Source organism: Micromonospora sp. USAFONa4, from assembly GCF_057197825.1.
In genome coordinates this window covers 3,975,013-4,087,654 of sequence record NZ_CM170072.1, presented here as the reverse complement: position 1 = coordinate 4,087,654, position 112,642 = coordinate 3,975,013, and the positions used below count along the sequence as shown (strand labels likewise).

Annotated in this window: 112 protein-coding genes, 1 tRNA gene and 2 pseudogenes (2 of these 115 running past the window's edge); 65 read left to right on the top strand and 50 right to left on the bottom strand. The window is 74.1% G+C overall.

All coding sequences use genetic code 11. The features are described from left to right. Positions 1-43, top strand: the final stretch of a protein-coding gene (locus AC0OO9_RS18185; protein WP_484511257.1) for a class I SAM-dependent methyltransferase. 701 nt of this gene lie to the left of the window's left edge; only the last 43 of its 744 coding nucleotides appear in the window; its start codon lies beyond the left edge, outside the window; the stop codon is at positions 41-43. Between the two features lie 66 nt (positions 44-109). On the opposite strand, the gene sepX is transcribed toward AC0OO9_RS18185, so the two are convergent. The 5 genes from sepX to AC0OO9_RS18160 form a co-directional block, all read right to left on the bottom strand. Beyond that, a complete protein-coding gene (gene sepX / locus AC0OO9_RS18180) occupies positions 110-901 on the bottom strand; it encodes a divisome protein SepX/GlpR (RefSeq protein WP_484511256.1) in 792 nt (263 codons plus the stop codon). 178 nt (positions 902-1,079) lie between these two features. Beyond that, positions 1,080-1,730: a GNAT family N-acetyltransferase gene (locus tag AC0OO9_RS18175; protein WP_484511255.1), complete on the bottom strand. Its 651-nt coding sequence runs from the start codon at positions 1,728-1,730 to the stop codon at positions 1,080-1,082. Positions 1,731-1,891: 161 nt separating this feature from the next. Next, entirely contained in the window at positions 1,892-3,205 is a 1,314-nt protein-coding gene (locus tag AC0OO9_RS18170) for a molybdopterin molybdotransferase MoeA (RefSeq protein ID WP_421457153.1), read from the bottom strand. Further along, on the bottom strand, positions 3,202-4,164 hold the full coding sequence (locus tag AC0OO9_RS18165) for a UTP--glucose-1-phosphate uridylyltransferase (RefSeq protein ID WP_327030423.1): 963 nt from the start codon (positions 4,162-4,164) through the stop codon (positions 3,202-3,204). The genes AC0OO9_RS18170 and AC0OO9_RS18165 overlap by 4 nt, the downstream gene beginning before the upstream one ends. 9 nt (positions 4,165-4,173) lie before the next feature. Then, positions 4,174-6,441: a diguanylate cyclase gene (locus AC0OO9_RS18160; protein ID WP_484511254.1), complete on the bottom strand. Its 2,268-nt coding sequence runs from the start codon at positions 6,439-6,441 to the stop codon at positions 4,174-4,176. An 85-nt stretch (positions 6,442-6,526) separates the two neighbouring features. Between AC0OO9_RS18160 and AC0OO9_RS18155 the strand changes: the two genes are divergently transcribed. Both AC0OO9_RS18155 and AC0OO9_RS18150 read left to right on the top strand, forming a co-directional pair. Then, positions 6,527-7,195 carry a 5-formyltetrahydrofolate cyclo-ligase gene (locus tag AC0OO9_RS18155; RefSeq protein ID WP_484511253.1) on the top strand — a complete coding sequence of 223 codons (669 nt, stop codon included), beginning with the start codon at positions 6,527-6,529 and terminating at the stop codon, positions 7,193-7,195. Then, positions 7,192-7,350, top strand: a pseudogene (locus tag AC0OO9_RS18150) (FmdB family zinc ribbon protein); the annotation flags it as partial. The gene AC0OO9_RS18155 and the pseudogene AC0OO9_RS18150, both read left to right, overlap by 4 nt. Positions 7,351-7,412: 62 nt before the next feature. Here AC0OO9_RS18150 and AC0OO9_RS18145 read toward each other — a convergent pair. Beyond that, entirely contained in the window at positions 7,413-7,658 is a 246-nt protein-coding gene (locus AC0OO9_RS18145) for a hypothetical protein (protein ID WP_484518122.1), read from the bottom strand. A 128-nt stretch (positions 7,659-7,786) separates the two neighbouring features. Beyond that, positions 7,787-7,981 (bottom strand): hypothetical protein, encoded by a 195-nt coding sequence (locus tag AC0OO9_RS18140; RefSeq protein ID WP_311410673.1) that lies wholly within the window; start codon positions 7,979-7,981, stop codon positions 7,787-7,789. Positions 7,982-8,077: 96 nt separating this feature from the next. Between AC0OO9_RS18140 and AC0OO9_RS18135 the strand changes: the two genes are divergently transcribed. Next, entirely contained in the window at positions 8,078-8,416 is a 339-nt protein-coding gene (locus AC0OO9_RS18135; protein WP_484511252.1) for a hypothetical protein, read from the top strand. Positions 8,417-8,470: 54 nt separating this feature from the next. On the opposite strand, the gene AC0OO9_RS18130 is transcribed toward AC0OO9_RS18135, so the two are convergent. Next, positions 8,471-8,953, bottom strand: coding sequence for a DUF2231 domain-containing protein (locus AC0OO9_RS18130; RefSeq protein WP_393170261.1), 483 nt, complete (start codon positions 8,951-8,953; stop codon positions 8,471-8,473). Between the two features lie 224 nt (positions 8,954-9,177). On the opposite strand from AC0OO9_RS18130, the gene AC0OO9_RS18125 reads away from it, so the two are divergent. Together AC0OO9_RS18125 and AC0OO9_RS18120 are read left to right on the top strand one after the other, a co-directional pair. Next, entirely contained in the window at positions 9,178-9,606 is a 429-nt protein-coding gene (locus AC0OO9_RS18125; RefSeq protein WP_484511251.1) for a Fur family transcriptional regulator, read from the top strand. Positions 9,607-9,660: 54 nt separating this feature from the next. Beyond that, on the top strand, positions 9,661-10,518 hold the full coding sequence (locus AC0OO9_RS18120) for an oxygenase MpaB family protein (protein WP_311410669.1): 858 nt from the start codon (positions 9,661-9,663) through the stop codon (positions 10,516-10,518). Between the two features lie 121 nt (positions 10,519-10,639). Here the strand turns inward: AC0OO9_RS18120 and AC0OO9_RS18115 are convergent, their stop codons facing one another. From AC0OO9_RS18115 to AC0OO9_RS18065, 11 genes are all read right to left on the bottom strand, one after another. Then, positions 10,640-11,506, bottom strand: coding sequence for a RecB family exonuclease (locus tag AC0OO9_RS18115; RefSeq protein ID WP_484517976.1), 867 nt, complete (start codon positions 11,504-11,506; stop codon positions 10,640-10,642). A 138-nt stretch (positions 11,507-11,644) separates the two neighbouring features. Beyond that, positions 11,645-12,259, bottom strand: coding sequence for a MarC family protein (locus AC0OO9_RS18110; RefSeq protein WP_484511250.1), 615 nt, complete (start codon positions 12,257-12,259; stop codon positions 11,645-11,647). A gap of 40 nt (positions 12,260-12,299) precedes the next feature. Then, entirely contained in the window at positions 12,300-13,166 is an 867-nt protein-coding gene (locus tag AC0OO9_RS18105; RefSeq protein WP_484511249.1) for a PHP domain-containing protein, read from the bottom strand. 48 nt (positions 13,167-13,214) lie between these two features. Further along, a complete protein-coding gene (locus tag AC0OO9_RS18100; RefSeq protein WP_484511248.1) occupies positions 13,215-14,432 on the bottom strand; it encodes a hypothetical protein in 1,218 nt (405 codons plus the stop codon). A gap of 56 nt (positions 14,433-14,488) precedes the next feature. After that, a complete protein-coding gene (locus tag AC0OO9_RS18095) occupies positions 14,489-15,583 on the bottom strand; it encodes a SigE family RNA polymerase sigma factor (protein ID WP_484511247.1) in 1,095 nt (364 codons plus the stop codon). A 105-nt stretch (positions 15,584-15,688) separates the two neighbouring features. After that, entirely contained in the window at positions 15,689-16,564 is an 876-nt protein-coding gene (locus tag AC0OO9_RS18090; protein WP_132231592.1) for a PH domain-containing protein, read from the bottom strand. Positions 16,565-16,570: 6 nt separating this feature from the next. Further along, entirely contained in the window at positions 16,571-16,729 is a 159-nt protein-coding gene (locus tag AC0OO9_RS18085) for a hypothetical protein (protein WP_007455302.1), read from the bottom strand. Between the two features lie 133 nt (positions 16,730-16,862). Beyond that, the gene (locus AC0OO9_RS18080; protein ID WP_484511246.1) at positions 16,863-17,564 is read right to left on the bottom strand and encodes a DUF6758 family protein; all 702 of its coding nucleotides are present in this window, start codon (positions 17,562-17,564) and stop codon (positions 16,863-16,865) included. Between the two features lie 160 nt (positions 17,565-17,724). After that, positions 17,725-18,348, bottom strand: a complete 624-nt coding sequence (locus tag AC0OO9_RS18075; RefSeq protein ID WP_484511245.1) for a TrmH family RNA methyltransferase — start codon at positions 18,346-18,348, stop codon at positions 17,725-17,727. 92 nt (positions 18,349-18,440) lie between these two features. Continuing rightward, positions 18,441-18,968 (bottom strand): hypothetical protein, encoded by a 528-nt coding sequence (locus AC0OO9_RS18070; protein ID WP_484511244.1) that lies wholly within the window; start codon positions 18,966-18,968, stop codon positions 18,441-18,443. A gap of 62 nt (positions 18,969-19,030) precedes the next feature. Beyond that, complete coding sequence (locus AC0OO9_RS18065) at positions 19,031-19,546, bottom strand: MaoC family dehydratase (RefSeq protein WP_132231598.1); 516 nt, start codon at positions 19,544-19,546, stop codon at positions 19,031-19,033. 548 nt (positions 19,547-20,094) lie between these two features. On the opposite strand from AC0OO9_RS18065, the gene trxA reads away from it, so the two are divergent. The 3 genes from trxA (at position 20,095) to AC0OO9_RS18050 (ending at position 22,021) form a co-directional block, all read left to right on the top strand. Further along, the gene (gene trxA, locus AC0OO9_RS18060) at positions 20,095-20,457 is read left to right on the top strand and encodes a thioredoxin (protein ID WP_484511243.1); all 363 of its coding nucleotides are present in this window, start codon (positions 20,095-20,097) and stop codon (positions 20,455-20,457) included. Positions 20,458-20,675: 218 nt separating this feature from the next. Beyond that, positions 20,676-21,116: a hypothetical protein gene (locus AC0OO9_RS18055; RefSeq protein WP_484511242.1), complete on the top strand. Its 441-nt coding sequence runs from the start codon at positions 20,676-20,678 to the stop codon at positions 21,114-21,116. Then, on the top strand, positions 21,113-22,021 hold the full coding sequence (locus AC0OO9_RS18050) for an HTTM domain-containing protein (protein WP_484511241.1): 909 nt from the start codon (positions 21,113-21,115) through the stop codon (positions 22,019-22,021). Before AC0OO9_RS18055 ends, AC0OO9_RS18050 begins: the two co-directional genes overlap by 4 nt. On the opposite strand, the gene AC0OO9_RS18045 is transcribed toward AC0OO9_RS18050, so the two are convergent. Next, the gene (locus tag AC0OO9_RS18045; RefSeq protein WP_484511240.1) at positions 21,985-22,404 is read right to left on the bottom strand and encodes a thiol-disulfide oxidoreductase DCC family protein; all 420 of its coding nucleotides are present in this window, start codon (positions 22,402-22,404) and stop codon (positions 21,985-21,987) included. The two genes, AC0OO9_RS18050 and AC0OO9_RS18045, sit on opposite strands and share 37 nt — an antisense overlap. Positions 22,405-22,505: 101 nt before the next feature. Here AC0OO9_RS18045 and AC0OO9_RS18040 point away from each other — a divergent pair, with 101 nt between their 5' ends. From AC0OO9_RS18040 to AC0OO9_RS18025, 4 genes are all read left to right on the top strand, one after another. Further along, positions 22,506-23,555 carry an Rv2578c family radical SAM protein gene (locus AC0OO9_RS18040; RefSeq protein WP_484511239.1) on the top strand — a complete coding sequence of 350 codons (1,050 nt, stop codon included), beginning with the start codon at positions 22,506-22,508 and terminating at the stop codon, positions 23,553-23,555. 23 nt (positions 23,556-23,578) lie between these two features. Further along, positions 23,579-24,307, top strand: a complete 729-nt coding sequence (locus tag AC0OO9_RS18035) for a hypothetical protein (protein WP_484511238.1) — start codon at positions 23,579-23,581, stop codon at positions 24,305-24,307. 22 nt (positions 24,308-24,329) lie between these two features. Then, complete coding sequence (locus AC0OO9_RS18030; protein ID WP_121396731.1) at positions 24,330-24,737, top strand: CoA-binding protein; 408 nt, start codon at positions 24,330-24,332, stop codon at positions 24,735-24,737. Between the two features lie 114 nt (positions 24,738-24,851). Beyond that, the gene (locus AC0OO9_RS18025) at positions 24,852-25,616 is read left to right on the top strand and encodes a hypothetical protein (protein ID WP_484511237.1); all 765 of its coding nucleotides are present in this window, start codon (positions 24,852-24,854) and stop codon (positions 25,614-25,616) included. Positions 25,617-25,643: 27 nt separating this feature from the next. Here AC0OO9_RS18025 and AC0OO9_RS18020 read toward each other — a convergent pair whose 3' ends face one another. Next, on the bottom strand, positions 25,644-26,840 hold the full coding sequence (locus AC0OO9_RS18020) for an acyl-CoA dehydrogenase family protein (protein WP_484511236.1): 1,197 nt from the start codon (positions 26,838-26,840) through the stop codon (positions 25,644-25,646). A 174-nt stretch (positions 26,841-27,014) separates the two neighbouring features. On the opposite strand from AC0OO9_RS18020, the gene AC0OO9_RS18015 reads away from it, so the two are divergent. Then, complete coding sequence (locus AC0OO9_RS18015; RefSeq protein WP_484511235.1) at positions 27,015-27,548, top strand: DUF4190 domain-containing protein; 534 nt, start codon at positions 27,015-27,017, stop codon at positions 27,546-27,548. A gap of 10 nt (positions 27,549-27,558) precedes the next feature. Here the strand turns inward: AC0OO9_RS18015 and AC0OO9_RS18010 are convergent, their stop codons facing one another. Then, entirely contained in the window at positions 27,559-28,464 is a 906-nt protein-coding gene (locus AC0OO9_RS18010; protein ID WP_484511234.1) for an SDR family NAD(P)-dependent oxidoreductase, read from the bottom strand. 121 nt (positions 28,465-28,585) lie between these two features. Between AC0OO9_RS18010 and AC0OO9_RS18005 the strand changes: the two genes are divergently transcribed. Further along, positions 28,586-29,113, top strand: coding sequence for a DUF4190 domain-containing protein (locus tag AC0OO9_RS18005; protein ID WP_484511233.1), 528 nt, complete (start codon positions 28,586-28,588; stop codon positions 29,111-29,113). A 59-nt stretch (positions 29,114-29,172) separates the two neighbouring features. Here the strand turns inward: AC0OO9_RS18005 and AC0OO9_RS18000 are convergent, their stop codons facing one another. Continuing rightward, complete coding sequence (locus tag AC0OO9_RS18000) at positions 29,173-30,129, bottom strand: HpcH/HpaI aldolase/citrate lyase family protein (protein ID WP_132231620.1); 957 nt, start codon at positions 30,127-30,129, stop codon at positions 29,173-29,175. A gap of 125 nt (positions 30,130-30,254) precedes the next feature. On the opposite strand from AC0OO9_RS18000, the gene AC0OO9_RS17995 reads away from it, so the two are divergent. The 6 genes from AC0OO9_RS17995 (at position 30,255) to AC0OO9_RS17970 (ending at position 36,207) form a co-directional block, all read left to right on the top strand. Then, positions 30,255-31,079, top strand: a complete 825-nt coding sequence (locus AC0OO9_RS17995; protein WP_484511232.1) for an SDR family NAD(P)-dependent oxidoreductase — start codon at positions 30,255-30,257, stop codon at positions 31,077-31,079. A 40-nt stretch (positions 31,080-31,119) separates the two neighbouring features. Beyond that, positions 31,120-31,902, top strand: a complete 783-nt coding sequence (locus AC0OO9_RS17990) for a GNAT family N-acetyltransferase (protein ID WP_484511231.1) — start codon at positions 31,120-31,122, stop codon at positions 31,900-31,902. 223 nt (positions 31,903-32,125) lie between these two features. Continuing rightward, a complete protein-coding gene (locus tag AC0OO9_RS17985) occupies positions 32,126-33,220 on the top strand; it encodes a SagB family peptide dehydrogenase (RefSeq protein WP_484511230.1) in 1,095 nt (364 codons plus the stop codon). Between the two features lie 8 nt (positions 33,221-33,228). Beyond that, a complete protein-coding gene (locus AC0OO9_RS17980) occupies positions 33,229-34,236 on the top strand; it encodes an alanine racemase (RefSeq protein ID WP_484511229.1) in 1,008 nt (335 codons plus the stop codon). Next, on the top strand, positions 34,233-35,480 hold the full coding sequence (locus tag AC0OO9_RS17975) for an MFS transporter (protein WP_484511228.1): 1,248 nt from the start codon (positions 34,233-34,235) through the stop codon (positions 35,478-35,480). The genes AC0OO9_RS17980 and AC0OO9_RS17975 overlap by 4 nt, the downstream gene beginning before the upstream one ends. Continuing rightward, the gene (locus AC0OO9_RS17970; RefSeq protein ID WP_484511227.1) at positions 35,464-36,207 is read left to right on the top strand and encodes a class I SAM-dependent DNA methyltransferase; all 744 of its coding nucleotides are present in this window, start codon (positions 35,464-35,466) and stop codon (positions 36,205-36,207) included. The genes AC0OO9_RS17975 and AC0OO9_RS17970 overlap by 17 nt, the downstream gene beginning before the upstream one ends. A gap of 30 nt (positions 36,208-36,237) precedes the next feature. Here AC0OO9_RS17970 and AC0OO9_RS17965 read toward each other — a convergent pair whose 3' ends face one another. Beyond that, on the bottom strand, positions 36,238-38,433 hold the full coding sequence (locus AC0OO9_RS17965; protein WP_484511226.1) for an APC family permease: 2,196 nt from the start codon (positions 38,431-38,433) through the stop codon (positions 36,238-36,240). A 215-nt stretch (positions 38,434-38,648) separates the two neighbouring features. Further along, positions 38,649-39,611 carry a DMT family transporter gene (locus AC0OO9_RS17960; RefSeq protein WP_484511225.1) on the bottom strand — a complete coding sequence of 321 codons (963 nt, stop codon included), beginning with the start codon at positions 39,609-39,611 and terminating at the stop codon, positions 38,649-38,651. 106 nt (positions 39,612-39,717) lie between these two features. Here AC0OO9_RS17960 and AC0OO9_RS17955 point away from each other — a divergent pair, with 106 nt between their 5' ends. Further along, positions 39,718-40,449, top strand: a complete 732-nt coding sequence (locus tag AC0OO9_RS17955) for an HAD family hydrolase (RefSeq protein ID WP_484511224.1) — start codon at positions 39,718-39,720, stop codon at positions 40,447-40,449. A gap of 24 nt (positions 40,450-40,473) precedes the next feature. Here AC0OO9_RS17955 and AC0OO9_RS17950 read toward each other — a convergent pair whose 3' ends face one another. Together AC0OO9_RS17950 and AC0OO9_RS17945 are read right to left on the bottom strand one after the other, a co-directional pair. Further along, positions 40,474-41,001, bottom strand: coding sequence for a hypothetical protein (locus AC0OO9_RS17950; RefSeq protein WP_484511223.1), 528 nt, complete (start codon positions 40,999-41,001; stop codon positions 40,474-40,476). A 119-nt stretch (positions 41,002-41,120) separates the two neighbouring features. Further along, on the bottom strand, positions 41,121-41,990 hold the full coding sequence (locus AC0OO9_RS17945; protein WP_484511222.1) for a PhzF family phenazine biosynthesis protein: 870 nt from the start codon (positions 41,988-41,990) through the stop codon (positions 41,121-41,123). A gap of 33 nt (positions 41,991-42,023) precedes the next feature. Between AC0OO9_RS17945 and AC0OO9_RS17940 the strand changes: the two genes are divergently transcribed. The 3 genes from AC0OO9_RS17940 to AC0OO9_RS17930 all read left to right on the top strand — a co-directional run bounded on the left by AC0OO9_RS17940 (position 42,024) and on the right by AC0OO9_RS17930 (position 45,228). Next, positions 42,024-43,310, top strand: coding sequence for a magnesium transporter MgtE N-terminal domain-containing protein (locus AC0OO9_RS17940; RefSeq protein WP_421457122.1), 1,287 nt, complete (start codon positions 42,024-42,026; stop codon positions 43,308-43,310). After that, positions 43,303-43,917 (top strand): DUF1003 domain-containing protein, encoded by a 615-nt coding sequence (locus AC0OO9_RS17935; RefSeq protein ID WP_132231644.1) that lies wholly within the window; start codon positions 43,303-43,305, stop codon positions 43,915-43,917. The genes AC0OO9_RS17940 and AC0OO9_RS17935 overlap by 8 nt, the downstream gene beginning before the upstream one ends. Positions 43,918-44,079: 162 nt before the next feature. Next, positions 44,080-45,228, top strand: a complete 1,149-nt coding sequence (locus AC0OO9_RS17930) for an Mrp/NBP35 family ATP-binding protein (protein ID WP_484511221.1) — start codon at positions 44,080-44,082, stop codon at positions 45,226-45,228. Between the two features lie 171 nt (positions 45,229-45,399). Here the strand turns inward: AC0OO9_RS17930 and AC0OO9_RS17925 are convergent, their stop codons facing one another. Both AC0OO9_RS17925 and AC0OO9_RS17920 read right to left on the bottom strand, forming a co-directional pair. After that, a complete protein-coding gene (locus AC0OO9_RS17925) occupies positions 45,400-45,822 on the bottom strand; it encodes a twin-arginine translocase TatA/TatE family subunit (protein ID WP_484511220.1) in 423 nt (140 codons plus the stop codon). Positions 45,823-45,896: 74 nt separating this feature from the next. Beyond that, positions 45,897-47,240, bottom strand: a complete 1,344-nt coding sequence (locus AC0OO9_RS17920; RefSeq protein ID WP_484511219.1) for a S1C family serine protease — start codon at positions 47,238-47,240, stop codon at positions 45,897-45,899. A gap of 279 nt (positions 47,241-47,519) precedes the next feature. Between AC0OO9_RS17920 and AC0OO9_RS17915 the strand changes: the two genes are divergently transcribed. Further along, positions 47,520-48,107 (top strand): O-methyltransferase, encoded by a 588-nt coding sequence (locus tag AC0OO9_RS17915; RefSeq protein WP_089003702.1) that lies wholly within the window; start codon positions 47,520-47,522, stop codon positions 48,105-48,107. Between the two features lie 46 nt (positions 48,108-48,153). On the opposite strand, the gene AC0OO9_RS17910 is transcribed toward AC0OO9_RS17915, so the two are convergent. Together AC0OO9_RS17910 and AC0OO9_RS17905 are read right to left on the bottom strand one after the other, a co-directional pair. Beyond that, on the bottom strand, positions 48,154-49,620 hold the full coding sequence (locus AC0OO9_RS17910; protein ID WP_484511218.1) for a leucyl aminopeptidase family protein: 1,467 nt from the start codon (positions 49,618-49,620) through the stop codon (positions 48,154-48,156). A gap of 130 nt (positions 49,621-49,750) precedes the next feature. Further along, positions 49,751-49,918, bottom strand: coding sequence for a DUF3117 domain-containing protein (locus AC0OO9_RS17905; RefSeq protein ID WP_007455245.1), 168 nt, complete (start codon positions 49,916-49,918; stop codon positions 49,751-49,753). Positions 49,919-50,107: 189 nt separating this feature from the next. Here AC0OO9_RS17905 and AC0OO9_RS17900 point away from each other — a divergent pair, with 189 nt between their 5' ends. Then, complete coding sequence (locus AC0OO9_RS17900; protein WP_484511217.1) at positions 50,108-50,926, top strand: PaaX family transcriptional regulator; 819 nt, start codon at positions 50,108-50,110, stop codon at positions 50,924-50,926. 2 nt (positions 50,927-50,928) lie between these two features. Next, complete coding sequence (locus tag AC0OO9_RS17895) at positions 50,929-51,720, top strand: enoyl-CoA hydratase-related protein (protein ID WP_311410636.1); 792 nt, start codon at positions 50,929-50,931, stop codon at positions 51,718-51,720. A gap of 67 nt (positions 51,721-51,787) precedes the next feature. Here AC0OO9_RS17895 and AC0OO9_RS17890 read toward each other — a convergent pair whose 3' ends face one another. From AC0OO9_RS17890 to AC0OO9_RS17875, 4 genes and pseudogenes are all read right to left on the bottom strand, one after another. Then, positions 51,788-52,411: a hypothetical protein gene (locus AC0OO9_RS17890; protein WP_484511216.1), complete on the bottom strand. Its 624-nt coding sequence runs from the start codon at positions 52,409-52,411 to the stop codon at positions 51,788-51,790. A 13-nt stretch (positions 52,412-52,424) separates the two neighbouring features. Next, on the bottom strand, positions 52,425-53,006 hold the full coding sequence (locus AC0OO9_RS17885) for a DNA-3-methyladenine glycosylase I (RefSeq protein ID WP_151454727.1): 582 nt from the start codon (positions 53,004-53,006) through the stop codon (positions 52,425-52,427). A 190-nt stretch (positions 53,007-53,196) separates the two neighbouring features. Further along, a complete protein-coding gene (locus AC0OO9_RS17880; protein WP_484511215.1) occupies positions 53,197-53,694 on the bottom strand; it encodes an SRPBCC family protein in 498 nt (165 codons plus the stop codon). Between the two features lie 317 nt (positions 53,695-54,011). Then, positions 54,012-54,533 (bottom strand): annotated as a pseudogene (locus AC0OO9_RS17875) (DivIVA domain-containing protein); the annotation flags it as partial. 199 nt (positions 54,534-54,732) lie between these two features. Between AC0OO9_RS17875 and folP the strand changes: the two are divergent. Beyond that, a complete protein-coding gene (gene folP / locus AC0OO9_RS17870) occupies positions 54,733-55,602 on the top strand; it encodes a dihydropteroate synthase (protein WP_484511214.1) in 870 nt (289 codons plus the stop codon). A 12-nt stretch (positions 55,603-55,614) separates the two neighbouring features. Here the strand turns inward: folP and ndhC are convergent, their stop codons facing one another. Next, positions 55,615-55,992 (bottom strand): NADH-quinone oxidoreductase subunit A, encoded by a 378-nt coding sequence (ndhC, locus tag AC0OO9_RS17865; RefSeq protein WP_121396759.1) that lies wholly within the window; start codon positions 55,990-55,992, stop codon positions 55,615-55,617. A 131-nt stretch (positions 55,993-56,123) separates the two neighbouring features. Between ndhC and AC0OO9_RS17860 the strand changes: the two genes are divergently transcribed. The 3 genes from AC0OO9_RS17860 to AC0OO9_RS17850 all read left to right on the top strand — a co-directional run bounded on the left by AC0OO9_RS17860 (position 56,124) and on the right by AC0OO9_RS17850 (position 60,721). Then, entirely contained in the window at positions 56,124-57,533 is a 1,410-nt protein-coding gene (locus AC0OO9_RS17860) for a hypothetical protein (RefSeq protein WP_484511213.1), read from the top strand. Between the two features lie 313 nt (positions 57,534-57,846). Then, positions 57,847-59,694: a 2-oxoacid:acceptor oxidoreductase subunit alpha gene (locus AC0OO9_RS17855; protein ID WP_132231666.1), complete on the top strand. Its 1,848-nt coding sequence runs from the start codon at positions 57,847-57,849 to the stop codon at positions 59,692-59,694. After that, positions 59,687-60,721, top strand: coding sequence for a 2-oxoacid:ferredoxin oxidoreductase subunit beta (locus tag AC0OO9_RS17850; RefSeq protein ID WP_416607142.1), 1,035 nt, complete (start codon positions 59,687-59,689; stop codon positions 60,719-60,721). The genes AC0OO9_RS17855 and AC0OO9_RS17850 overlap by 8 nt, the downstream gene beginning before the upstream one ends. Before the next feature lie 595 nt (positions 60,722-61,316). Here AC0OO9_RS17850 and AC0OO9_RS17845 read toward each other — a convergent pair. After that, positions 61,317-62,330 carry a potassium channel family protein gene (locus AC0OO9_RS17845; RefSeq protein ID WP_121396762.1) on the bottom strand — a complete coding sequence of 338 codons (1,014 nt, stop codon included), beginning with the start codon at positions 62,328-62,330 and terminating at the stop codon, positions 61,317-61,319. Positions 62,331-62,535: 205 nt separating this feature from the next. Here AC0OO9_RS17845 and AC0OO9_RS17840 point away from each other — a divergent pair, with 205 nt between their 5' ends. The 3 genes from AC0OO9_RS17840 to AC0OO9_RS17830 all read left to right on the top strand — a co-directional run bounded on the left by AC0OO9_RS17840 (position 62,536) and on the right by AC0OO9_RS17830 (position 64,682). Further along, positions 62,536-63,033, top strand: coding sequence for a helix-turn-helix domain-containing protein (locus AC0OO9_RS17840; RefSeq protein WP_484511212.1), 498 nt, complete (start codon positions 62,536-62,538; stop codon positions 63,031-63,033). A 139-nt stretch (positions 63,034-63,172) separates the two neighbouring features. Beyond that, a complete protein-coding gene (locus tag AC0OO9_RS17835; RefSeq protein ID WP_132231676.1) occupies positions 63,173-63,772 on the top strand; it encodes a ClpP family protease in 600 nt (199 codons plus the stop codon). Between the two features lie 247 nt (positions 63,773-64,019). Continuing rightward, positions 64,020-64,682 carry a class I SAM-dependent DNA methyltransferase gene (locus tag AC0OO9_RS17830; RefSeq protein ID WP_484511211.1) on the top strand — a complete coding sequence of 221 codons (663 nt, stop codon included), beginning with the start codon at positions 64,020-64,022 and terminating at the stop codon, positions 64,680-64,682. Positions 64,683-64,691: 9 nt separating this feature from the next. Here AC0OO9_RS17830 and AC0OO9_RS17825 read toward each other — a convergent pair whose 3' ends face one another. Further along, the gene (locus AC0OO9_RS17825; protein ID WP_484511210.1) at positions 64,692-65,669 is read right to left on the bottom strand and encodes a zinc-binding dehydrogenase; all 978 of its coding nucleotides are present in this window, start codon (positions 65,667-65,669) and stop codon (positions 64,692-64,694) included. A 236-nt stretch (positions 65,670-65,905) separates the two neighbouring features. Here AC0OO9_RS17825 and AC0OO9_RS17820 point away from each other — a divergent pair, with 236 nt between their 5' ends. Continuing rightward, on the top strand, positions 65,906-66,301 hold the full coding sequence (locus AC0OO9_RS17820; RefSeq protein WP_484511209.1) for a RidA family protein: 396 nt from the start codon (positions 65,906-65,908) through the stop codon (positions 66,299-66,301). Positions 66,302-66,381: 80 nt separating this feature from the next. On the opposite strand, the gene AC0OO9_RS17815 is transcribed toward AC0OO9_RS17820, so the two are convergent. From AC0OO9_RS17815 to AC0OO9_RS17805, 3 genes are read right to left on the bottom strand one after another with little or no spacing between them, the layout of a single operon-like run. Then, on the bottom strand, positions 66,382-68,256 hold the full coding sequence (locus AC0OO9_RS17815) for an AfsR/SARP family transcriptional regulator (RefSeq protein ID WP_484511208.1): 1,875 nt from the start codon (positions 68,254-68,256) through the stop codon (positions 66,382-66,384). Between the two features lie 40 nt (positions 68,257-68,296). Beyond that, positions 68,297-69,847, bottom strand: a complete 1,551-nt coding sequence (locus AC0OO9_RS17810; RefSeq protein WP_484511207.1) for an amino acid adenylation domain-containing protein — start codon at positions 69,845-69,847, stop codon at positions 68,297-68,299. Then, complete coding sequence (locus AC0OO9_RS17805) at positions 69,844-71,202, bottom strand: MFS transporter (RefSeq protein WP_484511206.1); 1,359 nt, start codon at positions 71,200-71,202, stop codon at positions 69,844-69,846. The genes AC0OO9_RS17810 and AC0OO9_RS17805 overlap by 4 nt, the downstream gene beginning before the upstream one ends. A gap of 768 nt (positions 71,203-71,970) precedes the next feature. Here AC0OO9_RS17805 and AC0OO9_RS17800 point away from each other — a divergent pair. From AC0OO9_RS17800 to AC0OO9_RS17690, 23 genes are all read left to right on the top strand, one after another. Beyond that, positions 71,971-72,219, top strand: coding sequence for a phosphopantetheine-binding protein (locus AC0OO9_RS17800; protein WP_151453764.1), 249 nt, complete (start codon positions 71,971-71,973; stop codon positions 72,217-72,219). Then, the gene (locus AC0OO9_RS17795; RefSeq protein WP_484511205.1) at positions 72,216-75,410 is read left to right on the top strand and encodes a non-ribosomal peptide synthetase; all 3,195 of its coding nucleotides are present in this window, start codon (positions 72,216-72,218) and stop codon (positions 75,408-75,410) included. The genes AC0OO9_RS17800 and AC0OO9_RS17795 overlap by 4 nt, the downstream gene beginning before the upstream one ends. Then, positions 75,407-76,132, top strand: coding sequence for an alpha/beta fold hydrolase (locus AC0OO9_RS17790; protein WP_484511204.1), 726 nt, complete (start codon positions 75,407-75,409; stop codon positions 76,130-76,132). Before AC0OO9_RS17795 ends, AC0OO9_RS17790 begins: the two co-directional genes overlap by 4 nt. Next, complete coding sequence (locus AC0OO9_RS17785; RefSeq protein ID WP_484511203.1) at positions 76,129-76,869, top strand: SDR family NAD(P)-dependent oxidoreductase; 741 nt, start codon at positions 76,129-76,131, stop codon at positions 76,867-76,869. The genes AC0OO9_RS17790 and AC0OO9_RS17785 overlap by 4 nt, the downstream gene beginning before the upstream one ends. After that, the gene (locus AC0OO9_RS17780) at positions 76,866-78,146 is read left to right on the top strand and encodes a glutamate-5-semialdehyde dehydrogenase (RefSeq protein WP_484511202.1); all 1,281 of its coding nucleotides are present in this window, start codon (positions 76,866-76,868) and stop codon (positions 78,144-78,146) included. Before AC0OO9_RS17785 ends, AC0OO9_RS17780 begins: the two co-directional genes overlap by 4 nt. Next, positions 78,143-78,412 (top strand): acyl carrier protein, encoded by a 270-nt coding sequence (locus tag AC0OO9_RS17775; RefSeq protein ID WP_151453759.1) that lies wholly within the window; start codon positions 78,143-78,145, stop codon positions 78,410-78,412. Before AC0OO9_RS17780 ends, AC0OO9_RS17775 begins: the two co-directional genes overlap by 4 nt. Further along, positions 78,409-79,740: a TrpB-like pyridoxal phosphate-dependent enzyme gene (locus tag AC0OO9_RS17770; protein ID WP_484511201.1), complete on the top strand. Its 1,332-nt coding sequence runs from the start codon at positions 78,409-78,411 to the stop codon at positions 79,738-79,740. The genes AC0OO9_RS17775 and AC0OO9_RS17770 overlap by 4 nt, the downstream gene beginning before the upstream one ends. 10 nt (positions 79,741-79,750) lie before the next feature. Next, a complete protein-coding gene (locus AC0OO9_RS17765; protein WP_484511200.1) occupies positions 79,751-80,989 on the top strand; it encodes an acyl carrier protein in 1,239 nt (412 codons plus the stop codon). Beyond that, positions 80,986-82,485: a class I adenylate-forming enzyme family protein gene (locus AC0OO9_RS17760; RefSeq protein ID WP_484511199.1), complete on the top strand. Its 1,500-nt coding sequence runs from the start codon at positions 80,986-80,988 to the stop codon at positions 82,483-82,485. The genes AC0OO9_RS17765 and AC0OO9_RS17760 overlap by 4 nt, the downstream gene beginning before the upstream one ends. Beyond that, the gene (locus AC0OO9_RS17755) at positions 82,478-83,728 is read left to right on the top strand and encodes a type III PLP-dependent enzyme (RefSeq protein WP_484511198.1); all 1,251 of its coding nucleotides are present in this window, start codon (positions 82,478-82,480) and stop codon (positions 83,726-83,728) included. Before AC0OO9_RS17760 ends, AC0OO9_RS17755 begins: the two co-directional genes overlap by 8 nt. Before the next feature lie 7 nt (positions 83,729-83,735). Next, entirely contained in the window at positions 83,736-83,978 is a 243-nt protein-coding gene (locus tag AC0OO9_RS17750; RefSeq protein ID WP_089002193.1) for a phosphopantetheine-binding protein, read from the top strand. Beyond that, complete coding sequence (locus AC0OO9_RS17745; protein ID WP_484511197.1) at positions 83,975-85,132, top strand: acyl-CoA dehydrogenase family protein; 1,158 nt, start codon at positions 83,975-83,977, stop codon at positions 85,130-85,132. Before AC0OO9_RS17750 ends, AC0OO9_RS17745 begins: the two co-directional genes overlap by 4 nt. Then, positions 85,125-86,270, top strand: coding sequence for an acyl-CoA dehydrogenase family protein (locus AC0OO9_RS17740; protein ID WP_484511196.1), 1,146 nt, complete (start codon positions 85,125-85,127; stop codon positions 86,268-86,270). Before AC0OO9_RS17745 ends, AC0OO9_RS17740 begins: the two co-directional genes overlap by 8 nt. After that, positions 86,264-86,959 (top strand): 4'-phosphopantetheinyl transferase family protein, encoded by a 696-nt coding sequence (locus AC0OO9_RS17735; protein WP_484511195.1) that lies wholly within the window; start codon positions 86,264-86,266, stop codon positions 86,957-86,959. Before AC0OO9_RS17740 ends, AC0OO9_RS17735 begins: the two co-directional genes overlap by 7 nt. Next, entirely contained in the window at positions 86,956-87,897 is a 942-nt protein-coding gene (locus AC0OO9_RS17730) for a hypothetical protein (protein WP_484511194.1), read from the top strand. Before AC0OO9_RS17735 ends, AC0OO9_RS17730 begins: the two co-directional genes overlap by 4 nt. 10 nt (positions 87,898-87,907) lie before the next feature. Then, a complete protein-coding gene (locus AC0OO9_RS17725) occupies positions 87,908-89,473 on the top strand; it encodes an amino acid adenylation domain-containing protein (RefSeq protein ID WP_484511193.1) in 1,566 nt (521 codons plus the stop codon). Further along, complete coding sequence (locus AC0OO9_RS17720) at positions 89,466-91,895, top strand: condensation domain-containing protein (RefSeq protein ID WP_484511192.1); 2,430 nt, start codon at positions 89,466-89,468, stop codon at positions 91,893-91,895. Before AC0OO9_RS17725 ends, AC0OO9_RS17720 begins: the two co-directional genes overlap by 8 nt. Positions 91,896-91,908: 13 nt before the next feature. After that, complete coding sequence (locus AC0OO9_RS17715; protein ID WP_132231720.1) at positions 91,909-92,667, top strand: HalD/BesD family halogenase; 759 nt, start codon at positions 91,909-91,911, stop codon at positions 92,665-92,667. A 5-nt stretch (positions 92,668-92,672) separates the two neighbouring features. Beyond that, positions 92,673-93,899, top strand: coding sequence for an argininosuccinate synthase (locus AC0OO9_RS17710; RefSeq protein WP_282313095.1), 1,227 nt, complete (start codon positions 92,673-92,675; stop codon positions 93,897-93,899). Beyond that, positions 93,896-94,816, top strand: a complete 921-nt coding sequence (locus AC0OO9_RS17705) for a methionyl-tRNA formyltransferase (RefSeq protein WP_484511191.1) — start codon at positions 93,896-93,898, stop codon at positions 94,814-94,816. Before AC0OO9_RS17710 ends, AC0OO9_RS17705 begins: the two co-directional genes overlap by 4 nt. 55 nt (positions 94,817-94,871) lie before the next feature. Continuing rightward, positions 94,872-95,243, top strand: a complete 372-nt coding sequence (locus AC0OO9_RS17700) for a VOC family protein (RefSeq protein ID WP_132231726.1) — start codon at positions 94,872-94,874, stop codon at positions 95,241-95,243. 4 nt (positions 95,244-95,247) lie between these two features. After that, a complete protein-coding gene (locus AC0OO9_RS17695) occupies positions 95,248-95,772 on the top strand; it encodes a flavin reductase family protein (RefSeq protein ID WP_484511190.1) in 525 nt (174 codons plus the stop codon). A gap of 971 nt (positions 95,773-96,743) precedes the next feature. Beyond that, a complete protein-coding gene (locus AC0OO9_RS17690; RefSeq protein WP_484511189.1) occupies positions 96,744-97,052 on the top strand; it encodes a hypothetical protein in 309 nt (102 codons plus the stop codon). Between the two features lie 492 nt (positions 97,053-97,544). Here the strand turns inward: AC0OO9_RS17690 and AC0OO9_RS17685 are convergent. Continuing rightward, positions 97,545-97,617 (bottom strand) — tRNA-Arg (locus AC0OO9_RS17685). Between the two features lie 565 nt (positions 97,618-98,182). On the opposite strand from AC0OO9_RS17685, the gene AC0OO9_RS17680 reads away from it, so the two are divergent. Beyond that, entirely contained in the window at positions 98,183-99,013 is an 831-nt protein-coding gene (locus tag AC0OO9_RS17680; protein WP_484511188.1) for a M23 family metallopeptidase, read from the top strand. 140 nt (positions 99,014-99,153) lie between these two features. Continuing rightward, positions 99,154-100,110 carry a DUF817 domain-containing protein gene (locus AC0OO9_RS17675; protein WP_484511187.1) on the top strand — a complete coding sequence of 319 codons (957 nt, stop codon included), beginning with the start codon at positions 99,154-99,156 and terminating at the stop codon, positions 100,108-100,110. A gap of 138 nt (positions 100,111-100,248) precedes the next feature. Here the strand turns inward: AC0OO9_RS17675 and map are convergent, their stop codons facing one another. Beyond that, the gene (map, locus tag AC0OO9_RS17670) at positions 100,249-101,067 is read right to left on the bottom strand and encodes a type I methionyl aminopeptidase (RefSeq protein ID WP_484511186.1); all 819 of its coding nucleotides are present in this window, start codon (positions 101,065-101,067) and stop codon (positions 100,249-100,251) included. 74 nt (positions 101,068-101,141) lie between these two features. On the opposite strand from map, the gene AC0OO9_RS17665 reads away from it, so the two are divergent. Beyond that, the gene (locus AC0OO9_RS17665) at positions 101,142-101,408 is read left to right on the top strand and encodes a helix-turn-helix domain-containing protein (protein WP_484511185.1); all 267 of its coding nucleotides are present in this window, start codon (positions 101,142-101,144) and stop codon (positions 101,406-101,408) included. Between the two features lie 656 nt (positions 101,409-102,064). On the opposite strand, the gene mnhG is transcribed toward AC0OO9_RS17665, so the two are convergent. The 6 genes from mnhG to AC0OO9_RS17635 are packed head-to-tail and all read right to left on the bottom strand — an operon-like array spanning position 102,065 to position 108,206. Continuing rightward, positions 102,065-102,427, bottom strand: a complete 363-nt coding sequence (gene mnhG, locus AC0OO9_RS17660; protein WP_151453966.1) for a monovalent cation/H(+) antiporter subunit G — start codon at positions 102,425-102,427, stop codon at positions 102,065-102,067. Beyond that, positions 102,424-102,687: a monovalent cation/H+ antiporter complex subunit F gene (locus AC0OO9_RS17655; RefSeq protein ID WP_089002241.1), complete on the bottom strand. Its 264-nt coding sequence runs from the start codon at positions 102,685-102,687 to the stop codon at positions 102,424-102,426. The genes mnhG and AC0OO9_RS17655 overlap by 4 nt, the downstream gene beginning before the upstream one ends. After that, positions 102,684-103,301 carry a Na+/H+ antiporter subunit E gene (locus AC0OO9_RS17650; protein ID WP_484517975.1) on the bottom strand — a complete coding sequence of 206 codons (618 nt, stop codon included), beginning with the start codon at positions 103,299-103,301 and terminating at the stop codon, positions 102,684-102,686. Before AC0OO9_RS17650 ends, AC0OO9_RS17655 begins: the two co-directional genes overlap by 4 nt. Positions 103,302-103,312: 11 nt before the next feature. Then, entirely contained in the window at positions 103,313-104,890 is a 1,578-nt protein-coding gene (locus AC0OO9_RS17645; protein ID WP_421457056.1) for a Na+/H+ antiporter subunit D, read from the bottom strand. Further along, positions 104,890-105,372 carry a Na(+)/H(+) antiporter subunit C gene (locus tag AC0OO9_RS17640; protein WP_484511184.1) on the bottom strand — a complete coding sequence of 161 codons (483 nt, stop codon included), beginning with the start codon at positions 105,370-105,372 and terminating at the stop codon, positions 104,890-104,892. Before AC0OO9_RS17640 ends, AC0OO9_RS17645 begins: the two co-directional genes overlap by 1 nt. Beyond that, entirely contained in the window at positions 105,369-108,206 is a 2,838-nt protein-coding gene (locus AC0OO9_RS17635; RefSeq protein WP_484511183.1) for a Na+/H+ antiporter subunit A, read from the bottom strand. Before AC0OO9_RS17635 ends, AC0OO9_RS17640 begins: the two co-directional genes overlap by 4 nt. 314 nt (positions 108,207-108,520) lie before the next feature. Between AC0OO9_RS17635 and AC0OO9_RS17630 the strand changes: the two genes are divergently transcribed. Further along, positions 108,521-109,474, top strand: coding sequence for a hypothetical protein (locus AC0OO9_RS17630; RefSeq protein WP_484511182.1), 954 nt, complete (start codon positions 108,521-108,523; stop codon positions 109,472-109,474). 55 nt (positions 109,475-109,529) lie between these two features. Here the strand turns inward: AC0OO9_RS17630 and AC0OO9_RS17625 are convergent, their stop codons facing one another. After that, positions 109,530-111,128, bottom strand: a complete 1,599-nt coding sequence (locus tag AC0OO9_RS17625) for an amidohydrolase (protein ID WP_484511181.1) — start codon at positions 111,126-111,128, stop codon at positions 109,530-109,532. 202 nt (positions 111,129-111,330) lie between these two features. On the opposite strand from AC0OO9_RS17625, the gene AC0OO9_RS17620 reads away from it, so the two are divergent. Both AC0OO9_RS17620 and AC0OO9_RS17615 read left to right on the top strand, forming a co-directional pair. Then, positions 111,331-111,897, top strand: coding sequence for a sigma-70 family RNA polymerase sigma factor (locus tag AC0OO9_RS17620; protein WP_484511180.1), 567 nt, complete (start codon positions 111,331-111,333; stop codon positions 111,895-111,897). An 87-nt stretch (positions 111,898-111,984) separates the two neighbouring features. Next, positions 111,985-112,642: the 5' portion of a zf-HC2 domain-containing protein gene (locus AC0OO9_RS17615; RefSeq protein ID WP_484511179.1), read on the top strand. Its footprint extends 104 nt past the window's final position; 658 of the gene's 762 nt are visible here — the first part of the coding sequence; its start codon is at positions 111,985-111,987; the stop codon falls past the right edge of the window.

Below are 112,642 nucleotides of genomic sequence, written 5' to 3'. Positions count from 1 at the left end.
GCGGTCGCACGTGTCCGTCTACCGCCTGCCGGCCACGAGCTGACGCGCGGCGGGCCGGACCGACCGCCGGCCACGACCGGCGCATCAGGCGAGAGAGAGACGTGGCCGGTCAGGCCGAGTGGGAGCCCCGGCCGGACTGGTAGGGGCGACCGCGCAGGCCACCCGAGCGGCGGTAGGAGACCGAGCCGCCGTTGGCCGCCGCCGGCAGGTCCGCCGGCCGGTCCAGACCCATCGCGGCACGGCGTACCACCTCGCGCTGGGCCGCCAGGCGGCGCTGCGCCTCGCGGCGGGCCGCCGCCCGGCGGGCCTGCTCCCGCCGCACCTCCGCCTGCCGGGCGGCCAGCCACGCCGCCTCGCGGGCCTGCGCCCGCCGCCGCCGGCGATCCGCCAGCGCCAGCCGCCGCAGGTGTACGACGTACGCGACCAGCAGCGCGGCGGTGACCCCGAAACTGATCCAGAAGCCGGGGCTGACCACGATCACGCCGATGAGCTCGACGAAGTTCAGCAGCAGCAGCGCGGCGAGCACGCGGCGGCGCCGGTAGACGGCGGGGGTGTGCTGTCGGCGGGGCGGCGGCCGGCGGCGGCCCTTGCGGGGGGCCGGCGGCACGGCGCGCAGCCGCTTCGACCGGCGCGTGGCGGGGGGCGCGGAGACCGGCGCGGAGAGCCCGCCCGTGTTCGCATTCTCACTGAGGGTGATGACGAGGCTTCGGGGCAGGTGCACCGGGCGGCGCCCCGGCACAGTGCGGCGCCGCCGGCGGCGCTGGAGCACCCGCGCCGTCGACTGCGCCCGCTCCGCCACCAGCCGCTCGGTGGCGTCGTACCGGCGAACCAGCGCCGGGGCGAGGGCGAGCAGACCGGCGGCGGCGAGGACGGCGAGGAGCACCGAGGTCGGCACCCTCACCCCTCCCGTCACCGAATTCGGAGCAACCGCCGCCCGGCCGCAGGATCTTCCACCGATGGTGGTCGGGTGCGCGGATCGTACGGGTGGAGCAGCGCTTGCCACAGCTTGCAGTTACTTGAGGTTACGGGCCGTGGACGCGGATGCTGACACGCCGCGCCGATCCCGTGCGTGGGACGCCTCACCCCGTGGTGGCGCGCAGCCGGTGCCAGCGGGCCAGCAGCCCACCCTCGGCGGCGACCTCCTCGCTGGTCATCGCGTATCCGATATGGTCCCGCCACGCACCGTCGATGTGCATGTAGCGCACGTGGTACGACTCCTCGCGGAAGCCCAGCTTCTCCACCACCCGCCGGGACGGCCGGTTCTCGGGGCGGATGTTCACCTCGACCCGGTGCAGCCCGCCCACGCCGAACGCGTGGTCGACCGCGAGCGCCAGCGCGGTGGGGATGACGCCGCGACCGGCCACCCGGGAGTCCACCCAGTAGCCCACGTACGCCGAGCAGAACGCCCGCCGCACGATGCTGCCCACGTTGAGGTGGCCGACCAGCCGATCCCGGCCGTCCTCGCGCAGGCAGACGGCGAACGGCATCCCCTCGCCGGTACGCGCCGACCGGCGCTGGTCGCGGTACACCCAGCGGAACGCGGCCGGCGAGTTCAGCTCGTGCCAGTTCCCCGGCACGGACGACTCCCACGGCGCGAGCCACTCCCGGTTGGCGCGGCGCACCTCGGACCAGGCGGCGGCGTCCGAACGCCGGTAGGGCCGCAGCAGCACCGGCCCGTCGGCCAGCACCGCCGGCCACCCCGGCGCCCGCCCGACCCCGAACAGACTCACGGAACAGACCTTCCGCTCACGACCGACGAAACCGAAGCCCGGACCGCGCTCACCGAGCTGACCTTCCGTTCGCGACTGCGGGGCTCGCAAGCTCACTCCTCGCGCTCACCGAGCTGACCTTCCGTTCGCGACTGCGGGGCTCGCAAGCTCACTCCTCGCGCTCACCGGCGCCGGTCCAGCAGGAGGACGTCCACGGTGGACCCGGCGGCCGCGCTGGTCACCCGCTCGCCGAGCACCATCAGCCCGTTCGCCTCGGCCAGCCCGGAGAGGGTGTACGGGCCACCGTTGAGCGGCTGCACCGTGTAGCCGCCGCCGCGCCGCTCGGCGACGTGCGCGGGGCGGAACTCGCGCAGCCCCACCGGGGACGAGATCGTCTCCAGCAGGTGGGCGCGGACGCTGGGCCGGAACACCGGTTCCGCCCCGGCCAGCAGGTTGATCGCCGGGCGGGCCAGCACCTCGAACCCGATCAGGGCGGAGCCCGTGTCGCCGGGCAGGCAGACCACCGGCACCTCCTCGGCGCCGACCGTGCCGAAACCGAGCGAGGTGCCGGGGTAGAGCGCGACCTCGGTGAAGGTGACCGGGCCGGCCCGGCTGCCCTCCCGCCGGGAGAGGATCCGTCGCACCATGTCGCCCGGCCCGGTGCCGGTCCCACCCGTGGTGATGATCAGGTCGGCGCGCAGCGTCTGGTCCTCCAGCAGCCCGCGCAGCCCCTCCGGATCGTCGTCGCAGATGCCCACCCGGTACGCCAGGGCGCCCACCTCGGCCGCGGCGGCGGTCAACGCGTGCGAGTTGGCGTCGACCGTCTGGCCGGGCTGGCTGCCCCGGCCCACGTCGACCAGCTCGTCGCCGGTGGCCACGATCACCACGCGGGGGCTGGGCCGGACCACGACGTGCCCGATGCCGGTGGCGGCGAAGACCGCCACCAGCGCCGGCGACACGTAGGTGCCGGCCCGGGCCAGCAGGGTGCCGGCGGGCAGTTCCTCGCCGGCCCGGCGCACCCCGTAGCCCCGTTTGGGCACGCGGAAGATCTCCACGGCGGCCATGCCCTGGTCGGTCCACTCGACCGGGACGACCACGTCCGCGGCGAGCGGCAGCGGCGCCCCGGCGGCGACGGAGAAGCAGGCGCCCGGGGTGAGCCGGACCGGCCGCCAGCTCGCCGCGCCGAGGTCGCCGACGACGTTGAGCCGGACGTTGCGCCCGCCCGGCCCGCCGGACTGGGTCGGGACGTAGCCCACGCCCCGACCGCCTCCGGAGATGTCCTCCCAGCGGGCCGCGTACCCGTCCACGGCCGACTGGTCGAAGGCCGGGAAGGAGTGCGGCGCGACGACGTCCTCGGCGAGGACGTTGCCGTGCGCCTGGGTGAGGTCGAGGTCGAGCGGAGGCAGCGCGCGTAACCTGCGCAGCACGCTGCCCAGGTAGTCGGCGAGCGGCGTCAACTCGTTCGCGGCCGCCTCGGCGTCGGCCGACGCTGTCATGTACCAGTCACGCCCGACGCGTCGGAGTTGACGAACTCGGCCAGCCACTTGCGGAACTCCGCGCCGAGGTCGTCGCGCTCGGCGGCGATCTGCACCACGGTCTGGAGGTAGCCCAGCGGCATGCCGGTGTCGTAGCGGGTGCCCCGGTAGACGATCGCGTGCACCGGGGTGCCCTCGCTGCGCAGCAGCTCCATGGCGTCGGTCAGCTGGATCTCCCCGCCGCTGCCCGGCTCCGTCCGCCGGATCGCGTCGAAGATGCTGCTCGGCAGCACGTAGCGGCCCAGCACCGCGAGGTTGCTGGGCGCGTCCTCCGGCTTGGGCTTCTCCACCATGCCGGTGACCCGGACGACCTCGCCGATGTCTGTCAGCTCCGCCTCCGCCGGCTCCACCGAGGCGATGCCGTAGCGCTTCGTCTCGGCCGGGTCGACCTCGAAGAAGGCCAGCACCACGCCGCCGGTGCGCGCCTGGAGCTCCAGCATTGCCGGCAGCAGCGGCTCGGCCGGCTTGACGAACTCGTCGCCCAGCAGCACCGCGAAGGGCTGGTCGCCGACGTGCGACTCGGCGTAGCCGACGGCGTGGCCCAGGCCGAGCTGCTCGGGCTGCCGGCAGGTGTAGATCTCGGCCAGCTCGCTGGGGCCGCGCACGGCGGCCAGCCGCTCGGCGTCGCCCTTCGCCTCCAGCCGCGCCTCCAGGTCGGGGCGGCGGTCGAAGTGGTCCACCATCGACGTCTTGCCCCGCCCGGTGATCAGCAGGACGTCGCCGATGCCGGCCTGGGTGGCCTCCTCGACGATGTACTGCAGCACCGGCCGGTCGACCACCGGGAGCAGCTCCTTGGGCACCGCCTTCGTGGCCGGCAGGAACCGGGTGGCCAGACCGGCGGCCGGGATGACGGCCTTGACCGCGCGGGAGCGACCGGTTGCGGCGGTCGCCGATGAGGGGTTCGCTGAGTGCTCCGACATGTCGCGAGACTATCGGCCACGGCTCTGTCGTGGAGGGTGAGGACCGGAAGACGCGCCGCCGCAGGGACCCGGCCGCACCGGGTCGGTCGCGGCCGGCACGCTCCCCGGGGTGGCGTCGGTCGGATCGGCCACTTCGGGGTGGGCCCGCACCGGCTGGCGGGGAGCGCCGGCGCGCGGCAGACTGTCCTCGGGGGTGGCCGCCGTGGCCGGGACGGGGATCTCCCGCGTCGGGGGTCCGGCCCGCTCCTCGGCGATGCGCCAGGTGTCCCGGCCGGCCGCCTTGGCGGCGTAGAGGGCGTCGTCGGCGGCGTCCAGCACCTGCTGGCCGGTGCTGCCGTGGTCGGGGTGCACGGCGATGCCGACGGAGACGGTGACGCCGATGGCCACGGCCGCCCCGCCGTGCCCGTCGGCGGTGATCGGGGTGTCCCGGACCGCCGCGCCGAGCCGCTCCGCGACGATCGCCGCGCCCCGGGCGTCGGTCTCCGGCAGCAGCAGCACGAACTCCTCGCCGCCCTGCCGGAAGGCGAGGTCGACCTCGCGGATCTCCCCGCGCACCCGGCGGGCGAACTCGGCCAGCACGGCGTCCCCGGCCGCGTGCCCGTACGTGTCGTTGACGTCCTTGAACCGGTCCAGGTCGAGGGCGAGGACGCTGAGCATCCGGCCGAACCGGCTCGCCCGCTCGACCTCCCGGCGGATCGACTCCTTCAGGTAGCGGTAGTTCCACAGCCCGGTGAGCGGGTCGGTCAGGGAGAGCCGCTGCGCCTCCTCGTGCACCCGGACGTTGTCCACCGCCACCGCGGCGTGGCCGGCGAAGGTGCGCAGGGTGACGAGGTCGTCGTCGTCGAACTCGTCCGCGCCGAGCCGGTCGTAGAGGGCCAGCACACCGAGCGCCCCGGCGGGGGCGGCCGGATCCGCCCCGGGGCGCGGGGCGGGCCCGTCGCGGGCGGTGCCGTCGGGCGGCCCCGTCGTGCCGGGGGCCGCGAACGGCACCGCGATGTACGTCCGGCAGCGTGGCTCCCCCGGCGGCGCGACGGAGGGCTCCACCCGCCCCCGGCGCGGCTCCCCGGTCGCCGCGACGGCGCCCACCACACCGCTGCCCAGCGGCACCCGCAACGGCCCCGAGGATTCGTCCGCCGGGTCGGGCTCGTCCAGCCCCTCGGTGCACTGCGCGACGAGCACCCCGCCGTCGTCGACCAGCAGCACCGCCCCGGCCCGGGCGCCGGTCGCCGCGATCGCGCTGTGCAGGATCACCCGCAGGATGCGTTGCAGGTCGTGGGTGCTGGCCAGGGTGTCCCCCAGCACCGCGAGGTGCCCGCGCAACTGGTCGCGGCTGCTGGTCAGCGCCGCCACGTAGGTGCCCGTCTCGCGGGTCATCCGGTTGAACGCGCCGGCCAGCCGGCCGATCTCGTCCCGGCTGCGTACCGGCACCCGGGCGGTCAGGTCGCCGCGCGCCACCCGGTCCACCGCGCCCGCCAGCTCGACCAGCGGGCGGGTCGTGACCCGGGCCAGCCGCCAGGCGGCCACCACGGCCAGCAGGGTCGCCACCAGCACCGCCGAGCCCAGTGCGACGTACAGGCCGCGTGGTCGTTCGCTGGGGACGGAGAGCACCAGTGGCAGGGGCTGCCCGGAGGACGGGCCGACCAGGCGGACGTACCGGCCGTCGGGGGTCTCGGTGACGCGCTCGCCGTGCAGCGTGTCGGCGGCGGCGAGCACGGCGTCGCGTACGCCGGTCGACTCGGTGCTGTGGGCGAGCCGGACGGGTGCCGGGCCGTCGTCGATCAGGGTGACCGCCACCCCCGTCACGGCCGCGAGGCGCGCCACGAAGGCCGGGTCGACCGGCTGCGCGGCGGTGACCGTGCCGAGCGGCCCGCCGGCCCGGTCGCGCAGGTCGGCCCGGGCCGCGAGCGCCCGCACCGGCCCGGCGGTCGGCGGGTCGGCGCAGTCCTGCCAGGGCCCTGCGGGGCCGCCGGGGCTGGCGTAGGTGACCCGGCCGGTGACGTCGGCGACCCGCACGGCGGCGGCCAGGCCACGGCGGACCACCTGGCTCGCGGCGGCCGGCCGGTCGCCGGCCAGGGCGACCGCGTCGGCGGCGGCCCGCAACTGCTGGCAGAGGGCGTCGACGGAGGTGCGCACGGTCGCGGCGGCCACCGCGAGCCGCTCGGTGGAGCGGCTCGAGTCGACCGCCGCCACGGTCGCCCCGACGAACATCACCCCGAGCACCACCGGGCCGAGCGCCACCGCCAGGAAGGCTGTGGTCAACCGCCCGCGTAGCGTCACTCGGTCCCCCCGGAAGTTACGCCGCCGTTGCTTGCGATGCTGACACAGAGCCACCAGGCGACAAACGTTGCGTCAGGAGTGTTGCGTGCCCGATTTTTCTGATGGAGCGCAAGAGGCGAAGCGGGATGTGCGCGCCGCCGTGCTCGCCCGCCGCCGGGCGCTGAGCGTGCCGCGCCGGGCCGACGCCGCCGGGCGCGTGCAGGCCGAGCTGGTGGCTCTCGTACGCCGGCTGCGCCCGCTGCGGATGACGGCGTACGTGCCGGTCGGCTCCGAGCCGGGCGGACCCGACCTGCCGGCGGTGCTGCACGCGGCGCTGCCGCCGGGCGGGGAGTTGCTGCTGCCGGTGCTCCGCGACGACCTCGACCTGGACTGGGCGGCCTGGAGCGGGCCGGCCGGGCTGGTGGCCGCCGGGCGGGGCATGCGCGAGCCGGCCGGGCCGCGGCTGGGCCGGGCGGCGGTCGCCGGGGCGCAGCTCGTGGTGCTGCCCGCGCTGGCGGTGGACCGCCGGGGGCTGCGGCTGGGCCGGGGCGGCGGCTCGTACGACCGGGCGCTGGCCCGGGTGCCGGCGACCGCCCTGACCGTGGTCCCACTGCACGACGGCGAGCTGGTGGAGGCGCTTCCCGCCGAGCCGCACGACCGCCCGGTACGCGCGGTCGTCACGCCCGCCGACGGCCTGCGTACGCTGGACGTCGCCCCGGGGGGCGTGGCGGGTGTCGCGCCCCACACTTCCGCTGGACGAATCCGGGGGCGATGACGCACCATTGGCACTCGAATACGTCGAGTGCCAACCGGCCGTGGCCAGATCCGGAGGAGAACGTGCCCACGTACCAGTACGCCTGCACCGCGTGCGGCCACCAGCTCGAGGCGGTGCAGTCCTTCTCCGACGCACCGCTGACCGAGTGCCCGGCGTGTGAGGGGCGGCTGCGGAAGGTCTTCAACTCCGTCGGCATCGTGTTCAAGGGATCGGGCTTCTACCGCACGGACTCGCGCTCGTCCGGCTCGGACAGCGCGAAGAGCGGCGCCGCCGCCAAGCCGGCGAAGTCCGACTCGTCCTCCGGCGGTGACTCCGGCTCGTCCGGCGGGTCCTCGTCGTCGGGCTCGTCCGCCGGTTCCTCGTCCTCGTCGTCGGGATCGCCCCCGTCGTCGGGCTCGGGCGGCTCCACCGGCGGCGGGGGCAAGGCCCCGGCCGCCAGCAGCGCCAGCTCCTCCTGACCCACGCCGCCCCGGCCCGGGGGCCGGCCCTCGAACCGTGGGCCCGGTCCCCGGGCCGGCCGCGCTCGTCCACAGCCGGGCGCGGTCCTCGACAGGGCGCCGGCGGTCGTCCACCCGGGCGGCGGTGAGCCGCTCAGTCCCAGTGCGGGGGGCGCTCCGCGAGCAGCCAGTCGTCGTTGCCGCCCGAGCGCTCGCCCCAGCCCCGGTCGGTGTCGTCGGCGGTCTGCTCGGGCAGCACCACGAAGTCGTCGCTGAGGTCGACGGCGCGGTCGTCGTCGCCGCGTACCGCCGGCGTGCCCGGATCCTCGGTGATGCTCACGAGCGGCAAGACTAGCGCAGCCACCACCGGCGGGAGCGCCGACGAACCGCCGGGCCGCCGCGTCCGGCCGACCGCCGGGCCGGGGCGTTGGTAGCGTCGGACGGCGTGACGACCCCCACCTCCGGCGGCGCCCCGGACGACTACTGGCGACGGCCCGACGGCTCGCCCGAGCGGCCCACGGGCGCGCCGCCGGGGCCGGCCACGCCGCCCCCGGCGCGTGGGAGCGGCTACGCGGGCCCGCCCGCGACCACCCCGCCACCGGCCGGGTGGCGCCCACCGGTGCACCTGCGACCGCCACCGCCCCGGCGACTGCCGGCGCAGGACATGGCGGAACTCGACGCCGCGGAGCAGCGGGCGCAACGACTCACGTACGGCCTGGGCACGGTGGCCGCCGTGGTGCTGGTGGTCCTCGTCTGCGTGCTCTGCACCCGGCTCGTGTTCTGACCTCGGCCCGGTCGCGCCCGCGCCGCCCGTGGGCCCGACGCGGCCGGCGGGACGTCAGAGGGTGTTGCCCCAGACGGTCTCGGCCCCGGAGTGCCCGGTCAGGTAGACGTAGACGAGGCTGACGACGCCGAGCGCCACCACCACGACCGAGAGCACCGGGGTCACCCAGGACGGCAGCTTCGGCACCCGCCGGTGCCCGCTCGTCACGAACAGCAGCAGCAGCGACGCCACGGCCAGCGGCAGCACCCAGCGGAACAGGATGTCGCCGTAGCGGGAGTGCGCGAAGATCTGCTCCACGATCGGGCCCTGCATGCCCCGGGCGAGGAACGCGTCCGTCAGTTCCTCCCCCGACTCGACGGCGACGAAGGCCGACACGGGCGCCACCACGGCGAGGATCGCCACCGCCCAGTCCAGCCGCGCCCGGAACCGGGGCAACGCCACGTACGCGGCGGAGAGCAGGGCCAGCAGCGGCACGAGCACGACGACCGCGTGCACCACCAGCACGTGGGCCGGCAGACCCAGGATCTCCTTGAACATCCACACCTCCGGCGTACGCAATCGCGGGGCCAGCGTACGGTGCGCCGGTCGACCCGCCCAGTCAATCTCGACCGGGAACACGCGCCCGGAACCGGTCCGGTTCACCGTTCCCCGGCGAGGATCCCGCCGACGTGGCGGCCGGCTCGTGCGACCGGGTTGTGGCCGGCGCCACCCTGCACCGGAGGCCGCTTGTCGGTCCCCGACCCGCGTGCTGTCATTGGCGCATGCCCGGTGGCGAGGAACTGCTCCGGTCGAGGGGCCTGCGGGTCACCCGGCCGCGTCTCGCCGTGCTCGACGTGCTGGCCGCCGGCGGCCACCTCGAGGTCGACGAGATCACCCGCCAGGTGCGCGAGCGCATCGACTCGGTCTCCACCCAGGCGGTCTACGACGTGCTGGGCGCGCTGTCGCGCGCCGGGCTGTCCCGCCGCATCGAGCCGGCCGGCAGCCCCGCCCGCTACGAGGCCCGTGCCGGCGACAACCACCACCACGTCGTCTGCCGGGGCTGCGGCGAGATCGCCGACATCGACTGCGCGGTCGGCAGCGCGCCCTGCCTCGACCCGGACATCGCCCACGGGTTCGAGGTCGACGAGGCGGAAGTGACGTTCTGGGGCCTCTGCCCCACCTGCCAGGCCCGCCGCTCCGCCGGCGACTGACGGCCGACCGCTCTCCACGCGGCGCACGGCGGCAGCACGTGGCACCCTTGGTCGGTGGACTCCGATGACCTCGGCCTCTTCGGTCCGGGTTCGGTCACGTGGAAGGTGCACGAGGAGCCGATCCTGATCGTCGCCGGCCTGCGTTCGCTCTACCTCCAGTCGTTGCATCCCCGGGCCATGGCCGGGGTCGCACAGAACAGCAACTACCGCTCCGACGCCTGGGGCCGCCTGGTGCGTACCGCCACCTACGTCGGCACCACCATCTACGGCACCACCGCCGAGGCGGAGGCCGCCGGGCTCCGGGTACGCCGCCGGCACGCCCGCCTGCGGGCCACCGACCTGTTCACCGGGGAGGAGTTCCGGGTCGACGATCCCGAGCTGCTGCGCTGGGTGCACGTCACCGAGGTCGAATCGTTCCTCGACACGGCCCGCCGGGCCGGGCTGCCGTTGACCGCCGACGAGATCGACGGCTACTACACCGAGCAGCGGCGCTCCGCCGCCCTGGTCGGCCTGGACCCGGCGACGGTGCCGGGCACCGCCGCCGAGGTGGCCGACTACTACCGGCGGATCCGCCCGGAGCTGCGGATGACCCGCGAGGCGGCCGAGACGGCGCTCTTCCTCACCGCGCCGCCGATCCCGTGGAAGCTCAGCCTGCCCGCCCGGATCGGGCTCAACCTCGGGCCGCCCCGCTGGGCGTACTTCGGCATCGCCGGCACGGCGCTCGCGCTGCTGCCGGCCTGGGCCCGACGGATGTACGGCGGGCTTGGCCTGCCCACGACCGCGCTCTCCGCCGACCTGAGCGTCCGGGCGCTGCGGCTGACCCTCGCCACGTTGCCCCGCCGGTGGCGGGAGGGGCCGTTGCAGCAGGCCGCCAAGGAACGCGCCGCCCGGCTCGCCGGCACGCCGGCCTGATCCCACGGCCGAACCGGCTGCCCGGTGGGCGCCCTGTGCGACCCGGGCCGGCACCGTGCCGCCGGCAGGGCGACCGTGCCTTCGGGGGTGGTCAGCCCTTGCCGGGGGCCTTCGGGGGTGGTCAGTCCGTGCCGGACGCCGGGTCGGTCGCGGGCGCGACCACCGGGTCGGCGGCGCGCTCGACGGCCGCCCACGGCTCCTTACCCGGCGCCTGCGCCCCCACGGGGCAGGTGCGCCGGTAGTCGCACCAGCCGCAGCGGGGGCCCGGCGTGGTCGGGAACGCCTCGTCGGGGTCCTCGCCGTCGGCGACCGCCCGCTCGGCGGCCATGATGTCGCGGGCGGTCTCCTCCGCCCGGGTGAGCTGCCGGGCCAACGACTCCACGGTGTGCTCGTGGGCGGCCACCGTGCCGGTCGGCAGGTGGTGCAGCTCCACCCGGCGGCACGGCCGGCGGAACACCCGCTCGGCGGCGTACGCGTAGAGCGCCAGCGCCTGCGAGCCGCGCGCGTCGTCGGCGTCCAGCCCCGTGCGGCCCGTCTTGTAGTCGACGATCACCAGCTCCGGGCCGTCGGGCCCGGGGCGGGAGTCGATCCGGTCGGCCCGGCCGTTGAAGGCGAGCACCGCCGTCTTGACCGCCACCACCCGCTCCACGCCGAGCGGGTCGGCCCCGGGCTCCAGGGTCTCGACGTAGGACTCCAGCCAGCCCAGGGCCCGCCGGTAGGCGGCGCGCTCCTGCTCGTCGTCACGGTAGCCCTCGCGCACCCAGGTGCCCTTGAGCAACGCGGCGAGCGCCTCCGGCCGGCGCCGCTCGGGGCTCAGCGCGTACCAGTTCTTCAGGGCGGTGTGCACGCTCGCGCCGAGGGAGTTGTGCGCCCACGGCGGGCCCTTCTGCGGGGCCGGACGGTCGACGTAGGAGTAGCGGTAGCGCCGGGGGCAGTCGGCGTAGGCGCCGAGCTTGCTCGGCGTGCAGACGAAGAGCCGTTCCGGCATGCCCTCGAAGCCGAGCTGCTCGGGCTGGTCGCCGCGCGGCCGGGGCGCCCGGCCGCCGCCGGTGGAGGACCGTCCCGCTGAAGAGGCTCGTCGCACACCGCGATCCTGCCATCCACCCCCGACAGACCCGGCCGCCGGTCAGGTCATGTCGGCGTACTGGGTCACGAACGCGGCCACCGCGTCCGCGATGAGCTGCACCGCGATCGCGGCCAGCAGCAGGCCGGCGATCCGGGTCAGCACCTCGATCCCGCCGGGACGCAGGATCTTGACGATCCCGCCGGAGAACCGCAGCACGATCCAGACGGTGGCCATCACGGCCACGATCGCGGCGGCGATGGCCGTGACGTCCGCCCCGCCGTCGGCCTGCTGGACGAAGAGCATGGTGGCCACGATGGCGCCGGGGCCGGCCAGCAGCGGCGTACCCAGCGGCACCAGGGCGATGTTCGAGGTGACCTGCTGGCTCGGGTCGTCGGCCTTGCCGGTCAGCAGCTCCAAGGCCACCAGGATGAGCAGCAGGCCACCGGCGGCCTGCAACGCCGGCAGGTCCACATGCAGGTAGTCGAGCAGCGTCTGCCCCGCCACCGCGAAGATCACGATCACGCCCAGCGCCAGGGCTACGGCCTGCCAGGCGGCCCGGTTACGGTCCCGCGCCGTCAGGGGTCCGGTCAGCGCCAGGAAGATGGGCATCATGCCCGGCGGGTCGACGATCACCAGCAGGGTCACGAAGACCTCGCCGAACAGCTTGGCATCCACGTGATCAACGTAGCCGCGCCGCCGGAGGCGGAAACACGGATCAGCCGGAAGCGACCTCGGTCACTCCGCCCGCCTCGGCGACGATCCGCTCGTACGCCCCGGGATCGGTGGTGAACGCGCCGAGCCGGACGGTCTTGTGGGTGCCGTGGAAGTCCGACGAGCCGGTCACCAGCAGGCCCAGCTCGCCGGCCAGGGCCCGCACGTGCGCCCGCTCCGCCGGGGAGTGGTCCTCGTGGTCGACCTCCAGCCCCGCCAACCCGATCGCGGCCAGGTCGGCGATCAGCTCGTCTGGCGCGATCCGCCCCCGCCGGGTGGCCCGGGGGTGGGCGAAGACCGGCACACCGCCCGCCGCGCGGACGAGCCGGACCGCGCGGAAGACGTCGATGTCCTCCTTGGGCAGCCGGTAGCGCTCGCCCAGCCAGTCCGGCCCGAACGCCTCCGTCGTGGTCGCCACCAGGCCGGCCCGGATCAGCGCCTGCGCGATGTGCGGCCGGCCCACGGTCCCGCCGCCCGCGCCGGTCAGGATCTCCGGCCAGCTCACGTCGATCCCGTCGGCCCGCAGCAGCGCCACGATCCGCTCGCCCCGCTCCTCGCGGGCGGCCCGCACCCGGGCCAGCTCCGCGACGAGTTCCGGGGCGTCCGGATCGAAGAGGTACGCCAGCAGGTGCAGCGGCAGCGCGGGCTCCTCGCCGTACCACCGGCAGGAGAGCTCCGCGCCCCGGACCAGGCTGAGCCCGGCCGGCAGCGCCGCCAGGGCCGGCGCCCAACCGGCCGTGGTGTCATGGTCGGTGATCGCCACGACGTCCAGCCCCGACTCCGCCGCCGCCCGCACCAGCTCGGCCGGGCTGAGCGTGCCGTCGCTGGCGGTGGAGTGGGTGTGCAGGTCGATCCGCGGTACCGCGCTCATCGGCCCGACGCTACCGGCCAGCGGCCCGCCCCCGGCGCGCGGGCGCGGTCAGGGACGGCGGTCGCCGCCCACCGGCACCGCGCGTTCTCCGGCGGGCAGGCCGGTGACGGGCACGGACACGGCCATCTCGCCGTCGAGCACGCGGCTCACCTCGACGCGCACCAGGGCGCCGTCCGCGGCCGGATAGTGGGCCGTCCCCTGCGGCGTCCACGCCACCGGCCCGGCCACGGGCGGACCGGCCGGGCGGGTCGCCGGTGCGGCGGCGGGCTGGTCCAGGTCGACCAGCAGCGCGCGGTCCTGCCGGCCCGCCTTGCCGTTGACCAGGAGCCACCGCCCGTCGGCGGACACCCCGCCGGATCCGTCGCCGGTCAGCGTCGGCCCGCATCCGGTCCGTACCGGTGCGAGGTCCCGGGCCGGGTCGAGCAGGGCGACACAGGGCCGGCGGGGAGTGCCGGCGGACACCAGCGCGACCGCCAGCCCGTCGGGGCGGGTGCCGTAGACGTGCAGGGCGGCGTCGCCCGCGCCGCGCGGCGGACCCGCCGCCGGGCGCCACAGGGCGTGACCGGGCCGGTCGGGGGCGAGGCGGACCAGGACCGTGTCCCCGGCGAAGGCGACCGGCACCGCGTCGGGCGACGCCGGGGTGCGGGCGGCGGCGACGACCTGGGTGCCGACGATGCCCGCGACGACCAGGTCCGTCCCCTCCCGCCAGGCGACCTGCCGCCCGTCGGGGCTGAGGACGATGTCCCGCGCCCCGGCCAGGAGCAGGTGTGCCGTGCCGTTCGACAGCACGATCCACAGCGACCGGCCGGCCGCCGTCGGCGCGCCCACCACCGCCCAGCCGGCCCGGTCGGGGAGCCGCTGGGCACGCTCGGCGGCCGTGCCCACGTCGGGCAGGGCGAGCCGCTGCCCGCCGGCGGTGACCAGCACGTCGTTGAGGATGAGGTCCACCTCGCCCCGCCCCAGGTCGGCCCCCGGGGCGGCCGACGGCTGCGAGGTCGGGTCCGGCAACGGCGAGGCGTACGGGTCACCGAGCACCACGGTGGGATGCGTGGGCCGCCCGGGCTGCTGCCCGAGCTGGGCCATTCCGGCGCTTACCGTCACGGTGGCCACCGCGGCGAGGGCGATCCCGGTCAACGTCCGCCGGCGCCGGGACCGGTCGGCCCGCCGGATCGCCAGTCCTGCCGGATCGGCGACGAGCGGACGCGCGACGGACACCCGACGGGCGAACGTCTCCCGTAGCGCCTGCGCCAGCTCGTCCTCGGTCACGGCGAATGGACGCGTCGGGCCTTCGGTCCGGTTGTCACCACGACCGACTGGACGGCTCACCGGTGCTCTCCGGAGCCGGCCGGGAGGGCGGCCTGCCGGCCGCGCTGCTCGTCACGGGCGGCGGTACGCGACCCCGCCCCGGCCCCGGCCCGCGCCCCCGAGGCGACGGGCACCGGATCGCCCGCCGACTCCTCGGTCAGTTCGGCGGCCGACGTGGCACGCCCGGCGTCCGACGCCGGAGCAACGGCGGCCGGCTGCGCCGGAAGTCCGGTCGCGGCGCCGCCCGGGGCCGTGACGCCTCCCGACCTGCCCGGGGCGGTGGTGCCTGCCGACCTGCCCGGGGCGATGGTGCCTGCCGACCGGCCGGGGGCGGTGGTGGTGCCGTCCGGACTGCCCGCCTTGGCCGGCACGACGAGGGGCGACGGGGCGTTCGTCGCCGCGACCACGGCCGCCGCGTCCTCGCCCACCACCATCGTCGGTGCCCCGTAGGCCGTCGACGGGCGGACCGGCGCGCCGCCGCGAACGGGAGCGGGACGGTCGGCGCCGTCGCGGGCGGGGGTGGGGCGGTCGGTGCCGTCGCGGGCGGGGGTGGGGCGGTCGGTGCCGTCGGCCCGGGGTAGGGCCCGGGTGGGGTCGGCCCCGGCCGGCAGGTCGAGGACGGCCTCGGCGCCCATCCGGCGGCGCAGGGTGCCCAGGGCGCGCGACGTCTGGCTCTTGACCGTGCCCGGCGAGATGCCGAGCAGCGCGGCGGTCTGTGCCTCGGACATGTCCTCGTAGAAGCGCAGCACGAGCACCGCCCGCTGCCGGCTGGGCAGCGCGCTCAGGTGACGCCAGAGCAGGTCCCGGTCGAGCTGCTGCTCGATCTCGTCGATCCCGGCCCGCTCCGGCAGCACGTCGGTGGGGCGTTCACCGTGCCAGCGCCGCCGCCACCAGCTGGTCGAAGTATTGATCATGACGCGGCGGGCGTACGGCTCGATCGCCTCGATCCCGCCGAGCCGCTTCCAGGCCAGGTACGTCTTGGTCAACGCGGTCTGCAACAGGTCCTCGGCGGTGGCCCAGTCCCCGCTCAGCAAATAGGCGGTGCGCAGCAGGGCGCCGGAGCGGGCCGCGACGAAGTCGCGGAACTCCTCCTCCAGGGGATCCCTGTTCACCACCGGCCACCTCCGCGCCCCGTTGTCCTGGCAGGTTGCCATGCCGGGGGTGGTCGGGTCGACGGCGAACGGTGCGCAGTTCCTCCGATGTTCGGACGAAAAGTTTCACGCCCCGTCGTCGGCCTTGGCCTCGTCGGCCTCCTTGCCCAGCCGCGCCTCGACCGCCTGCGGCTCGTACATCTCCTCGACGACACGCAGGTAGAGCTCATTGGGGTTGGGCAGGTTCTTGATCTCACGCAGCGCCTGCTCCTGACCGGCGGACTCCAGCACGAAGGTGCCGTAGTTGAGCGCCCGGCCGGTCGGGCTCTGCTCGTACTTCATGTCGGTGACCCGGACCAGCGGCATCATCGCGACCCGCCGGGTGATGATGCCGTTGACCACCATCACCCGCTTGTTCGTGAGGATGAAGCGGTCGTACCACCAGTCGGCGACCTTCCAGGCCACCCACCCCATCACCGCGAACCAGAGCAGCACCGCGATCGTGGTGAGCGCGCCCACGTCCTGCCCGGCGAGGAAGCCGGAGAGGTAGCCCAGCACGAAGGTCGCGGCGATGCCGACCAGCAGCGGGGTGGAGAGGTGGATCCAGTGCCGCTTCCACTCGCCCCGGTAGCGCTCGGTCGGGAAGAGGTAGCGCGCCACCAGCGAGCTGGGCTCGTCCTCCAACGGCAGCACCCGGCGGGGCGCCATGCCGGCGGCGTCGGCCCGCAGACCGGCCAGCTCGTCCTCGGAGATCTGCGGTGGCTGGTAGCCGGCCTCCGGGTCACGGACCCAGGCCCGACCGGACCGCCCCTCCCCGGCGTACGCCGGGCCGTCGCCGAAGCCGGCGTCGTCCGAGAGGGAGGGACCGTCGGAGAGACCCGGACCGGTGCCGTAGCCCGGCCCGTCGTCGGGGCCGATCCGCGGGATCGGCTCCGTGTCCCGCTCCCGGCGCTCCCGATCGGGATCGTCGGGATCGAAGGGTGGACCGGAGGGGTTTCCCATCGGCGGCTAGGCGACGAGGCTGGTGAAGAAGTCGCCGAACCCCTGGGCGATGTCCATGATCCCGCCGCCCAGTGACTTGAACACGTCCGCCGCAGAATTTGGCCGGTATGCGACGAAGAAGATCAAGAATGCGATTCCGGCCCAGGTGAGGACCTTCTTGACCATGGCGGGCCATCCTCTCGCGCGGCGCCGGGTCCCATTACCGCAGCGGCACCCAGAGTATCAGTGTGGTGTCGTACAGTGAATATCTGCGTCCGTTCTCCGACATTCCGGGATGCCTGTCAAGCCCTGGGGCCCGTCAAGCCTTCCCGTGCAGATACGGAGACGGTGCGCCGTACACGAGCTCGGGCGGTGTCCACTCGGTCAGGTCGTGCAGCACGACTTCTTCCGCGAGGAGGTGACCCGCACTCGCCGGCCAGGCTATCGCATGGAGCCACAATCCCCGAGCCTCGCCGGCGTACGCGCTTCGATCTGTCGGCGAGTTCACGAGCCACAGTGGAGTCGGATGGCCGGCCACCTTGATCCTGGCCTGCCCGACATGCTCCGGATGCCCCGGCCCGGGATCCGTCAACGCCTGCGCGAGTTCCGGGCCCGGATCCGGGCCGGCCAGGCCCGCGAACCGGGTGCCCAGGCCGACGCCCGGCTCCTCGGCGACGAAGACCAGGTCCGCGGGGCCTCCGCCGAGCGGCTCCGGCCCGGCGCAGGCGACCGCCGTGGCGCGCACCCCGGTGCGGTCGTCGCCGGCGTACGCCACGCCGGTCATCGTCCAGCCCGTCGGCAGCGGCCACGGGCACCACAGCGGCGTCCTCGGCCGGGCCGGCGGGTCGGCGGCGGCGACGATCCGTTCCACCACGCTGGCCACGATCTCGGTCCCGATGCGCTCGGGCACGTGCAGCGGGGAAACCGGCCCGCAGTCCAGGCAGCGCGACTCGGTGTGCATCAGGTCCGGCGCCCGCACCGGTCCACCACATTTCGGGCAACTCACCGCGACACTCACCATCCCACCGTCACCCCCGCACGCCGCCCCGTCAAGCGGAGCGCCGGTTTCGGTGCCGCCGGCCTCCCGGGGCGGGTCGGCTCAGGTCCCCCGCCGAGCCCGAGGCCGGCGAGCGGCGGTGAGGAAGCCGGAGGTGACGCCAGGCAGCCCGGAGCGGCGGCGGTCAGCCCGGCGGCGGTCCGGCGTGCCTACGGATCCAGGCGTGCATGGCGATGCCGCTGGCCACGCCAGCGTTGATCGACCGGGTGGAGCCGTACTGGGCGATCGAGAAAAGCTGGTCGCAGGCGGCACGCGCCGGGTCGGACAGGCCCGGGCCCTCCTGCCCGAACAGCAGGACGCAGCGCCGGGGCAGCGTGGTGGTCTCCAGCGGCCGGGAGCCGGGCAGGTTGTCGATGCCGACGACCGGCAACTCCCGTCCGGCCGCCCAGGCGACGAACTCCTCGATCGTCTCGTGGTGCCGGACGTGCTGGTAGCGGTCGGTCACCATGGCACCGCGCCGGTTCCACCGCCGGCGGCCGACGACGTGCACCTCGGCGGCGAGGAAGGCGTTGGCGTTGCGGACGACCGTGCCGATGTTGAAGTCGTGCTGCCAGTTCTCGATCGCGACGTGGAAGTCGTGCCGCCGCCGGTCCAGGTCGGCCACCACGGCCTCGCGCCGCCAGTAGCGGTACCGGTCGACGACGTTGCGCCGGTCGCCCTCGGCGAGCAGCTCGGGGTCGTACCGCGGGTCGTCCGGCGGGTCCCCGGGCCACGGTCCCACGCCGACGTCGAGCTGGTCTCCGGTCACGGTCACGCAGGGTACGGCCCACAGACCCCGCCCCGGGTCGCGACCCCGACCCGGCAACCGGACCGGGGCGGACGCGGGTCGACCGGGGCGGGTCAGCGCAGCCCCAGCGCGTCGCCGAGCCGGTCGAGGAAGCGGCGGTCGGCGGGGGCCGGCGGCAGCCCCTGGGCGCCGGCCGTCGCCGCCCTGCACACCCGGGCTGCCACCGACTGCACCCACTGCCGGTACGCGGCCGAGTCGGCGGGATCGGCCCGCCGCCGCAGCACCCGGGTCGCGGCCCGGCAGGCGGCGAGCAGGTCCACCACGTCGGTGAGGCGCTCGACGGGATCGCCCGCCCCGTCGTGCCGGGCGTAGATGGCGGCGACCACCGCGCGTACGAGATCGCTGTCGAAGGCCCGGCCGGCCGCGACCGCGTCCAGGCCGGCGAGCCCGGCGGCGACCCCCGGGTCGGGCCGTCCGGGGCCGGGCGCGGCGGCGGCCACGATCACGCGGCCGGGCAGGCTGGTCAGCAGGTCCCACTCGGCGGCGGAGTAGACGGCGGTGGTCAGCGGTGCGGCACGGCGGCCGGCAGAGGACGGCTCTCCGGCGACGGAGTGGCTCATGGGGACCTCCGGCGCCAGCATATGCCCCGGATCGGAAAAAGGGCCCCTACCACCCGGAACCCGGATGAGAAGGGGCCCGTCGGTCAGCGCGGCTCGGGGAAGCTCGGCCGTTCCGGGTCGACGCCCTCGGGTACGGCCGCCGTCGCGTACTCCTTCTTCGGGACCATCACCCGGCGGCGGAAGACGCACACCATCGTGCCGTCCTGGTTGTAGCCCCGGGTCTCCACGGAGACCACGCCCCGGTCGGGCTTGGAGGACGACTCGCGCTTGTCCAGCACGGTGGTCTCGCCGTAGATCGTGTCGCCGTGGAAGGTGGGCGCCACGTGCCGCAGGGACTCCACCTCGAGGTTCGCGATGGCCTTGCCGCTGACGTCGGGCACCGACATGCCCAGCAGCAGGGAGTAGATGTAGTTGCCGACCACCACGTTGCGCTTGAACTGGCTCGCCGTCTCGGCGTAGTGCGCATCCATGTGCAGCGGGTGGTGGTTCATGGTGAGCAGGCAGAAGAGGTGGTCGTCGTACTCGGTGACCGTCTTGCCGGGCCAGTGCCGGTAGACCGCGCCGACCTCGAACTCCTCGTAGTAGCGGCCGAACTGCATCCTTGTCCCCTTCGACGGGCGGCGATGGAGTTCGGCACAGCATGCCTTATCGAGTGTTAAGGCGAGGCGCGGGGCGCGTGGCGTGCGGAAATGTCACACCGCCACAACCGGGGGGAGACGCAATGAGCGGCGGGGCCCTCCCCGGCACCCGCCGCCCACGCTCTGATGCGGAAGATTCTGCCGTACGGGAAGGCGAGCCGGATAGAGACGGAGGTCACATTTACCTTTTCGTAACACTACTGTGCGTGTTCGGCCGACCGGACCTCGGCGATCTCCACACACCGGATTGCCGCTTGTCAACCGCCTGATTGCTCATTCGTTCCGGTCAATCGTGTCGATCTCCTTGGAAACGCTCCCATCACGACCGGTCACGCAAATGCGTCGTGCACTTGCGTACCGCAACGGTGAGCAGGAACCATCGTCATCGATGTGAACGTGACCTGCGCAACGCCGTGACGAGCACGTTTCGGCGGAGGCGGGCCGGGAATTCCACGAGGTACGCCCTGGTTCCACCAGACGTAGCTATTCCGCGCCGATCGGAGATTCTCATGGCAACCGTAGAGCTGACCACGGCAAACTTCGACGAGGTGACCGGCAGCGACGGCATCGTGCTGGTCGACTTCTGGGCCGACTGGTGCGGCCCGTGCAAGCGGTTCGCCCCGGTCTACGAGCGCTCCTCCGACAAGCACTCCGAGATCGTGTTCGGCAAGGTCGACACCGAGGCGCAGCAGGAGCTGGCCGCCAAGTTCGACGTCCGCTCGATCCCGACCATCATGGCGATCCGCGACTGCGTCATCGTCTTCGCCCAGCCCGGCGCCCTCCCCGAGTCCGCCCTGGAGAACCTGATCGAGCAGGTCCAGGCCCTCGACATGGACGACGTCCGCGAGAAGCTGGCCGGGCACAGCCACTGAGCCGCAGCGCTCCACGACGGCCGGGCCCCGACGGGCCCGGCCGCCGTCGTCCACCCGGCCGGTGACGGGGTGCGGGCCGGCACACGCATCTCCGCCCTGCGCCCGTGGACACGCCTCCTTCCTGGGCCCGGAACGCGGCCCCCTGGCCCGCCGGCCAGCGGGAAGTGGCCGTCGGAGGGAGCCGAGGCGGGCGGTACATCCCGTATCGTCACGACCCGATGGAAACCTTGACCACCCGCGGTCGCGCCGTCCGGCTCGCCGTCACCGCCCTCGGCCTGGCCGTCCTGGCGGCCGGCACCGCCTGGGGCACCGACGACCACTTCCCGTTCGGCCCGTTCCGGATGTACTCCACGTCCAACCCGCCGAACTCCCCCGCCCCGGACACCCGCGTCGAGGGCGTGGACAGCGGCGGAGCGGTCGTCGACCTGGGCGAGCGGGCCACCGGCATCCGCCGGGCCGAGATCGAGGGCCAGCAGAGCCGCTACGCCGCCGACCCCACGCTGCTCGCCGAGGTCGCCGACGCGTACGCCGAGCGCCACCCGGACGCGGCGGAGCTGGTCGAGGTCCGCATCGTCGTCCGCTGGCACGGCATCCGCGACGGGCGACCCACCGGCCGCTGGACCGACGAGACCGTGGTCGCCTGGCAGGCGGGCCGATGAGCCGCTGGTTGACCGAGGCGGTGCCCCGCGGCCGGGTGGCCGCCTTCCGCACGCTGATCTACCTCTTCGTCGCCGCCGACCTGGTCGTCTTCACGCCCTGGGTACGCACCCGGGTGGCGGTGCCCGGCGAGCTCTACCAGCCGCTGCTGATCGGCCGGGTGCTGCCCCTGCCGACGCCGACCCAGACGCTTGTCACCGTCGTCTTCTGGGCCCTGCTGCTGCTCGCCCTGCTCGCCGCGACCGGCCGGGCACCACGCCTGCTCGGCTGGGCGGTCTTCGCGCTCTACTTCGAGTGGATGATCGTCGCGATGAGCTACGGCAAGGTCGACCACGACCGGTTCGGCCTGCTCGTCGCGCTGGCCGTGCTGCCCACCGCCGGCCGGGCCCGGCACGGCGACACCACCCGCACCGAGGCGGGCGGCTGGGCGCTACGGGTCACCCAGATCGCGGTCATCTGCACGTACTTCCTGGCCGCCTGGGCCAAGCTGCGCTTCGGCGGGCTGGACTGGCTGACCGGCTCGGTGCTGGCCCGGGCGATCCTCCGGCGCGGCACCGAGCTGGCCGACCTGATCGCCTCGGTGCCGTACCTGCTGATCGTCGCCCAGTTCGGCATCGTCGCGTTCGAGCTGCTCAGCCCGGTGGTGTTCCTGCTCAGGGAGCGCTGGCGGCTGGCCACGGTGGGCTTCTTCTACTCGTTCCACCTGGTCACCGTCGCGACCATCACGATCTCGTTCGCCCCACACCTGGCCGCGATGACCAGCTTCCTGCCGCTGGAGCGGGTCCGGCCGGTCGTCTGGGCCCGCCGGCTGCTCACCCGCCGGGGACGGGACACCGCAGCGCCCGCCGGCGCCGCGCCGGCACTCGCGGGTCAGGCGTCGGCGGCCGGGCGACCGGACGGCCCGTAGAGGCGCTCCCGCGCCTCCTGCGGCAGCGAGCAGGCGGCCGTGCCGCCGGGGAGCCGGTGCCGGTTGCGGGCCACCCAGCGGTACGCGGGCCAGGCGGCGGCGCGTACCGGCGGGAAGGCGAGGCCAGCGCCCGCGAGACGCCAGAGCGGACCGCTGTCGCGGAGCAGCCTGGCGATGGCGTCCGGACCGGCCGCGCGGGAGCCGTCGACGCCCACCCACTGCACCGCCTCCTCGCACTCGGCCTCGCTCAGACCCAGCGCGTCGAGGTCGGCGAACTGCCACGGCACCACCCGCACGCCTGTCGGGATGCGCTGGTCGATGAACTCGGCGCACCGGGTGCAGAACGCGCAGTCCCCGTCGTAGACGAACGTCGACCTCTCCATGCCCCCATCCTCCACCCGCCGGGCGCGCACAGTGCCGCGAGGTGGGCGGGAACACGGCGGGTCGCTTGCGTTCCGCTCGTACGCGTGTTCGAATGAGGGCCATGCGCTGGGACAACCTCGCCGCTCCCCCGGACGAGGGAGTCCCCGACCGGGCAGCGCCGGCGACACCACCCCTGCCGCTGGCGCTGCCCGGAGCGGTCGCCCGCACCTTCGACACGCCGGGCTTCGCCGGCATGACGTTCTACGAGGTGCAGGCCAAGTCGATCATCAACAAGGTGCCCGGCACGTCCCGGGTCCCGTTCGAGTGGACGATCAACCCCTACCGGGGCTGCTCGCACGCGTGCGTTTACTGCTTCGCACGGAACACGCACACCTACCTCGACCTCGACGCCGGGGCGGACTTCGACCGGAAGGTGATCGTCAAGGTCAACGCCGGTGAGCTGGTCCGGCGGGAGCTGGCCGCGCCGCGCTGGCGGGGCGCGCACGTCGCGATGGGCACCAACGTCGACTGCTACCAGCGGGCCGAGGGGCGCTACCAGCTCATGCCGCAGATCATCGCGGCGCTGCGCGACTTCGCGAACCCGTTCTCGATCCTCACCAAGGGCACGCTGATCCTGCGTGACCTGCCGCTGCTGCGCCAGGCCGCCGAGGTCACCCGGGTCGGCGTGTCGTACTCGGTGGGCTTCGTCGACGAGCGGCTCTGGCGGGCGGTGGAGCCGGGCACTCCCAGCCCGCGGCGGCGGCTCGACGCCGTACGGGCGCTGGCCGACGCCGGCTTCGACGTCGGCGTGCTGGTGGCGCCGATCCTGCCCGGGCTCAGCGACGACGACGAGTCGATCGACGCGACCGTGGCGGCCATCGCCGCCGCCGGGGCGACCAGCGCGACGCCGCTGGCGCTGCACCTGCGCCCGGGTGCCCGGGAGTGGTACGCGCGCTGGCTGGGCCGCGAGTTCCCGCACCTGGTCCCCCGCTACCGCGAGCTCTACCGCTCCGGCGCGTACGCCCCGCAGTCCTACCAGCGGGAACTGACGGCGCGGGTGCGCATCGCGGCACGCCGGCACGGGCTGCCCCGGGGCGAGCGCGGCGACGACCACCGCCGCACCGGACCGGTGCCCGCGCCGCCGCCCGCCGAGCAGCTCACTCTCCTGTAGACGGCTGCCGATACGCTGCCGGCGTGCGGGAGACGACTGTCCGGGCGCTGCGGCGGCAGCGGGTGGCGGTGGCGGTCGCGCTGGCCGCCGGAGTGTGCTGGGGCGTTGCGGCCAGTTGGGCGCGCCGCACGGACGGTCCGGCCGCCCTGCTCACGCTGTTGCCGCTGGTCGCGCTGCTGGTGAGCCTGATGCGCGTCTTCGGGCGGCCCGGTGCCGCCGAGTTGCGGGTGGACGAGCGGGAGCAGGCCTTCTTCGGCCCGCCCAAGGGCCGGGTGAGCTACCGCTGGATCCTCCTCGCCTTCCTCGCCTACACGACGACCTACCAGCTCAGCTCGGGTCAGGACGGGATGTGGTGGCTCTACCCGAGCATCACCGGCCCGTTCGCCGTCCTGCTGTCGGTCGCCCTGTGGCGCCGGGTGCCGACAGTCGCGCTGACCCCGGCCGGAATCAGCGCCGGTGACCCGCTGCGGCACACCTGGGTACCGTGGGAGGCCCTGGACCCGGCGGCTGCGGGCGGGCCATCCCGGCAGTCCGGCTTCCTGCGGCTGCCGGTGCGCAGCCGTGACCTGGTCCGGCAACGAGGGCTTGCCTCGCGCCGCCACGTCGTCGTCGAGACCGGCGAGTTGGACGTCGCGCCGGAGCTGCTGGCCGGGGCGATCCAGCACTACGCCGCGCATCCCGGGCACCGCGCGGCGATCGGCACGCCCGAGGAGCACGCCCGGCTGCGTCACGTGCTCGCGGGCGGCGGCTGAGCGGCGGGGTTAGAGTCGGCGGGTGCGCTCCGCTCAGCAGATCCTCGCCGACTCCGCCGTGATCGCCGTCGTGGGCGCGTCCCGCGACCCGCGCAAGGCCGCCCACAGCGTGCCCTTGCAGATGCAGCGGTACGGCTGGCGGATCATCCCGGTGAACCCGACGGCCGACGAACTCTTCGGCGAGCGGGTCTACCGGTCGCTTGCCGACATCCCGCACCCGGTGGACCTGGTCGACGTGTTCCGGCCGGCGCAGGACGCGGTCGACGTGGTACGCGAGGCGGTGGCGATCGGTGCTCCGGCGGTCTGGTTGCAGCTCGGCATCGTCTCGGCCGAGGCGCGGCGGATCGCCACGGAGGCGGGCGTCGACTACGTCGAGGATCGTTGCCTCATCGTCGAGCGCGCCGCCGCCGGCCTGACCCGGCTGGGCTGACCGGGTTCGGGAAGTCCCGGCACGGCGGTCAGTCCCGCCCGCCGTGGCGGTTGCACGAGTCGGCCGGGCGGTTGGTCAGGCCCGCACGTTGTCGACGGCTCGTACCCTGCGGCCATGTCTGTCCGCCTGTCCGCCCGGCTGCCGAAGCGCGACGACGGGCTCTGGTCCCGCCGGCTGCTGGCCGCGACGGTGGCCGCAATGGTGACGGTGCCGGTGGCCGCCGCGCTGTTCCGGGTTCCCCGGTTCGAGCCCGATGTCTGTGTCTTCTGGCTCTTCGTCGGTGTGACCGTGCTGCTGCGGCGGTGGTGTCCGCGGCAGGACGCCCGGCTGGTCTGGCGGGAACGGGTGGCCGGCCTGGACGGGACGGAGCCCGGTCTGGTCGCGCGGCGGTCCCTGGCCGGCTGGGTCGACCTCGTCACCGCCCTGGCCTGGGCGACGGCGGTGATGCTGGTGGTGACGATGTCGCTGCCCGCCGACCCGCAGTGGGCCCGGGTCGTACGGCTGGTGCTCCTGGTCGCGGTGGCGGCGGCGGGCGGCGTCGTCGCCTACTCCGGCGTGCGGTTCACCGGGCGGTTGGCGCTGACGGCGAGCGGGATCAGGCACGGCCGCCGGCGGTACGACTGGTCCAACATCGACCGGGTGAGCCTGCACCGGGAGGACGGCCGGCTCGCCGGGGTGCGGCTGCGGCCGAGGGTGTGGCGGTCGCTGGAGCCGGCCCCGGTGGTCGGCGGCCGGGACGTGGCGGTGCCGGAGCAGCGCCTGGCGGACGCGATCGAGGCGTACCGGGAACGACCGCAGGTGCTGGCGGCGGGGCCGGTCACCGCACCGGAGCCCGCCGCCAACCCCGACGTGTCAGGAAGGGCACCTTCCTCCACCTGAGGCGTCAGGAAGGTGTCCTTCCTTACCTCAGAGCTTGTACTGCTTGAGGAGGCCGCGGGAGATGATCGTCTTCTGGATCTCCGAGGTGCCCTCGCCGATGAGCAGGAACGGGGCCTCCCGCATCAGGCGCTCGATCTCGTACTCCTTGGAGTAGCCGTAGCCGCCGTGGATGCGGAACGCCTCCTGGACGACCTCGGCGCAGTACTCCGAGGCGAGCAGCTTGGCCATGCCGGCCTCGACGTCGTTGCGCTGGCCGGCGTCCTTGAGGCGGGCGGCGTTGACCATGAGCGCGTGGGCCGCCTCGATCTTGGTGCCCATCTCGGCGAGCTTGAAGGCGACGGCCTGGTGCTTCGCGAGCGGCTGGCCGAAGGTGTGGCGCTGCTGGGCGTACGCGACGGCGAGCTCGAAGGCGCGGATGGAGATGCCGCAGGCGCGGGCGGCCACGTTGACCCGGCCGACCTCGATGCCGTCCATCATCTGGTAGAAGCCGCGGCCGACCTTCTCCGCGCCGCCGAGGACGGCGGAGTCGGGGACGGTCACGCCGTCGAGGACCATCTCGGTGGTCTCGACGCCCTTGTAGCCCATCTTGTCGATCTTGCCGGGGATGGTCAGGCCGGGCGCGGTCTCGCCGAAGCCGGGCTCCTTCTCCAGCAGGAAGGTGCTCATGTTGCCGTAGACGGAGTCGGCGCCCGTGTCGGTCTTGACGAGGGTCGCCACCACCGACGAGTACGCCCCGTTGGTCAGCCACATCTTCTGGCCGTTGATGACGTACCGGTCGCCCTCCCGGACGGCCCTGGACCCGATGGCCGCGACGTCCGACCCGCAACCGGGTTCCGACATCGAGAAGGCGCCGCGCACCTCGCCGGTCGCCATCCTCGGCAGCAGCCGGGCCTTCTGCTCGGCGGAGCCGTGCTGGGAGATCAGGTACGCCACGATGAAGTGGGTGTTGACGATGCCGGAGATCGACATCCAGCCCCGCGACAGCTCCTCGACCACCAGCGCGTAGGTGAGCAGGGACTCGCCGAGCCCGCCGTGCTCCTCGTCGATGGTGAGACCGAAGAGGCCCATCTCGCGCATCCCGTCGAGGATGTCGCTCGGGTACTCGTCGGCGTGCTCCAGCCGCTGCGCGTGCGGGATGATCTCCTTGTCGGCGAACTCCCGGACGGTCTCCAGGATCGACCGCTGCACATCGGTCAGGCCGGGCGTCTGGGCGAGTCGGGCCATCTCAGCCTCCGGGGGTCGGCGCCTTACTCATGGGTAACTGAACGCTCCGTCAGTATTGGCCGCACGGCGGTCGAGGCCAAGGTGACCAGTCCACACAACCGCTGTGAAAAGGTTCACCGCTGCGGGTAGCGTCCGGCAAGAGGGGACGCGATCCGCCACCGGCAGGAGGAGACCGTGAGCCAGCCACCGTCGTCGGGGCCGCCCGATCCGGACCGGTCGCCGTCACCCTGGGAGCCCCCGCCGGGGCACGACCCGTCGAGCTACGAGCCCCCACCGGAGCCGCCGTCGTACGGGCAGCCGTCCTACGAACCGCCGCCCTACGAGCCGCCGGCCCACCAGCAGCCCGCGTACGGGCAGCCCAGCTACGAGCAGCCCGGCGAACCGCCGCACGGGCAGCAGTGGGGGCACCAGCCCCCGTACACCCCGCAGACGCCCTACGGGCAGTACGGTCCGCCGTCCGGTCCCCGGGCCGGCGGGACGAACGTGCTCGCCATCCTCTCGCTGGTCTTCGCGTTCGTCTTCTCCCCGATCGGCATCGTCCTCGGGCACCTGGCCAAGCGGCAGATCCGCACGACGGGCGAGGAGGGCGACCAGCTCGCCACGTGGGGCCTCATCCTCAGCTACGTCATCACCGGGCTCGGCGTGCTGGCCTGCTGCGGCTGGATCGCGCTGATCGCCCTCGCCGGCAACAACGGCCCCAACTACTGAGCCCCGCGGATCAGCGGAACTCGGCCTCACGGACGCTGTTGCCGCCGTCCACCACCAGCATCTGCCCGGTGATGTACGAGGCGGCCGGCGAGCAGAGGAAGACGATCGCCGCGGCCACCTCGTCCGGCGTGCCGGGGCGGCCGACCGGGGTACCGAGGCCCTGCCGGATCTCCGCCACGGTGGAGGCCGCGGTGTGGATGGTGCCCGGTGCGACGGCGTTGACGGTCACCCCGTCGGCGATCATCTCCATCGCCAGCGCCCGGGTCAGCCCGACCACGCCCGCCTTGGCCGCCGCGTACGCCGCCTCGGTGGGCAGGGCGTTGACCGGCCCGGCGGTGGCCGACAGGTTGACGATCCGGCCCCAGCCCCGCTCGGCCATGCCGCCGATGAACGCCCGGCTGCACAGGAAGGCGGTGGTCAGGTTGCGGTCGATCTCACCGCGCCACTCGTCGTAGCTGAGCTGGGCGACCGGCCGCAGCACCTCGGGGCTGGCCCGGCTGGCCAGGCCCGCGTTGTTGACCAGCACCTCCACGTCCCCGAGCTGCTCGGCGACCGCGTCGGCGAGCGCGCCCACCTCCGACTCGTCGGTGAGGTCGGCTACGAAGCCGGTCACGCCCAGCTCGCCGGCCCGTTCGTGGATGCGTCGGGTGGTGGAGACGATTGCCACCCGGGCGCCGAGGTCGGCCAGCCGGCGGGCCGTCGCGTACCCGATGCCGTCCGGGCTGCCCGCCCCGGTGACCAGGGCGACCTTCCCGTCGAGGCGCAGGGTCACCGGGTCCGGCAGCGGCGCGGGCTCGTCGATGCCGGCGGTGCCCGGCTGGGCGGCGGCGCGGGTACGCCGGGCCACGCCGGGGCGGCTCGCGTCCCGTCTCGGTCGGCTGCCGGAGCGGTCCGCGGCTCGCGCGTCAATCACCATGCCAGGATCCTGCCCGCTTCCTCCGGCCCGGGCAACGCGGCACACCCGGTGGTGACACCTCGGGGTCTGGGCAGGCCTGACTACCCTGACGGGCGCACCCCGCACCCTACGGAGCAGACGAATGACATATCCCCCGCCCTCCGGCGGCTGGAACGACCCGGCGTGGTCGGGCCAGCAGTCGGGCCCACCCGCCGACCCCGCCCTCCCGGTGAGCGGTCAACCAGTCCCCGCCCAGCCCACCGGCCCCGACCCGTACGCGCCGGCCGACCCGTACGCCCCGGACCCGTACGCGGGCGGCGACCCGTACGCCGGGATGAAGCACGCAGCCGGGCAGCCCGGGCCCGCCGCCTACCCGCCGCCCTACCCGAACTACGGCTACGCGCCTTCGTTGCGGACCAACGGCCTCGCCATCGCCGCACTGGTGCTCGCCCTGGTCGGCATCGGCTCCTGCGTCACCGCGCCGATCGGCGCGATCCTCGGCCACGTCGCGCAGAAGCAGATCCGGGAGACCGGCGAGGGTGGCGAGGGCATGGCGAAGGCCGGCATCATCGTCGGCTGGATCGTCACCGGCCTCTACCTGCTGGTGGTCCTCTTCTACGTGGCGGTCATCGTCTTCGCGATCTCCCAGTCCGGCAGCAGCACCTACTGACGCGACGGTGCCGCCCCGGCGCGGACCGGGGCGGCACGGATGCCGGGGAGGGGCGGGGACTACTCCGCAGGCGGGGTGAAGGACGAGGTACGGGTCATGCCCGCGGCCCGGCCCTTCGCCGCCACCACGAGGGCCATCTTGCGGGACGCCTCGTCGATCATCTCGTCGCCGAGCATCACCGCACCCAGCCGGCCGCCCGCCTCCGACGTGTAGTGCTCGTACGCGTCGAGGATCAGCTCGGCGTGGTCGTAGTCGGCCTGGGCCGGCGAGTAGACCTCGTTCGCGGCGTCGATCTGGCCCGGGTGCAGCACCCACTTGCCGTCGAAGCCGAGCGCCGCCGAGCGCTTGGCCACCTCGCGGAACGCGTCCACGTCGCGAATCTGCAGGAACGGGCCGTCGATGGCCTGCTTGTCGTGCATCCGGGCCGCCATCAGGATGCGCATGAGGATGTAGTGGTAGGGGTCGCCCGGGTAGTCCGGGATGAGCGCGCCGACCACCAGCGACTTCATGTTGATCGAGGCCATGAAGTCGGCCGGACCGAAGATGATGGTCTCGACCCGGGGCGAGGCGGCCGCGATGGCGTCGATGTTGACCAGGCCGGCGGCGTTCTCGATCTGCGCCTCGATGCCGATCCGGCCGACCTCCAGGCCGAGCGTCTTCTCCAGCTGGGTCAGGGTCATGTCGAGCCACTGCACCTGGGCCGCGTTCTGCACCTTGGGCAGCATGACGCAGTCGAGGTTGGCGCCGGCGCCCTCCACCACGTCGATGACGTCCCGGTAGGTCCACGGCGTGGTCAGGTCGTTGACCCGGACGACGCGGGTCTTGCCCGACCAGTCGCCCTCGTTGAGCGCCGCGACGATGTTCTTCCGGGCGTCGGGCTTGGCCAGCGGGGCGACCGCGTCCTCCAGGTCGAGGAAGACCTGGTCGGCCGGGAGCCCCTGGGCCTTGCCGAGCATCTTGACGCTGGAGCCGGGTACCGCGAGGCAGGACCGGCGGGGGCGACCGACTGCGGCCATGGATGCGCTCCTTCCAGCGTGCGCGGGCACGCCGACGTCACCTGACGAAATGCGAGGGCTTAACGATCCCAAAGGTCTTTGTGACGCCACGGTAACCTCGTGCCGTGACCGGGGTGAATGGACCTGTGGAAGATCTCACTGGGCGTCGGATCGTGGTGGTGACCGGGGCCAGTTCGGGCATCGGGCTGGCGGCCGCCGTCGACCTGGCGCGCCGCGGTGACCAGGTGGTACTGGTCGGCCGCGACCCGGCCCGGCTCCAGGCCGCGGCGGAACAGGTGCGGGAGGCGTCCGGCGAGCGACCGGAGCTGTTCCGGGCCGACTTCGCGGTGCTGGACGACGTCCGCCGGCTGGCCGGCAAGCTGCGCGAGGCGTACGACCGGATCGACGTGCTCGCCAACAACGCCGGGGCGATCGCGCTCCAGCCGCTCACCACGGTCGACGGCTTCGAGCTGTCGATCCAGGCCAACCACCTGGCCCCGTTCCTGCTCAGCAACCTGCTGCGCGACCGGATCGGCCGGATGGTGGTGACCGCCTCCGGCGCGCACCGCAGCGGCGTGCTCGACCCGGCCGACCTGAACGCCGCGCTGCGCCGCTACCGGCCCATGCAGGCGTACGGCACCAGCAAGCAGGCGAACATCCTCTTCACGGCCGAGGCGGCCCGGCGCTGGCCGGAGATCCCCGCGTACTCCTTCCATCCGGGGGTGGTGCGCAGCCGGTTCGGCAACGACAACCGGCTGGTCGCCCTGGGCATGCGGATCCTGCCGCTGCGCAGCCCGGAGAAGGGCGCGGAGACGCTGGTCTGGCTGGCCAACCAGGACCCGGAGCGGCTGGTGACGGGCGGCTACCACGTCGACCGGCGGCTGCGCCGGCCGCTGCCCAAGGCGACCGACCCGCAGCTCGCCGCCCGGCTCTGGACGGCCAGCGCCGAGGCGGTAGGCGTCGCCGGATAGCGCTGTCGCCTGCACCCGGGGCGCTGCCATACTCCGCCCCATGACGACGGGGAACGGCACCGACGGGCACGGGAACGCGGGCGGGCACGGAGTCACGGGCGGGCTCGGGGAGGCGGGCGGCGGCGTCCTGCGGGTGCTCCGCGAGGACAAGGAACTCCAGGCCCGGCTCGACGCAGAGCTGACCGCCTTCAACAACCGGGCGACCGGCGCGGACGACGAGGCCGGCCTCTGCGTCCGGGTCGACGACGCCGACGGCGAGCTGGTGGCCGGCCTGACCGGGTGGACCTGGGGCGGCTGCGCCGGGATCAACATGGTGTGGGTACGCGAGGACCGCCGCGCCGAGGGCTGGGGCGGCCGGCTGCTACGGGCCGCCGAGGACGAGGCCCGCCGGCGCGGCTGCACGGAGATCTCGGTCTCCTCGTTCTCGTTCCAGGCGCCGGAGTTCTACCGCCGGCACGGCTACCTCGACACGGGCCGCCGGGAGGGCATCCCCGGCGGCCACGTCGACCACCACTTCGTCAAGTCGCTGGTCACCGACCCGGCCACCGCCGTGCGCCTGGTGGCGCTGGTGGAGCTGGCCCCCGACGCGGTCGAGGCCGGCCAGCGGTACGAGGACGCGGTGCTCGGCCTGCTCGGGCGGCACGGCGGGCGGCTGGAGCGTCGGCAGCGCACCGGCGACGGGCGTACGGAGGTGCACCTGATCCGGTTCGACACCCGTGCCGGCTACGACGGTTTCCTGGCCGACCCGGAGCGGGTGGCGCTGCGCGGTGAGCTGGGCGGGGCCGCCCCGACCACCCGGGTGCTGGAGGTCCACGAGGTCTGAGCCGGCGCGGGAGCGGGCCGGCCCGCTCCGCGACAGCGGGTGTGTTCACTGTGGACGGTCTGCTACGGTGCAACGCAGTGATCAACGCCGATTAGTGAGGGGAGCTCCCGCATGACCGAGCAGACCGAGGCCTTCGAGCCGGTGGCGTCCGACGACTACGACCAGGAACTGACCTGCCTGGAGCCTCCGGTCGAGGTCTGACCGGTCGCGAGCCTGAGTAGTCATGCGCGTCCGCGTGTCGCGGCTGGTCGTCTTCCTGTGGCGGGACGGCCAACTGGTCTGCGACGACCCGCTGAGGCACCGGCAGTTCGCGTTGACTGTGGAGGCGGAGAGGCTGCTGCGCGACTACGCCGACTGGGCCGAGCCCGAAGGCCGACTCGCGCAGCAGCTCCTCGACGCCCACGTACTCGTCGCCGAGGGTTCGCCGGAGCACGACCGGGAGGAACGCCTCGGCGCGTGGCGCGACCTGGGACCGGCAGCCACCTACTACCACCTGGCCAGCCGCACGCTCGGCAGCGACGTCTTCCGCTCGGCGGCGCAGGACGCGGCGGTGCTGCGCGCCAAGACCGGCCAGCCGGATCCGGTCCGGGAGCACGACGGGCCACGCATCGCCCTGCCTCCGGCCGACCCGCCCGCCGTCGACTTCACCACGGTCCTCGCGGCCCGGCGCTCGACCCGATGGTTCGACCCGGACCGTCCGGTGCCGCTGCCCGCGTTCGCCGCCCTGCTGCGCTGGACGGCCGGGGTACGCCGCGAGGTGGACGTCTCCGGGGTCGGGACGGCGCTGCTCAAGACCGTTCCCTCCGGCGGGGCCCGCCACCCGGTCGAGGTCTACCCCGTGGTCCGCGACGTGGCGGGGCTGGAACCCGGGATCTACCACTACGCGGTGCGCCGCCACGAGCTGGTGCGCCTCGCGCCCGCCCCCGGCGAGGAGCGGCTGCGCGAGTGGTGCGGCGGGCAGCCGCACGCCGCCCAGGCCGGCTTCCTGCTGATGTACGCGGCGGTGCTCGACCGGACCGTGTGGAAATATCCGGCCGCCCGCGCGTACCGTGCGCTCCTGCTCGACGTCGGTCACCTGAGCCAGACCGTGTACCTCACCGCGACGGCGCTCGGGCTCGGGACGTTCTTCACCGCCGCCACCCGCGACGCGCCCGTCGAGGACGCCCTCGGGCTGTCCTGGCCGGACGAGGCCTTCCTCGGCGTCTCCGGCGTCGGCGTGCCGCACCCCGCCGAGCGGGACCGTCAGGCGGCGATGCTCGCCGGTGGCGACGCGGCGTTCTCCTTCCCGCCGGACGCCTGGCACGGGCGCGGCGAATGACGCCGCGGGTGACCGTCGACCTGGCCCGGCTGGACGCGAACGTCGCGCGGTACGGCCGGCGGGTGGCCGAGGCCGGCGTCGCCCTGCGCGCGCACGTCAAGGGGCACCGGAGCCCCGAGATCGCCGCCCGGCAGGTGGCCGCGGGCGCGGTGGGCGTCGCGGTGCACTCGGCGGCCGAGGCCGAGGCCTACGTGGCGGTGGGCGTGACGGACGTGACGGTGGCGTGGCCCTGGCGTGACGCGTGGCGGTGGACCAGGTTCGCCCGGCTCGCGCGGCACTGCGCGGTGACGGTGCACGTGGACCACCCCGACGCGGTGGCCGGGCTCGGCGCGGCGGCCGAGGCCCACGGCGTCGAACTCGGCGTACGCGTCGAGGTCGACACCGGTCTGCACCGCGTCGGTGTCGACCCCGACGCCGCCGTGGGGCTGGCCGCCACGATCGCGCGGACCGGCGGGCTGCGGATGGCGGGCGTCACCGGCTACGTGGGGATCACCGACCCCGCCGCCGCGCGCGACCGGGTCGAGCTGGGCCGCCGCCAGGCGCGCCTGCTGGTGTCGGTCGCCGAGCGGATCCGCGCGGCCGGGTCGCCCTGCCCGGCCGTCAGCGTCGGGGGCACCCCGACCCTCGCCGGCGTCCTGGACGTCGCCGGCGTGACCGAGGTCTGTGCCGGGGCGTACGCGCTGCTCGACGGCGGGTTCGCCCGGCTGGGCGAGTGCGACCCCGGGGCGGTCGCGATATCCGTCACCACGACCGTCACCGGCACCGACGGGCAGGTGCTGCGCACCGACGCCGACGAGCTGCTGGCGGGCGCCGACCAGACCTGGATGAGCGGTGTCGTGCTGACCGCACCCGACGGGGGACCGGTCGACGCGGGCTCGGTGTCGGTGGGCGACGAGCTGCGGGTGCTGCCCGGGCACGTGTGCCCCGTGGTGGCCCGCCGGCCGCTGCTGCACGTGCTCGACGCCGGCGAGCCGGTGGCGCGGTGGCAGGCGATCGTCCGCCCGGACCGGCCATGACCGACACCGTCGCGTCCGTGGACCGCCCGGCGGACCCGCTGCGCGAGCGCCGGTTCGTCCTGTTCGCCACGGCCAGGACGGTCTCCGTCTTCGGCAACGCGATGGGCCCGCTCGCGCTGACCTTCGCCGTGCTCGACCTTCCCGGCGGATCGCCCACGGCGCTGTCGCTCGTGCTCGCCGCGATCTCGGTGCCCCGGATCGCGCTGATGCTGCTCGGCGGCGTCATCGGCGACCGGCTGCCGCGCCACCGCGTACTCGTGGCGGCGGAGCTGATGTGCGGTACGGCGTACGGCGCGATGACCGTCCTCGTGCTGACCGGGCGGGCCGGCGTCGCCGCCCTCGCCGGCTGCGCGGCCGTCGCCGGCACCGCCTCCGCGCTGCTGCTGCCCTCGCTCAACGGGCTGACCGCCGAACTCGTCGCGCCGCAGGCGCGCCAGCGCGGCAACGCCCTGCTGCGGCTCGGCACGAACACCGCCACGGTGGCGGGCTTCACGGCGGGCGGCGCCCTGATCACCTGGCTCGGGCCGGGCTGGGCGCTGGCCCTCGACGCCGCGACGTTCGCCGTCGCCGCCGGACTCCTCGCGCGGCTGCGCCTGGCCGCGACGACCCGGCCGGCCGGGCGGAACCTGCCGGCCGAACTGCGCGACGGCTGGCGCGAGTTCGTCCGGCGGCGATGGCTGTGGCAGATCGTGCTCGCCGCAGCGGTGGTCAACGCCGCCGTCGGGGTCACCTTCGGGCTCGCGGGGCCGCTGCTCGCCAGGGCGCACCTGGGCGGCGCGGGCGCCTGGTCCGGCGTCCTGGCCGGGTACGCGGTCGGCATGTTCGCCGGCGTGCTGGTGGCGATGCGGATCAGGACGACCCGCCCCCTGCGTACGGCCGTCCTCGCCGTGTCGCTGCTGGGGCTGCCGGCGCTGCTGCTCGGAGCCGGTGCCGCCCTGCCGTTCGTGATCCTCGCCGCCGTGCTGGCCGGGGTCGCCTTCGACGTCTTCGGGGTGCTGTGGGAGACGACCGTCCAGTCCGAGGTGCCGACGGAGGCGATGTCCCGCGTGAGCGCGTACGAGTGGCTGGGGGCGGTGGGACTGGGCCCGCCCGTCATGATCGCCGCCGGTCTCGTCGTGCCCGCGATCGGCGTGCGGACGGCCCTGCTCGCCCTGGCCGCCGTGATCTTCGTGGCCGCGCTCGTCCCGTTGGCCAATTCCACCGTCCGGCACTACGAAAGGCAACCCGATGGCCGAGTACGTTGACGCCTTCGTCACGGCGTATGACCGCTTCTGGGCGCCGTACCCCGAGCGGATGGGTGAGGCGTGGCTGCGGCTGCACGCGCACGTCGCACCCGGGTCGGAGCTGAGCCTGCTGGATGTCGGCTGCGGCACCGGCATCGTGGCCGCCCGGTTCGCCGCCGCCGGCTACCGGGTCGTCGGGGTCGACGTCTCCGCGGCGATGATCGCCCGCGCCCGGGAACGGCTGGCCGGCACCGACGCGGTGCTCATCGCCGCGGACGCCGCCGACTTCGAGGTGCCGCGCCCCTGCGCGTTCGCGGTCTCCACGTACGACGTCCTCAACCACGTCGGTGACATCGACCGGGTCCGGGCCTACCTGCGCTGCGTGCACCGGGCGGTCGCGCCGGGCGGCTGGTTCGGCTTCGACATGTCCACGACGAAGGGACTCCTCGCCGACGTCCCCCCGGTCGCCAGGCAGGACGGCACCGTCTCGGTCGAGGTGGCCCGGGGCCCGCTCGACGGCGACCGCCGCCCGCTGCACGTCACCGGGGAGCTACGCACCGACGACGGCCGCACGGCCCCCTTCACCACGACGATCACCAACACCGCCCACCCCGTGGCCGACGTCCTCTCCGCCCTGGCCGACGCCGGCTGGACGACGAGCCACGTCGCCGCCATCGACGACCTGCTCACCCCGGTACCCGCCCCGGAGGCGCTGCCCCGGGTCGCCGTGCTCGCCCGACGCGACTGACGACCCGCGCCGCAGCCGTCCCCCGGGCCGCTACCCGCCCGGGTGCACCGGGAGGCTGGTGACCACCACCCCCGGCAGCCGGCGCAGCGCCGTGCGCAGCCGTTGCTCGGTGCGGCTGTGCAGCAGCCGGTGCCAGCGGCTGCGCACCACCACCTCCGGCACGACGACGGTCAGCACCAGGTCGGCCCGGGAGGCGTGCAGGGCCTCCAGGTAGTGCGCGAGCGGCCCGACCACCGCCCGGTACGGGGACACGATCGTCTCCAGCCGCAGGTGGTCGCCCCACACCCGCCACTGCTCCCGGAACCGGTCCGCCTCCGGCTCCTCGGGGGCGATGTGCACGGCCAGCGTCGGCTGCCCGAGCGAGGCCGCGTACGCCAGGGCCCGCAGCGAGGCCCGGTTCAGCCGGGCGACCGGCACCACCACGAGGTGGCGTACCTGCTCGGGCAGTTCCTCGTCCTCCGGCGCGGCGGGCCCGGCGGCGGGCGGCGGGGCCGGCACCACCGGCGGCCCGGGCGCCGGACCACTCGGCGGCGGGTGCAGCGCCAGGGACCGGTGCAGCCGCCGGTAGTGCCGGTGGATGGCCCGGAACAGCAGGACCAGCAGCGGCACGGCGACGACCACCACCCAGGCGCCCTCGGTGAACTTGGTGACCGCGGCGGTGACCAGCACCAGGCCGGAGAAGGTGCCGCCCACCGCGTTGACCGTCGCCCGGCGGCGCCAGCCGGGGCCGCGCCGGCGTCGCCAGTGCCGCACCATCCCGGCCTGGGACAGGGTGAAGGCGAGGAACACCCCGACCGCGTAGAGCGGGATCAGCGCCTCGGTGTGCCCGCGGAAGGCCACCAGGATCACCGCCGCCGCGACGGTGAGCGCCACCAGCCCGTTGCTGAAGGCGAGCCGGTCGCCCATGTGCAGGAACCGGCGCGGCGCGTGCCCGTCCCGGGCCATGAAGAAGAGCAGGCGGGGGAAGCCGTTGAAGGCGGTGTTCGCGGCCAGCAGCAGGATCAACGCGGTGGCAGCCTGGATCAGGGCGTACCAGGGACCGCTGGGGAAGGTGACCCGGGCCAGTTGGGAGAGGAGCGACTGCTCGGCGGTGGGCACCAGCCCGGACAGGTGGATCAGGCCGACGAGGCCGCCGAAGAACAGCACCAGCATCGCGACCATCCAGGTGAGCGTGGTGCGCGAGTTGCGCCACTCGGGAGGCCGGAACGCCGGAACCGCGTTGGAGACCGCCTCGATGCCGGTCATCGAGACCGCGCCGGAGGAGAACGCGCGGAGCACCAGCAGCAGCCCCAGCCCCTCCACGGCCGGCACCGGCGGCGGGGCGACCGGGACGAAACCCCGCCCGGCCGCGCGGAACCAGCCGACCGCGAGCAGAGCCAGCAGCGCGACCACGAAGGCGTACGTGGGCAGCACGAAGAGGTTGCCGGCGGCCCGTACGCCGCGCAGGTTGCCCGCCAGCAGCAGACCGATCACGGCCAGCCCGAGGGGCACCGTCCAGGCGGCCAGTCCCGGCATCGCCGAGGTGATCGCCCGGACGCCGGCGGAGACGGACACCGCCACGGTGAGCACGTAGTCCGTCATCAGTCCCGCCGCCGCGGCCAGCCCCGCCCCCGCGCCCAGGTTGTCGCCCGCCACGATGTACGACCCGGCCCCGTGCGGGTAGGCGGCGACGGTCTGCCGGTAGGAGACGCCGACCGCGATCATGAGCAGTGCCAGCCCGGCGGCCAGCGGCAGGGACAGCCCGAGCGCCCCGCTGCCGGCGAGCAGCAGCACGGCGAGCATCGCCTCCGGCCCGTACGCCACCGAGCTGAGCAGGTCGGAGGAGAGCACCGGCAGGGCCACCAGCTTGCGCATCCGCTCGTAGACCACTGCGGCGCTGCTCAGCGGCGGCCCGAACAGCGCCCGCCGCAGCCGGGTGCTCGCCCGGCCGAGCCGGCTGCCGGGCAGGTTGGCCGGCGCGGCGGCGACCAGTTCGTCCGGCTCCGCGATCCGGAACATCGCGATCGGGGCGAGGCGGCCGAACCGCGTCGGGGCCGGCCGGTCGGGGTGCCGGCGCAGCGTCGGGTCCACCGGCAGCGTGTCCGCGCCGGGCGGTCGTCCCCGCCGGGCGTTCCGCCACCGGTCACCGATCCGGCGTAGGGCCCGCAGCTCGTCCGGATCGAGCGGCGGGAACTCGGCCGACGGCGTGACGATGGTGCCGCCCTTGTCGCCGTCCCGCTCCGCCATCCGCCGTCCCGCCGCCGTGTGCCCTCCCTCGCACTCTCACGGACGCCGCCGGATCCGGCAGGCGGAACGGCCGTTCCCGCGCCAAAGAGTGGCCGTTCGCCGGTCGGGTGGCCGTCCGGCGCCAGGGGTGGACGGGGCGGCAGGGGTGGACGGCGGCGGGCCAGGTGGCCGTCCGACGGCAGGAGGCCGTTCGGCGGCAGGAGGCCGTTCGGCGGTCAGTCGGGCGGTGGGCCGGCGTCGGCGGGGACGGCGGTGGCGACCGGGCGGACCCGGCGGGCCGAGTGGGCGCCGCCGAGCACCACCACGGCGACGCCGGCCAGCAGCAGCCCCAGTCCGGCCAGGGCGGTCACCCCGGGCAGCTGCCCCAGCCAGGCCCAGCCGATCAGGGCCGCGCCCGGGGCCTCCAGCAGGGCCAGCACGCTGACCGTGGTCGCCGAGACCTTCTTCAGGGCGTAGTTGAACATCGAGTGCCCGAGCAACTGGGCCCCGGCCACCAGGGCCAGCACGACGAGCCAGGTGCCGGTGTCGAAGCCGGTCAGCGGCACCCGGCCGACCAGGCAGACCACGAGCAGGACCAGGGCGCAGACCCCGTAGCAGACGGTGGTGTAGGTGGTCGTGCTGATCGTCGTACGGGCCCGCTCGCCGAGCGCGGTGTAGACCGCCGCGAACAGGCCGCCGGCCACCGCGAGCAGGTCGCCGGCCACGGCCCGGCCGGAGACGGCGAAGTCCGCCCCGGTCGCCACCACCGCGCCCGCGACCGCCACCCCGATGCCGACCCAGACGGCGCCCGGCAGCCGGCGGCCCTGGGCGCGGGCGATCAGCCCCTGCCAGACCGGCTGGGTGGCGCAGAGCGCGGTCGCCGCCGCGACCGAGGTGAGCTTGGTGCTGGGCATCCAGGTGGCGAAGTGCGCGGCGAGCGCGACCCCCGACAGCACGCAGTAGACACCCTCGCGCCGGCCGGCGCCGACGGTCAGCGACCGGAATTCGGCGCGTCGCCGGGCCGCCGAGAACGGGCCGAGCACGGCGACCGAGAGCAGGTTGCGCCAGAACGCGACGGCCAGCGCCGGCGCCGCCGCGACGGCCACCAGCGGCGCGGACGACGAGACGGCGACCACGGCCAGGACGAGCGCCCCGGTGGTCGCCGGGTGGAACGACGGGCGGTGCGCTGCGGGGGACACGGGGAGCAATCCTCACACGCCACAGGCCGACACGGAACGTCAGCGCTCCGTTACGATCATGCCTGTCCGCGCCGGCGATTCCCCTACCGCCCGGAGGCGCTCCCCCATGCCCACCTACCAGGCGGTCCTGTTCGACTTCTTCGGCACGCTGACCCGTTCCGTCCAGCGGGGCGAGGCCCACCGGTCGACCGCCGAGCTGCTGGGCTGCGCCCCGCGCACGCTCGTCGACGTGCTCGACCGCACCTACTACGAGCGGGCCTGCGGGCGGCTCGGCAACGCCGAGGCGACCCTGCGCTGGGTCTGCGAGCAGGCCGGGGTGCACCCCTCCGACGACGCCGTCCGCTCGGCGGTCGCCTCCCGCCACCGGGCCATCCGCGCCGACACCCGGCTGCGCGACGAGGCGGTGCCCACGCTCGCCGCGCTGCGGGGGCTCGGCCTGCGTACGGGAGTGATCAGCGACTGCACGCACGAGCTGCCGGCGTTCCTGCCGCAACTGCCGATCGCCCCGCTGCTCGACGTGCGGGTCTACTCCGTGCAGGTGGGGCGCTGCAAGCCGGACCCGGCGCTCTACCAGGCGGCGTGCCGGCGGCTCGACCTGGCGCCGGCGGACTGCCTCTACGTCGGCGACGGCGGCAGCCAGGAGCTGACCGGGGCGGAGCGGGCCGGGATGACAGCCGTACGGCTGGCCGCGCCGGACCTGGCCGGCCACATGGTGTTCAACGCCGACGAGGCCTGGACCGGGCCGGTGCTGCGCTCGCTCGACGAGGTGGTCGGCCTCGTCGACGGGGTGCCGGGGCGGGCGGGTGTGCCCGAGCCGGCGGGTTGCGTCCCCGCGTGAAGCCCGGGACCCGGGCCGGACGCCTCAGCGGCGGCGGACCCGGTGCAGGCGGAACGGCTTGCGGGTCGCCCGGACCGCCGGCGTCTCGCGGGGCACCTCGGCCAGCGAGCCCGCGGGCAGCCCGGCGCCGGCGAGCGGCTCGCCGGCCGGCTCCAGCCGGTTCACCGCGCAGCCCTCGGCCGCCCAGCGCTCCACCAGCTCGGCCGTGGGCCCGGGCGCGTTGAGCCGCTTCGCGGCCACCAGCGGCGCGGTCGTCTCCCAGTGCTCGGTGCCGGGCGCCAGGCGGCTCACCCGCGCCGGCCAGGTGACGATCCGCCCGCCGTGGTCACCGCGCAGGGTGACCTGCGCCTCGGTCGCGTCGGCCAGACCCGGGGCGGACTGCTCCCCGGGGCCGCTGACCACGAAGAGCGCCCCCTCCAGGGGCAGGCACCACAGCGCGAGCGCCGGCCCGCCGGGCACGCTCACCCAGGCCACGGCGGCCTTCTTCATCGCCTCGTCGACCAGCGGCGTGCTGGTCCGCTCCGGGTCGGTCACCCTCGCATCCTCCCGCATCCGCCCCCGTCCCGTCAGTGCCGCCCGGGGCCCGGCCGCGCGCCGCCGTGGACGCGGTCGGGCCGCACGGCACGGGCACGACGCCGGACGATCCGGTCCGGCGGCACGGATCGCGCAGGTCAGCCGACGAACGGCGGGACCATGATCTCGCCCCGGGCCACCGGTACGACGTGCCCGGCCACGGTGGCGCCCACCGCCTGACCGTCCTCGGCGGTCACCGTGCAGGCCAGCACGGACGGGCGGTTGATCTCGATGCCCTGGTGGACGGTGTACTCCGCGCGCCCGTCGGCGGGCAGCAGGCCGCTGGCGACCAGCCACACCCCCAGGCCCAGGGCCGCCGAACCGGTGGCCGGGTCCTCCGGCACACCCAACCCGGGGACGAAGACCCGGGCGTGCGCGGTTTGAGCGGCGGCGTCCCAGGAGAAGACGCTGACGTGCTCCACTCCGTACCGCTGCGCCGCCGCCGCGTTGACCCGTGCGCGGGCCACCGCGTCCGGGCGGACCGGGAGGTAGGGGAACTCCAGCCCGCAGCCGGCCACCCGGGGCGCCGGGCCGACGTGGTCGGCCGCGTCCAGGCCGGCCATCTCCAGCAGCGGCTCCGGGTCCAGCTCGGGACCGAGGGTGGGTACGCCGCCGGTGAGCGTGGCCCCGGTCGCGGTCACCTCGATCGGCAGCACGCCCGCCCCACATTCCTGGGTGATCTGCCCCACACCGAACATGCCACGGCGGCTGGCGGTCACCGCCGCGCCGACGCTGGGGTGACCGGCGAAGGGCAGCTCCTCGGCCGGGGTGAAGATGCGGGCCCGGTAGGTGGCGCCGACCTGGGTGGGCGGGAGCACGAACACCGTCTCGGAGAGGTTGAACTCCAGCGCGAGCGCCTGCATCTGCTCGGTGGCAAGCCCTTCGGCGCCGAACACCACCGCCAGCGGATTGCCGGCGAACGGGCGGTCGGTGAAGACGTCCACGATCTCGTAGGCCAAGGTCGACATGTTGATAAACACTAGGCGCTTAGGCTGGTGCCCGTGAGCACGCCGACCCGGGTCTACCTCGCCCGGCTCGCCGGGGTGGCCGTCTTCGATCCCAACGGCGACCAGGTGGGCCGGGTCCGCGACGCGGTGGGCAGGCTGCGGCCGACGCAACGCCCGCCCGAGGTGGTCGGTCTGGTCGCCGAGATGCCGATGCGGCGGCGCATCTTCCTCTCGCTGAACCGGATCACCTCCATCGACGCCGACGCGGTGGTGCTCGGCAGCGGCACGCTCAACCTGCGCCGCTTCGAGAAGCGCCCGAACGAGCTGCTCGTGCTCCAGGAGCTGCTGGACCGCCGGGTGCAGGTCGAGCCCGGCGGGCAGTCGGGCTCCGTGGTCGACGTGGCGATGGAGTGCAGCCGGGGCGGCGAGTGGTCGCTGGCCCGGGTCGCCGTACGCGAGCAGACCGGCCGGTTGACCCGCCGGGGCCACCTGCACCAGGTCGAGTGGGAGCGGGTACGCGGGCTGAGCGGCATCGCCGACAGCCGGGGCACGGCCAACCTGCTCTCGGTGCTGGAGGACATGCGCCCCGCCGACCTCGCCAACGCCCTCCAGGACCTCCCCGACACCCGGCGCAACGAGGTCGCCGCCGCGCTGGACGACGAGCGCCTGGCCGACGTGCTGAGCGAGCTGCCGGAACGCGACCAGGTGGAGATCCTGGCCGCGCTGGACCGCGAGCGGGCCGCCGACGTGCTGGAGGAGATGGACCCGGACGACGCCGCCGACCTGCTCAGTGAGCTGCCGCCGCCCGAGCAGGACGTGCTGCTCGACCTGATGCAGCCGGGCGAGGCCGATCCGGTGCGTCAGCTGCTCAAGTACACGCCGGGAACGGCAGGCAGCGTGATGACCTCCGAGCCGGTCATCCTGCCGCCGGACGCCACCGTCGCCGAGGCCCTGGCCCGGATCCGGGAACCGCAGCTCTCCCCCGCGATCGCCGCGCAGGTCTTCGTGTCCCGGGCGCCGATGACCACGCCGACCGGCCGTTACCTCGGTATGGTGCACTTCCAGCGGCTGCTCCGCGAGCCGCCGGCCGACCTGCTCGGCGGCATCGTGGTCAACGACATCGACCCGCTGCGGCCGACCACCCCGCTGCCGGAGATCACCCGCCGGATGGCCACGTACGACCTGGTCGCCATGCCCGTCATCGACCGCAACAACCGGCTGGTCGGCGCGGTCACGGTCGACGACGTGCTGGACCACCTCCTGCCCCGGGACTGGCGGGACCGGGACGCCGCCGAGCGCCCGTCCACCGTCGGGCCGACGCTGGACGGCGCGGATGGCTGAGCAGCGACGGGCGCAGCGGCTCGACCAGCCGCGCGAGCCCCGGGGCGTCAAGCTGCCCCGGTTCGACCCGGAGGCCTTCGGCCGGTGGTCCGAGGGGATCGCCCGGGGGATGGGCACCGCGAACTTCATCGTCTACATGACGATCGTGATCGCGCTGTGGTTCGGCTGGAACACCCTGGCCCCGGCGCACCTGCGCTTCGACCCGTACACCTTCACGTTCCTGACCCTGGTGCTGTCCCTCCAGGCCAGCTACGCGGCCCCGCTGATCCTGCTGGCGCAGAACCGGCAGGCCGACCGGGACCGGGTCTCCCTGGAGGAGGATCGCCGCCGGGCGACCATGCAGAAGGCCGACACGGAGTACCTGGCGCGGGAGATCGCCGCGCTGCGCAACGCGATGGGCGAGGTCGCGACCCGGGACTTCCTCCGTTCGGAGCTGGCCCGGCTGGCCGAGGAGCTGGACGAGGCGGGCCGGCGCCGGCAGCGGCTGGAACGCCGGCAGCAGGACAGGGTCCCGCAGCACGGCGACGGGCTGGAGGAGCCCCGCGACGACCTGGACGGCGATCATGCCCACGACGGCCGCCCGGAGGGCCGGGAGGCCGAGGCCTGAGCGGCCCGGACGCCGCCCGCCCCGGAGGACCGGCGCAGCGGGACCGACGCGATCGTCCCGCTTCGTCCGGTATGCCGCCCAGCGCAGCCGTCGCCATCGATTCGCTCACACCGCCCCCCGCTGACGGCGGTGGGGCAGGGCCGCCGACGTAGCATTGCGGGCATGTCAGCACCCGTCAGCACCGTCTCCGACGCGATCCAGGCCGCGCTGGCCACCGTCAACGACCCGGAGATCCGCCGGCCCATCACCGAACTGGGCATGGTCCGCTCCGCCGAGGTCGGCGACGACGGCGTCGTACGGGTCGAGCTGCTGCTCACCGTCGCCGGCTGCCCGCTGAAGGACAAGCTGCGCTCGGACATCACGGCCGCCGTCGGCGCGGTGCCCGGGGTGACCGGCGTGACGATCGAGTTCGGCGTGATGAGCCCCGAGCAGCGCCAGGAGCTCCAGGCGAAGCTGCGCGGCGGCGGCGCCTCCCAGGAGCCGGTCATCCCGTTCGCCCAGCCGGGCTCCCGCACCCGCGTGTACGCGGTCGCCAGCGGCAAGGGCGGCGTCGGCAAGTCCAGCGTGACGGTCAACCTGGCCGCCGCGCTGGCCGCCCGCGGGCTCTCCGTCGGCGTGGTCGACGCCGACATTTACGGCCACTCGGTGCCCCGGATGCTCGGCGCGGACGGCCGCCCGACCCGCGTCGAGGACATGATCATGCCGCCGCAGTCGCACGGCGTGAAGGTCATCTCGATCGGCATGTTCACCGCCGGCAACGCCGCCGTGGTGTGGCGCGGCCCGATGCTGCACCGGGCGTTGCAGCAGTTCCTCGCCGACGTCTACTGGGGCGAGCTGGACGTGCTCCTGCTCGACCTGCCCCCGGGCACCGGCGACGTGGCGATCTCCCTGGCCCAGCTGCTGCCCAACTCCGAGATCCTGATCGTCACGACCCCGCAGACCGCCGCCGCCGAGGTGGCCGAGCGGGCCGGGGCGATCGCGTTGCAGACCCACCAGCGCGTGGTCGGCGTCATCGAGAACATGTCCTGGCTGGAGCTGCCGGACGGCTCCCGGATGGAGGTCTTCGGCGCGGGCGGCGGCCAGGCGGTCGCCGAGTCGCTGACGAAGACCATCGGCGCGCAGGTGCCGCTGCTCGGGCAGGTCCCGCTCGACACCCGCGTGCGCGAGGCCGGCGACGTGGGCACCCCGATCGTGCTGGCCGAGCCGGAGTCGCCGGCCGCGAAGGCGCTGGGCCAGGTCGCCGACCGGCTCGCCCTGCGCCGGGAGTCGCTGCTCGGCAAGCCGCTGGGCCTCAAGCCCGCCGGCCGCTGACCGTACGCCGGCCACGGCCGGCACTGTCGCCACCCGCACGGGGGCGGCGTTCCCCCGGGAGCGCCGCCCCCGTCGCCGTCCGTGGCGACGCCGAGGCGGGCCGGGGCCGGGCCGGCGCGACCTCGCCGCTGACCAGGGGTCAGCTCGCGTCGTCGTACAGCTGCCCCGGGATCAGGTCGCGTCGTCGTAGCTGACCCGGGGGGCGGGGGCCGGGGCGGCGCCGGTGGCGGTCGCCGGGCGGCTGCCGTTCGCGCGCACGTCGGCGGCGGAGGCCACGTCCTTCAGCTCGTTGTGCACGCCGGTGACGTCCGCCCGCAGGTTGTCGTAGACGCCCTGGAGGGGCTTCCGGATCGCCTGCTCGTCCTCCTCGCTGAGCAGGTGCTTGCGGATGAACGCCTTCGGGTGCAGGTCCTCCAGCTGGATGTCGGTGCCCAGCTCGCGACTGAGGTCGGTGGTGGCGCTGCTGGCCATCGCGCGCAGGTTGCGCACCATGCGCAGGCCGTCGCTGATCACCGCGGGCAGCCGGTCACCGAAGATCAGCAGCGCCAGGAGCAGCAGCGCACCGATCTCCCACCAGTTCAGGTTCTCGAACACTGCGCGGGCCTCCTTCGGCGTCAGCAGCAAGACTACGCACGTGGGGCACCGGCCGGGGAGGGGGTGACCGGTCCCTACTTGGCGTCAGCGGCCAGGGTCACGGAGACGTTCTGCCGGTTGGTGCCCCGGCGGTACTCCACGGTCACCACCGCGCCGGGCGCGAACTTCCGGACCAGGGCGATCAGGTCGGTCGGTTCGGTCATCGGCCGACCGTCGAGCTTCAGGATCACGTCACCAGCCCGCAGCCCCGCGCCGGCCGCCGGGCCGGACGGCTCCACGGCCGCCAGGCGTACGCCGGCTCCTCCGGTGCCCGCGCCGGACCCGCCGACCTGGGCACCGATCACCGTGCGCCGGGCCTTGCCGGTGCCGATGATGTCCTGCGTGATCCGCTTGGCCTGGTTGATCGGGATGGCGAAGGCGAGGCCGATGTTGCCCGCCTCCTGCCCCTCGGAGACCAGCGACTTGATCGTCGAGTTGACCCCGATCACCCGGCCCGCGCCGTCGACGAGCGGACCGCCCGAGTTGCCGTGGTTGACCGCCGCGTCGGTCTGGATCGCCGCGTAGTAGCGCGTCGGGCCGCCGGGCTCGCCGGCCCGCATCGTCCGGTCCAGGGCGCTGACGATGCCGGCCGTGACCGTGTTGGCCAGCGAGAGCGGCGAGCCCATGGCCAACACCGGGTCGCCCACGGCCAGCGCGTCGGAGTCGCCGAACTCGACCGGCCGCAGGCCCGTCCGGGAGACCTTGATCACCGCGATGTCGGACTCCGGGTCCTGCCCGACGACGGTCGCCGGGGCCGAACTGCCGTCGTTGAAGACCACCGACGCCTTGCCGGTCGCCCCCGCGACCACGTGGTCGTTGGTGATGACGTGCCCGTCGGCGCTGGCGATGAAGCCGGAGCCCTCGCTCGTGCCGCCGAGGCCCGCCACCCGGACGGTCACCACGCTGGGCAGCACCCGCTCGGCGACCCCGGCCAGCGACTCGGGCCTGCGCTGGGCCAGGCCGGGCGCCTGCGGGTCCGCGCCGAGCACCGTGCCGGCCACGGCGCCCCCGCGCACCGCGAAGGCGTACCCGAGCGCGCCGCCCAGGCTGCCCGCGAGCAGCGCGGTGATCAACGGGATGAGGAGGAGCTGCCGCAGCGTCGGCCGGCCCGGGGCGTCCGGGTCGCTGACCGGCTCCGGCTCGGTGCCGGGGCTCGGCGCGGCCGGCAGCACCACGGCGGCCGGCGCGGTCGGGTCGCGCCACGGGTCGGCCAGCGCGTCGGACCACCAGGGCGAAGTCGTGCCGCCCCCGACGCCCTGAGGCGTCGGCGGCGACCCCACCGGCGGGTGTCCGGGCACCGGCGGTCGCGCCGGCGCCGGAGTTCCCCCGGGCTGGCGCCAGTCCCAGCCGTCGGTCACGTCGGTGCCCTCCCAGTCCATCCCCGGATCCCGCGCTCCACGGACCCGGCGACAGCGTCGCCCGGTCGCGCTGGCCGGAACACCGCTTCCAGGATTACACGGATGCCGCGGATGGAGTCACCGGTTGCCGACCGTGATCGTCGGGTGGCGGACGCGCGGCTGCGCCCGTTCGACGTCGCCTCTAGGCTCACAGTGCCCACCCGCCCCCGCACCACGCATGCCGCCCGGAGGTGTCCCATCGCCACGGTCGCCGGTTCCGGCAATTCGACGGCCCAGACCCTGCACTTCGCCGAGTCGTACGTGACCGAGGATCTCGTCCTGCGCACCGCCCGCAGCCTGGCCCACGAGGTCGGCCTGGAGGCGGTCACCCCCGGCGCCGGCGCGGCGCTGCGGCTGCTCGCCGCCGCCGGCAGCGCCCGGGCGGTGGTGGAGATCGGCACCGGCACGGGAGTCAGCGGGGTCTGGCTGCTGCGCGGGATGCGCGCCGACGGCGTACTCACCACCATCGACGTCGAGGTCGAGCACCAGCGGATCGCCCGACGGATCTTCACCGAGGCGGGATTCGCCGCCGGCCGCACCCGGATCATCACCGGCCGGGCGCTGGACGTGCTGCCCCGGCTCGCCGACGGCGCGTACGACCTGGTCTTCGTGGACGCGGAGGCGACCGGATTCGCCGCCTGCGTCGACGCCGCGCTGCGGCTGCTGCGCCCCGGTGGCGTGGTCGCGCTCAACGGCACGCTGGCCGGCGGCCGGATCGGTGACCCCGCCGCCCGGGACGTCGAGACGGTGACCGTCCGCGAGGCGATCAAGGCCATCCGGGAGTCCGAGCACTGGATCCCGGCGCTGCTGCCGGTCGGCCACGGGCTGCTCGCCGCCGTCAAGTGCTGACCCGCCGCTGACCGGGGGCCCGCCGGGGGCGGGCGCCGCCGGGCGGTCAACCCAGCGAGCCCAGCCAGCGCAGCAGCGAGCGTACGCCCCAGCCGGTCGCGCCCCGGGTCAGCTCGGCGTCGTCGCCGTCGGCCCACGACGGCGCGGACATGTCCACGTGCAGCCACCGGTCGCGCAGCCCGCCGGTGAACTCCCGCAGGTAGAGCGCGGCCATCACGGACCCGGCGCCCCGATCCGGCGAGCTGTGCAGGTCGGCCAGGTCGCTGCCGAGGTGCTCGGCGTAGTCGGCGGGCAGCGGCATCCGCCAGGCGGCCTCGCCGGCGGCGGCGACAGCGGCCAGCACGTCCGCGGCGAGCCCGTCGTTGTCGCTGTAGAGGGCGCCGGTGCGCTTGCCCAGCGCTACCGCGTTCGCCCCGGTGAGCGTGGCGAGGTCGACCAGCAGGTCGGGCTGGAGTTCGGCGACGGCGTACGCGAGCGCGTCGGCCAGGACCAGCCGCCCCTCGGCGTCGGAGTTGGTGGTCTCGCTGGTCGTGCCGCCGTAGTGGCGGATGATGTCGCCCGGACGGAACGCCGAGCCGCTGAGCATGTTCTCCGCCAGCGGCGCGAGCGTGGTGACCCGGACCGGCAGGCGCAGGGCCGCCGCGCCGAGGGTCGCCGCGACCACCGCCGCGGCCCCCGCCATGTCCTTGCGCATCAGCTTCATCGACGCCACCGGCTTGATCGAGATGCCGCCGGTGTCGAACGTGATCCCCTTGCCGACCAGCACCACGTGGGTACGCGCGTCGGCCGGCCGCCAGTCCAGCTCGACCAGGCGCGGGCCGCTGGCCGAGCCGCCCCCGACGGCCAGGATCCCGCCGAAGCCCTCGGCCGCCAGCTCCTCCGGCTCGCGGACCCGCAGGTGCAGGTCCGGCACGTCGGCGGCGAGGGCGGCGACCTGGTCGGCGAACCACTGCGGGTTCTTCACCGACGAGGGGGTGTTGGTGAGGTCGCGCGCGAACCAGGTCATCCGGGCCGTCGTCCGGGCCACCTCCAGGGTCGCGCTGTGCGCGTCCGGGTCGGTCATCACGACGTCGACCTCCGCCAGGGCGGGGGCGGTGCCGGCGTCGGTCAGCCGGAACCGGTACGAGGCCAGCAGCAGTCCCTCGACCAGTCCGCGTACGGCCGCCGACGTGGCACCGGCCGGCATGGCCAACGTGACGCGTGTCTCATCCTTCGCGGCCCGGGCCAGAGCTGCGCCGGCCGTCCGCCAGCCCGCCTCGTCGCCCTCGCCGATGCCGAGCAGCAGCAGCCGGCCCGGGTCCCGCCCGGGTCGCAGCTGCGCCTGGATCTCACCGGGGCGCCCGGTCAGTCGGGCCGCCGGCACCAGGGCGTCGGCCTCCTCGGCCACGCCGTCGGGCAGCGTCGCCCCGGTCGGGGCCGGTCGGGCCGGTTCGTCGTTGGCCGCACCTGGCCGGACAGGCAGAACGAGGGTGTCGAGCCGGTCCGGCTCGGCGAGCAGACGGATGGCGAGCACGCGGAGCCGTACCTCCAGGAAAGCTCGCGGAGCGTGGCTCCGCGGGAGAATGAAGACCCTGAGCCACCGGCGGGGCCGGTGGCTCAGGGGTTGACGAAAGGCCCACGCGGGCGCGCGGACCGTTCCTCGGTCAGCCGGCGGCTGCCTTCAGTGCGTCACCGAGCGCGTTGGCCTCGTCGGGAGTCATCTCGACGACGAGCCGGCCACCGCCCTCCAGCGGGACGCGCATGACGATGCCCCGGCCCTCCTTGGTGACTTCCAGCGGACCGTCGCCCGTCCGCGGCTTCATCGCCGCCATGTTGTCTCCCCTCAGACCTACACCAGGGTCGGTGGGTTGCCCCACAGCCACTTCGTCTTGACCACCGCAACCTACGCGGGGGTGTCGACCAACGATTTTCCCTGATGAACACCGCCGGACCCAAACCGAAGCAGCATTGATGTAACAGCATCTAGCTTATCCTGAGAAGGCCTGTCACAATGTGCGGTCATGCAGGCACGGTCGGCACTCTTCGACCTGTACGGCGACCACCTCCGGGCGAGGGGCGGCCGGGCACCCGTCGCCGCCCTGGTCAGGCTGCTGGCGCCGCTCGGGATCGCCCCGCCCGCCGTGCGTACGGCGGTCTCCCGGATGGTCCGTCAGGGGTGGCTCGACCCGTGTCGGCTGACCTCCGGGCCGGGATATTCGATCACCCCGAAAGCCGCCCGCCGGCTGGACGAGGCGGCGGCGCGGATCTACCGGACGGGCCGGATCACCTGGGACGGGCGCTTCGACCTGCTGGTGCTGGAGGCCCCCCTGTCCCGGCGGGACCGGCAGCGGCTCGCCGCCAACCTGACCTTCCTCGGCCACGGCGCCCTGGACGAGTGCACCTGGGTGGCGACCCGGCCCGGCGAGGACGTGGACGTGCTGCTCGACGAGGCGGGCGTGCGCTACGAGCGGTTCACCGCCGCGCACACCGCCGGCACCCCCGGCGCGATGGGCGTGGTGCGCCGGGCCTGGGACCTGGCGGAGATCGGCCAGGCGTACGAGCAGTTCGTCGCCGAGCAGCGACCGCTGCTGGCCGGGGTCACCGTGCGCAGCCTCGACGAGGAGGCGTACGCCGCCCGGTTCCGGCTCGTGCACGCGTGGCGTACCTTCCTGTTCCGGGACCCGCAGTTGCCCCCGGCGCTGCTCCCCGAGCGTTGGCCCGGCACCGCCGCGGCCAGTTTCTTCGACCGGCACGCGGCACGGCTGCGGCCGGCCGCCGACCGGTACGTCGAGCAGTGCCTCGACTCCGGCAACCGCATCGCCCGACAGAAGGGTCGTTAGAAGTGACCGAGCCGCTGCTCGTCGACCGCACCGACGCCGTCGTCACCCTGACGCTGAACCGCCCCACGGCGATGAACGCGCTCGACGTCGCGCTCAAGGAGGCGCTGCGCGACACGCTGGCCGAGCTGGAGACCGACCGGTCCTGCCGCGCGGTCGTGCTCGCGGGCGCGGGTCGGTCGTTCAGCGCCGGCCAGGACCTCCGTGAGCACGTGCAGACCCTGGAGTCCACCGACGGCAACCCGCTGGACACCGTCCGCGCGCACTACAACCCGATCGCCGCCCGGTTGGCCAACCTGCCCAAGCCGGTGGTCGCCGCCGTGCGGGGGATGGCCGCCGGGGCGGGCGCCTCGCTGGCCTTCCTCGCCGACATCCGCATCGGCGGGCCGTCGACCAGCTTCCTGATGGCGTTCGCCAAGGTCGGGCTCGCCGCCGACACCGGCGCCTCCTGGACGCTGCCCCGGCTGGTCGGGCACGCCAAGGCCATCGAGCTGCTGATGCTGGCCGAGCCGGTGGGTGCCACGGACGCCTGCCAGATCGGGCTGCTCAACCGCCTGGTGGAGGACGACGAGCAGGTGCTGCCGACCGCGCAGGAGCTGGCCGCCCGGCTGGCCGCCGGCCCGACCGTCGCGTACGGGGCGATCAAGCGGCAGCTCTCCATCGCCGACGCGGGCACGCTGGCCGACGCCCTGTCCGCCGAGGCGCAGGCGCAGTCGATCTGCGGGGGCACCGCCGACCACCGCGCCGGCACCCTGGCCTTCGTCAACAAGCAGAAGCCGGTCTTCGAGGGCCGCTGACGCCTCCCCGGGTCGGCCCGGCCCCGCGTTTCGCAGGCGGTGGGCCGGGCGGCCGTCGCCGGTCGGGTCAGTCGTCCTCCTCCGGATCCTGGTTGGCCTCCGCGCCGAGCACGAATGCCTGCATGGCCAACTCGTCGCCGGAGGGCGAGACGAAGGCCGGCAGCTCGCGGGGGCCCAGCTCCTGCACGTAGGCCCAGAACAGGCGGACCGCCTCGGCGGGCGACGCGGCCTCGATCGGCAGGTCCAGGCTGACCAGCCAGGAGCGCCGCTGCGGCGGCGGGCCGAGCCGGTCGGCCAGGGCCCGGAAGGCCGCCGGGTCCAGCGCGGTCACCGGCCCGTCGAGCGCCAGCGCGTCGGCCGGCGCCGGCTCGTCGAAGGCCCGCCGGGTGTACGCCACCACCAGCGGCGCCTCGACCCGCTCGGACTGCGGGTCGTCCGGGTCCTCCCGCTCCTCGCCGCCGGCCCCGGTGACCCGGCCCAGCGCCACCAGCCGGGGCGGCGCGTCGACCAGCACGGCCACCCGGTCGCCGGGGCGGGGTCGGGCGGCTTCGGTGAGGCCGGTCAACTCGAGCGTGTCGTGGTGGACGAGCCGCTCGGCCTCGTAGCGCCCGGTGGGCAGCAGCACCGCCCAGGCGCCCGTGCCGTCGGCGGGGCGCGCCCCGTCCACCCGGTGCGCGGTGTCGGTCGTCATGGCCTCCATCCCATCACGCCGCCCGCGCCGCCACGACGTGGCAGCCCGCAAGGTGGTCGTCGACCATCCCGGTGGCCTGCATCAGCGCGTAGGCCGTGGTCGGGCCGACGAAGCGGAAGCCCCGCTTCTTGAGCGCCTTGGCCATCGCGGTGGACTCGGCGGTCAGCGCCGGCACCTCCGCGAACGACGTGGGTCGGGCCGGCCGGGGCGGCGGGGCGAAGGACCAGAGCAGCGCGGAGAGCCCCTCCGGAAGCTCCAGCGCCGCCCGGGCGTTGGCGATCGCCGCCTCGATCTTGGCCCGGTTGCGGACGATGCCGGCGTCGGCGAGCAGCCGGGCGACGTCGGCGTCGCCGTAGTCGGCCACGGTCTCGATCCGGAACTCGTCGAAGGCAAGCCGGAACGCGGGACGTTTGCGCAGGATGGTCAGCCAGGACAGCCCCGACTGGAACGCCTCCAGCGTGAGCCGCTCGTAGAGCGCGTCGTCGCCGCGCAGGGGCCGGCCCCACTCGGTGTCGTGGTAGGCGGCGTAGTCGGGGGTGCTGTGCCCCCAGCCGCATCGCGGCAGCCCGTCGGCGCCGATCACCAGGTCAGTCACGCGTCCACGCTAGGGCACGGCTCCGACGGGCCCGCGCCCTGCGGCCCCGCGCCGCGCCCCGGCCGCCGGGCCCGGTCCGCCCGGGTTCGCCGACATCGGGGCGTCCCGGTCACGCCGACACCCCGATGTCGGCGACATCGAGTCGATCAAGCCAAGTCGCCCGACGGGGCACGATCCCCGGCCGCCCCGGTCAGGGAAGCCGGCCCTGCTCCACCAGCCGACCGAACTTCTTCAGCGCCTGGCTGAGGCTGAACTTCGACCCGGGCCAGAGCACCGGCCAGGCCACCCGGCCCGCCGGCCCGCCGGGCAGGTGGAACCACTCGTGCCAGACCACCTGGGTGCGGTTCCGCTCCAGCGGCGTGCAGCGGAGCACGCCGGGGCCGCGCAGCAGCTTCCCGCAGTGCACCACGCCCACCTCGTAGGGCGCGTCCACCCGGACCACCCGCATCTCGTCACGCAGCACGGCGGGGCCGAGCGCCGTGACCGCCTCGACCAGGCTGCCCTCGCCGCCGTCGCCCTCGACCACCCGGACGGTGGTGAAGGGGATCCAGTCGGACTGCCGCTCCCAGGCGGTCAGCGCCGCGAAGACCCGCTCCGCCGGCGCGTCGACGATCACCGTGGCGGTGACCTCGCCCGCGCCGGGCTGCGCCACCTCGCGCAGGTCGTCCCCGGGTTCCGGACCGGTCACTTCGACTCCGACCCCGACCCGACCACCGGGCCGGGGCTGGTCGCGTCACCCGCCGGCCGCGTCGTGCCGTCGCCCGCGTCGGTCCGGTGCGCGGCGGCGTCGCCCGCGTCCGTCCGGTCAGCGTCCGCGTCGGACGGGTCCAGGGCCGTGTCGCCCGCGCCGGGCCGGTCCACGGCCGCGTCGGCCGCGTCAGGCCGGTCCACGGCGGTGTCGCCCGCGCCGGGCCGGTCCACGGCGGTGTCGGCGTCGCCGGTCCGGTCCACGGCGCGGTCGGCGCCGGGTCGGGCGAAGGCGGCGTCGCCGGGGTGCCCGGTGGCTGCGGAGCCGGCCGGCGCCGCGTCCTTCGCCGCCGATGCGGCGGTCGGGCCCGCGAACGCGGGGATCGGCGCGACGACCACGTCGGTGTCCCCCGGCGCGTCCGGGCGGTCGGCCCCGACCGGCACCGTCCCCCGGGCCTCCGGCGACGACTCGGCGGCGGCCCCGGCCGCCTGCTCCCGCGCCCGGCGCAGGGCGTCGGCATCCGCCGTCCGCCCCTCGCGCAGCGCGGCGACCTCCGCCTCCAGCACGCCGATCAGCTCGGACTTGTAGCCGATGTCGTAGGCCGCCCGGCGCAACGCGTGGTCGACCTGGGCCATGCGGTAGCCCCGCAGCGCCGTGTCGAACCGGACCTCGCCCACGTCGGACTCGGCGAGCGGGCGGGACGCCGGCAGCGGCACGGACCGTCCGTCCGGCTCGGCCGGCACCAGGCCGGGATCCCGGCCGGAGACCAGCACCGTCACCCCGAACACGACCGCCGCGACGGTCAACGCCACGACCAGCAGGAGCAGAACCTGACCCATGCACAGATCGTGGCATGTCGAACCGCCGGGAGCGACCCCGCCACCCTCCGCGCCCCGGATCCGTGCCGAAGACCCCCGCCCGACGCACCCGTACGGGAGGCGGCGACGGCGGACCGGCGGGGCCCGACCCGGGCGGACCGGCTAGCGTCGTCATCGGCCGACGGCGGGGACGGTCGGCGGCGGACCTTCAGGAGGCGGCATGGCCGGGGCGCTTCGGCTCGGTGGGCGCACGTTCGGCCCGGACGAGCTGGTGGTGATGGCGATCGTCAACCGCACGCCGGACTCGTTTTTCGACCAGGGCGCGACCTTCGCGCAGGACAGCGCGCTGCGCGCCGTGGAGCGGGCGGTCGAGGAGGGTGCCGAGATCATCGACATCGGCGGGGTCAAGGCCGGTCCCGGCGCCGAGGTCGACGTGACCGAGGAGATCCGTCGCACGGTGGCGACCATCGCCGCCGTCCGGGCCGCCTTCCCCGACGTGGTGATCTCGATCGACACCTGGCGGGCCGAGGTGGCGGTGGAGGCGGTGGCGGCGGGCGCCGACCTGCTCAACGACACCTGGTCCGGCGCCGACCCGGCCCTGGCCCAGGTGGCGGCGCAGACGGGCGCCGGTCTGGTCTGCTCGCACGCCGGCGGCCTGGCGCCCCGGACCCGCCCGCACCGCGCGGCCTTCGCCGACGTGGTCGCCGACGTGCTCACGACGGTGACCGGGCTCGCCGACCGCGCGGTCGCGCTGGGCGTACGCGCCGACGGGATCCTGATCGACCCGGCGCACGACTTCGGCAAGAACACCCGACACTCCTTGGAGATCACCCGCCGGCTCGGCGAGCTCTCCGGCACCGGCTGGCCGCTGCTGGTGGCCCTGTCGAACAAGGACTTCATCGGCGAGACGCTGGACCTGCCGGTGGCCGAACGGCTGGAGGGAACGCTCGCGGCCACGGCGGTCTCGGCCTGGCTGGGCGCCCGGGTGTTCCGCGCGCACCAGGTCCGCCCCACCCGGCGGGTGCTCGACATGGTCGCCTCGATCCGGGGCGACCGTCCGCCGACGCTGACCCGGCGCGGCCTCGCCTGACCGAGGCCGAGGTCAGGACCAGCGCAGGATGTTCTTGCGCCAGGCGTAGAGGATGCCGAGCGCCAGCACCGCGACGAAGACCGCCATCTCCACGACCGTGACCATGCCGAACCCCGGCCGGTCGAAGACGACCGCCCAGGGGAAGAGGAACACCGACTCCACGGCGAACAACACGTAGAGGTACGCGTACACGTAGTAACGGATCTGCATCTGCGCCCAGTCGGCGCCGACGGGGTCGAGGCCGCACTCGTAGCTGGTGCGCTTGCCGAAGGGATCCGCCGGACGGGCAGGGCGTAACACCCGGTTGGCCGAGAACGCCGTAACGAAGAAGAGGACGCTGGCGAGCAACAACAGCCCGAGCGTCGCGTACGAGCCCAGGTAACCGGTCACGGTCGCTGAGCCTACCGCTCCTCGTCGCGGCCCGGGTCGAACCCGTTACGGATTCGTTTCCCGGCGGGACTAGTGCCCTCTGGCAACAATTGTCGAATATTGGGATCTCACTCATCGTCACCGGAGGACAGATGGCTCGCGTGGACGTACGGCCCAGCCGGCGGGCGCGTGACCGACGCGTCGTGCCCCTGTTGGCGATCGGCCTCGCGGTCGGACTGACCGTCGCCGCGGTGCCCGGCTGGGCGACCGCCGCACCGACCGCCGCCCGGGCCGCCTCCAGCGCGACCGAGCCGGCCGGCGAGCCGGGCGGGGACACGCCCACGGCGGATCCGACGGACACGGGGCCGGTGCCCACCGAGGCGCCCTCGACCACCGCGCCGCCGCCGGAGACCACGCCACCGGCCCCGACGACCGAGCCGGCACCGACGACGACGGCCCCGGAGCAGCCGGCGCCGACCACCGCCGCACCGACCACCGCCGCACCGCCCCCGGCGCCGTCGGTGCCGCCGGTCCGGCCCTCCGCGCCCGCCGCCACCCCGCCGGCACCCCTGGCCGGGGTCAGCGTCACGACCGACGACGTCACCCTGACCGCCGCGTACTGGAACACGGCGAGCACGGTGACCACGCTCCGGGTGACCATCACGAACACGGGCGCCACGCCCGCCCGCATCGGGCTGTCCTACACGCTGCCGGCCGGGCTGTCCGACGCCGGCACCACGGGCTGCGCGCTGGTCGGCGGCGGGGAGCACCGCTGCGGGGAGTGGGCCAGCGCGCCCGGCGCCCGGTTCAGCACCCTGCTCCGGGTACGCGTCGACGGTGACGCCTGGAAGCGGATGCCGCTCAGCGGCTCCGTCCGGGTCACCGCGACCGCCCCCGGCGCGCCCGGCCCGGTGGGCGACGACGAGGGGTTCGCCGTGCTCTTCCCGCCCGGCCCGCCGGTGCCGGGGATCAGGCTGGACGCCGACGCGGTCTCCTTCGACATCAGTGGCGGGTCGAGCGGGCTCGACGTGCGCCTGGGCAACACCGGGAAGGTGGACGCCGAGGGCCGGATCGAGGTGGTCCTGCCGGCCGGGGTGACCGTGCCGACGCCCCCGTCCGGCTGCACCACGGTCGACCCCTCCCGTACGCGCTGCGAGCTGGGCACCCTCGCCGCCGGCCGGACCGCGCAGCTGCGGCTGCCGGTCTCCGCGACCCCCGAGGCGCAGCGGCAGGCCCCGCTGGCCGGCGCGGTGCTCGGCCAGCTCGACCCGCGCAGCGGCCGGGCCCGCCAGGTGCAGATGAGCTTCCGGATCACCGCCGCCGCCGCGCTGGCGACCCCGGTGGCCTCGCCGCCCGCGCCGACCGGGTCGCAGGGCGTGCTCGCCGCCGACGCCGCGGCCGTCGGCGGCGACGGCGGAGGTGGCTCGGTACGGCGGACGGCGATCCTGCTGATCGTGGTCTCCACGCTGCTGGTGGTCTTCGCCCTCACGCTGGCGACCACCTCCCTGCGGCGGCGGATGACCGCCCCGGCGGGTGGACCGTCCACGGCACCGACCGAGTGACCCGGGCGGTCCTGGTCCGACCGGGTCTGCCTCCCGCCCACCCCACAACCGGTGATCTGGATTACGGCGGGCGGACGGAAACACCTCAAATCGGGGTGGAATCTCGCTGGATCGCATCCCACAGGGCGGCCTCCGAGAAGGTTGGGGCCGCGATTCGACGTAGGCTCTCAGGTGAGGTAACTACAGCGGACCGGGCCCGCCTCGGCGGGTCTGGTGCAGCGGTGCGTCAAGGAGGTCACGTGGCCGGGCAAGGCGAGGTCACCATCATGTTCAGCCGCCCGCGCGACCGTGCCCAGCGAAGCGAGGTGCAGGCGTGACCAAGCAGATCCGTCAACTGGACCGGGTGGTCATCCGGTTCGCCGGTGACTCCGGCGACGGCATGCAGCTCACCGGCGACCGGTTCACCTCGGAGACCGCGCAGCTCGGCAACGACATCTCCACGTTGCCGAACTTCCCGGCGGAGATCCGGGCTCCCGCCGGCACCCTGCCGGGCGTGTCGAGCTTCCAGGTGCACTTCGCCGACTACGACATCCTGACCCCCGGCGACTCGCCGAACGTGCTGGTGGCGATGAACCCGGCGGCGCTCAAGGCCAACCTCGCCGACCTGCCACGGGGCGCGGACATCATCGTCAACACCGACGAGTTCACCAAGCGCAACCTGGCCAAGGTCGGCTACCAGTCGAACCCGCTCGAGGACGACTCGCTCGCCGGCTACGTGGTGCACCCGGTGGCGCTGACCTCGATGACGGTGGGCGCGCTCGCCGAGCTCGCGGTGTCCAAGAAGGACGCCGAGCGGGCCAAGAACATGTTCGCCCTCGGCCTGCTCTCCTGGATGTACAACCGGCCGTACGAGTCGACGCTGCGCTTCCTGGAGCGCAAGTTCGCCGCCCGCCCCGAACTGGTCGCGGCGAACGTCGCGGCGTTCCGGGCCGGCTGGAACTTCGGCGAGACCACCGAGGACTTCGCGGTCCGCTACGAGGTCAAGCCGGCGAAGATGCGGCCGGGCACCTACCGCAACATCACCGGCAACGCGGCCCTGTCGCTCGGCCTGGTGGCCGCCGGCGTCCGCTCCGGGCTGCCGGTCTTCCTGGGCGCCTACCCGATCACCCCGGCGTCGGACATCCTGCACGAGCTGAGCAAGCACAAGCGCTTCGGCGTGCTCACCATGCAGGCCGAGGACGAGATCGCCGCGGTCGGCGCGGCGTTGGGGGCGTCGTACGGCGGCTCGCTCGGCGTCACCACCACCAGCGGCCCGGGCGTCGCGCTCAAGAGCGAGACGATCTCCCTCGCGGTGGCGCTGGAGCTGCCGCTGGTCATCGTCGACGTGCAGCGGGCCGGTCCCTCCACGGGCATGCCCACCAAGACCGAGCAGGCCGACCTCAACATGGCGCTCTACGGCCGCCACGGCGAGGCCCCGATCGCGGTGATCGCGCCGAAGTCGCCGTCGGACTGCTTCCACGCGGCCATCGAGGCGGCCCGGATCGCGCTGACCTACCGCACGCCGGTCATCCTGCTGTCCGACAACTACGTCGCCAACGGCTCCGAGCCGTGGCTGCTGCCCGACGTCGAGTCGCTGCCCGACCTGCGCGTCGAGTTCGCCACGAAGCCCAACGGCGACGACGGCACCACGTTCCTGCCCTACCTGCGCGACCCGGAGACCCTGGCCCGGCCGTGGGCCGTCCCGGGCACCGCCGGGCTGGAGCACCGCATCGGCGGCCTGGAGAAGGCCGACAAGACCGGCGACATCTCGTACGACCCGGCGAACCACGACTTCATGGTGCGCACCCGGGCGGCCCGGATCGAGACGATCCCGGTGCCGGACGTCGAGGTCGAGGACCCGGACGGCGACGCCCGGGTGCTGGTGCTCGGCTGGGGCTCCACGTACGGGCCGATCGGCGCGGCGTGCCGGGGCCTGCGCCAGCGCGGCCATGCCATCGCGCAGGCGCACCTGCGGCACCTCGCCCCGATGCCGGCCAACCTCGGCACGGTGCTGCGCTCCTACGACCGCGTGGTCATCCCCGAGATGAACCTCGGCCAGCTCGCCCACGTGATCCGGGCGAAGTACCTGGTCGACGCGATCGGCTACAACCAGGTCCGCGGCCTGCCGTTCACGGCCAACGAGCTGGAGACGATGCTGGAAGAGGTCCTGAAGAATGTCTGAGCCCGTCGCCCTCAAGCTCACCGCCAAGGACTTCAAGTCCGACCAGGAGGTGCGCTGGTGCCCCGGCTGCGGCGACTACGCGATCCTCGCCGCGATCCAGCAGTTCATGCCGGAGCTGAACATCCCGCGCGAGCGGATCGTCTTCGTCTCGGGGATCGGCTGTTCGTCGCGCTTCCCGTACTACATGAACACCTACGGGATGCACTCGATCCACGGCCGCGCCCCGGCGATCGCCACCGGCCTGTCGGCCAGCCGGCCCGACCTGTCGGTCTGGGTGGTCACCGGTGACGGCGACGCGCTCTCCATCGGCGGCAACCACCTGATCCACGCGCTGCGCCGCAACGTCAACCTGAAGATCCTGCTGTTCAACAACCGGATCTACGGCCTGACGAAGGGGCAGTACTCGCCGACCTCCGAGGTCGGGAAGGTCACGAAGTCGACCCCGGCCGGCTCGGCCGACGCGCCGTTCAACCCGCTGTCGCTCGCCCTCGGGGCCGAGGCCACCTTCGTGGGCCGCACCATCGACTCGGACCGCAAGCACCTCCAGTCCGTGCTGCGGGCGGCGGCGGAGCACCAGGGCTCGGCGTTCGTGGAGATCTACCAGAACTGCAACATCTTCAACGACGGCGCGTTCGACCAGCTCAAGGAGCCGACCACCCGCGACGACTTCCTGATCCGGCTGGAGCACGGGCAACCGATCACGTTCGGCAAGGACGGGCAGTTCTGCGTCGTGCACCCGCCCGGCGGGTTCGGCCTGGAGGTCCGGGAGACCGCGTCGGTAAGCCCGGGTGAGATCGTCGTGCACGACGCGACGGTCACCGACCCGGCATACGCCTTCGCGCTGTCCCGCCTGCCCGGCCTGGACCTGCGGAACACCCCGATCGGAGTTTTCCGCTCGGTGGACCGGCCGTCGTACGACAGCGTGGTGCAGGAGCAGCTCGCCGAGGCGAAGGCGAAGGTCACCGAGACCCCGGAGCAGCAGCTCGCCGGCCTCCTCGCCAGCGGGGACACCTGGACCATCCTCTGACCGGCGCGCCCGGCCGCCCCTGAGCGAGCAGTCGGGGAGGGCTGGCCGCCAAGGGGCCAGAACCGCGTAGAAGGGTCCGCCACCGACCGGTGGCGGACCCTTCTACGTTGCTGGAACCAAGAGCCGGGGCCGCACCGTCACGCCACGCGGAGTAACAGAACCCATTTCCTCGCGATTCGCTACGTTCAGTAACGGCAATGTCGGCACTGAAGTGAATCCTGACTGCCGCCAATCAGGCTGGCAGGCCTGTGACCAGCGGATTCAGCGAATCTCGCGCCGACAAGCCGCCCGCCCCCTGAGGGCCTTTGCTCTGCATCCGTATACGCACCAGGCACTCAGGGTCGCTGGCGCATATATGGATGCAGAGCAAAGGGCGCGGACTGGAGTGGCACCCGGAGGACAATTTGTTACCGGACGTGACCACAGATGGCGCGTTGTCCACGCGAAGAGGGGTGACGGCTCGGACCCCACGGATCGGACGTCTGCGACCGGCCGCCAACGCCCGACCGATCAGGGCGACCGGAGGCCAGGATGGCCACAAATCAGGGTGACTACAAATCAGGGTGACCACAGGTCAGGGCAGGGCGACCAGGGATCAGGGGGCGGTGGTCGCCTGCGGGCGGTCGTCGCGTACGTGCACCAGCATGTCGCCGGTCTCGATGACCGCGCCGGCCTTGTCGGCCAGGGTGACCACCTTGCCCCGCCGAACCAGGGCGATGACCAGCGATTCCAGCTCGCGGGGTGAGCGGCCCACCTCGGAGCGCTCGGCGGAGCGCATCGCCAGCGCCATGCCCTGGCCGGGGGTGAGCAGGTCCTCCACCACGTCGATCAGCGGCGGGGCCGAAGTGGACAGGCCGAGCAGCCGGCCGGCGGTGGCCGAGGAGACGATCACGTGGTGGGCACCGCTCTGCTTGAGCAGCGGGGCGTTCTCCGCCTCCCGGGCGGCGGCGATGATCCGCACCTGCCCGGCGGTGAGCTGCCGTACGGTCAACGCCACCAGGACCGAGGCGTCGTCGCTGTCGGTCGCGATGATCACCGCCTTGGCGTTGCGTACGTGTGCCTCGTTGAGCACCGACGAGCGGGTCGCCGAGCCCTCGATCGCCACCAGACCGGCCGAGGTGGCCTGCCGCAATGCCGGACCGCTGCGTTCCACTACCACGATCCGGGACTTGTCGAGCCCGTTCTCGAGCAGGGCGGAGACCGCGCTGCGGCCCTTCGTGCCGTAGCCGCAGATGATGACGTGGTCCTTCACGGCTCTCCTCCACCGCGACAGGCGACGCCCGGTGCGGTACTGCTCGGTCAGCACTTCCAGGGTGGTGCCGACCAGGATGATCAGGAAGATCACCCGGGCCGGCGTGATGTAGACGACGTTGATCAGCCGGGCCGTCTGGCTGACCGGGGTGATGTCCCCGTAGCCGGTGGTCGAGAGGGTGACCACCGCGTAGTAGAAGCAGTCGAGGAGGGTCAGCGCGTCCTCGTTGACGTCGCGGTAGCCGTCCCGGTCGAGGTAGACCACGGCGACGGTGGCGAAGACCAGGCCGATGGCGGCGGCCAGCCGGAGACTCAGCGCGCTCAGGGGGCCCCGTCGCTGGGCGGGAAAGTGGATCACGTGAGGGCCTGTCCTGGCCCTGTCGTCGCCTGCACGACCACAACATAGCGGCCTTCGCGGATCTCGCACGGCGGGGTCGTCGACCCGGGCCGCCACGGCTCACCCCGGCTCGCCCCACGACGCGCGGCACGACGGGACGACCCGCGCGCCCGACAGGGGGCATGATGGGGGTGTCCCGGACGACGAGCCCGAGAGTGAGGCCCGCATGTCGTTGCTGCGACGAGTGATAGGCGGGGTGCTGCGCCGGCTCCGGCTGCGGCAGGGCCGCACGCTGCGCGAGGTGGCCGAGGCCGCCGGAGTGTCGGTGCCCTACCTGTCCGAGGTCGAACGCGGTCGCAAGGAGGCCTCCTCGGAGGTGCTCGCGGCGATCTGCCGGGCGCTCGGCATCCACCTGTCCGACCTGCTGGAGGAGGCGCGCGACGACCTGCGTCGGGTCGAGCCGCGCATCCCGGCCGCGCCCCGGGCCGGCCTGGCCCGGCTGGAGCGGGCGGAGGTCGGCCGGCCCGACGTCGTCACCCCGTCCGGGCAGGTCGCTCCCCGGGCCGGTGGCCCCCTGCTCCACCTGGCTCCGCGTCCGGGCGGCACGACCCTGCGGGTCGGGCGGCCCACCTCCGCCGTGGGCGGGCGCTCCGGCCCGCGTACCCGCGTCGCGCTGGGCTGCGGGCGGACGCGGGTGGGCGCGCGGACGTTGACCGTCGTCTAGGCCGGCCGGTTCTGCCGTCGGCTGATCTGCCGCCGGCAGAATGGCTGGCCCCGCGCGTCCCGTTCCGCGCAGGCTGGAGGTGCCGGTCCCCCGGGCGCCCCTCCGGTCGCCCGCCGGCAGTGCCGGAAGGGCGGACGCGATGATCGGTCTCGACGTGCGGATGTTGGACGGTGGGCAGCCGTCCTTCGGCGACCAGGTGTTCGACCGGCTGCTGAAGGAGCGGATCATCTTCCTCGGCACCGAGGTCACCGACGCCTCGGCGAACCAGATCTGCGCCCAGATGCTGCTGCTCGCCGCCGAGGACCCGGAGCGCGACATCGTGCTCTACATCAACTCGCCGGGTGGCTCGGTCAGCGCGGGCATGGCCGTCTACGACACGATGCGGTTCGTCCGCAACGACGTGGCAACGGTGGCGCTCGGCTTCGCCGGCTCGATGGGGCAGTTCCTGCTCTGCGCCGGCACGGCCGGCAAGCGTTACGCGCTGCCCCACTCACGGATCATGATGCACCAGCCGTCCGGCGGGATGGGCGGCACCGCCGCGGACATCACGATCCAGGCGGAGAACATGCTGCACGTGAAGCGGACCATGCAGGAGCTGATCGCCCGGCACAGCGGGCGCAGCCTGGAGGAGATCCAGCGGGACTGGGACCGCGACCGGTGGTTCACCGCCGAGCAGGCCCGCGAGTACGGCCTGATCGACCGGGTGGTCACGAGGGCCGAGCAGCTCCCGGGGAGCTGACGGAGCCCGGCCGCGACGGGAGGCGGCGACACCGGCGCCGGACGCGCCCCCTCACTCCGCGTCCGACCTCCGGTACGCGATGGCCATCGCCGTGCTGGCCGCCGATACGACGGAGCCTATTCCCGCCAATGGGATTCCGCGCGGACTGCCGACGCAGCGTCTTGGGGGCGAATCTCGTTACGTCCGCCGACGCCGCGTAGCGCAGGTGTCCGCCGTCCGGCGCGCAGGACCGGTAGCGTGTCTGGGCGTGATCGAATCCGGGCACCCGCATGACACCCGATCGTCCTACGACGCCCTGGCCGTCGACTACGCCGAGTGGCTCCAGGACGAGCTGGTCGCCAACCCGTGGGAGCGATCGGTCCTCGCCGCCTTCGCCGACCTCGTACGCGCCGCCGGGAACGGGCCCGTCGCCGACGTCGGCTGCGGCCCCGGCCGGCTCACCGGGTACCTGCACGGGCTCGGGCTCGACGCGTTCGGCATCGACCTCTCCCCGCGGATGGTCGAGGTCGCCCGCCGGACCCACCCCGACCTGCGCTTCGACGTGGGCGCGATGCCCGATCTGGGGCTACCCGACGCCTCCCTCAGCGGCATCGTGGCCTGGTACTCGACCATCCACGTCCCGGACGACCTGCTCCCGGCCACCTTCGCGGACTTCCACCGGACGTTGACGCCCGGCGGTCACCTGGTGCTGGCGTTCCAGGTCGGCGACGAGCCGCTGCACCTGACCGAGGCGCTCGGCCACCCGGTCTCGCTGGAATTCCGGCGCCGCCGACCGGACCGGGTCGCCGAGCTGCTGACCGACGCGGGGCTGGACGTCCGCGTCCGGCTGGTGCGCGAGCCCGAGGCCTTCGGGAGCCAGCCGGAGCGCACGCCGCAGGCGTACCTGGTGGCCCGCCGGCCGGCCGGCTGACGCGCCGGGTCAGCGCGCGACGGTCAGCACCACCTTGCCGAGCGCCCGGCGTCCCTCCAGGTCGGCGTGCGCGGTGGCGGCGTCGGCCAGCGGGTAGGTCGAGACCAGCGGACGCCACCAGCCCTGCCCGGCCAGCTCTAGCGACCGGGCGGCCAGCGCCGGGATGCCGCCAGGCAGGGCGCGGAGCCGCTGACCCAGCCAGCCCACGGTCAGGCCCCGACCGACGACGTCGCCGGTGTCGATCCGGGTCGCCTCGCCCGCCGACCAGCCGAACATCATGAACCGGCCGCCCGGCCGCGTCAGCTCCAGGGCGGCCCGGCCCACCGCGCCGCCCACCCCGTCGTACACGAGGCTCGGGCCGCCGACCCGGTCCCGCACCGCTTCGACCCAGTCCGGGCGGCCGTAGTCCACCACGAGGTCCGCGCCCAGCTCGCGCAGCTTCGCCGTCCGGTCGGCACCGCGCGCCGCCGCCACCACGGTGGCGCCGGTCGTCCGCGCGGCCTGCGTCAGCAGCCAGCCGACCCCGCCGGCCGCCGACGGCACGAAGACGACGTCGTCCGCCGTCGGCGGCTCCAGGTCGAAGATCCCGAGTGTCGTACGGCCCGTGCCGACCGCGGCCACCGCCTCGGCGTCGGTCAGCCCCGGCGGTACGGCATACAGGGAGCCGACGTCGGTGACCGCCTGCTCGGCGTACCCGCCCGGCACCATGCCCAGGTGGGCGACGACCCGCCGCCCGCGCCACGCCCCGTCCACGCCCTCGCCCAGCTCGTCGACGACGCCGGCGACCTCCCGGCCGGGGATGGTCGGCAGGTCGGGCGGCGGGAGCGGGCCGCCGGCCTCGCCCCGGCGCAGGGTCGTGTCGAGCAGGTGCACGCCGCTCGCCGACACCGCGATCCGGACCTGGCCGGGGCCGGGTGTCAGGTCGGGCAGGTCGTCGAGCACCAGGTTTCCGGGGGGACCGAACTCGTGAAGCCGAATGGCACGCATGCCCCCATCCGACAACCTCAATCCCGCTTCAGGTCAACCCCGCAGTCAGACGGTCGGCACCACCATCGGGGTTCCCGTCGCCGGGGAAGGTTGGGCGAGGGCCCGATCCGGGTACCAGAAGGCTCCCGGACGAGACGCGGTTCCGGTCCGTCCGGGATTCGGTCCCCCGGGACGACCTTTAGACTAAGGTCACAGTCCGTAATCCGGATTCCCCCGGACAATCGGAAGGACTACACGTGATCGAGACCATGCAGATGAGGCCGATCAACCCCGAGTCGGTGCCGGAGGCCACGGGCGGTTACCACAACGCGCTGGAGGTCCAGACCGCCGGGCGGATGCTGTTCATCAGCGGGCAGATCCCCCAGACCCGGGACGGGTACGTCCCGGCCACCCCCGAGGCGCAGTGCCGGCTGGTCTGGGACAACATCCGGGCCGTCCTCGCCGACGCCGGCATGGACGTCGACAATCTGGTCAAGGTGACCACGTTCCTGGCCGACCGCCGGCACGCCGACGTCAACACCAAGGTCCGCAACGAGGTGCTCGGCGCACACCGCCCCGCACTCACGGTGATCGTCACCGGGATCTTCGACCCGGAGTGGATCATTGAGATCGAGGCGATCGCCGTCGCCTGACCGGCCCGTCCGACGGCTGGCCCGGCGACGATCAGCCGCCGGCGTCCGGGCCGCCGCGCCGCATGCCCGTGCGGGCCGGCTCACCGGCGCGGCCGGGCAGTCGTGGTGGGATGCTGACCGCGCAGGGCCACGACCTGGTCGCACTCGGGGCTGCGGCCCAGTTCGCGTACGTGGGCGCGGACGAGCTCGGGGATCCGGTAGCGGCCGTCCGGCAGCGCCTCGGCGAGCCCCGCGTCGACCAGGCGTTCGGCGGCGACCTCGGCGGCGGCCATCGGCTGGCCCGACAGCGCGGCGAGGTTCGACACGCTGACCAGGCCCCGGTCCAGCCGGCTCAGCAGCCGCAGGGCCCGCAGCGCCACGCCGTCGCCGTCGCCGTAGCGGGTCAGCACCCGCACCGCGCCGGCGAGGCAGTCCCGGATCGACATCGACTCGCAGACCAGGGCGTCGAGCCGGGCGGCGGGATCGGCCAGCCGGGCGGCGAAGGCGGCGAGCGACCAGTTCTGCCGTGTCGCCAGCCGGGCGGCCGCGATCCGCAGGGCCAGGGGCAGCGCGTCGCAGCGCTCCACGAGCGTGCGCGCCGCCTCGGGCTCGGCGTCCACCCGCTCGGCGCCGAGGTGGTACCGGAGCGTGTCGAGCGCGTCGTCCGTGTCCAGGGAGCCGACGGAGACCCGGGTCGCCCCGTCGAGGGTGGTCATCCCGGAGCGGGAGCTGACGATCAGGGCGCAGCCGACGGGCACCGGCCCGAGGACGCGTACCTGGGCGGCGGTCGCCACGTCGTCGAGGACGACCACGACCCGACGGCCGGTCAACAGGGCCGACCAGCCCGACGCGGGGTGGTCGCCCGTCGGCGCCGACAGCCCGAGCGACTCGGCCAGGACCCGCACCGCCCGGGCGGCCTCCGCCGGCCCGTCGGGTGTGCCCCCGCCCATGGGTACGAACACCGACCCGCCCGGGTGCTCCGCGGCCAGCTCGTGCGCGGCGCGCACCGCCAGGGCGGTCTTGCCGGCGCCGGCCAGCCCCTGGACCACGCCCGGCCGCCCGGACCTCACGCCCTTGACGAGCCGGCCCAGCTCGGCCGCCCGCCCGTGCAGGGCCACCGGGTCGGCGGGGAACCGGGAGGCCGACGGACTCGACGTGACCACCCGCACGGGCGGGCGGGCCCCGGGGTGGTGCAGCCGCAGCGCCGGATCGTTGCGCAGGATCCGCTGTTCCAGGTCGCGCAGGGACTCGCTGGGCTCGATGCCCAGCTCGTCGACCAGCAACCGCCGCAGGTCGCGGTACGCCCCCAGGGCGACCGCCTGCTGGCCGTCGCGGTACAGGGCGGTCATCAGGTGGGCGTGCAGGCGCTCCCGCAGGGGATGCTGGCTGACGAGCACCTTGAGTTCCGGCAGCAGCATGCCGTGCCGGCCCAGCTCCAGCTCGGCGCCGATGCGGGCCTCGACCGTGGCGATCCGGGTCTCCTCCAGGCGGGCCACCTCGGCCATCACCAGCGGGGTCGGCCGGACGTCGGCCAGCGGGGCACCGCGCCACAGCGCCAGCGCCGCGTCGAACCCCTCGACGGCGGCGTCCGGCAGGCCGGCCGCGAGATCGGCGTGGGCCTGCCTGATCAGCCGCTCACACTCGCCGATGTCGATCGTCTCGGCGGCGACCACCAGGCGGTAGCCGGGACTGCGGGTGGTCAGGACGCGGCCGTCGCGGTCGTTCAGGGCGCGGCGCAGCCGCCACGCGTACCCGGCGACGAGACCGCTGGCCGAGGCCGGCGGGTTGTCGTCCCAGAGTTCGGCCACCAGTTGTTCGAGCGACACCACCTGGTCGGCCTTGAGCAGCAGCATCGCCAGCAACGCGCGCTGTTTCGCCGACCCGATCCCCCGCCACTGGACGCCGTCGTGGAACTCCACCGGCCCCATCAACCGGAAACGCAGGCGGGCGGGTGGTGCTTGCCGCGGGATGGGCATCTCTGCTCTCGATTCGTGAGCGTGGTGGGGTCGGTGCCGCTCAGACCAGTCCGACGTCCGCTGCCAGCCGCCGGCGGTCGACCTTGCCGTTGGCGTTGACCGGAAAGAACTCGACCCGGTGGTACCGCGCCGGTGCCATGTAGGGCGGCAGGTGGTCGGCCACCAGGGCCGCCAGGGCCGCCTCCGCCACGGTGTCGCAGGTGTAGAGCGCGTGCAGCTCGACCGCTCCGGCACCGGGCAGCGCCAGGACGACGACGTCGTGCACCCCCGGGTGCCGGCGCAGGACGGACTCGATCTCGCCCAGCTCGATCCGGTAGCCGTGGATCTTGACCTGGTCGTCGAGCCGGCCCAGGTGGACCAGCTCACCGTCCTCCCGTCGCACCCGGTCCCCCGTCCGGTACCAGCTCGCCGGGCCGGGCGGGCCGTCGACCGGCGTCGTCCGGCGGCCGTCGTGGTCGACGAACCGGCCGGGGTTCTGCGCGGGGTCGAGGTAGCCGTCGAACCGCTGGCCGCCCCGCACGCAGAGCTCGCCGTCGTCCCCGGCGGCCCCGTCGTCCGCCAGCAGGACCCCCTCCAGGTGCGGATGGATCCGCCCGATCGGCACGGTGTCGTTGCTGGTGCGGGGCCACCGCGCCGGATCGGCGGGAAGCTGGTAGCGGGTGCAGGTGACGGTGAGTTCGGTGGGCCCGTACAGGTTCTCCAGGGTGCTGCCCGGCGCGGCGTCCGCCCACGCCCGCGCCTGGGCCAGGGTGAGCTGCTCACCGGCGAAGAGGCTCCACCGCAGGCCCGGCATGCTGCCGGGACGCAGGGTGCGCAGGCGGCGGGCCAGGGAGATCACCGACGGTACGGAGAACCAGTGGGTGATCCCGTTGTCGTTGACGTAGCGGACGGGGGCCAGGGTGTCGCCGGGCGCGGCGACCACCAGCAGCGCACCGGACGACCAGGCGACGAACATGTCGAACACCGACGGGTCGAAGGTCAGCTCGAAGGTCTGCGACAGCCGCAACCCCGGCCCCACCTGGTAGGCCTGCACGCAGTGCGCGAGGTAGGGGGCGAGGTTGCGGTGCCGGATCGGCACCCCCTTGGGCGTGCCGGTGGATCCGGAGGTGAACAGGGTGTACGCGACGTCGTCGGGGCCGCCGGCGTACGCGTCGGTCCACGGCTCGGCCGGCACGTCGTACCAGCGCTGCTCCGGGGTGTCGGGCAGGTGCAGGACGCCGACCGGCCCGGCCGCCTCGTCGGCCACCCGGCCGCCCGCGTCGTCGGCGAGCAGCGCGTCCACGCCGGCGTGGGCGCAGGTCCGCCGGATCCGTTCCGCCGGCGCGTCGGGGCCGAGCGGCACGACGGTCGCGGCCAGCCGCAGCGTGGCGAGATAGCCGACGTACGCCGCGAGGGTGCGCGACGCGCAGAGCCCGACGACCCGGGGCGGGCGGCCGTGCAGGGCGACCAGCCGGGTGGCCAGCCGCTCGACCCGGTCCAGGAGTTCGGCGTACGTCAGCTCGTGCCCGGCGACGCGCAGCGCCGGGGCGTCGGGATGCCGGCGGACCGCGTCGGTGAACCCCTGGAAGAGCGTCGGGCCGTCCGCGCTCACCGGGAGCCGCCGGTGGTCGCCGCCTCCGGCAGGTCCCCGCCGTCGTCGGCCGTGCCTGCGCCCCCGCTGTCGTCCGCGTCGCCGGACGCCGGCGCGGCGGCCGGGCCGTCGACCTCAGCCATGCGCTCCCGGGTGACCACCTTGAAGAACGGGTAGATCAGCAGTACGCAGAGCACCGCGAAGAAGCCGAACGCCACCTGGTAGGAGAAGAACTCGGCGAGGATGCCGGCGAGGATCGCGGCGACCGGGGTCATGCCCCAGGCCACGAGACGGCTCGCGGCGCTGAACCGACCGAGCATGTCGGCCGGCACCAGGGACTGCGTGATGAACCGGGAGTTGACCGTCCACATCGTGCCGCCGGCGCCGGCGAGGAACGCCGCCGCGCCGATGGCCCAGGCGCTGGACGGCGCGGCGGGCAGCAGCGCCGGGGCCGCGACGAGGGCGAAGGCGCCGACGATGTCGGTGAACATGGACCAGCGGCGGCCGATCCACCGGTTGACCGGCCCGACGATGACGGTGCCGATCACCCCGCCCGCGCCGAGGCCGGTGAGCAGGAAGCCGTACTGCCGCTCGTCGAGGCCGAGCGGGCCGCCGACGGCGTAGACCGGGATGAGGGCGAGCCACGCCGCCCAGCAGCCGGCCATGATCGCGATGAGCAGCGCCATCGTCCGGAGCAGCCGGTGCTGCCAGAGGAACCGGAGGCCCTCGCGGATGTCCTCGTTGACCGAGCGCTTGCGCTCGGGGGCCGCGACCTTGAAGTTGCCGACCAGCAGGAGCAGCAGGACCGCGCCGGCCACGTAGGCGAACCCGGTGACGCTGAGCGCGAGCCCGAACCCGACCGCCACCAGGAAGCCGCCGATCGGCTGCCCGGCGAAGCCGTTGAACAGGTATTCCAGGGCGGTGATCCGCGCGTTTGCGGTCTCCCAGCGGTGCTTCGGCACGGCCGACGGGACGATGGAGACTCCGGCGATCCCGGCCACCACGTCGGCCAGGCCGATGACCAGGGCGGCGGCGTAGATCAGCGCCAGGGTCGGGCTCGCGGCGAGCACGGCGACGAGGAGCGCGCCGACGGAGACCATCCGGGCGATCTCGGCGCCCATCAGCAGGGCCCGCCGGTCCATCCGGTCGACGAAGACCCCGACGTGCAGCGCGGCCACCAGCCACGGCAGGCTCATGATGGCCGCGACGGCGGTGACCACGACGGGTGATCGACTGATCTGGGCGGCGAGCAGCGGGAGGGCGATCCGGGCCACCGCGTCGGCGATGTTCGTGGTGCCCGTGAAGACGACCAGAATCCATTCGTTTCGCCTGGCTCCGGGCGGATCCGCCTGCGCTGTGGTTTGAGCTGTGGCCACGACAATCCCTCGCACGGTCTTGAATTGGGAGAAGTGAATCGGAACTCCGCCGCGAAGTTCGCACAGCACCCGGACAAACGATAAGGGACCATTTACCCGGCCGCGCTTGTCAATTAGCTGACACGCAATGCCGAGCGGGTCGGGGACCGATCCCGCACTTCCGCCCCGGCCATCGCCGGCAATTCCGATCGAACCGGTCGCCGGGGCTGAACGGAGTCGCAGGTCATCGGGGTCCGCGCGTTGACAGGGTGGTCGTACGGGTATCGACAGGCGGCTCCAACAATCGCGGAAAGTCCCTTTCGCGCCTTATGGGAATACTCTGCGTTGCGCTGGTTGCACCATAGGTCATCCGGGGGAACGTGTCCATCCTCACGTCAGCGGGTCGGCCGGCCTCTCCGGGGGCGACCACGACAGCCCACCGGGACCCGAATAATACGTACGGGCGTTTCTGTCGCCCGGTGCCGCTTCTGAGGCGATTACGGCGGCATTGCCGCCCCGCCGGACCCCGCCGCCCTGCCTCCGCCACTGGCCAGCGCCCCTTTTACGCCGTACCCGCCCGAGCCGGACGGGCTCCGGGGTGCCGCCCGAATCAGCGACCAACGACATTCCATCCCGGGAACATCGAGAGAACATCGGCGCCGGGATGCTCGGACCCGTAGAACTTCCAAGCGCAAATTCAGTCGACCCCCCACCTCGATCGGCGCCCGGCTCCTCGCCCGGTTTCCGATCATTGCGGCGCGGCCGACCTCAGGTGAACGGGAAGCAGGGATGACGACTCCAGCTGACCTCGACACGACGATCGCGAAGTACGCGTCGGTGGCCTTCGACGACTCGACCCCCCTGCTGGAGGCCGGCCTCGAATCGCTGTCCCTGCTTCGGCTCGCCGTCGAGCTGGCCGACGACGACGACGCGGAGATCGACGCCACCCGCCTGGTGGACCTCCGCACCGTCGGCGACCTCAAGCAGTGGCTACGCGAGCTGAGCGCCGTGGGCGCCGAGACCGGAGGCGCACGGTGACCACGACGGCCGGGACGGAACCCGCGACGGACACCGGCCCGGTGCGACTGCCGATCACCGAGTCACAGAAGGGGCTGCTGGTCGTCAACGAACGCTCGCCCGGCCGCGCCGTCTACAACCAGCTCGTCCGCTTCGACATCGACCCCTCGATCCCCGACGAGACGATCGAGCGCGCGCTGGCCACGGTGGTCGCCGTCCAGCCGGCGATGCGCCAGGTCTTCGGACTGCTCCCGGAGATGCACGCGCGGCTCACCCCGCCGCCGGGTCCGGAGGACTTCCCGCTCGACCGGGTCACGGCCCGGCTGCGCGACTTCGAGGAGGCCGTCGCAGCGGCGCAGCGGCGGATCGGCCGACCCGAGTTCGACCTGGCCAACGGCCCCGCGTACCGCTTCGCCGTCGTCCGCTGCGTCGACGAGCCCCGGGTGGCCGTCCTCCTCTGCGACCACCACATCATCCTCGACGGCGTGTCGATGGGGCCCCTGGTGCGGGACCTCCAGGAGGCACTGGCCGGCCGCCTCGCCGGGGCGGAGGTCGAGCAGCGGCGCGCCGCCCGCGAGAAGGCCTTCGTCAAGGAGCTGGCGGCGCAGAACCGCACCGCCACCTCCGACCGCGTCGTCGACCGGTCCCGGGAGTGGGCGGCCCGGCTGCGGGAGGTCCCGCCCCTGGTGCTGGCTCCCCTGCCCGGCCGCGCCGCGCAGACGGAGTTCACCGGCGACCGGGTCAGCTGGTACCTGAGCGCGGCCGAGACCGCCGCGCTGTCGGAGACCTGCCGGCGGCTGGAGATCTCCCCCTTCGTCTTCTTCTCCGGCATCTACGGCACCGTGCTGGCCCGGCACGGCAACGTGTCCAGCGTCCTGGTCGGCAGCCCGTTCATGGCCCGCCGCACGATCGGCGCCTTCGACCTCGGCGGCTTCTTCGTCAACACGCTGCCGGTCACCGTCGACGTGGAGTGGAGCCGCACCGTCGACGAACATCTCGGCAAGGTGGTCCGGGAGTCCATCGACTTCTGCCGCGCGAACGTCGACGTCACCTTCAACCGGCTCGTCGCCGACGTACGGCCCGACCGGTCCAGCAACCGCAACCCGCTGTTCTCGGCGATGCTCGCCATGCAGGACACCTTCACGCCCGAACCGGGCGGGGCCGTGCTGCGGGTCCTGGAGCCCGGCAACGGCACCGCCAAGTTCGACCTCTGGCTGGGCGCCACCCCCGTCGACGGCCGCTGGCTGCTCGAACTCGAGTACGACCGGCAGCTCATCGCACCTGTCGTCGCCGACGGGCTGCTCACCTCGCTGCGCGACGCCGTACGCGGGGCGGTCCGGGACGGCTCGCAACGGCTCGGTGACCTCTTCGCCGACGCCTCCGCCGCGGCCAGCGTCCGCTCCGACGGCTGGACCAGCCCGCTGACCGGCGACACGCCGTGGGACTGGGTGACGGCGGCGGCCCGGCAGCGGCCCGACGCCCCCGCGATCGAGGACCCGACCCGCCGGCTCGACTACCGCCAGTTGCTGGCCGAGGCCGAGCGGATCAGCGCCGGGCTCGCCGCGCACGGCGTCGGCCCCCGGGCCGTGGTGGGCCTCGCCGCGACGACCCTCTGCGACACGGTGACCGCCATCCTGGCCATCCTGCGCCGCGGCGCGGCGTACCTCCCCCTGGACCCGGGCCTGCCCGCCGAGCGGCTGGAGTACATGGTCCGGCGGGCCGGCTGCGAGTTCGTCGTCGGCGAGGCCCTGGTGCCCGACGTGCCCACGGTCGCGGTGGCGGACCTGGCCGCCGCGACGGAGCCGGTGCCCGATTCGCTGGCCGACCCCGACGCCCCGATCTACGTGATGTACACGTCGGGCTCCACCGGGCAGCCCAAGGGCGTCCAGATGGGTCACGGCCCCCTGGCCAACCTCACGAGCTGGCAGATCGCGGCCCTCGGCATGGACGCCGAGACCCGCTTCCTCCAGTACGCCCCGCTCGGCTTCGACGTCTCCTTCCAGGAGATCCTGCCGACCCTGGCGGCGGGCGGGACCGTGGTCTCCCGCGAGCCGGCCGACCGGCGGATGTTCACCGCCGTCCTCAGCCGGATCGCCAGGACCGAGGTGACCCACGTCTACCTGCCGGTCGCGGCGCTGCGCCCCCTGGTGCAGACCGCCGCGAGCCGGGGCACCCGGTTGCCCGCGCTGCGCTACCTGTGCGTCTCCGGCGAGCAGCTCATCGTCGACGACGAGATCCGCGACTTCTTCCTCGCCCACCCGCACTGCACCCTGGTCAACCTGTACGGCCCCACCGAGACCCACGCGGTCACCTCGCACCGGCTGTCGTACCGGGACGCGGTGTGGCCGACCCACGTGCCGATCGGCCAGCCGTACCCGCGGGTGAGCGCGTACGTGGTCGACGCCACCGGCCACCTCGCCCCACCCGGCGTCGCCGGCGAGCTGCTCCTGGGCGGGGACTGCCCCGCCGACGGCTACATCAACGACCCGGAGATCACGGCCGAGCGGTTCGTGCCCGACCGGTTCTCCGGCGCGCCCGACGCGACCATGTACCGCACGGGGGACCTCGTGGTCCGCGACGACCGGGGCGACCTGGTCTTCCTGGGCCGGATGGACACCCAGGTCAAGATCCGGGGATACCGGATCGAGCTGGGCGAGATCGAGGCGGTCGCGAACCAGGTCGACGGCGTCCGACAGTCGGTGGCCGTGGTCCGGGGCTCCGGCTCCGACCGGGAACTCGGGCTGTTCGTCCGCCCCGACGCGGACTCGACAGTCGACCCGGAACAGGTCCGCAAACGGCTGACCACGGCGCTGCCGGTCTACATGCGTCCCCTGTGGATCTTCCCGGTCGACCGGGTCCCGACCACGCCGACCGGCAAGACCGACCGCGACGCCCTGCTGCGGCTCGCCGACGAGCTGCTGGTCGAGCAGCAGAGCGCCGACACCGCCGAGGTCGCGTACGCCGACGACCTGGAGCGGGAGCTGGCCGGGCTGTGGGGCGGGGTGCTCGACGTCGAGGGCATCCGGCCGGACCGCCCGCTCATCGAGTACGGCGCCCACTCGCTGAACATCTTCACCACCCTCGCCGAGGTGCAGGAGCGCTACGGGGTGGCGGTGCCGCTCGTCGACTTCTTCGCCGCGCCCACCGTGGCCACCCTGGCGGGGCTCGTCCGCGCGGGGCGGGGCGGCGACGATGCGGCGGTGACGCCGTGACGACCAGGTTGCCCGGCCGGCTGGTCCCCCTGCTGCGGCGGGGCGCCCGACCGGCGTGCGTACTGCTGCCGGGCGCCGGCGGCGGGCTACAGCCCTACCTACGGCTCGCCGCGGCCATCGGAAAGACCCACAACGTCGCGGCCGTACGCGCGGCCGGCCTGCTGCCCGACGAGGAGCCGGAGCTCAGCATCGCCGAGATGGCCGACGCGGCGGCGCATGCGCTGGACGCGGACGGCACCGTCCCGGCGGCCGTCTTCGGCTGGTCCCTCGGCGGCTCGGTCGCCTGGGAGCTGTGCGTCCGGCTGGCCGAGCGGGGGCACCTGCCCGACCTGGTGCTGGTGGACGCGACGCCGCTGCCGCGCCGCGCCACGGCCGAGGAGGACGCCCGGGTCCGCGAGACCGTCGTCGGGATGCTCGGGCCGCGCCCCGCCCCGGCGACCGTCGAGCGGGTCCGGCGGGTCTTCGACACCCAGGTCGCCGCCCTCGCCGAATACCGGGCCGAACGGCCGTACGCCGGCCGGGTGCTGATGCTGATGTGCACCGACGAGGAGTTCGGGTTCCGGGCGGAGGCCGAGGCCCGGTGGCGGGAACTGGCGCCGGAGCTGAGCGCCGGGCGGCTCGACGCGGGGCACTTCGACGTCTTCGACCCCGAGCGCCTCCCGCAGCTCGTCGACGAGGTGACGCCGTTCCTCGGCCGGGCCTCCGGTGCGGTGCTGCGATGAGCCCGCTCGCGGTCGTCAGCGGCGGCACCCGCGGCATCGGGCTCACCTTCAGCCGCCGGCTGGTGAAGCTGGGGCACCGGGTGGTCGCGCCGTACCGGGGTGACGCCGTCGCGGCGGCGTCGGCGGCGGCGGAGCTCGGCGCCGCGTTCCACCCGGTCCGGCTCGACGTCGGCGACGCCGACGCGGTGGGCGCCGCCGTGGCGACGGTCCTCGCGGAGCACGGCCCGCCGACCGTGCTGGTCAACAACGCGGGCATCAACATCGACCGGCCGTTCCTGGAGATGTCGACCGAGGACTGGCGGCGGGTGCTCGACACCAACCTCTCCGGCGTCTTCCACCTGACCCGGGCGTTCGCGCCCGCGATGCTGGCGGCCGGGCGCGACGGCGTGATCGTCAACGTGGGGGCCACCACCGGCATCCGCCCCCGCCGCAACGGCGTGAACTACTGCGCCAGCAAGGCCGGCCTGCTCCAGCTCACCAAGTGCCTGGCGCTGGAGCTGGCGCCCCGGATCAGGGTCAACTGCCTGATCCCGGGCATGACCGAGACCGACGAGCTGGTGACCCGGTTCCGGCTGGACGACCCGGCCGCCCGCGCGGCGGTGGTCGCGGAGATCCCCCGGGGCCGCATCGGCACCACCGAGGAGATCGCCGACGCCCTGGAGTTCCTCGTCGGGCCGGCGAGTGGATACCTGACCGGGCAGAAGCTGATCGTGGACGGTGGGCAGTTCATGTGGTGACCGATGTGGACGAGATCCTGGACGGCGCGACGCGGGCCCGGGCCGAGCTGCCCCCGCCCGGCGACGGGCGCTACGACCGGTACTGCGAAGCGCTCGCCGACCGGCTCGCCTCCGGCTGGGCCGACGTGCTGGCGGCGAACGCCACCGACGTGGCCCGGGGCACCGAGGCGGGCCTCGGCCCCGAGCTGGTGGACCGCCTGGCGCTCGGCAAGCGCCACCTCGACGCGCTGGTCGACCTGATCGCGCGGACCCGTGCGGCGCTGCCGGCGGTGACCGCGCCGACCGAGGGACACCGGGCCGGCAACGGCGCCACCGTACGCCGGCTGCCCAAGCCCCTCGGCGTGGTTCTGATGATCTTCGAGGCGCGGCCGACGGTGACGGTGGAGGGCGCCCTGCTCCCGGTGGCGGTCGGCAACGTGGCCGTCCTGCGCGGCGGCTCGGAGATCGCGGCCACCAACCGGGCCCTCGCCGTCGTCGTCGGGCAGGCGCTGGCGGACGCGGGGCTGCCCGACGGCACCGTACGGATCGTCACCGACCCCGACCGCCGGCTGGTGCGGGCCCTGCTGAAGCGGCACGACGCGGTCGACGTGCTGATCCCCCGGGGCAGCCCGACGTTGATCGACTACTGCCAGACCAGCTCCACCATCCCGGTCATCGCCAGCGGCGGCGGGGTCAACCACCTCTACGTCGACCGCAGCGCCGACCTGGAACTGGCCGCCCGGATCGCGCTCGACAGCAAGCTGGGCGAGCCCACCGCGTGCAACACCCTCGAACTGGTGCTGGCCCACGCCGACGTGGCCGAGGAGCTGACCCGGGCCCTGCTGCGGGCCGGCGCCGGGCTTACCGAGCCGTGGCTGCTACGGGTCGACCCCCGGCTGACCGCCGCCGTGCCCGACGGGGCGCCGGTGGCCGAGCTGACCGCCGCCGACGACGGCCGCGAGTTCCTGGAACGCGCGGTCGGCATCCGGCCCGTCGCCGGCCTCGACGAGGCGGCGGCCCACATCCGCCGTTTCGGTTCCCGGCACACCGAGGGCGTGGTGGCCACCGACCCGACGGTCGTGGACGGGTTTCTGTCCAAGGTGGACGCCGCCGCGCTGGTGGTCAACGGCTCCCTGCGCCTGCACGACGGTCCGACGATGGCCCTGGGACCGGAGCTGTCCATCAGCACGGGCCGGCTGCACGTACGCGGGCCCGTCGACCTGTCCGCCCTGCTGACCTGGAGCTGGGTCGTCGACGCCGGGGGCAGGCTGCGCGGCGCCGGGACGGAGGCGGCATGACGGACCGGTCCCTGATCAACGAGGCGGTGAAACGGCTGGTCGTACGCGAGTCCCGGCTCGCGGTCGATCCCGGCACGGTCGACGACCACGAGCCCCTCAACGGCGACCTGCTGCGGGTCAACTCGCTCGGCTTCCTCGGCATGCTCGTCCGGCTGGAGGACGAGCTGGACGTGACGCTGCCGGACGACATCTTCGCCGGGCGGGTCTTCACGACCGTCGCGGACCTGGTCGACGTCGTCGCCGACGTGGTGAAGGAGGAGTCGTGACCGAGACACCCCGGGCCTGGCGCAGCGTCCTGCCGCACCTCGGCTACGAACTGCCCGCGGACGTGACACCGGAGGACACCGACGGCCCGGTGACCGCCACCCTGCCCCTGGAACTGATCCGGCAGAGCGTGTCGGCCCGGGAGTTCTGGCCGATCCCGGAGCCGGTGGCCGAGCGCTACCGGGCCTACCGGCCCGCGCCGCTGTGGCGGGCCCGCCGCTTCGAGGCCGAGATCGGGGCCACCGTCCCGATCTACGTCAAGTACGAGGGCGGGAACATCTCCGGCAGCCACAAGTTCAACACCGCGCTGGCGCAGGCCCACTACTACCACCGGGCGGGCTTCCGGGAGCTGGTCACCGGCACCGGCGCCGGGCAGTGGGGCAGCGCCCTCGCCGCCGCCTGCGCCGCGTTCGGCATGGCCTGCACCGTCTTCATGGTCGGCGGGAGCCTGCGCGACAAGCCGTACCGGGGCAGCCTGATGCGGCTCTACGGCGCGGAGCTGCACGCCAGTCCCAGCCCGCTGACCGGGGTGGGACGCGCCGCCGCCGAGCGGCCGGGGCAGGGCAACAGCCTCGCGCTGGCCATCGGCGAGGCCGTCGAGTACGCCCGGGCGGATCCCAAGCGGGCGTTCTGCATCGGCAGCGGCGAGACGTACAGCATCCTGCACCAGTCGGTGATCGGCCTGGAGGCGATCGACCAGCTCGCCGCCGTCGACGCCACCGTGGACGCGGTGATCGGCTGCGTGGGCGCCGGCAGCAACTTCGGCGGGCTGGCCCTGCCGTTCTTCGCCGCCTGGCGGGCCGGCGAGCTGGACGTGCCCGCCGACCTGATCGCGGTCGAGTCCAGCGCCACCCCGAAGCTGACCCGTGGGGTGTACGCCTACGACCACACCGACTCCACCGGCACCGGACCGATGGAGCCGATGTACACGATCGGCAGCGGGTACGCGATCCCCGCGTCGCACTCGGCCGGGCTGCGCTTCCACGGCGCGGCGAAGCTCATCTCCGCCATGCGGCACCGGGAGCAGATCTCGGCGCTGGCGGTGGGCCAGCGGGAGGCGCTGACCGCCGGCCGGACGTTCGCCCTGACCGAGCTGGTGCTGCCCGCGCCGGAGTCGGGTCACGCGCTGGCCGCCGCCGCCCGCGTCGCGACCGGGCGCGAGTCCGGGCACCCGGCGCGGCACGGGGTGCTGGTCTGCGTCAGCGGGCACGGCCTGCTCGACCTGGCCGCGTACGACAAGCTCCTCGCCGGTCTGCCCGAGGACCGGCCGGCCGACGCGGACGCGTTGCGGGCGGCGACGGCGTCGCTGCGCGCCGTCCACGAGATCTGAAGGGCGTGACATGGTCGCTGTGCCTGCGGTGCCGACGCGCAGCCGGGAGTGGACGCCGGTGCTGACCGGTCTCCGCGCCGACCTGCTGGACTGCGTACAGGTGAACCTGGCCGCGCTGGCCGACCGGGCCTACGGGCCCGGGGCGCACCTGGCGCTCGGGGCCACCCTGCGCTTCCACACCGCCGACGGGCCGGCCGGGACGCCGGCGGTGACCGCGTCGGTGGACCAGCGGCTGGCCGAGGCGGCCGACCTGCTCGGCCTGCGGGTCACCCGACGCTGGGACGACGTGCCGGGCGCGCGGCTGCGCGAGCTGGTGGCGGAGCACTCGCCGCTCTACGTGGTCGCCGACACGTTCACCATGAGCTGGCTGCCGTACGCCGGGAACCAGCACATGGAGCACAGCTTCCTGCTGGTCGAGGCCGGTGAGCACTGTGTCGTGGTCGACGGCTACCACAACTCCACCCAGTGGGGTGACGCGCGACCGGGGACGTGGCGGATGTCCGCCGCCGACTTCGACGCGGCGGTGCCCCGCGCGACCGCGATGACCGTCGTCGCCGACGGCGCCCCGCTGCTCGACCGGGCGGCGGTGCTGCGGGACAACGCCGCCGCGTTGCGCGCCGAGGCCGACCGGATCGAGGACTACCTGGCGGCGGTCGGACGGCGGGCGGGCGAGGCGGAGGCGGCGGCCCAACTGGTCCTCGACGTGTGGCTGCTCGGCCGGTCCCGGGCCCTGCACGCCGCCTGGCTGGCCGGCGACCCGGACGCCGCCGACGCGGCACGGGAGGCCGCCGCCCGCGCCGACGCCTGGCTCGCGCTCGCCGGGCAGAGCTACGTGGCGATGCGCCGGGTCCGCCGGGGCGGCGTCTTCCCCGCCCCCGTCCTCGACCAGCTCGCCGGCCTGCTGCGCGACGACGTGGCGCTCGCCGGACGGCTCGCCGACGCCGGGCCGGTGCCGCCGCCGAGGGACGGATCCGCCGCCGACCCGGGCCGGATCCGCGAGGTGCTGGCCGACGAGGTGCGTGGCGTCCTCGGCGTGGGCCCGGAGGTGCCGGTCGACGGGCGCCCGCTGCGGACGCTGTCGGGCTTCAACTCGTTCCGGCTGGTCGAGGTGATCGAGCGGGCGGAGACCCGACTGGGGGTGGAGCTGGACCCGGACGACCTCACCGGCCCGGCCCTGCACGACCTCGACTCGCTGGGCGCCGTGTTCGAGCGGGCCCGGCCGGCGACGCAGGGGGTGTCGGGCCGGTGAGCGGGCTGCTGCACGAGCTGCTGGACCGCACCGCGGCCGCCCGGCCGGACGCGCCGGCGATCGCGCACGGCGACCTGGTCCAGAGCTACGGCGAGCTGGACGCCGCCAGCCGGCGGCTCGCCGGCTGGCTGGCCGGGCGGGGTGTGCGCCGGGGCGAACGGGTGGTGGTCTGCCTGCCCACCGACCCGCTGCTGCCCGCCCTGCTGTACGCCTGCTCCCGGGCGGGCGCCGTGTTCAGCGTGGTCAACGACCAGTCCCCCGCCATCGCCCTGGCGCACGTGCTGACCGACGCCGAGCCGGCGCTGCTCGTCACCGACAGCCCCCGGGCGCTCGCCGTGGCCGCCGAGCACGGGGTGCCGACCGTCGGCTCGGCGGACCTGCGCCGGATCGTGCGGGACGGCCCGGACGCCGAGCCGGCGGCGGCCCCGCTGGCCGTCGACCCGGTCTGCCTCATCTACACCTCCGGCAGCACCGGGATGCCGAAGGCGGTGGTGTCCACCCACGCGCAGGTGGTCTTCGCCGCCGGGGCCATCGCCGCCCAGCTCGGCTACCGGGCCGACGACGTCGTGTGGTGCGCCCTGCCGCTCTCCTTCGACTACGGCATGTACCAGATCTTCCTCAGCACGTTGGCCGGTGCCCGGCTGCACCTGGCCTCCCCCGCCGACACCGGCCCGACGCTGCCCCGGCACCTGGTGAACAGCGGCGCGACCGTGCTGCCCGCCGTGCCCGCCCTCGCCCGTGGCCTGGCCCGGATGCTGTCCCGCCCGGGCACGGCCGTGCCGGCGCTGCGCCTGCTCACCAACACCGGCGCGGCGATGCCGCCCGAGGTGCTGCGCGACCTGCGCGCCCGGATCCCCACGCTGCGCGTACAGCTGATGTTCGGGCTCACCGAGTGCAAGCGGGCGGCGATCATGCCGGTGGACGAGGACCTGCGCCGGCCCGGCGCCTCCGGGCGGGCCCTGCCGGGCACCGAGATCCTGATCGTGGACGCGGACGGCGCGGCGGTGCCGCCCGGCACCGTCGGCGAGATCGTGGTCCGCGGCCCGCACGTGATGGCCGGCTACTGGCGTCGCCCGGAACTAACCGCCCAGCGCTTCCCCCGCGTCGAGGGCCTCTTCCCCCAGCTGCGCACGGGCGACCACGGCTGGCTCGACGCCGACGGCTACCTCTACTTCCACGGCCGGCGCGACGACATCTACAAGGAACGCGGCATCCGCGTCAGCGTCACCGAGGTCGAGGCGGCGGCGCACCGGATACCGCAGGTGCAGGCCGCCGCCGTGCTGCCGCCCCGCGCCGAGGACGGCGGCGACTCGGCCACCCTGTTCGCGGTGACCGAGCTGACCGCGCCGGAGGTGCTCGCCGCGCTGCGGACCGAACTCGACGAGATCAAGACGCCCCGGACCTGCCTGGTCGTGCCGGAGATCCCGCTGACCCGCAACGGCAAGGTCGACCGGGCCGAGCTGTACCGGATGTGGTCGGAGCGCGCCGGTGTCTGAGCTCGCGGAACTCTTCGACCGGCCGGACGCGCCGCAGACCCCGACGTACCTCTACGACACCGACGAGCTGGCCCGCTCGTACGCGGCCCTGCGCGCCGCCCTGCCCGGGCCCGCCGAGCTGTTCTACTCGCTCAAGGCCAACCCGCACCCGACGGTGGTCGCCGACCTGACCGCCTCGGGGTGCCGGGCGGAGGTCTGCTCCCCCGGCGAGCTGCGCGTCGCGCTGGCGGCCGGCTGCGACCCGGCCGAGGTCCTCTACACCGGCCCCGGCAAGCGGGACGTCGACCTGGCCGAGGCCGTACGGGCCGGCGTCGGGCTCTTCTCCGTCGACTCCCCGTACGGGCTGGACCAGCTCGACCGGGTGGCCCGCGAGCACGGCGTCGAGGTACGCGCGCTGGTGCGGATCAACGACGACACCCCGGCCCCCGGGCAGGGGCTCACCATGACCGGCGTCGCCTCGCAGTTCGGCGCGGACGTGCGCTGGGTGCTGGACCGGCCCGAGCTGTTCGGGCCGCGCCGGAACGTGTCCCCGGTCGGGTTCCACCTCTACATGGGCAGCAACGTCGACGGCGAGGACGCCCTGCTCGCCCAGTTCACCCAGTCCGTCGACACCGTACGGCGGCTGGCGACGGCGACCGGGACGCAGCCGGAGCTGATCGACCTGGGCGGCGGCTTCGGGGCACCCTTCGCGCGGGCCGGCACCCGGCCGGAGCTGCCGAAGCTCGCGGACCGGCTGACGGCGTTGCTGGGCGACGCCTTCCCGGGCTGGCCGGAGCGGGGGCCGGGAGTGGCCTTCGAGTCCGGCCGGTACCTGGTCGGCACCTGCGGCACGCTGGTCACCCGGGTCCTGGACGTGAAGCGGTCGCAGGGCGCCACCGTGGTGGTGCTGGAGTCGGGCATCCACCACCTCGGCGGGATGTCCGGGCTGCGCCGGCTGCCGCCGATCGTGCCGGACCTGGTCACCGTGGACGCGGCGGCCGGCCCGCCGGTGCCCGGGACCATCGTCACCGGGCCACTGTGCACGCCGCTGGACACGTGGGCCCGCGCCGCGGCCCTCCCGCCTCTGGTCCCCGGCCAGCTGGTCGCCGTGCCCAACGTGGGCGCGTACGGCCTCTACGCCAGCCTGGTGGCCTTCCTCGCGCATCCCATGCCGGTCGAGGTCACCGTCGCCGGGGGCCGGATCACCGGCGTGACCCGGCTGGAGCTCACCCGGCACACCGTCATCGGCAGCGACAGGGGTTGATCTGACAATGGACGCCGCTTTTCCGGACCTGCTCAAGCCGTTCCTCAAGTACGCGGGAACGCAGCCCATCACCGCCGAGGCCTCGCTCAACGAGCTGGGTCTGGACTCGATGCGCGCGATCGAGCTGTTGTTCACCATCGAGGACACCTACGGCGTGTCCATGCCCGACGAGCTGCTGACCGACAGCACCTTCGCCACCGCGGGCAGCCTGTGGAACACCATCGAGTCGCTGCGGGGGCGGGCGGCGTGAGCACCGCGACCCGCCACGAGGCCGCGCTGGAGGAGGTGCTGGCCGCCACCGCCGCGCACGCGGAGCAGGCCGACGAGGCGGCGGAGTTCCCCGTCGCGGCGCTGGACGCGATGCGGGCCACCGGGCTGCTCGGCCTGCTCGTGCCGGCGGAGCACGGCGGCGGGGGCGGCGGGCTCGGCGACCTCGTCGACGTGACGCTGCGGCTGGCCCGGGTGGACATGTCCGTCGCGTTGATCTTCGCGATGCACTGCCAGCAGGTGGTGGCGGTGGTCCGGCACGCCGACGGCCCGTTCGCCGCGCGGCTCCTGCCGGAGCTCGGCAAGGGCGACGTCTACCTCGCCTCGGTCACCACCGAACGCGGCAAGGGCGGGCACCTGCTCAGCTCGGAGTCGACGGTCCGGCAGGACGCCGGGACGTTGACGATCGACCGGGACGCCCCGATCGTGACGGGCGGCCAGCACGCGGACGCGTACCTCATCACCACGCTGGCGCCGGACGCCACCTCGCCCAGCCAGGTCTCCCTGGTGTACGCCCGCCGCGACCAGCTCACGCTGGAGGTGCGCGGCGGTTGGCAGCCGCTCGGGATGCGGGCCACCCAGAGCGTGCCGATGCGGCTGACCGGGCGGGTGCCGGCCGACCAGGTGATCGGCGCACCCGGGAAGTTCCGCGAGATCGTCGCCCCCACCTTCGGGCCGCTGGCGCACATCGGCTGGTCGGCGGCGTGGCTCGGCGCGGCGACCGGCGCGCTGTCGCGGATCCTGCACCACATCCGCGACGCCGGCCGGGGCCAGTTCGATCCCTCGTCGGAGCTGCTGCTGACCCGGCTGGCCCGGGTCCGGGGCCGGCTCGACCTGGTCAACGCCCTGCTGCGGCACACCGTCGCCGCCGTGGAGGGCACCCCGGACGTGGCCGACCCGTCGACCCAGCTGCTGGTCAACTCCCTGAAGGTGCACGCCGCCGAGCAGTGCTTCGCCGCCGCCGACGAGATGGTGGAGCTGGTGGGCCTGCGGCACGGCTACCTCAGGTCGTCGCCGCTGTACCTGGAGCGCGTCTTCCGGGATCTCCGCTCGGCCTCGCTGAACTACGCCAACGACCGGCTGCTGCTGGTCAACGGGGCGCTGACGCTGCGCGACCGGCAGGTGCACCTTGCCTGAGCTGCGGACGGCACCGGCGGCGGCCCCCACCGGGGGTGTCCCGGCGGCACCCGATCCCGGCGGCGACGTGGCCGCGCGTACCGGGGCGGCGCTGCGCGGGCTGGAGTCCCCGGGGGACGCCCGCGCGGTGTGGCGGGCGCTCGGCGAGCACGGCCTGCTGCGTGACCTCGGGCCGGCCGAGCTGCCGGGGCTGCTCGGTACCCTCGACGCGTACTGCCCGGTGGGGGTGGTGCTGTCGGTCTGCGTCCAGGTCGCCAGCGCGCTGCCCGTCCTGCGCGAACAGGTCGACGCGGAGCCGGCGGACGGGCCGGTGCGGGCCGCGTACCTCGACGCGGTCGCCGGTCGCGCGGCGCTCGCGCTGGCCGCGACGGACCGCGACGGCGCCGGCTCCGACCTGATGGAGCTGGGCACGACGGTACGCCTCGACGACCGGTCGCTGGTGCTCGACGGCGGGAAGCGGTGGATCACCAACGCCCGCACCGCCGGCCACGCGCTCGTGCTGGCCCGGCACCGTCCGCAGCGGCACTTCACCAGCTTCGTGTGGGTGCTGGTGCCCACCGACGCCCCCGGCGTGCAGGTGTCCGCGACCCGGGGCACCCCGCTGACCGGCGCCGGCCTGGGCGATCTGCACTTCGACCAGGTGTGCCTGGACCGGTCGTACCTGGTCGGCCGGCCCGGCCGGGGCATGGTCAGCTTCGCCCGGCACATCGCCACGGAGCGCTTTGCCGGCGGCGTGTGGGCCGCCGCGATGTGCCGGCGGGTGCTCGCCGACACCCACCGCCGGCTCGTCGAGCGTCCCCTCGGCGACGGCCGGGCCTGGGACAACGCGGCGATCCGGGAGCGGTTCGCCCGGTGCGTGGTGGAGGCCTGGCGGATCGAGGCGGCCTGCGACGCCCACCGGAGGAGCACCGAGCCCCTGGTGACCAGCATGCTGCTCAAGACGTCGGTGGCGCAGGGCCTGGACGTGGTGCTCGGCGAGTGCGCCGCCCTGCTCGGCGCGGAGGCGTACGCCGAGGGCGGGCTGGCGCAGCTGCGGGCCGCCGCCGGCATGTTCGCCACGGCCGGGGGCGCCACCGGCGCGATGCTCGCCGGGATCGCCGAGCACGTGCCGGACCTGCTGCGGGACCGGTCGTGGTGACGGCCCGGCAGCGGACGGCGCTGGCCTGCCGGGCACGGCCGCGCCGGGACCCGACGGGCCGGCACCGGGGCATCGTCCGGCTGCGGCTGGGCGCCCGGGTGCGGGTGGCCGTGGCCGAGCAGCGGCTGCTCGCCCACCTGCCGCCGGCACCGGCGGACCTGGCGACCGTCGGTGACCTCCCCGCCGGCCCGCGCGCCGAACGGCTGGCCGCGCGGGCGCTGCTGCGCCTGCTGCTCGCCGCCGAACTGGGCCGGGCGGCCGGCGCCACGCCGATCGCCGCCCGCGGCGGCGGCCAGCCGCACCTGCCCGAGTGGCCGGGGATCAGCGTCAGCCTGTCCCACGACGCCGGGACGGTGGCCGCCGCGCTCGGCCGGGGCGTGCCGGTCGGCGTCGACGTCCAGGTGCCCGTGCCCGCGCCGCCGGCCCTGCTGCGCCGCTGCTGCGCCCCGGCGGTCCGCACCGCCCTGGACCGGCTGCCCGCACCGGCCCGGGACCGCGAGTTCGCCTGGATCTGGACGGTGCAGGAGGCGTGCGTGAAGGCGACCGGCGCCGGCCTCTCCGGCCGGCCCTGGGCGATCCCGGTGCCCGCCGGACGGCGGACGGGCCGCTGGGCCGACCTGCGGTGGGTGAGCCTGCGCGGGCACAGCCGGGTGCCGGCGAGCGTGGCGCACGTGGTGGGTACGCGATGACCGCCCCGGACCCCCGCTTCGCCGGGCTGAGCTGCTACACCGCCAACCTGGCCGGCTACCGGGCCGGCGAGTTCGCCGACACCCCCGACCGGTTCGCCGACTCGGTACGCGTCGCGGTGCGCACGGACCTGCCGGAGGGGCAGCTCGCCTTCTCCCACCACCGGGTGCCGCTCGACCGGCTGCCGGACGGCACCCGGCTGGCGTGGGCCACCGCCCCGGCCGACGGCGTCGTCGGGTCCGTCGACGCGGAGCTGCGGCGCCACGGCCGGGTGCTGGTGGTCACCGACAACGCGGCGCTGCCCTGGTCCCCCTCGACCGGCGGCACCGCCCACGCGCCGCACTGGCTGCTGGTCGACGACCGGCGCGGCGACGACTGGCACGTGGTCGACGGGTTCAGCGGGCTGCTGCCCGCCGGCGAACAGGAGCCGTACGCCGGCTGGCTCGGCACGGCAGGGCTGCTCGCCGCGATGACCCCGCCGCCGGCGTGGCGCCCGGAACAGGACCGGCGCAACGCGTTGGCCTTCGGCTTCTGGACGCCCCCGCCGGCCGGCGCGCAGCCGCAGTGGCTGGTCCGTACGGGCAGCGCCGGGGACGAGCCGGAGCTGCCCGGCGACTGGCTGCTGGACGAGGACGCGGCCCTGGAGTTCCTCCGCGACCACGTCGTCGCGCACCCGGAGGCCGCCGGGGCGCACCTGGACGACCTGTGGGCCGTCGCCCAGCACCGGACGTTCCGGTACCGCCACCTCGGCGACGACGAGGCGGTGCGGGCCTGGGCGGACCTGCCCCGGGCCCTGCGCTTCGCGGTGGAGTCGGCCCGCCGGGGACGCCCCCGGTCCGCGCTGGTGCGGACCACCTTCGACCACCTGCGGCACCTGGAACGAGACCGGTCGACCACCCCAGCGCCGGCGGCGGACCGCCCGCACCGGCAGACCTTGTGAAGGATGTGCGATGCAGACCCGTACCCTCTACGACTGGTTCCGTACGTCGGCCCGGCAGTACCCGGACAACGTGGCGATCGAGGTCGCCTCGGACGCACTGACCTACGCCGAGTTGCGGGCCGCGGCCGAGCGGTTGTCGGCCGCCATGCAGCGGGTGCCGGGACGGCCACCCCGACGGGTCGGGCTGCTCACCTCCCGCAGCCTCGTCGGCTACATCGCCTACCTGGCCGCCCTGCGGCTGGGTGCGACGGTGGTGCCGCTCAACCCCGCCAACCCGGCGGCCCGGAACCTCGCCATCTCCGACGAGGCGGGGCTCGACCTCGTCATGGTCGACGACACCTCCGGCGACGGGCTGGCCGAGTTCCGCGCGCAGACCACCGTCACGGTCCTCGACCTGACCGGTGAGGGCTGGCGCCGGTTCCTCGCCCCGGGCGACGCGGCGGAGATCCCGCCGGAGGTGGAGCGGGGCCGCGACGACTTCGCGTACATCATCTTCACCAGCGGCACCACCGGGAAGCCCAAGGGCGTGCCGGCGACCCACGCCAACGTCGACTCGTTCCTGACCGAGGTCACCAAGCGGTACCGCTTCCGGCCCGAGTCGCGGGTCTCGCAGACCTTCGAGATGTGCTTCGACGGCTCGATCCTGGCGATGTTCGGCGCGTGGGGCACCGGCGCCACCCTGTGCGTGGCGCAGCGCGGCGACGTGCTGACGCCGGTGCGCTTCATCAACACGAAGCGGCTCACGCACTGGCTGTCCGTGCCGTCGCTGATCTCGTTCGCCAAGCGGTTGCGGGCGCTGGCGCCGGAGAGCATGCCGACCCTGCGGCTGAGCTCCTTCGGCGGGGAGCCGCTGACCATCGAGCAGGTCAACGACTGGACGGCCGCCGCGCCGAACACCGCCGTGATCAACTGCTACGGCCCCACCGAGACCACGGTCATCGTCACCGCGTACGAGGTGCCCGCCGACCCGGCCGCCCGGATCGAGTCGTCGAACCGGTCGGTGCCGATCGGGGACATCTACCCGCACCTCGACTACGTGCTGCTCGACGAGGACCTGCGCCCGGGCGACGACGGCGAGCTGTGCGTCCGTGGTGAGCAGCGCTTCCCCGGCTACCTGGACCCGACGGAGAACGCGGGCCGGTTCGTCTCCTTCGACGGCGAGCGGGGCCGGCTCTACGACGGCACCGGGCCGCTGACCGCCGAGCACTGGTACCGCACCGGCGACCGGGTCCGCCGCGAGTTCGGCGAGCTGGTGCACCAGGGCCGCATCGACCACCAGGTGAAGGTGCGCGGCAACCGGGTCGAGCTGACCGAGATCGAGGCCGCGCTGCGCGCCCACGCCGACGTGGTGGAGGCCGTGGTGCTCACCGTGGCCGGCGCCGACGGGGAGCTGGACCTGCACGCCGTCTACACCGGCGCGGCGCTGGCCGACGACGACCTCACCCGGCTGGTGGGACACCTGCCCCCGTACATGCGGCCACGGGCGTTCCACCACCGGGCGGAGATCCCGCTGACCGAGGTGGACAAGGTCGACCGCAAGCGGTTGACCTCCGAGCTGCTCGCCACCCGTGGCTGAGCAGCACGCCGGGGCGGTCCCGGGCCCGGTCCCGGCCACCGGCATGCAGGAGGCCCTGTGGTGGGTGCACCAACGGGCCCGCGACCGGTCCGTCTACCACCTCACCTGGCGGCTCGCGGTCGACGAGCCGCTCGACGAGGCGGCGCTGGCCGTCGCCTGGCAGGCGATGGTCGACAGGCACGAGGCGTTGCGGACCTCGGTCGTACGGCAGGCGGACGCCGTCACGCTGGTGGTGGCGCCCCGGATCGTCGTGGGCCTGCACCGGGTGGAGGTGGACGACCCGGGACCGGCCGACCCGGGCACCCTGCTGCGGCTCGTCGCCGAGGAGGTGCACGCCGGGCCGATGGAATTGGAGGCCGCACCACTGGCCCGGATCACCCTGGTCCGGGTCGGCGACCGGCACGAGGTGCTGCTGACCGTGCACCACGTGGTCCTCGACGGCTGGGCGGTCCAACTGCTCGTCGGCGAGCTGTCCGAGGCGTACGCGGCCACGCGGGAGGGACGTGCCGTCAGCTTCCCGGCCGACCCGGTGCCGTTCAGCACGTACGCGCGGGAGCAGGCCGCGGCCCGCGCGGACGGCCGGTGGGACAAGAGCCTGGCGTACTGGCGCGACGCGCTCGCGGGCGCCGCCTCCGCCGTCCTGGAACCCGACCTGCCGGGCGAGGTGGCCAGCGGCGCGCCCGGGGCGATCCTGCGCTACGGCTTCAGCGCCGAGGCGGGCGCCGGGATCGCCGCCCTGGCGAAGGCCACCTTCGCCACCCCGTTCGCGGTCATCCTCGGCGCGGCGCAGATCGTGCTCGCCCGGGCCGGCGCCGGGCCGGACGTGGCGGTGGGGGTGGTGACCGCGAACCGGATGACCGCCCGCGACCAGGCGCTGCTCGGGTACACCGCCAACCTCTGCGTGGCCCGGGCCACGGTCGACGGGGCGGACACCGTCGCGGGGGTGGTGGGCGCCGCCCGGGACGGGATGTGGCAGATGCTGACCCACCAGGCGGTGCCGTACCCGGTGGTGTTCGGGGCGCTGCCCGAGGCGACCCGGAGCGCGCTGGGCGATCCCGCGCCGCTGCTGCTGAGCTACCTCGGCCCGATCGGCACCGACCTGCGGCTCGGCCCGGTCCCGGCGACGCTGCTGCCCAGCCCGAACCGGGCCGCTCGGGCCGACCTGGCGATGTCCGTCTGGGAGGCCGACGGCGGCTACCTCGCCGAGATCGAGTACCACACCGGGCGCTACCGGGAGAGCAGCGTGCTGGCCCTGCTGCACGACCTGGACGAGGTGCTGGCCGACGGCGGCGCCGAGCCGCAGCGTACGGTCGGCTCGTTCGACGTGGCCACCCGCGCCCGGGCCGGCCGCGCGGCCCCGGCCACCGTTGACCGCGACCGGGCGACCGGCCCGCTGCCCGAGTCGGCGGACTGGCAGCACGTCGTCGCCGCCTGGGCCGACGTGCTCGGCGGCCCGCCGGCCGACGCGGACGTCGACTTCTTCGCCGCCGGCGGCAACTCGCTGAGCGCCCTGCGCCTGGTGGACGCGCTGACGGCCGACGGGCGACCGGCGGTGGACGTGGTGCGGTGGCTGGGCGAGCCGACCCCCCGCCGGTTGGCCGACCTGCTGGGCAACGGGTCGCAGCCGGTGGCGGCGGAGTCGACGCTTGTGGAGTTGCGGGCGGGCCCGGGGCCGCACCTGCACCTCGTGCACGGCGCCGGGGGCAGCCCGCAGGACTACCAGGACCTGCTGGCGGAGCTGCCGGAGCACTGGCGGGTGACCGCCTCCCGCGACAGCGCGGAGCTGCCGACGGTGGCGGCGCTGGCCCGCCGGTACCGGGCCGACCTGGACGCGGCGGGGCTGGTCCCGGACCTGCTCGGCGGGTGGTCCTTCGGCGGTCAGGTCGCCTACCAGATGGCCGCCGACCAGGTCGGACGGCGTTCGGCGCTGGTCGTGCTGGACTCGGCCCCGCCCGTCGGGTACGAGCTGCCGGCCGACGAGGTCCGGGACCGCTTCGACACCTTCACCGAGAACATCCACCGGGCCCTCGACCTGGAGCCGGACGTCCCGAGGCCCCGGGTGACGGGTGGCCCGGAGCCGGCCGGCTTCGACGGGCGGCTGGCCCTCGGCGCGCTCGCGGCCAGCCTGGCCGCCGTCGGGCAGCCCGTGCCCACGGCGCTGCTGGCGCACCGGTGGCGCAGCTACGAGCGTCACGTCCGGGCCAGCGCCGAATACGTCCACGACGGCCCGGTCGACACTCCCGCGCTGGTGATCGGCGCGGACCTGCTCGACGCGCAGCTCGCCGAGTGGACGGCGCGGGTCGGGGCGGCCCGGTCCCAGCGGATCGGCACCGACCACTTCGGAGTGTTGCATTCCGCCGCCGTGACGCAGGTGGCGGCGGCCGTCATCGATTTCGCGCGCGTCGCGGCGGCGCGAGGTTAACCAAGGAGGATCCGTGTTCGACTCGAGAGTCTTGTACCAGGAACTGCGGGAGCACGTGGAGCGCGACGTGGCGCCGGACGACGTCGCCACGGCCCGCCGCGACTTCTCCTACCTGGGGCACGCGAAGGTCTCCTTCGTCGCCCCCGACAGCGTCAAGAAGGCCGTCGCCGACGAGGTCAACGAGCTGATCGACAAGGCCGGCACGCGCCGGGACCTGCGGTTCGCCGAGACCGACTACACGCCGCGCCGGATGCGCAACGTGACCCGGGCCGAGATCGCCGAACTCGGCACCGTCATCAACGGGATCTACACCGCGGAGCCGATCCTGCGGGTGCTGTCGGAGGTGGCCGGCGAGCCGGTGCACCCCTGCCCGTACGAGCCGGAGCAGTTCGTCATCACCTGCCTGGAGAAGGACGGCGACACCCACGGCTGGCACTGGGACGACTTCACCTTCGCGCTGGTCTGGGTGGTCGAGTGCCCGCCGGTGGAGCACGGCGGCTTCGTCCAGTGCGTGCCCAACACCGTCTGGAACAAGGAGCGCCCGGAGGTCAACCGGGCGCTGGTCAGCCGTCCGATCTACTCGATGGAACTGTTCCCCGGCGACCTGTACCTGATGCGGACCAACACCACGCTGCACCGGGTCGCCCCGGTCCGCCAGGGCCGCCGCAAGATCATCAACATGGGGTACGCCTCGACGTCCGACCTGACCCGCGACTTCACCCACGAAACCATGGACCAGCTGTGGGCGACCGTGCCCGCCGGAGAGGTGTGACCATCATGTCGACTCGGAACAACATCGCCCCCCAGCACATCGTGCTCGCCTTCTCCGGCGGGCTCGACACGTCGGTGGCCCTGGTCTGGCTCAAGGAGCGGTACCGCTGCCGGCTGACCGCGTTCATCGCGGACCTCGGGCAGGGCGAGGAGCTGGACACGGCCGCCCGCAAGGCCGAGAAGCTCGGCGCCGACGAGGTGCGGGTGGTCGACCTGCGCGAGGAGTTCGCCCGGGACTACGCCTTCCCCATGTACCGGGCCAACGCCCTCTACGAGGGGCAGTACCTGATGGGGTCCTCCATCGGCCGGCCGCTGATCGCCGCCGCGCAGGTGCGGGTGGCCGAGGAGGTCGGCGCCGACGCCGTGGCGCACGGGGCCACCGGCAAGGGCAACGACCAGATCCGCTTCGAGATGACGTTCGCCGCGCTGCGCCCCGACCTCACGGTGATCAGCCCGTGGCGGGAGTGGGACCTGGCCTCCCGCAGCGACCTGCTCGCGTACGCCGGCAGGCACGGCATCGAGCTGGACCTGAGCAGCGGCGAACGGCCGTACTCCATCGACAGCAACCTGCTGCACACCTCGTACGAGGGCGAGGCGCTGGAGGACCCGGCGCAGCCCGCGCCCGAGGGGCTGCTGTTCCGGGTGCGCGACCTTCCCGACACCCCGGACGAGCCCGAGACCGTCGAGATCCACTTCCAGGGCGGCAACCCGGTCGGCGTCAACGGGACGCCCCTGTCCGCCAGCGCCGTGCTGGAGACGCTCGACGGGATCGGCCGCCGGCACGGCATCGGCCGGCTCGACATCGTGGAGAACCGGATCTTCGGCATGAAGACCCGCAACATCTACGAGGCCCCGTCGGGCAGCCTGCTCTGGCACGCCCACCGGGCGGTGGAGTCGCTGGTGCTCGACCCGGAGGTGGCGCAGCTCAAGGAGGAGCTGATGCCGAAGTACACCGCCCTGGTCTACCGGGGTCTCTGGTTCGCCCCGGAGCGGCTGATGTTGCAGACCGCCATCGACTTCAGCCAGCAGGACGTCACCGGCGACGCGATCCTGCGGGTGCACCGGGGCACCGTCCAGGTGATCGGCCGTCGCTCCCCGCACAGCCGCTACGACACCGCCTTCGCCACCTTCGAGGCGGACGACGTGTTCGACCAGCGCGACTCCTCCGGCTGGCTGCGGGTCAACACCGTCCGCTTCCGCGCCGGGCGGGCCACCGGGGCGGCGAAGCCGTGAGGATCGTCTTCTTCGGGTACGGCGAGCTCGGCGCGACCGTGCTGCGGGGCATCGCGCCGCACCACGAGGTGCTGCTGGTGCTCACTCACCGGGCCGAGTTCAGCGGGCTCGGCGAGCCGGACGTGGAGCTGGCCGCGGCGGACCTGGGACTGCCGGTGCGCTACTCGGCCACCGCCCGCGAGCCCGACCTGCACGAGCAGCTGCGCGACCTCGCACCGGAGCTCATCGTCTCCACAAACTGGCGGACCCGGGTGCCGGCGGAGGTGCTGCGCATCCCGGAACGCGGCGCGGTCAACACGCACGACGCGCTGCTGCCCGCGTACGCCGGGTTCGGCGCCGTCAACTGGGCCATCCGCAACGGCGAGGAGGAGACCGGCCTCACCGTGCACTACATGGCGGAGGAGCTGGACACCGGCCCGATCATCACCCAGGCCCGCGTGAAGATCGGCCCGCACGACACCGCCGGCCAGATCCTGGAGCGCCTCCTCGCGGAGTACGTGCCGGTCACGCTGAAGGCGTTGGAGCGGGTCGCCGAGGGCCACCGGGGCGAGGCGCAGCCGCCCGAGGGGGCGTCGTTCTACCACCGGATCGGGGTCGAGGACACCCGCATCGACTGGCGGGACAGCGCCACCACCATCTGCGACCTGGTGCGCGGCCAGTCGGACCCGTTCGTCAACGCGTGGACGACGCACCGGGGGTTCCGGCTGTGGGTCAAGGCCGCCACCCGGCCGACCCGGGCGCACGGCGGCACGCCCGGCCGGATCGTCAAGGCCGACTACGGCGGTGTGGTCGTCGCCAGCGGCGGACCGGGCGACGGCGACGACCGCGGGGTGGTGCTGCTCCAGGTCTCCACCGAGACCGGGCCGCCCGTGCGCGCCATCGACTACTTCACCACCTTCGGCGAGTACCTTCACTGACACGGTGACCGGGGGCGCCGGTCATCGCGCGTACGACGATGACGGGAGAGGTCGGATGATCGGTCGACTGCACTCGGTGGTGCTGGACTGTCCGGACGCCGAGAAGTTGGCGGAGTTCTACGTCGAGCTGACCGGCCTGGAGTGGGCCGACAGCGACGGGTACTGGGTGACGCTGAAGGGCGCGGACGGGCATCCCCGCCTCTGCCTCCAGAGCGTCGCCGACTACCAGCCGCCGCAGTGGCCGGATCCGGCCTTCCCGCAGCAGGCCCACCTCGACGTGGAGGTGGACGACATCCAGGAGGCCGAGGAGGCGGTGCTGCGGCTGGGCGCCACCCGGCTGCGCGGCGGCGGCAGCCGCAACCACGGCTTCCGGGTCTACGCCGACCCGGTGGGACACCCGTTCTGCCTGGTCTGGGGCCAGGACTGACGCCATGACCAGCCAGGACCGGGCAGTGGAGTTCCGCCGTACCGCCGGGGCGTTCGCCACCGGCGTCGGCATCGTCAGCAGCGTGTACGACGACATCCCGCTGGCGATGACGGTCAACTCGTTCACCACCGTCTCGCTGCACCCCACCCTGGTCCTGACCTGCCTGAAGCACCGGAGTCGACTGCTCACCCAGATCCGCGACTCCGGCATCTTCGCGGTCACCGTGCTCGCGGCGGACCAACGGGACGTCGCCCGTTGGTTCGCCGACGCCCGGCGGCCCTCCGGCGCGGCCGCGTTCGCCGGCGTCCGGGTGCACCGGGCGCCGGCCACCGGCTGCCTCGTGTTCAGCGAGGGACTGGCCTACTTCGACTGCCGCGTACGCGACCTCTCCGACCAGGGCGACCACTCGGTGGTCATCGGGGAGGCGGTGTCGTACGGCCCACTGAATCCGGCGAAGGCGCCGCTGCTCTATCTCCACGGGTCGTACCGGTCGATCGCGCCGGTGCCTCCGGCGGTGTCGGCCGCGTAAGGGCCCACCCGGCGGCGTCCGCCGCCCCGCGCCGCGCAGAACGCGATTCGGGTACGACGACGGAGTACAGGGGGATGGCAATCAGACAAACGAGCCCCTCCCTTTCGGGACGAGCACTGTCGCGTCATGGCCAATTCTGTTCGCCCGGCCAGGATCCGAACCTGCGACAACCAGCCCGGTCAGGAATACCGCACGACGCACGCCTCGTACGGATCGATCACCTGCTGCCGCGGAAGACGCTCCAAGCCATTAGGGCGAGAGCAAGCTGCAAATGGTCCAACGCCCATCGACGGCTCGACCGCGACTCGGCAACCCGCCCCCACACCGGTCGCCATAACCACCTCGATCGCGGCCAACAACAGCATCTTGCGCCAGGTCCAACGACCAATTAAGAACCGGTCCGCGCTGCCCCGCAGTCACGCCCTCTGGGATTGGCCCAATTTGACGGACAGTAACCATCGACTACGTCCGCCACGGCACCAGCGACCTTTGTGCCGCAGCGGACGTGACCCATCGGCCAGACCCAGCGCATACGCCGCCACCAGGAGTCTTGTGCCTCCTCCGCACCATCGACCGGGCGGGCCAGGACCGAACTGGAACCACACATCATGCTGGGCAGCTACGCCAGTCCGCCATCCAGCAGGGACTCATTGAGCACGCCAGTTCCACCCGCACTTCACCCCGAACTACTCGTCGTGACCGAACCCTGGGCGAACTGGTTCCGCGAGCCAATCTACGCAACCACGTCGGTCGCCCGGCGCAGTCTCACCGACCTTTGTGACCGCCCGGATCGCGGCACGGAACGCCGCCTCAAGCCGTCTACCTGGACCGGGGCAGCAGACGACATCCTCGAAACAGCTTTCGCGTCCCGCGAACGATTTAAAAAATGTCAACACCAGGCACAACCGAATTGACAGTGGTTGATTCTCGTGGCAGGCTCAGGGCATCCCTTCGAACAGAACGGAGCTTCAATGCGCGCGATTCGAAAGATCCTCGCTGCCACCGCCGTCACCGGCGCGACCGCGGTGTCCCTGCTGACGGGTGCGGCCCCCGCGTCCGCCGACGCTGGAGCCAACGCAGTCGGTTGGTACACGGGTTACGGCTCGGGATCCTCCGCCTCGCTCGCCATCTGGTCGGCGGAGAACGACGCCAAGTGGAAGGCTCAGATGGGCGGCTTCAACACCTACCTCGACTGCCGCACGACCTACAGCAGCAGCACGAAGGTCAGCGACTACTACTACACCGCCAACGTGCAGCTGTACTGCTACACCTTCAGCTGAGCCACCGCTCGCCGATCGCCGGAAGGAGTTCGTCAGGCACCACCAGGCGCACTCCTTCCGGTCGTCGGCGATCTGCCCGGGGCGCGGAGGACGTACCAGCTCGTCCGCAAGACGCACGACGTCGCCGCGGTGCGTTCGCTGGTCGACCGACATTCCGCTCCCCGGGCCGCTTTCCTCGCCGCCACCCCAACAAGATCGTCATCTGGCTCGACGAGCCATGCAGCCGAGCAGGGCGAAACAGCCGCCCACGTGGTCGACCACTGAGCACGCGTCAGTACGGGTTCGTGACACTGCAGACGCGCATCCCATCGCTCACCCTTGGCGGGGACACTGACCTGCACGAACAGCCCCACTCATGCGGTCCGAGATCTTTGCACGTGTTTCGCGCACGGCTGCAAACGGCGGCTTCAGGTGACAACCGGCTGCACGGGTCGCCCGATCGAAGTGGGAACACTTCCGCTGCTCAGATGGCGCTTTGGCTGACCTTCGAGGTGCCCCCGGCAGGATTCGAACCTGCGACACACGGTTTAGGAAACCGATGCTCTATCCCCTGAGCTACGAGGGCGCGAGGGCCTAGTCTAGCGACCTGAGGGTTCACCTGGGTGGCAGGGCGTGACCCACGTTCACCCACGTTCCCCGGACCACCGTTCTCCCAGCCCAGGACCACACCCGGAGCATATGAACCCCCGTCTGCGACAGGCGGTCGGTCGCGGTGACCCGCGTTGGCACCGGTTCACCCGGGTCCGCTGGCCGCCGCCCCCGAATGGCACGGCGTACCACCGGGTCGGTGGTCGCCGTTAGAGCGCGACGTTCTTGACCAAGCCGGCCACAGTCGCACCCGCTTCGGGATCGCTCTCTGATCCACCCACAAAACCGGGGCACGCTGCGGGTATCGCAGCCGGGCCGTTGTCGGCTCAGCGAGTGGCGGGACGTCGCCCAAGCACGCAGCAACCGGCCGCCCCCAGGACCCGGTCCGTCCGGCGATCCTCCTGGAAGCGACCCACGCGCAACGTGACCTACGACGTCGCAGGCCCTGGCCTGGTTACGTCACGGAGAGGGCTCGCGTGACGCCCCAAAGCGACCGCAGGGAAACCCTTGCCCTCCAACGGAAGTGGCCTTAAGTTGCATCGATGATCCTCAGCGGGGAGCTTCGCCCTGACCCTCCTCAGAATGTCAGCCACGGCGATCTGCGGCCCGAGGATCTCGGTGGCATCGCCTATCTGCGTGGACTTTCGAGACGGGGGTTCATCACCGGCGCCGCGTTGGCGGCATCCGGGGTGTCGGCCGCCTTCGCTCTACTGCCCGGCTCCGCTCAGGCTGCCGGCAGCTATCAGAGGCCGTGCGGAAACGTCCGGATCTCGAGCTCGTGGCGGGACCACCGGAACAGGACGCCGCCCTCGGGTGAGCCGGGCACCGACTATGCGGTCGGAACCGGCACTCCCGTCAAGGCCGCGGCGAACGGCACCATCCGTTACGTGAAGACCGACACCTCCACCGCGACCGGGCGCGTCGTGGGGATGGCTCACGACGATGGCAACTACACCCGGCACCTGCACCTGTCGAGGATCGCCGTCTCGACCGGTCAACGTGTGTCGCGAGGCCAGACGATCGCGTACTCCGGCGCCTCGGCGCACGGCAGTGACTACGGCGTCGGGCCGCATGTGCATACGAGTCTCTGGCTGAACACCGGCAGTCCGACGGATTTCCGCGCGACGGTGGATTTCGAGAACTACGTCGGAGACGTCGCCAACCCGAACCCGTCCGACCAGGAGGTAGATGAAGTGTTCATCGCGAATGTCAAGGGCAACTGGTACCTCGTAGTCCCCCAGGGCACCGGCAAGCCGCGGGCGGTGGTCCTTGGTGGCGACAGCAATGCCGGCGCTTCCGGCCTCCCCGTCCTGAACTTCAGCTGGGACCCGTCCATCAACGCACTCAGGGCCGCGGTCGACGGCATCGGCTGAGCTGGCCTGACGCGTCACGGCGGCCCGGGATCCACGCGGCGCAGGAAAGCGGCAGCGTCGTCCAGCCAGTCGCGATCGTGCGGGCCATCCGCGTGCCGCCGGCGCGGATGCCGCCGTTTCGGGAGCACTAACCTCGGGCGATGCGACACGTCCCCGTCGAACCGGCCTCGCTCACCACGGCCGAACGCGCGATCGATGCCCGCTTGCGCGTCGCGCTGGCCCGGCTGCCGCGTCACGGGCCGGCCGGGTGGCTGACCGAGCTCCTGGCCTTCGGGCTCAAACAGGCATGGGCATGTGTGTTCGGCGCCGCCATGCTCGCGGTCATCTGCGCGGCGCACCTGTGGTATCCGGACGAAGCATCGTTCGCCCGCAACGATGCCCTCACGGTCGCCGCCATCGCCATCCAGGTCGCGATGGTGGCCGGCCGCCTTGAGACCCTGCGCGAGCTACGAGTGATCGTCCTGTTCCACCTCGTCGGTACGCTCATGGAGCTGTTCAAGACCCACATCGGTTCGTGGACCTACGAGCCCGACGGCGTGCTCCGGCTCGGCGGGGTGCCCCTGTTCAGCGGCTTCATGTACGCCGCGGTCGGCTCCTACATGGTCCGGGTGAATCGGTTGTTCGACCTGCGCTTCACGCGCTACCCGAAGCGCTGGCTGACGGCCGCGGTGGCGGCTGCGATCTATCTCAACTTCTTCGCCAACCACTACGTGCAGGACCTGCGGTGGCTGCTCGTCGCGCTCGTCGCACTCGTGTTCGGGCGTTGTGTCATGCACTTCCGCATCTTCCGGGTGCGGTGGCGGATGCCGCTGCTGCTGGCCTTCCTCCTCGTCGCCTTCTTCATCTGGCTCGCGGAGAACGTCGCCACCTGGTCGAACGCCTGGCTCTACCCGAGCCAGGTGGGCGGATGGCATCCGGTCTCGCTGACAAAGCTGACGTCGTGGTTCCTCTTGATGATCATCTCGGTCGTGCTGGTCACCTGGATCTCGCCGCCGCAACCGCCCGACGACCGGCAGCCGCCCCGACGGGCCGACGAGACGGCACCCGACCCGGTGCCAGCCGGCCAGCCGGAGCGGCGGAACAGTCAGACACGCTGAATCCTGACCAGGTCTCGGCTTCCGACGAGACCGCCGTCGGCGAGAGCCGTCAGCGGGACCGTCGTCCGCGAGAACCGTCGGAGCAGTCCTAGCCTGCTGTCCCGTCGATGTCCGCTCAAGCCCGAGGCAGGCAGTGGGTCAGGAGGCTGCGGCGGGCTTCCTGGTGGGGTTGGCAGAGGCGGCGCCCTGAGTGGGGCGGCGGGTCAGGACCTGAGGACCGGAAGCCGTGATGGCGACGGTGTGCTCGGAGTGGGCGGTGCGGGAGCCGTCGGCGGAGCGGATCGTCCAGCCGTCCTTGTCGAACTTGATTTTGTCGGTGGAGCGGCAGAACCAGGGCTCGATGGCGATGGTGAGGCCGGGGTTGAGCTTCAGGCCGCGGCGGGGGCGGCCGTCGTTGGACACGTGCGGGGCCTCGTGCATGGTGCGGCCGATGCCGTGGCCACCGAACTCGGCGTTGACGCCGTAGCCGTAGGAGCGGGCGACCTCGCCGATCGCGGCGGAGATGTCGCCGAGGCGGCCGCCGGGCTGGGCGGCGGTGATGGCGGCCTCCAGTGCGACCTCGGTGGCCTCGATCAGTTTCAGGTCGTCCGGCTCTGGGGTGCCGACGACGACGGAGAGCGCGGAGTCGGCGACCCAGCCGTCGATGCCGACGGCCATGTCGATGCTGAGCAGGTCGCCGTCGCGCAGGACGTAGTCGTGCGGCAGGCCGTGCAGCACCGCGTCGTTGACCGACAGACACAGCACGTTGCGGAACGGGCCGCGGCCGAACGAAGGGGCGTAGTCCCAGTAGCAGGACTCGGCGCCGCGTTCCTTGATCCGGCGGCGGGCGTGGTGTTCGAGGTCCATCAGGTTGACGCCGACCCCGGCGACGTCCCGCAGCTCGGCGAGCAGTTCGCCGACGAACTGGCCGGTCACCGCCATCCGGTCGATCTCCTCGGCGGACTTGAGCTCGATCACGACAGCCTCCCTCTCCCCTGTGCGGTATTTTTATACCACGCCAGGTCGGGACGCTCCGGGGGTATCCTGCTGGCATGGTTCGCCAACCACTCACCGCCGAACAGATCGCAGCGGGCCAGCGCCTCGGAGCCGCCCTCCGGGCCGCGCGGGCGGGCCGCAGCCTCGTCGAGGTGGCTTTGGCAGCCGGCATCTCCCCCGAGACGCTGCGCAAGATCGAGGCGGGCCGCCTTCCCGCACCGGCGTTCGGCACCGTGGTCGGCCTCAGCCAGGCCCTCGACGTCCCGCTCGACGACCTGGCCGACGTCTGGCGGGCCGACATGCCCGTCCGCCAGGCGTCCTAGAGACCAGCCGTCCAAACGGCTCGGTGGTCGAGCTGGCGACGCTGGTCAGTCACCGGACGCGGCTGTGTGTCCCGGAAGATCTTGCTTGATGGCTGATCGAGCGGAATCGCACCCGCGGAGGTAACCCTGCGGGCCGGACTGCGCCGGCTCGGCACGTGTCATCTCCGCCTCGCGGGTCCGGGCGTAGCGCCGACGGCAGCGCTCTCCTGAAGCCCCAGCGCCGCCGCGACAGGCAGTGGACCCCGCACCGCAGCCTGCAATGGACCCTCGACGCCGGCACTCACGCTGCGCGAGTGCCGGCGGGGAGACGGTCGGGGCGCTCAGTCGCAGCCCAACCCCTGGGCGTACGCGGGCGGCGGGTTGCCGGCGGCGACCAGCGCGGCCTGGACGGTGAGCCGTGCCGGCACCTCACTGCCGGGGTCGGCGGCGATCGCGGCCGTGAGCCCCTGTCGCAGCCGCTCGCCCAGCCGCTGCCGGCGCTCACGTCCACTCCATGTCCGGTCGGACGCCGATCGTGACGGGCCGTCGCCGCGCGGGCGTCGTCGTCAGACGGCGTCGAGCGGCGGACGCGTCGATCGACTCCCGTGCCGTCCGCGCGTCGACGGGAGTGCCGCCGCGGCCCCGCCGGTCAGGAGCGGCCGGTCAGGAGCGGCCGGTCAGGAGCGGCCGGAGCTGATGCGGTCCAGGTGGGGCGCGAGTTCGTCGGTGATCAGCAGGTCGCGGCGGATCTCGTCGTGCGGGTAGCCGGCCCGGCCCACCATGTGCGCCGCGACGGGTGCGGTGGCGAGCTGGAAGGCGCCGACGAGCACGAGGGTGGTGATGTCCACCCCCGTACGCAGGCGCAGCGCGCAGCCGAGCAGGACGAGCAGCAGGCCGAGCACCTGGGGCTTGGCCGCCGCGTGCATCCGGGCGAGCAGGTCGGGGAAGCGCAGCAGAGCCGCCCCGGCGGCGACGCAGAGCAGCGCGCCGGCGATCAGGCAGACGCCGGCGGCGACGTCGAGGACGGCGTCGAGCGTCACTTGTCGTTCCTCCGGGCGGCGAACCGGGCGACGCTGACCGAGCCGACGAATCCGAGGATGGCGAGGACGACCAGCACGGGCAGCGCGGTGGCGTCGCGGCTGTAGGCGGCCTCGGTGGCGATGGCGGCGACGACGACGGCGAGCAGGACGTCGGTGGCGACGGCGCGGTCGAGGATGGACGGTCCGCGGATGATGCGGACGAGGGTCAGCCCGACGGCCACGGCGAGCAGCGCGGCGACGGTCACGGCGACGACGGTCATCTGGGTGCCCCTTCCGGGTGGGCCGGCTCCGACGGGCCGGCGGCGTGGGTTTGCGTCACGCGGCGCAGTTCGTCGGGCGAGCCGATGGCGGCGACGATGCGCGCTTCGAGGTCCAGCACGCCCTGCCGGAACCGCTCGACCTCCTCGCGGCTGCGGACGCCGATGACGTGCACGTAGAGGGTGCCGGTCGTCCGGTCGGCCTCGATGATGAGGCTGCCGGGCACCAGCGACAGCGCCTCCGCGGTGAGCGTGAGGTTGAGGTCGGTGTTGACCCGCAACTGCACGGCGATGATCGCGCTGAGCGGGGGTTTGCCGGACAACGCCAGCCAGGCGATCTGGGCGGAGGCGACCACGAGGTCCCGCAGGAAGCGCACCCAGAACCGCGCGAGCGGCACGGGGCGGATCCGTCCGGCGAAGGTCACCGGCGGCAGCGGGAAGACCGCCAGCAGCACGACGGAGAGCACCAGCCCGCTGAGCAGGTTGGCCCAGGAGAGGGTGCCCCACAGCAGCATCCAGACGCCGGTCAGCCCGGTCACGGCGACGATCCGGTTGCGCCGTCGGGCCGCGCGGGTCAGTGGCGGGTTCGCCGGCGCGACGGGCTTCGGCGGGCTCATCGGGTCACTGGTCACGGGGCACCGTCCGGAAACACGGCCTCGACGTACGGGGTCCGGCGCAGCAGGTCGTCGGCCGCGTCGGTGCTGATGTCGAACAGCGGACCGGCCACCACGGTCAGCGCCAGGCCGAGCACCACCAGGGCGGCGGTCGACCCGATCATCAGCCGGGGCAGCACCGCGCCCGACGCCTCGGGGGTCGGTGCCTTGTGCGGCTGCTCGGCACCGTCGGTGCGGGCGGCCCGCACGGCGTCGCCGACGTCCGGCATGTCCGGGTGCGGGGCACGCCAGAAGGCCAGGTTCCACACCCGGGCGATGGCGTAGAGGGTGAGCAGGCTGGTGAGCAGCCCGCCGACGACGAGCGTCCAGGCCAGCGGGCCGCCGTCGTCCACGCCGGCCTGGACGAGGCCGAGCTTGCCGAGGAAGCCGGAGAACGGTGGGATGCCGGCGAGGTTGAGCGCGGGCAGGAAGAACAGCACGGCCAGCAGCGGCGAGAGTCGGGCCAGCCCGCCGAGGCGGTCCAGGGCGGTGCTCCCGCCGCGGCGTTCGACGAGGCCGGCGGCGAGGAACAGCGTGGTCTGGATGGTGATGTGGTGCACCACGTAGAAGATCGCCGCGGACAGCCCGAGGGAGGTGCTCAGGCCGACGCCGAAGAGCATGTAGCCGATGTGGCTGATGAGGGTGAACGACAGCAGCCGTTTGACGTCGGACTGGGCGACCGCGCCGAGGATGCCCACCACCATCGTCAGCGCCGCCACCACCAGCAGCAGGTCGGCGGTGCGCCCGCCGGGGAACAGCAGCGTCTCGGTGCGGATGATCGCGTACACGCCGACCTTGGTGAGCAGGCCGGCGAAGACCGCGGTGACCGGGGCCGGGGCGGTCGGGTAGCTGTCCGGCAGCCAGGCCGACAGCGGGAACACGGCCGCCTTGATGCCGAAGGCCAGCAGCAGCATGCCCTGCAGCACCAGCCGGATGTCGTCCGGCAGCGCGTCGAGCCGGTCCACGAGCTGGGCCAGGTTGAGCGTGCCGGTCGCCGCGTAGACCAGGCCGATCGCGACCAGGAAGATCAGCGACGAGAGCAGGCTGACCACGACGTACGTGGTGCCGGCCCGGATCCGGGTCTCCGTGCTGCCCAGGGTCAGCAGCACGTAGCTGGCGACCAGCAGGATCTCGAAGCCGACGTAGAGGTTGAACAGGTCGCCGGAGAGGAACGCGTTGCACACGCCGGCGGTCAGCACGAGGTAGGTCGGGTGGTAGACCGACAGCGGCGTCTCCTCGTTGCCGTCGGCCGTGCCCTGCCCGATCGAGTAGACGAGCACGCAGAGGGTGACGGCGGCGGAGACGACGAGCATCAGCGCGGCGAGCTGGTCGGCGACCAGGACGATGCCCAGCGGCGCCACCCAGCCGCCGACCTCGACGACCAGCGGCCCGTCCACGGAGGAGCGGACCAGCAGCGTGGCCGCCACGGCGACGGTGGCGGCGAGGACCGTGAGGCTGACCCAGCGCTGGGCGCGGGGCCGGCCGACGAGCAGCAGCGTCAGGGCCGCGCCGAGCAGCGGCATCACCACCGGCAGGGGTACGAGCCAGGTCATCAGCCCCTCCCCGCGTCCCCGGCCGGGCTGGCCGTGGTGTCGTCGGCGGGCACGGTGACCAGGGCGACGTCACCGTCACCGTCACCGTCTCCGGCGTCGTTGTCGGCGGTGCCCGGTCCCTCGTCCCGGTCGGCCAGCTCCATGATGCGGCGGTCCTCGACGTCGTCCTGCACCTCGTCGTGCCCGTTGAGGTGCCAGCTGCGGTACGCAAGGGCGAGCAGGAACGCGGTCATGCCGAGGGTGATGACGATCGCCGTCAGCACCATGGCCTGGGGCAGCGGGTCGCTCATGTCCCCCTCGGCGGTGGTGCCGACGATCGGCGGTCCGCCGGCCTTGCCGCCGGTGAGCAGCAGGAGGTTGGCGCCGTTGCCGAGCAGGATGACGCCCATCAGCACCCGCGTCAGGCTGCGCTCCAGCAGCAGCGTCACCCCGGCGGCGAAGAGGACGCCGACCACTAGGACGTAGGTCAGGTTCGGGTTCACACCAGCTCCTTCGTCCGGTCGTCGGCCTGTTCGGTCTCGCGTTGGTCGGTCTCCTGCTGCCGGTCCATCTCCGCGCCCAGGCTGCGCAGGATGTCGAGGACCAGGCCGACCACGATGAGGTAGACGCCGACGTCGAAGAAGACCGACGTGACGAAGTGGACGTGGCCGAGGACCGGCAGGTGCAGGTCCAGCAGGGCGCTCTGGAGGAACTCCCCGCCCAGCAGCATCGCGGCGACGCCCGTGCCGACCGCGACGAACAGCCCGGCGCCGAGCACCGCGCCGGCGTCGACCGGGGCGGCCCCGTTGAGTTCGGTGCGTCCGCCCGCGAGGTAGCGCACGGCCAGCGCGAGCCCGGCCACCAGTCCGGCGGCGAAGCCGCCGCCGGGGGCGTTGTGCCCGGAGAAGAGCAGGTATATCGAGAAGAGCACGATGGCGTGGAACAGCAGCCGGGTGACGACCTGGAGGATGACCGACTGCTGGCGGGTGGTGGCGCCGGTGGTGAGCCAGCGGGGCCGCGCCGACTCGGTACGGCCGACGCCGGGGATGCCCCTGCGCAGGTCGAGGTCCCGGGAGTGGCGGAAGATGAGGCTGGCCACGCCGGTGGCGGCCACCACCAGCACGGCGATCTCGCCCATGGTGTCCCAGGCCCGGATGTCGACAAGGGTCACGTTGACGATGTTCTTGCCGCCGCCGTAGGAGACGGCCTCGTCGGGGAAGTCGACGGAGATCGGGGTGGCGATCCGGGCTCCCGCCGCGACGTACGCCATGCCGGCGGTGACCACGCCCACGGCGACGCCGAGCGCGATGCGACCGCGCCGGCTGGACCGGATGGGCCGCTCGGAGAACTTGGCGGGGAGGTGGCGCAGGACCAGCACGAACATGACGATCGTGACGGTCTCCACCAGGAACTGGGTCAGGGCCAGGTCCGGGGCGCCGTGCAGGATGAACAGCAGCGCGGTGCCGTAGCCGGCGACGCCGACGAGGATCATCGCGGTCAGTCGGCGCCGGGCGCGGGCGGCGGCCACGGCGGCCACGATCACCACCGCGGCGGCGACGGCCTGCAACGGGGTGTCCCACAGTTGGAACCGCTGCGGCCAGGGCGCCCCGGCCAGCAGCGCCCCACCCGGCAAGGTGATCATCACCAGCAGGATGACGCCGAGGTAGAAGGGGAGGGAGCCACGCTGGGTGGCGCCGGTCAGCTCCACCGCAAGCCGGTCCACCCCGCCGATGAGCCGGTCGTAGACCGCGGCCCCGTCGAAGGGCAGTCGGACCGACGCGCCCAGCCGCCCCCGGTGCCGCAGGAGGAACAGCCCCACGCCGCCGGCGACCGCCAGCGCCGACAGGCCCAGCGCCAGGGTCGGTCCGTGCCACAGCGCGAGGTGGTAGCCGGGCTCGGCACTCTCGTACAGGTCCGCGTACGGGGCGAGGACCTTGTCGACGGCGGGCGCGAAGAGCCCCACCGCCAGGCCGGCGGCGGCGAGCACGACGGCCGGCGCGAGGAAGGACCACCCGACCGGCCGGGCCTCGGTGGCGGGCACGTCGCCTTTGGTCGCGAACGCGCCCCAGACGAAACGCAGCGTGTACGCCACGGTCAGCGCCGAGCCGAGCACCAGGCCGGCGAGCACCACCAGGTCGGCGGTGCCGCCGTGCAGGAACGCCTCGACCGCCGCCTCCTTGGCGACGAATCCGGCCAGCGGCGGGAGGCCGGCCATGGAGGCCGCCGCGAGGCCCGCCACCACCGCGAGCGCCGGCGCCCGCCGCCCGAGGCCGCTGAGTTCGCGCAGGTCACGGGTGCCGGCTACGTGGTCGACGACCCCGACGACGAGGAACAAAGTGGACTTGAACAGCGCGTGGGCCAGCACCATCGCCGCGCCGGCCAGCGCGGTGTCGCGGGTGCCGGCGCCGAGGACCACCATCAGCAGGCCGAGCTGGCTGACCGTGCCGTAGGCCAGCAGCAGCTTCAGGTCGACCTGTCGCAGCGCCGCCCAGCCGCCGAGGAACAACGTGATCAGCCCACCGACGAGCAGGATCGGCCGCCACGGTGCGACCCCGACCACGGCCGGCCCCATCAGCGCGACGAGGAACACACCCGCTTTGACCATCGCCGCAGCGTGCAGGTAGGCGCTGACCGGGGTGGGCGCGGCCATCGCGCCGGGCAGCCAGAAGCTGAAGGGAAAGATCGCCGACTTGCTCAACGCGCCGAGCAGGATCAGCACCAGGGCCACGGCCAGGTAGCCGCCGCCGGGCAGGTCGGTGGCGATCTGCGACCAGCGGTACGTGCCGGCGTGCTGGCCGAGCATGACGAACCCGGCGAGCATCGCCAGGCCGCCCAGGGTGGTCACCAGCAGCGCCTGCATGGCCGCGCGCCGGCTGGCCCGCTTGGTGGGGTCGCTGCCGATCAGCAGGTAGGAGAGGACGGTCGTCAGCTCCCAGAACACGTACAGCAGCAGCAGGTCGTCGGAGACCACCAGGCCGAGCATCGCCCCGGCGAACGCGACGAAGACGGCCGCGAAGCGGCCCAGGCCCGGGTCGTCGGAGCGGAAGTAGCGGGCGCTGTAGGCGAGCACCAGCGCCCCGACCCCGCCGACGAGCACCACCATCAGCCAGGCCAGGGTGCCCATCCGCAGGGCGATCTCCAGGCCGAGCTGGGGAACCCAGGTGACAGTCTCGACGACCGGGGCGCCGGAGCGGACCGTCCCGGTGCGGGTCAGCGCCCAGACCAGGGTCGCCGCGGGGGCCAGGGCCACCAGGTAGAGCCCTTTTCGGCCCCAGATACGTATCAGTCCCGGGGCGATCACGGCTGCGAGTGCGTGGACCGCCACCAGAACCAGCACATACCCTCCCCAGAGTTCGACAGCCGGTTAGCCAACCCTAACCGGTAAGGAGCGAATCTGCATATCGGCGATACGGTGCCGCCGGCGTGCCCGTGCCCGCCGGCGACGCGAACGACCGGCCGTCGGCTTCCCGTCGGGAGGTCCACGGGGGCCGATGCAGCGGCCTCGTCGCCCGCGCCCCTCCTGCCTATCATGATCAGGAGGCGATCGCCCACCTTGCGGATACCCTTGGCGACCCGGCGAGCAGGGCGACGACGCGCACCCGGGCGCGACGCGACGGCGCCGGAAGTCGAGGGCGACGGATGGGTGGGGCGATGCGGAGTGGGGTGCTGGTGTCGACCCGGACGGCTCTCGCCGGGGCCACGGGCAACGCCCTCGTGATGGGTGTGGCCGAGGTGAGCACGCCGCTCGGCTGGGTGCTGCTTCCGGGGCTGCTCGGCGTGTCCACGCGCCCCCGGGTGGCGGCGCTGATCTCCGCCTGGGCGGCCGTCCTGCTGGCGGCGTCCGTGGTCGTTCCCGTCGTACCCGGGCACCGCGCCGATCCGTGGGCGCTCGGCGCCTCCGTGGCGAGCCTGGCCGCCGTACCGCTGCTGGCCTGGGCCAGGCGACGCCGCGAGACGCGGGCCGTCGCCCGCGTGCCCGCGCCCCGCGACGTCGCCGTGTTCACCATGCCCGCCGGCACCGGACGCGCCGCGCTGGCCGTCTGCCGCGCCCCCGGGGAGGTCGCCGCGGCGGTACCGCTGCGCCGGGGCGGCCTGCGCGTCCTCCTCGGCGTGGCGCACGGCGCCACCCTGGCCCGCCCGGAGCACACCCGGGCGCTGGAGTCGGCCTTCCGCGACGAGGCCCTGCGCGGCGGCGGATCGCTGCCACGGATCGCCGGGGCCCTCGACGACCTCGTGCGGGGCATCGCCCCGGGCGGCTACCTCGCCGCCACCCTGGTGGAGGTCTCCCCCGAGGGGCGCGTCACCCTGCTGCGCTGCGGCGGCCCGGACGCCACCGCGCACGCCGGGGACGGGACCCGTCCCGCGGACCTGCCCGACGCCGGCCCGCTCGGCCTGACCGGGACGGCGACGAGCGTGGCGGAGGCGCCGGCCGGCACCCGGCGGCTGGCGGTCGCCCCGGCCGCCGGGCCGCGCCAGCCGACCGAGGCGGCGCTGCGGTCCCCGCGTGCCGAGGACGCCGTGGCCGCGCTGACCCGACGCCCCGGCGGCGGCCGCCGGGCCGGCCCGGCACTGGTGGTCGACCTGCCGCCCGAGCGACCCGCCTGACCGCCGCCCCCGGCCTGCGGGAGCGGCCCGGTCGGCGGGGAAGCGTCCGGCCCCGTCAGCGCTGCCAGCGCACGACCCCGCCGACCACGGTGAGCGCCACCGTGAGGTCGCGCAGGGCCGCCGGCTCGACCCGGTACGGGTCGGTGGGCAGCGCGATGAAGTCCGCGAGCATCCCCGGGGTCAGCCGCCCCTTCAGGTGCTCCTCGTAGGAGGCGTACGCGCCCGCCTCGGTGAAGCAGCGCAGCGCCGTGTCGAGATCGACCCGCTCGTGCGGGTCCACGCCGCCGGGCGGGGTGCCGTCGGGCTGCTGCCGGGTCACCGCGGCGTGGATGCCGAAGAACGGATCCGGGTCCTCCACCGGGGCGTCCGAGCCGAAGGCCACCGTCGCGCCGGCGTCCAGCAGGCTGCGCCAGGCGTACGAGGCGAGGTCCCGGCCGGCGAGCATCCGGCTGGTCAGGGGGATGTCGCTGGTGCAGTGGGTGGGCTGCATCGAGGCGATCACGCCCAGCCGGGCCAGCAGCGGCACGTCCGCCGGGCGCAGGTGCTGGGTGTGCTCGATCCGGTGCCGCAGCCGCCGTACCGCCGTCGGGTTGGTGCGCGCCGACTCCTGCCAGTCGGCGTACGCCCGCAGCACCATCCCGTTCGCCGCGTCGCCGATGGCGTGCGCCGCGACGGCGATGCCGGCCCCGGCCGCCTTCGCCACCAGCCGCCCGAACTCCTCCGCCGGGGTGACGGCGATGCCGTGGTTGCCGGGTTCGCCGTCGTACGGCTCGGTCATCAGGCAGGTGTGCGAGCCGAGCGCCCCGTCGGTGAAGATCTTGACCGGGCCGGTGCTCAGCCAGCGGTCCCCGTCGCCTGTCGCCCAGCCCAGGTCGATCACCTCGTCCAGCGCGGTCGACGGGATCGACTTGTGCACCCGCAGCGGCAGCTCGCCCCGGGCGTACAGGGTCTCGTAGGCGGCCCGGCAGTCCTGCCCGTCGATGTCGTGGATGCTGGTCAGGCCGACGGAGAGCAGCCGGGGCAGGTGGGTACGCAGTTGCGCGACCAGGTCACCGCTGAGCGAGGTGCGCATGACGTCGTACGCCGCGTCGCCGGCCGCCTCCCGCAGGATGCCGGTCGGCTCGCCGCGTTCGTCGCGGACGATCTGCCCGCCGATCGGATCGGGGGTGCCGGCGTCGATGCCGAGTCGCCGGAGGGCGGCGGTGTTGACCCAGGTGGTGTGCCCGTCGATGGTGGGCAGCACGGCGGGCCGGTCCGGGCAGACGCGGTCCAGGTCGGCCCGGGTCGGCTGCACCGGGCGGTCCCACTTGTGGCTGTCCCAGCGCCCGCCGAAGAGCCAGGCGTCGGGCGGCAGGGTGGCGGCGTGCCGGGCGATCCGCGCCAGCGCCTCGTCGAGGCTGGTGGTGCCGCGCAGGTCCACCTGCTCCAATCCGCGCACGTAGAGCGCCGAGTGCAGGTGGCTGTCGATCAGGCCGGGCAGCACCGCCATCCCGCCGAGGTCGACCCGGCGCGCGCCGGCGCCGGCGCGGTCGCGGCACTCGTCTAGGTCCCCGACGGCGACGATGCGCTCGCCGCGCACCAGCATCGCCTCGGCGTGCGGACGGGCGGGGTCGAGGGTGTGGATCCGGGCGTTCTCGAAAACCGTGGCGGTCATGGGCTGCCTGCTTCGACGGTCGGGCGGGGCCGTCCATGCTAGACAGCCGCCCCCGGCGACGGGCGCGGTGGCACCCGGAGGCGGGCGTCGGGGAGGGCCGTCACCGGGCCGCTTGCGGTACGCTACCGGCCAGTCACTACTACGACCCGTCGTGATCACCGTCGGGCACCCGCCCTCCGGTGGCCCGACACGGAGGTGCCGGATGGCTGACGACGCGGAGCTGACCGCGTGGGCGCTGGCCGCCGGCCGGGGTGACCCGACGGCCGCCGCCTGCTTCGTCCGGGCGACGCAGCAGCAGGTCCGCCGCTTCCTCGCCGCGCTGGTCACGCCCCGCGAGGCCGACGACCTGACCCAGGAGACCTTCCTGCGGGCGATGCGGTCGCTGCCGTCGTACGCCGGACGCTCCTCGACGCGGACGTGGCTGCTCGCCATCGCCCGCCGGGTCGCGGCGGACCACGTCCGTACCGTCACGTCACGGCCGCGCACGGTGCCGATGCCCGACGGTTACGACGCCCCCGACCCGGCGCGCAGCGGCTTCGACCGGCAGGTCGTGCTCGAACGCCTCATCGCGGCGTTGCCGAGGGACCGGCGGGAGGCGTTCGTCGCCACCCAGGTGCTGGGCCTCTCCTACGCCGAGGCCGCGGAGGTGTGCGGCTGCCCGGTGGGCACCATCCGCTCCCGGGTGGCCCGGGCCCGGGAGGATCTGGTCGCCGCCGCCCACGGCTGGTCGGAGCCGGACGCGGGCCGGGGCGACGACGCCACCGGCTGACCCGCCCGCCCACGCTGACCTGCGGGAAGGCGACGGCCCACGAAACTGCGTGGGAACCAACGACGGGTCCGGGACGACTACCGGTACATGGGGTGTGAGCAGTGGCGTGAGGTGCTGTCGGCGCAGTTGGACGGGGAGGAGACCGCCGCCGAGCGGACAGCCGTGGCGGCCCACCTGGCCGGCTGCGCCGGCTGCCGGACGTGGTACGACCGGGCCACGGCGGTGACCCGCCGGGCGCGGCTGTCGGTCGCCGTCGCCGGTGACGACCGCACCGACGTCATCCTCGGCGCGCTGCCCGCCCCGGCTCCGCGCCGCCGGCGGGAACGGGTCGTGCTCACCCTGCGGGCGGTCCTGGGCCTGGTCGGGGCGCTGCAACTCGTGCTGGGCCTGGCGCAGATCGGACGCGGCACGGCGAGCGCCCACGCCCAGGCGCACGCGGCGGCCGGCGGGCTGATGTCGGGACACCTGTGGCACGAGTCGGCGGCGTGGAACGTCGCCGTGGGCGCGGGCTTCCTCTTCGTGGCCGCCCGGCGCACCCCGCCGACCGGACTGGTGCCGATGTTGAGCGCCTTCGTCGGCATGCTGGCGCTCCTGTCGGTCAACGACCTGCTGACCGGCTGGGTGGACACCGCCCGGCTGGTCAGCCACGGCTTCCTGCTCGCGGGCTACGTCATCGTCGTCGCCCTGTCCCGCCCGGGGCTGCGCCCCGACGGCCCGGCGCGGCGCGGCCGCCCGGACGAACCCC

Coding starts and splice junctions, on each gene's coding strand:
- AC0OO9_RS17815 (WP_484511208.1), bottom strand. CDS start 68,256: ATGCCCATCCCGCGGCAAGCACCACCCGCCCGCCTGCGTTTCCGGTTG.
- AC0OO9_RS18070 (WP_484511244.1), bottom strand. CDS start 18,968: ATGCTGGCGCCGGAGGTCCCCATGAGCCACTCCGTCGCCGGAGAGCCG.
- AC0OO9_RS17675 (WP_484511187.1), top strand. CDS start 99,154: ATGCGACACGTCCCCGTCGAACCGGCCTCGCTCACCACGGCCGAACGC.
- AC0OO9_RS17890 (WP_484511216.1), bottom strand. CDS start 52,411: ATGACGACCGACACCGCGCACCGGGTGGACGGGGCGCGCCCCGCCGAC.
- AC0OO9_RS17935 (WP_132231644.1), top strand. CDS start 43,303: ATGGCTGAGCAGCGACGGGCGCAGCGGCTCGACCAGCCGCGCGAGCCC.
- AC0OO9_RS18130 (WP_393170261.1), bottom strand. CDS start 8,953: ATGTTCAAGGAGATCCTGGGTCTGCCGGCCCACGTGCTGGTGGTGCAC.
- AC0OO9_RS17765 (WP_484511200.1), top strand. CDS start 79,751: ATGGTCGCTGTGCCTGCGGTGCCGACGCGCAGCCGGGAGTGGACGCCG.
- AC0OO9_RS17680 (WP_484511188.1), top strand. CDS start 98,183: ATGATCCTCAGCGGGGAGCTTCGCCCTGACCCTCCTCAGAATGTCAGC.
- AC0OO9_RS18090 (WP_132231592.1), bottom strand. CDS start 16,564: ATGGGAAACCCCTCCGGTCCACCCTTCGATCCCGACGATCCCGATCGG.
- AC0OO9_RS17695 (WP_484511190.1), top strand. CDS start 95,248: ATGACCAGCCAGGACCGGGCAGTGGAGTTCCGCCGTACCGCCGGGGCG.
- AC0OO9_RS17930 (WP_484511221.1), top strand. CDS start 44,080: ATGTCAGCACCCGTCAGCACCGTCTCCGACGCGATCCAGGCCGCGCTG.
- AC0OO9_RS18025 (WP_484511237.1), top strand. CDS start 24,852: ATGTCTGTCCGCCTGTCCGCCCGGCTGCCGAAGCGCGACGACGGGCTC.
- folP (WP_484511214.1), top strand. CDS start 54,733: ATGGCCGGGGCGCTTCGGCTCGGTGGGCGCACGTTCGGCCCGGACGAG.
- AC0OO9_RS17700 (WP_132231726.1), top strand. CDS start 94,872: ATGATCGGTCGACTGCACTCGGTGGTGCTGGACTGTCCGGACGCCGAG.
- AC0OO9_RS17900 (WP_484511217.1), top strand. CDS start 50,108: ATGCAGGCACGGTCGGCACTCTTCGACCTGTACGGCGACCACCTCCGG.
- AC0OO9_RS17750 (WP_089002193.1), top strand. CDS start 83,736: ATGGACGCCGCTTTTCCGGACCTGCTCAAGCCGTTCCTCAAGTACGCG.
- AC0OO9_RS18165 (WP_327030423.1), bottom strand. CDS start 4,164: ATGTCGGAGCACTCAGCGAACCCCTCATCGGCGACCGCCGCAACCGGT.
- AC0OO9_RS18055 (WP_484511242.1), top strand. CDS start 20,676: ATGGAAACCTTGACCACCCGCGGTCGCGCCGTCCGGCTCGCCGTCACC.
- AC0OO9_RS17970 (WP_484511227.1), top strand. CDS start 35,464: ATGGCCGAGTACGTTGACGCCTTCGTCACGGCGTATGACCGCTTCTGG.
- AC0OO9_RS17625 (WP_484511181.1), bottom strand. CDS start 111,128: ATGACCGCCACGGTTTTCGAGAACGCCCGGATCCACACCCTCGACCCC.
- AC0OO9_RS17710 (WP_282313095.1), top strand. CDS start 92,673: ATGTCGACTCGGAACAACATCGCCCCCCAGCACATCGTGCTCGCCTTC.
- AC0OO9_RS17785 (WP_484511203.1), top strand. CDS start 76,129: ATGAGCCCGCTCGCGGTCGTCAGCGGCGGCACCCGCGGCATCGGGCTC.
- AC0OO9_RS17920 (WP_484511219.1), bottom strand. CDS start 47,240: ATGGACTGGGAGGGCACCGACGTGACCGACGGCTGGGACTGGCGCCAG.
- AC0OO9_RS17985 (WP_484511230.1), top strand. CDS start 32,126: ATGCGCGTCCGCGTGTCGCGGCTGGTCGTCTTCCTGTGGCGGGACGGC.
- AC0OO9_RS17665 (WP_484511185.1), top strand. CDS start 101,142: ATGGTTCGCCAACCACTCACCGCCGAACAGATCGCAGCGGGCCAGCGC.
- AC0OO9_RS18085 (WP_007455302.1), bottom strand. CDS start 16,729: ATGGTCAAGAAGGTCCTCACCTGGGCCGGAATCGCATTCTTGATCTTC.
- AC0OO9_RS17945 (WP_484511222.1), bottom strand. CDS start 41,990: ATGTCGACCTTGGCCTACGAGATCGTGGACGTCTTCACCGACCGCCCG.
- AC0OO9_RS18010 (WP_484511234.1), bottom strand. CDS start 28,464: ATGGTGATTGACGCGCGAGCCGCGGACCGCTCCGGCAGCCGACCGAGA.
- AC0OO9_RS17965 (WP_484511226.1), bottom strand. CDS start 38,433: ATGGCGGAGCGGGACGGCGACAAGGGCGGCACCATCGTCACGCCGTCG.
- AC0OO9_RS17950 (WP_484511223.1), bottom strand. CDS start 41,001: ATGCGGGAGGATGCGAGGGTGACCGACCCGGAGCGGACCAGCACGCCG.
- AC0OO9_RS18080 (WP_484511246.1), bottom strand. CDS start 17,564: ATGGTGAGTGTCGCGGTGAGTTGCCCGAAATGTGGTGGACCGGTGCGG.
- AC0OO9_RS18045 (WP_484511240.1), bottom strand. CDS start 22,404: ATGGAGAGGTCGACGTTCGTCTACGACGGGGACTGCGCGTTCTGCACC.
- AC0OO9_RS17650 (WP_484517975.1), bottom strand. CDS start 103,301: ATGAGCCCGCCGAAGCCCGTCGCGCCGGCGAACCCGCCACTGACCCGC.
- AC0OO9_RS17690 (WP_484511189.1), top strand. CDS start 96,744: ATGCGCGCGATTCGAAAGATCCTCGCTGCCACCGCCGTCACCGGCGCG.
- AC0OO9_RS18050 (WP_484511241.1), top strand. CDS start 21,113: ATGAGCCGCTGGTTGACCGAGGCGGTGCCCCGCGGCCGGGTGGCCGCC.
- AC0OO9_RS17840 (WP_484511212.1), top strand. CDS start 62,536: ATGTCGTTGCTGCGACGAGTGATAGGCGGGGTGCTGCGCCGGCTCCGG.
- AC0OO9_RS17975 (WP_484511228.1), top strand. CDS start 34,233: ATGACCGACACCGTCGCGTCCGTGGACCGCCCGGCGGACCCGCTGCGC.
- AC0OO9_RS17850 (WP_416607142.1), top strand. CDS start 59,687: ATGTCTGAGCCCGTCGCCCTCAAGCTCACCGCCAAGGACTTCAAGTCC.
- AC0OO9_RS17905 (WP_007455245.1), bottom strand. CDS start 49,918: ATGGCGGCGATGAAGCCGCGGACGGGCGACGGTCCGCTGGAAGTCACC.
- AC0OO9_RS17990 (WP_484511231.1), top strand. CDS start 31,120: ATGACGACGGGGAACGGCACCGACGGGCACGGGAACGCGGGCGGGCAC.
- AC0OO9_RS18040 (WP_484511239.1), top strand. CDS start 22,506: ATGCGCTGGGACAACCTCGCCGCTCCCCCGGACGAGGGAGTCCCCGAC.
- AC0OO9_RS18065 (WP_132231598.1), bottom strand. CDS start 19,546: ATGCAGTTCGGCCGCTACTACGAGGAGTTCGAGGTCGGCGCGGTCTAC.
- trxA (WP_484511243.1), top strand. CDS start 20,095: ATGGCAACCGTAGAGCTGACCACGGCAAACTTCGACGAGGTGACCGGC.
- AC0OO9_RS17955 (WP_484511224.1), top strand. CDS start 39,718: ATGCCCACCTACCAGGCGGTCCTGTTCGACTTCTTCGGCACGCTGACC.
- AC0OO9_RS17825 (WP_484511210.1), bottom strand. CDS start 65,669: ATGCGTGCCATTCGGCTTCACGAGTTCGGTCCCCCCGGAAACCTGGTG.
- AC0OO9_RS17775 (WP_151453759.1), top strand. CDS start 78,143: ATGACGGACCGGTCCCTGATCAACGAGGCGGTGAAACGGCTGGTCGTA.
- AC0OO9_RS17630 (WP_484511182.1), top strand. CDS start 108,521: ATGCGGAGTGGGGTGCTGGTGTCGACCCGGACGGCTCTCGCCGGGGCC.
- AC0OO9_RS17645 (WP_421457056.1), bottom strand. CDS start 104,890: ATGACCTGGCTCGTACCCCTGCCGGTGGTGATGCCGCTGCTCGGCGCG.
- AC0OO9_RS17725 (WP_484511193.1), top strand. CDS start 87,908: ATGCAGACCCGTACCCTCTACGACTGGTTCCGTACGTCGGCCCGGCAG.
- AC0OO9_RS17800 (WP_151453764.1), top strand. CDS start 71,971: ATGACGACTCCAGCTGACCTCGACACGACGATCGCGAAGTACGCGTCG.
- AC0OO9_RS18170 (WP_421457153.1), bottom strand. CDS start 3,205: ATGACAGCGTCGGCCGACGCCGAGGCGGCCGCGAACGAGTTGACGCCG.
- AC0OO9_RS17835 (WP_132231676.1), top strand. CDS start 63,173: ATGATCGGTCTCGACGTGCGGATGTTGGACGGTGGGCAGCCGTCCTTC.
- AC0OO9_RS18125 (WP_484511251.1), top strand. CDS start 9,178: ATGCCCGGTGGCGAGGAACTGCTCCGGTCGAGGGGCCTGCGGGTCACC.
- AC0OO9_RS17730 (WP_484511194.1), top strand. CDS start 86,956: ATGACCGCCCCGGACCCCCGCTTCGCCGGGCTGAGCTGCTACACCGCC.
- AC0OO9_RS17620 (WP_484511180.1), top strand. CDS start 111,331: ATGGCTGACGACGCGGAGCTGACCGCGTGGGCGCTGGCCGCCGGCCGG.
- AC0OO9_RS18000 (WP_132231620.1), bottom strand. CDS start 30,129: ATGGCCGCAGTCGGTCGCCCCCGCCGGTCCTGCCTCGCGGTACCCGGC.
- AC0OO9_RS18005 (WP_484511233.1), top strand. CDS start 28,586: ATGACATATCCCCCGCCCTCCGGCGGCTGGAACGACCCGGCGTGGTCG.
- AC0OO9_RS18115 (WP_484517976.1), bottom strand. CDS start 11,506: ATGCCGGAACGGCTCTTCGTCTGCACGCCGAGCAAGCTCGGCGCCTAC.
- AC0OO9_RS17655 (WP_089002241.1), bottom strand. CDS start 102,687: ATGACCGTCGTCGCCGTGACCGTCGCCGCGCTGCTCGCCGTGGCCGTC.
- AC0OO9_RS18020 (WP_484511236.1), bottom strand. CDS start 26,840: ATGGCCCGACTCGCCCAGACGCCCGGCCTGACCGATGTGCAGCGGTCG.
- AC0OO9_RS18105 (WP_484511249.1), bottom strand. CDS start 13,166: ATGAGCGCGGTACCGCGGATCGACCTGCACACCCACTCCACCGCCAGC.
- AC0OO9_RS17860 (WP_484511213.1), top strand. CDS start 56,124: ATGGCTCGCGTGGACGTACGGCCCAGCCGGCGGGCGCGTGACCGACGC.